General features: G+C 70.3%; 104 protein-coding genes and 1 tRNA gene (2 of these 105 running past the window's edge). 51 read left to right on the forward strand and 54 right to left on the reverse strand.

What is annotated here, in order from left to right:
- Window positions 1–395 carry the 3' portion of a hypothetical protein gene (locus tag ACQPYZ_RS00285; RefSeq protein WP_433164032.1) on the forward strand. Its footprint begins 286 nt before the window's first position, so only the last 395 of its 681 coding nucleotides appear in the window; the start codon falls outside the window, past its left edge; its stop codon occupies window positions 393–395.
- Here the strand turns inward: ACQPYZ_RS00285 and ACQPYZ_RS00290 are convergent.
- Complete coding sequence (locus ACQPYZ_RS00290; RefSeq protein ID WP_433164034.1) at window positions 382–1,755, reverse strand: PLP-dependent aminotransferase family protein; 1,374 nt, start codon at window positions 1,753–1,755, stop codon at window positions 382–384. The genes ACQPYZ_RS00285 and ACQPYZ_RS00290 overlap by 14 nt on opposite strands.
- A gap of 69 nt (window positions 1,756–1,824) precedes the next feature.
- Between ACQPYZ_RS00290 and ACQPYZ_RS00295 the strand changes: the two genes are divergently transcribed.
- Window positions 1,825–2,517, forward strand: a complete 693-nt coding sequence (locus ACQPYZ_RS00295; protein ID WP_433164035.1) for a pyridoxamine 5'-phosphate oxidase family protein — start codon at window positions 1,825–1,827, stop codon at window positions 2,515–2,517.
- A 15-nt stretch (window positions 2,518–2,532) separates the two neighbouring features.
- Here ACQPYZ_RS00295 and ACQPYZ_RS00300 read toward each other — a convergent pair whose 3' ends face one another.
- The 5 genes from ACQPYZ_RS00300 to ACQPYZ_RS00320 form a co-directional block, all read right to left on the reverse strand.
- Window positions 2,533–3,312, reverse strand: coding sequence for an ABC transporter permease (locus ACQPYZ_RS00300; RefSeq protein ID WP_433164037.1), 780 nt, complete (start codon window positions 3,310–3,312; stop codon window positions 2,533–2,535).
- Entirely contained in the window at window positions 3,309–4,256 is a 948-nt protein-coding gene (locus tag ACQPYZ_RS00305) for an ATP-binding cassette domain-containing protein (RefSeq protein WP_433164039.1), read from the reverse strand. The genes ACQPYZ_RS00300 and ACQPYZ_RS00305 overlap by 4 nt, the downstream gene beginning before the upstream one ends.
- A gap of 141 nt (window positions 4,257–4,397) precedes the next feature.
- Complete coding sequence (locus tag ACQPYZ_RS00310) at window positions 4,398–4,922, reverse strand: EXLDI protein (protein ID WP_433164040.1); 525 nt, start codon at window positions 4,920–4,922, stop codon at window positions 4,398–4,400.
- A gap of 70 nt (window positions 4,923–4,992) precedes the next feature.
- Complete coding sequence (locus ACQPYZ_RS00315; protein WP_433164041.1) at window positions 4,993–5,601, reverse strand: hypothetical protein; 609 nt, start codon at window positions 5,599–5,601, stop codon at window positions 4,993–4,995.
- 238 nt (window positions 5,602–5,839) lie between these two features.
- Window positions 5,840–6,100, reverse strand: coding sequence for a cell division protein CrgA (locus ACQPYZ_RS00320; protein ID WP_393160651.1), 261 nt, complete (start codon window positions 6,098–6,100; stop codon window positions 5,840–5,842).
- Window positions 6,101–6,243: 143 nt separating this feature from the next.
- On the opposite strand from ACQPYZ_RS00320, the gene ACQPYZ_RS00325 reads away from it, so the two are divergent.
- Both ACQPYZ_RS00325 and ACQPYZ_RS00330 read left to right on the forward strand, forming a co-directional pair.
- Window positions 6,244–6,978, forward strand: coding sequence for a DUF881 domain-containing protein (locus ACQPYZ_RS00325; protein ID WP_433164042.1), 735 nt, complete (start codon window positions 6,244–6,246; stop codon window positions 6,976–6,978).
- 36 nt (window positions 6,979–7,014) lie between these two features.
- Window positions 7,015–7,632, forward strand: a complete 618-nt coding sequence (locus tag ACQPYZ_RS00330; protein ID WP_433164044.1) for an aminodeoxychorismate/anthranilate synthase component II — start codon at window positions 7,015–7,017, stop codon at window positions 7,630–7,632.
- Window positions 7,633–7,670: 38 nt separating this feature from the next.
- Here ACQPYZ_RS00330 and pknB read toward each other — a convergent pair whose 3' ends face one another.
- The 6 genes from pknB to ACQPYZ_RS00360 form a co-directional block, all read right to left on the reverse strand.
- Window positions 7,671–9,500, reverse strand: a complete 1,830-nt coding sequence (gene pknB / locus ACQPYZ_RS00335) for a Stk1 family PASTA domain-containing Ser/Thr kinase (protein WP_433164046.1) — start codon at window positions 9,498–9,500, stop codon at window positions 7,671–7,673.
- 113 nt (window positions 9,501–9,613) lie between these two features.
- The gene (locus ACQPYZ_RS00340) at window positions 9,614–11,065 is read right to left on the reverse strand and encodes a peptidoglycan D,D-transpeptidase FtsI family protein (protein WP_433164047.1); all 1,452 of its coding nucleotides are present in this window, start codon (window positions 11,063–11,065) and stop codon (window positions 9,614–9,616) included.
- Window positions 11,062–12,462, reverse strand: a complete 1,401-nt coding sequence (locus tag ACQPYZ_RS00345; RefSeq protein ID WP_433164049.1) for an FtsW/RodA/SpoVE family cell cycle protein — start codon at window positions 12,460–12,462, stop codon at window positions 11,062–11,064. Before ACQPYZ_RS00345 ends, ACQPYZ_RS00340 begins: the two co-directional genes overlap by 4 nt.
- Window positions 12,459–13,850, reverse strand: coding sequence for a PP2C family protein-serine/threonine phosphatase (locus ACQPYZ_RS00350; RefSeq protein WP_433164051.1), 1,392 nt, complete (start codon window positions 13,848–13,850; stop codon window positions 12,459–12,461). The genes ACQPYZ_RS00345 and ACQPYZ_RS00350 overlap by 4 nt, the downstream gene beginning before the upstream one ends.
- 7 nt (window positions 13,851–13,857) lie before the next feature.
- Window positions 13,858–14,340 (reverse strand): FHA domain-containing protein FhaB/FipA, encoded by a 483-nt coding sequence (locus ACQPYZ_RS00355; protein WP_433164053.1) that lies wholly within the window; start codon window positions 14,338–14,340, stop codon window positions 13,858–13,860.
- Window positions 14,341–14,350: 10 nt separating this feature from the next.
- Window positions 14,351–15,169 (reverse strand): FhaA domain-containing protein, encoded by an 819-nt coding sequence (locus tag ACQPYZ_RS00360; protein ID WP_433164055.1) that lies wholly within the window; start codon window positions 15,167–15,169, stop codon window positions 14,351–14,353.
- 237 nt (window positions 15,170–15,406) lie between these two features.
- Between ACQPYZ_RS00360 and ACQPYZ_RS00365 the strand changes: the two genes are divergently transcribed.
- The 5 genes from ACQPYZ_RS00365 (at window position 15,407) to ACQPYZ_RS00385 (ending at window position 20,210) form a co-directional block, all read left to right on the forward strand.
- A tRNA-Leu gene (locus ACQPYZ_RS00365) sits at window positions 15,407–15,490 on the forward strand.
- A gap of 710 nt (window positions 15,491–16,200) precedes the next feature.
- Entirely contained in the window at window positions 16,201–17,031 is an 831-nt protein-coding gene (locus ACQPYZ_RS00370; protein WP_433164057.1) for a carbon-nitrogen hydrolase family protein, read from the forward strand.
- 78 nt (window positions 17,032–17,109) lie between these two features.
- Entirely contained in the window at window positions 17,110–17,580 is a 471-nt protein-coding gene (locus ACQPYZ_RS00375) for a hypothetical protein (protein ID WP_433164059.1), read from the forward strand.
- A gap of 63 nt (window positions 17,581–17,643) precedes the next feature.
- Window positions 17,644–18,399, forward strand: a complete 756-nt coding sequence (locus ACQPYZ_RS00380; protein WP_433164061.1) for an ABC transporter ATP-binding protein — start codon at window positions 17,644–17,646, stop codon at window positions 18,397–18,399.
- A complete protein-coding gene (locus ACQPYZ_RS00385) occupies window positions 18,384–20,210 on the forward strand; it encodes a hypothetical protein (protein WP_433164063.1) in 1,827 nt (608 codons plus the stop codon). The genes ACQPYZ_RS00380 and ACQPYZ_RS00385 overlap by 16 nt, the downstream gene beginning before the upstream one ends.
- On the opposite strand, the gene ACQPYZ_RS00390 is transcribed toward ACQPYZ_RS00385, so the two are convergent.
- The 3 genes from ACQPYZ_RS00390 to ACQPYZ_RS00400 form a co-directional block, all read right to left on the reverse strand.
- Window positions 20,193–21,305: an endonuclease gene (locus ACQPYZ_RS00390; protein WP_433164065.1), complete on the reverse strand. Its 1,113-nt coding sequence runs from the start codon at window positions 21,303–21,305 to the stop codon at window positions 20,193–20,195. The genes ACQPYZ_RS00385 and ACQPYZ_RS00390 overlap by 18 nt on opposite strands.
- Window positions 21,306–21,656: 351 nt before the next feature.
- Window positions 21,657–22,787 carry an aminotransferase class I/II-fold pyridoxal phosphate-dependent enzyme gene (locus ACQPYZ_RS00395; RefSeq protein WP_433164067.1) on the reverse strand — a complete coding sequence of 377 codons (1,131 nt, stop codon included), beginning with the start codon at window positions 22,785–22,787 and terminating at the stop codon, window positions 21,657–21,659.
- Window positions 22,771–23,394 (reverse strand): helix-turn-helix transcriptional regulator, encoded by a 624-nt coding sequence (locus ACQPYZ_RS00400; protein WP_433164069.1) that lies wholly within the window; start codon window positions 23,392–23,394, stop codon window positions 22,771–22,773. Before ACQPYZ_RS00400 ends, ACQPYZ_RS00395 begins: the two co-directional genes overlap by 17 nt.
- 169 nt (window positions 23,395–23,563) lie before the next feature.
- Here ACQPYZ_RS00400 and ACQPYZ_RS00405 point away from each other — a divergent pair, with 169 nt between their 5' ends.
- A complete protein-coding gene (locus tag ACQPYZ_RS00405; protein ID WP_433164071.1) occupies window positions 23,564–27,229 on the forward strand; it encodes a S8 family serine peptidase in 3,666 nt (1,221 codons plus the stop codon).
- A 45-nt stretch (window positions 27,230–27,274) separates the two neighbouring features.
- Here the strand turns inward: ACQPYZ_RS00405 and ACQPYZ_RS00410 are convergent, their stop codons facing one another.
- Window positions 27,275–28,252, reverse strand: a complete 978-nt coding sequence (locus tag ACQPYZ_RS00410; RefSeq protein WP_433164073.1) for a helix-turn-helix domain-containing protein — start codon at window positions 28,250–28,252, stop codon at window positions 27,275–27,277.
- 227 nt (window positions 28,253–28,479) lie between these two features.
- Here ACQPYZ_RS00410 and ACQPYZ_RS00415 point away from each other — a divergent pair, with 227 nt between their 5' ends.
- Genes ACQPYZ_RS00415 through ACQPYZ_RS00425 form a run of 3 tightly spaced genes read left to right on the forward strand, consistent with a single transcriptional unit; the run spans window position 28,480 to window position 29,609 of the window.
- Window positions 28,480–28,647: a hypothetical protein gene (locus ACQPYZ_RS00415; protein ID WP_433164075.1), complete on the forward strand. Its 168-nt coding sequence runs from the start codon at window positions 28,480–28,482 to the stop codon at window positions 28,645–28,647.
- A 42-nt stretch (window positions 28,648–28,689) separates the two neighbouring features.
- On the forward strand, window positions 28,690–28,992 hold the full coding sequence (locus ACQPYZ_RS00420; protein ID WP_433164077.1) for an ArsR/SmtB family transcription factor: 303 nt from the start codon (window positions 28,690–28,692) through the stop codon (window positions 28,990–28,992).
- Complete coding sequence (locus ACQPYZ_RS00425) at window positions 28,983–29,609, forward strand: cation diffusion facilitator family transporter (protein WP_433164079.1); 627 nt, start codon at window positions 28,983–28,985, stop codon at window positions 29,607–29,609. Before ACQPYZ_RS00420 ends, ACQPYZ_RS00425 begins: the two co-directional genes overlap by 10 nt.
- On the opposite strand, the gene ACQPYZ_RS00430 is transcribed toward ACQPYZ_RS00425, so the two are convergent.
- A complete protein-coding gene (locus ACQPYZ_RS00430; protein ID WP_433164081.1) occupies window positions 29,599–30,918 on the reverse strand; it encodes an AAA family ATPase in 1,320 nt (439 codons plus the stop codon). The two genes, ACQPYZ_RS00425 and ACQPYZ_RS00430, sit on opposite strands and share 11 nt — an antisense overlap.
- Window positions 30,919–31,081: 163 nt before the next feature.
- Between ACQPYZ_RS00430 and ACQPYZ_RS00435 the strand changes: the two genes are divergently transcribed.
- From ACQPYZ_RS00435 to ACQPYZ_RS00445, 3 genes are all read left to right on the forward strand, one after another.
- Window positions 31,082–32,131 (forward strand): hypothetical protein, encoded by a 1,050-nt coding sequence (locus ACQPYZ_RS00435; protein WP_433164083.1) that lies wholly within the window; start codon window positions 31,082–31,084, stop codon window positions 32,129–32,131.
- 105 nt (window positions 32,132–32,236) lie between these two features.
- Window positions 32,237–33,070, forward strand: coding sequence for a siderophore-interacting protein (locus tag ACQPYZ_RS00440; RefSeq protein ID WP_433164085.1), 834 nt, complete (start codon window positions 32,237–32,239; stop codon window positions 33,068–33,070).
- A 36-nt stretch (window positions 33,071–33,106) separates the two neighbouring features.
- The gene (locus ACQPYZ_RS00445) at window positions 33,107–33,769 is read left to right on the forward strand and encodes a class I SAM-dependent methyltransferase (protein WP_433164087.1); all 663 of its coding nucleotides are present in this window, start codon (window positions 33,107–33,109) and stop codon (window positions 33,767–33,769) included.
- Here ACQPYZ_RS00445 and ACQPYZ_RS00450 read toward each other — a convergent pair.
- A complete protein-coding gene (locus tag ACQPYZ_RS00450; protein WP_433164089.1) occupies window positions 33,744–34,466 on the reverse strand; it encodes a hypothetical protein in 723 nt (240 codons plus the stop codon). The two genes, ACQPYZ_RS00445 and ACQPYZ_RS00450, sit on opposite strands and share 26 nt — an antisense overlap.
- 47 nt (window positions 34,467–34,513) lie before the next feature.
- Between ACQPYZ_RS00450 and ACQPYZ_RS00455 the strand changes: the two genes are divergently transcribed.
- From ACQPYZ_RS00455 to ACQPYZ_RS00475, 5 genes are all read left to right on the forward strand, one after another.
- On the forward strand, window positions 34,514–35,404 hold the full coding sequence (locus tag ACQPYZ_RS00455) for an aminoglycoside phosphotransferase family protein (protein ID WP_433164091.1): 891 nt from the start codon (window positions 34,514–34,516) through the stop codon (window positions 35,402–35,404).
- Between the two features lie 12 nt (window positions 35,405–35,416).
- Window positions 35,417–35,875, forward strand: coding sequence for a group II truncated hemoglobin (locus ACQPYZ_RS00460; RefSeq protein ID WP_433164093.1), 459 nt, complete (start codon window positions 35,417–35,419; stop codon window positions 35,873–35,875).
- Between the two features lie 100 nt (window positions 35,876–35,975).
- The gene (locus ACQPYZ_RS00465; protein ID WP_433164095.1) at window positions 35,976–37,031 is read left to right on the forward strand and encodes a quaternary amine ABC transporter ATP-binding protein; all 1,056 of its coding nucleotides are present in this window, start codon (window positions 35,976–35,978) and stop codon (window positions 37,029–37,031) included.
- Window positions 37,031–38,983, forward strand: a complete 1,953-nt coding sequence (locus ACQPYZ_RS00470; RefSeq protein ID WP_433164097.1) for an ABC transporter permease — start codon at window positions 37,031–37,033, stop codon at window positions 38,981–38,983. The genes ACQPYZ_RS00465 and ACQPYZ_RS00470 overlap by 1 nt, the downstream gene beginning before the upstream one ends.
- On the forward strand, window positions 38,980–39,939 hold the full coding sequence (locus ACQPYZ_RS00475; protein WP_433164099.1) for an ABC transporter substrate-binding protein: 960 nt from the start codon (window positions 38,980–38,982) through the stop codon (window positions 39,937–39,939). The genes ACQPYZ_RS00470 and ACQPYZ_RS00475 overlap by 4 nt, the downstream gene beginning before the upstream one ends.
- Here the strand turns inward: ACQPYZ_RS00475 and ACQPYZ_RS00480 are convergent.
- A complete protein-coding gene (locus tag ACQPYZ_RS00480; RefSeq protein WP_433164100.1) occupies window positions 39,896–42,766 on the reverse strand; it encodes a BTAD domain-containing putative transcriptional regulator in 2,871 nt (956 codons plus the stop codon). The two genes, ACQPYZ_RS00475 and ACQPYZ_RS00480, sit on opposite strands and share 44 nt — an antisense overlap.
- 41 nt (window positions 42,767–42,807) lie before the next feature.
- On the opposite strand from ACQPYZ_RS00480, the gene ACQPYZ_RS00485 reads away from it, so the two are divergent.
- A complete protein-coding gene (locus tag ACQPYZ_RS00485; protein ID WP_433164102.1) occupies window positions 42,808–43,692 on the forward strand; it encodes an NAD(P)-dependent oxidoreductase in 885 nt (294 codons plus the stop codon).
- A gap of 104 nt (window positions 43,693–43,796) precedes the next feature.
- Window positions 43,797–44,393 (forward strand): ParA family protein, encoded by a 597-nt coding sequence (locus ACQPYZ_RS00490; protein ID WP_433164104.1) that lies wholly within the window; start codon window positions 43,797–43,799, stop codon window positions 44,391–44,393.
- A 90-nt stretch (window positions 44,394–44,483) separates the two neighbouring features.
- On the opposite strand, the gene ACQPYZ_RS00495 is transcribed toward ACQPYZ_RS00490, so the two are convergent.
- The 4 genes from ACQPYZ_RS00495 to ACQPYZ_RS00510 form a co-directional block, all read right to left on the reverse strand.
- Complete coding sequence (locus ACQPYZ_RS00495; protein ID WP_433164106.1) at window positions 44,484–45,623, reverse strand: ROK family transcriptional regulator; 1,140 nt, start codon at window positions 45,621–45,623, stop codon at window positions 44,484–44,486.
- A gap of 82 nt (window positions 45,624–45,705) precedes the next feature.
- Window positions 45,706–46,590: an oxygenase MpaB family protein gene (locus tag ACQPYZ_RS00500; RefSeq protein ID WP_433164108.1), complete on the reverse strand. Its 885-nt coding sequence runs from the start codon at window positions 46,588–46,590 to the stop codon at window positions 45,706–45,708.
- A gap of 36 nt (window positions 46,591–46,626) precedes the next feature.
- Window positions 46,627–47,163 carry a GNAT family N-acetyltransferase gene (locus ACQPYZ_RS00505; RefSeq protein ID WP_433164110.1) on the reverse strand — a complete coding sequence of 179 codons (537 nt, stop codon included), beginning with the start codon at window positions 47,161–47,163 and terminating at the stop codon, window positions 46,627–46,629.
- A gap of 10 nt (window positions 47,164–47,173) precedes the next feature.
- Window positions 47,174–48,469, reverse strand: coding sequence for an XRE family transcriptional regulator (locus tag ACQPYZ_RS00510; RefSeq protein ID WP_433164112.1), 1,296 nt, complete (start codon window positions 48,467–48,469; stop codon window positions 47,174–47,176).
- Window positions 48,470–48,698: 229 nt separating this feature from the next.
- On the opposite strand from ACQPYZ_RS00510, the gene ACQPYZ_RS00515 reads away from it, so the two are divergent.
- Entirely contained in the window at window positions 48,699–48,872 is a 174-nt protein-coding gene (locus ACQPYZ_RS00515; RefSeq protein WP_433164114.1) for a hypothetical protein, read from the forward strand.
- A 448-nt stretch (window positions 48,873–49,320) separates the two neighbouring features.
- On the forward strand, window positions 49,321–49,752 hold the full coding sequence (locus ACQPYZ_RS00520; protein ID WP_433164116.1) for a MarR family winged helix-turn-helix transcriptional regulator: 432 nt from the start codon (window positions 49,321–49,323) through the stop codon (window positions 49,750–49,752).
- Here the strand turns inward: ACQPYZ_RS00520 and ACQPYZ_RS00525 are convergent.
- Window positions 49,749–50,768, reverse strand: coding sequence for a GNAT family N-acetyltransferase (locus ACQPYZ_RS00525; RefSeq protein WP_433164117.1), 1,020 nt, complete (start codon window positions 50,766–50,768; stop codon window positions 49,749–49,751). The two genes, ACQPYZ_RS00520 and ACQPYZ_RS00525, sit on opposite strands and share 4 nt — an antisense overlap.
- Before the next feature lie 40 nt (window positions 50,769–50,808).
- Between ACQPYZ_RS00525 and ACQPYZ_RS00530 the strand changes: the two genes are divergently transcribed.
- Window positions 50,809–51,345, forward strand: coding sequence for a hypothetical protein (locus ACQPYZ_RS00530; protein ID WP_433164119.1), 537 nt, complete (start codon window positions 50,809–50,811; stop codon window positions 51,343–51,345).
- A 2-nt stretch (window positions 51,346–51,347) separates the two neighbouring features.
- Here ACQPYZ_RS00530 and ACQPYZ_RS00535 read toward each other — a convergent pair whose 3' ends face one another.
- On the reverse strand, window positions 51,348–52,802 hold the full coding sequence (locus ACQPYZ_RS00535) for an MDR family MFS transporter (RefSeq protein ID WP_433164120.1): 1,455 nt from the start codon (window positions 52,800–52,802) through the stop codon (window positions 51,348–51,350).
- Window positions 52,803–52,924: 122 nt separating this feature from the next.
- Here ACQPYZ_RS00535 and ACQPYZ_RS00540 point away from each other — a divergent pair, with 122 nt between their 5' ends.
- Window positions 52,925–55,198 (forward strand): NACHT domain-containing protein, encoded by a 2,274-nt coding sequence (locus ACQPYZ_RS00540; RefSeq protein ID WP_433164121.1) that lies wholly within the window; start codon window positions 52,925–52,927, stop codon window positions 55,196–55,198.
- Here ACQPYZ_RS00540 and ACQPYZ_RS00545 read toward each other — a convergent pair.
- Window positions 55,168–56,298: an MFS transporter gene (locus ACQPYZ_RS00545; protein WP_433164122.1), complete on the reverse strand. Its 1,131-nt coding sequence runs from the start codon at window positions 56,296–56,298 to the stop codon at window positions 55,168–55,170. The genes ACQPYZ_RS00540 and ACQPYZ_RS00545 overlap by 31 nt on opposite strands.
- A gap of 54 nt (window positions 56,299–56,352) precedes the next feature.
- Here ACQPYZ_RS00545 and ACQPYZ_RS00550 point away from each other — a divergent pair, with 54 nt between their 5' ends.
- Window positions 56,353–57,099 carry a helix-turn-helix domain-containing protein gene (locus ACQPYZ_RS00550; RefSeq protein WP_433164124.1) on the forward strand — a complete coding sequence of 249 codons (747 nt, stop codon included), beginning with the start codon at window positions 56,353–56,355 and terminating at the stop codon, window positions 57,097–57,099.
- Here ACQPYZ_RS00550 and ACQPYZ_RS00555 read toward each other — a convergent pair.
- From ACQPYZ_RS00555 to ACQPYZ_RS00595, 9 genes are all read right to left on the reverse strand, one after another.
- A complete protein-coding gene (locus tag ACQPYZ_RS00555) occupies window positions 57,072–57,683 on the reverse strand; it encodes a TetR/AcrR family transcriptional regulator (RefSeq protein ID WP_433164126.1) in 612 nt (203 codons plus the stop codon). The genes ACQPYZ_RS00550 and ACQPYZ_RS00555 overlap by 28 nt on opposite strands.
- Window positions 57,676–59,232: an AMP-binding protein gene (locus tag ACQPYZ_RS00560; RefSeq protein ID WP_433164127.1), complete on the reverse strand. Its 1,557-nt coding sequence runs from the start codon at window positions 59,230–59,232 to the stop codon at window positions 57,676–57,678. The genes ACQPYZ_RS00555 and ACQPYZ_RS00560 overlap by 8 nt, the downstream gene beginning before the upstream one ends.
- A 15-nt stretch (window positions 59,233–59,247) precedes the next feature.
- A complete protein-coding gene (locus ACQPYZ_RS00565) occupies window positions 59,248–60,405 on the reverse strand; it encodes an acyl-CoA dehydrogenase family protein (protein ID WP_433164129.1) in 1,158 nt (385 codons plus the stop codon).
- Window positions 60,402–62,423, reverse strand: a complete 2,022-nt coding sequence (locus ACQPYZ_RS00570) for an acetyl/propionyl/methylcrotonyl-CoA carboxylase subunit alpha (protein WP_433164131.1) — start codon at window positions 62,421–62,423, stop codon at window positions 60,402–60,404. Before ACQPYZ_RS00570 ends, ACQPYZ_RS00565 begins: the two co-directional genes overlap by 4 nt.
- Before the next feature lie 5 nt (window positions 62,424–62,428).
- On the reverse strand, window positions 62,429–63,982 hold the full coding sequence (locus ACQPYZ_RS00575; protein ID WP_433164133.1) for an acyl-CoA carboxylase subunit beta: 1,554 nt from the start codon (window positions 63,980–63,982) through the stop codon (window positions 62,429–62,431).
- A complete protein-coding gene (locus ACQPYZ_RS00580; RefSeq protein ID WP_433164135.1) occupies window positions 63,979–65,109 on the reverse strand; it encodes an acyl-CoA dehydrogenase family protein in 1,131 nt (376 codons plus the stop codon). The genes ACQPYZ_RS00575 and ACQPYZ_RS00580 overlap by 4 nt, the downstream gene beginning before the upstream one ends.
- Window positions 65,106–66,815 carry an acyclic terpene utilization AtuA family protein gene (locus ACQPYZ_RS00585; protein ID WP_433164137.1) on the reverse strand — a complete coding sequence of 570 codons (1,710 nt, stop codon included), beginning with the start codon at window positions 66,813–66,815 and terminating at the stop codon, window positions 65,106–65,108. Before ACQPYZ_RS00585 ends, ACQPYZ_RS00580 begins: the two co-directional genes overlap by 4 nt.
- Window positions 66,812–67,600 (reverse strand): TIGR03084 family metal-binding protein, encoded by a 789-nt coding sequence (locus ACQPYZ_RS00590; protein WP_433164138.1) that lies wholly within the window; start codon window positions 67,598–67,600, stop codon window positions 66,812–66,814. The genes ACQPYZ_RS00585 and ACQPYZ_RS00590 overlap by 4 nt, the downstream gene beginning before the upstream one ends.
- Before the next feature lie 75 nt (window positions 67,601–67,675).
- Window positions 67,676–68,809, reverse strand: a complete 1,134-nt coding sequence (locus ACQPYZ_RS00595; RefSeq protein WP_433164140.1) for an FAD-dependent monooxygenase — start codon at window positions 68,807–68,809, stop codon at window positions 67,676–67,678.
- A 127-nt stretch (window positions 68,810–68,936) separates the two neighbouring features.
- Here ACQPYZ_RS00595 and ACQPYZ_RS00600 point away from each other — a divergent pair, with 127 nt between their 5' ends.
- From ACQPYZ_RS00600 to ACQPYZ_RS00620, 5 genes are all read left to right on the forward strand, one after another.
- Entirely contained in the window at window positions 68,937–69,677 is a 741-nt protein-coding gene (locus ACQPYZ_RS00600; protein WP_433164141.1) for a GntR family transcriptional regulator, read from the forward strand.
- Window positions 69,678–69,803: 126 nt separating this feature from the next.
- Window positions 69,804–70,448, forward strand: a complete 645-nt coding sequence (locus ACQPYZ_RS00605) for a hypothetical protein (RefSeq protein WP_433164143.1) — start codon at window positions 69,804–69,806, stop codon at window positions 70,446–70,448.
- A 77-nt stretch (window positions 70,449–70,525) separates the two neighbouring features.
- Complete coding sequence (locus ACQPYZ_RS00610) at window positions 70,526–71,416, forward strand: N-acetylglucosamine kinase (RefSeq protein WP_433164145.1); 891 nt, start codon at window positions 70,526–70,528, stop codon at window positions 71,414–71,416.
- Window positions 71,413–72,102, forward strand: coding sequence for an N-acetylmannosamine-6-phosphate 2-epimerase (locus ACQPYZ_RS00615; protein ID WP_433164146.1), 690 nt, complete (start codon window positions 71,413–71,415; stop codon window positions 72,100–72,102). Before ACQPYZ_RS00610 ends, ACQPYZ_RS00615 begins: the two co-directional genes overlap by 4 nt.
- A 91-nt stretch (window positions 72,103–72,193) precedes the next feature.
- Window positions 72,194–73,726 carry a hypothetical protein gene (locus tag ACQPYZ_RS00620; RefSeq protein ID WP_433164148.1) on the forward strand — a complete coding sequence of 511 codons (1,533 nt, stop codon included), beginning with the start codon at window positions 72,194–72,196 and terminating at the stop codon, window positions 73,724–73,726.
- Between the two features lie 24 nt (window positions 73,727–73,750).
- Here the strand turns inward: ACQPYZ_RS00620 and ACQPYZ_RS00625 are convergent, their stop codons facing one another.
- From ACQPYZ_RS00625 to ACQPYZ_RS00635, 3 genes are all read right to left on the reverse strand, one after another.
- The gene (locus ACQPYZ_RS00625) at window positions 73,751–75,397 is read right to left on the reverse strand and encodes a molybdopterin-dependent oxidoreductase (protein ID WP_433164150.1); all 1,647 of its coding nucleotides are present in this window, start codon (window positions 75,395–75,397) and stop codon (window positions 73,751–73,753) included.
- Window positions 75,398–75,489: 92 nt separating this feature from the next.
- Window positions 75,490–76,041: a MarR family winged helix-turn-helix transcriptional regulator gene (locus ACQPYZ_RS00630; RefSeq protein WP_433164151.1), complete on the reverse strand. Its 552-nt coding sequence runs from the start codon at window positions 76,039–76,041 to the stop codon at window positions 75,490–75,492.
- 134 nt (window positions 76,042–76,175) lie between these two features.
- Window positions 76,176–77,351, reverse strand: a complete 1,176-nt coding sequence (locus tag ACQPYZ_RS00635) for an IS110 family transposase (RefSeq protein ID WP_433157307.1) — start codon at window positions 77,349–77,351, stop codon at window positions 76,176–76,178.
- Window positions 77,352–77,584: 233 nt separating this feature from the next.
- Here ACQPYZ_RS00635 and ACQPYZ_RS00640 point away from each other — a divergent pair, with 233 nt between their 5' ends.
- From ACQPYZ_RS00640 to ACQPYZ_RS00650, 3 genes are read left to right on the forward strand one after another with little or no spacing between them, the layout of a single operon-like run.
- Window positions 77,585–78,457, forward strand: coding sequence for a hypothetical protein (locus ACQPYZ_RS00640; protein WP_433164153.1), 873 nt, complete (start codon window positions 77,585–77,587; stop codon window positions 78,455–78,457).
- 11 nt (window positions 78,458–78,468) lie between these two features.
- Window positions 78,469–79,773, forward strand: coding sequence for a hypothetical protein (locus ACQPYZ_RS00645; protein WP_433164154.1), 1,305 nt, complete (start codon window positions 78,469–78,471; stop codon window positions 79,771–79,773).
- Window positions 79,774–79,829: 56 nt separating this feature from the next.
- Window positions 79,830–80,618 (forward strand): metallophosphoesterase family protein, encoded by a 789-nt coding sequence (locus ACQPYZ_RS00650; protein WP_433164156.1) that lies wholly within the window; start codon window positions 79,830–79,832, stop codon window positions 80,616–80,618.
- Between the two features lie 172 nt (window positions 80,619–80,790).
- Here the strand turns inward: ACQPYZ_RS00650 and ACQPYZ_RS00655 are convergent, their stop codons facing one another.
- Complete coding sequence (locus ACQPYZ_RS00655) at window positions 80,791–81,438, reverse strand: GNAT family N-acetyltransferase (RefSeq protein WP_433164157.1); 648 nt, start codon at window positions 81,436–81,438, stop codon at window positions 80,791–80,793.
- Window positions 81,439–81,500: 62 nt separating this feature from the next.
- Between ACQPYZ_RS00655 and ACQPYZ_RS00660 the strand changes: the two genes are divergently transcribed.
- The 3 genes from ACQPYZ_RS00660 to ACQPYZ_RS00670 are packed head-to-tail and all read left to right on the forward strand — an operon-like array spanning window position 81,501 to window position 84,054.
- Window positions 81,501–82,427 carry a hydroxymethylglutaryl-CoA lyase gene (locus ACQPYZ_RS00660; RefSeq protein WP_433164159.1) on the forward strand — a complete coding sequence of 309 codons (927 nt, stop codon included), beginning with the start codon at window positions 81,501–81,503 and terminating at the stop codon, window positions 82,425–82,427.
- 41 nt (window positions 82,428–82,468) lie between these two features.
- Complete coding sequence (locus ACQPYZ_RS00665) at window positions 82,469–83,563, forward strand: hypothetical protein (RefSeq protein WP_433164160.1); 1,095 nt, start codon at window positions 82,469–82,471, stop codon at window positions 83,561–83,563.
- Window positions 83,560–84,054 carry a DUF1269 domain-containing protein gene (locus tag ACQPYZ_RS00670; RefSeq protein WP_433164162.1) on the forward strand — a complete coding sequence of 165 codons (495 nt, stop codon included), beginning with the start codon at window positions 83,560–83,562 and terminating at the stop codon, window positions 84,052–84,054. Before ACQPYZ_RS00665 ends, ACQPYZ_RS00670 begins: the two co-directional genes overlap by 4 nt.
- 65 nt (window positions 84,055–84,119) lie before the next feature.
- Here ACQPYZ_RS00670 and ACQPYZ_RS00675 read toward each other — a convergent pair whose 3' ends face one another.
- The 3 genes from ACQPYZ_RS00675 to ACQPYZ_RS00685 all read right to left on the reverse strand — a co-directional run bounded on the left by ACQPYZ_RS00675 (window position 84,120) and on the right by ACQPYZ_RS00685 (window position 87,384).
- Window positions 84,120–84,479 (reverse strand): VOC family protein, encoded by a 360-nt coding sequence (locus ACQPYZ_RS00675; protein WP_433164164.1) that lies wholly within the window; start codon window positions 84,477–84,479, stop codon window positions 84,120–84,122.
- Between the two features lie 139 nt (window positions 84,480–84,618).
- Window positions 84,619–85,314 carry an EcsC family protein gene (locus tag ACQPYZ_RS00680; RefSeq protein ID WP_433164166.1) on the reverse strand — a complete coding sequence of 232 codons (696 nt, stop codon included), beginning with the start codon at window positions 85,312–85,314 and terminating at the stop codon, window positions 84,619–84,621.
- Between the two features lie 126 nt (window positions 85,315–85,440).
- Window positions 85,441–87,384 (reverse strand): heparinase II/III domain-containing protein, encoded by a 1,944-nt coding sequence (locus ACQPYZ_RS00685; protein ID WP_433164168.1) that lies wholly within the window; start codon window positions 87,382–87,384, stop codon window positions 85,441–85,443.
- 148 nt (window positions 87,385–87,532) lie between these two features.
- Between ACQPYZ_RS00685 and aat the strand changes: the two genes are divergently transcribed.
- Complete coding sequence (aat, locus tag ACQPYZ_RS00690; protein WP_433164169.1) at window positions 87,533–88,198, forward strand: leucyl/phenylalanyl-tRNA--protein transferase; 666 nt, start codon at window positions 87,533–87,535, stop codon at window positions 88,196–88,198.
- Here the strand turns inward: aat and ACQPYZ_RS00695 are convergent.
- Window positions 88,191–88,883, reverse strand: a complete 693-nt coding sequence (locus tag ACQPYZ_RS00695) for a TetR/AcrR family transcriptional regulator (protein ID WP_433164171.1) — start codon at window positions 88,881–88,883, stop codon at window positions 88,191–88,193. The genes aat and ACQPYZ_RS00695 overlap by 8 nt on opposite strands.
- A 112-nt stretch (window positions 88,884–88,995) precedes the next feature.
- On the opposite strand from ACQPYZ_RS00695, the gene ACQPYZ_RS00700 reads away from it, so the two are divergent.
- Window positions 88,996–89,469 carry a nitroreductase/quinone reductase family protein gene (locus ACQPYZ_RS00700; RefSeq protein WP_433164173.1) on the forward strand — a complete coding sequence of 158 codons (474 nt, stop codon included), beginning with the start codon at window positions 88,996–88,998 and terminating at the stop codon, window positions 89,467–89,469.
- A 93-nt stretch (window positions 89,470–89,562) separates the two neighbouring features.
- Here ACQPYZ_RS00700 and ACQPYZ_RS00705 read toward each other — a convergent pair whose 3' ends face one another.
- Window positions 89,563–90,819 (reverse strand): MFS transporter, encoded by a 1,257-nt coding sequence (locus tag ACQPYZ_RS00705; protein ID WP_433164175.1) that lies wholly within the window; start codon window positions 90,817–90,819, stop codon window positions 89,563–89,565.
- Window positions 90,820–91,057: 238 nt separating this feature from the next.
- Here ACQPYZ_RS00705 and ACQPYZ_RS00710 point away from each other — a divergent pair, with 238 nt between their 5' ends.
- The 3 genes from ACQPYZ_RS00710 to ACQPYZ_RS00720 are packed head-to-tail and all read left to right on the forward strand — an operon-like array spanning window position 91,058 to window position 93,057.
- Window positions 91,058–91,483: a hypothetical protein gene (locus ACQPYZ_RS00710; RefSeq protein WP_433164176.1), complete on the forward strand. Its 426-nt coding sequence runs from the start codon at window positions 91,058–91,060 to the stop codon at window positions 91,481–91,483.
- Window positions 91,470–91,949, forward strand: a complete 480-nt coding sequence (locus ACQPYZ_RS00715; RefSeq protein ID WP_433164177.1) for a PaaI family thioesterase — start codon at window positions 91,470–91,472, stop codon at window positions 91,947–91,949. Before ACQPYZ_RS00710 ends, ACQPYZ_RS00715 begins: the two co-directional genes overlap by 14 nt.
- Window positions 91,950–91,977: 28 nt before the next feature.
- On the forward strand, window positions 91,978–93,057 hold the full coding sequence (locus ACQPYZ_RS00720; RefSeq protein WP_433164179.1) for an adenosine deaminase: 1,080 nt from the start codon (window positions 91,978–91,980) through the stop codon (window positions 93,055–93,057).
- Here ACQPYZ_RS00720 and ACQPYZ_RS00725 read toward each other — a convergent pair.
- The 5 genes from ACQPYZ_RS00725 to ACQPYZ_RS00745 form a co-directional block, all read right to left on the reverse strand.
- The gene (locus ACQPYZ_RS00725) at window positions 93,042–93,818 is read right to left on the reverse strand and encodes an ABC transporter permease (protein ID WP_433164180.1); all 777 of its coding nucleotides are present in this window, start codon (window positions 93,816–93,818) and stop codon (window positions 93,042–93,044) included. The genes ACQPYZ_RS00720 and ACQPYZ_RS00725 overlap by 16 nt on opposite strands.
- Window positions 93,818–94,807: an ATP-binding cassette domain-containing protein gene (locus tag ACQPYZ_RS00730; protein ID WP_433164182.1), complete on the reverse strand. Its 990-nt coding sequence runs from the start codon at window positions 94,805–94,807 to the stop codon at window positions 93,818–93,820. Before ACQPYZ_RS00730 ends, ACQPYZ_RS00725 begins: the two co-directional genes overlap by 1 nt.
- A 151-nt stretch (window positions 94,808–94,958) precedes the next feature.
- Window positions 94,959–95,654, reverse strand: coding sequence for a helix-turn-helix transcriptional regulator (locus ACQPYZ_RS00735; protein ID WP_433164183.1), 696 nt, complete (start codon window positions 95,652–95,654; stop codon window positions 94,959–94,961).
- Between the two features lie 57 nt (window positions 95,655–95,711).
- Window positions 95,712–96,800, reverse strand: coding sequence for an acyltransferase family protein (locus ACQPYZ_RS00740; RefSeq protein WP_433164184.1), 1,089 nt, complete (start codon window positions 96,798–96,800; stop codon window positions 95,712–95,714).
- A 146-nt stretch (window positions 96,801–96,946) separates the two neighbouring features.
- The gene (locus ACQPYZ_RS00745) at window positions 96,947–97,900 is read right to left on the reverse strand and encodes a GlxA family transcriptional regulator (RefSeq protein WP_433164185.1); all 954 of its coding nucleotides are present in this window, start codon (window positions 97,898–97,900) and stop codon (window positions 96,947–96,949) included.
- 83 nt (window positions 97,901–97,983) lie between these two features.
- On the opposite strand from ACQPYZ_RS00745, the gene ACQPYZ_RS00750 reads away from it, so the two are divergent.
- Window positions 97,984–98,250, forward strand: a complete 267-nt coding sequence (locus tag ACQPYZ_RS00750; RefSeq protein ID WP_433164187.1) for a hypothetical protein — start codon at window positions 97,984–97,986, stop codon at window positions 98,248–98,250.
- Window positions 98,251–98,272: 22 nt separating this feature from the next.
- On the opposite strand, the gene ACQPYZ_RS00755 is transcribed toward ACQPYZ_RS00750, so the two are convergent.
- On the reverse strand, window positions 98,273–99,448 hold the full coding sequence (locus ACQPYZ_RS00755) for a DUF418 domain-containing protein (protein ID WP_433164189.1): 1,176 nt from the start codon (window positions 99,446–99,448) through the stop codon (window positions 98,273–98,275).
- A gap of 124 nt (window positions 99,449–99,572) precedes the next feature.
- Here ACQPYZ_RS00755 and ACQPYZ_RS00760 point away from each other — a divergent pair, with 124 nt between their 5' ends.
- A complete protein-coding gene (locus tag ACQPYZ_RS00760; RefSeq protein WP_433164190.1) occupies window positions 99,573–100,394 on the forward strand; it encodes a class I SAM-dependent methyltransferase in 822 nt (273 codons plus the stop codon).
- Window positions 100,395–100,460: 66 nt separating this feature from the next.
- On the opposite strand, the gene ACQPYZ_RS00765 is transcribed toward ACQPYZ_RS00760, so the two are convergent.
- Window positions 100,461–100,607: a hypothetical protein gene (locus ACQPYZ_RS00765; RefSeq protein WP_337010944.1), complete on the reverse strand. Its 147-nt coding sequence runs from the start codon at window positions 100,605–100,607 to the stop codon at window positions 100,461–100,463.
- Between the two features lie 155 nt (window positions 100,608–100,762).
- Between ACQPYZ_RS00765 and ACQPYZ_RS00770 the strand changes: the two genes are divergently transcribed.
- From ACQPYZ_RS00770 to ACQPYZ_RS00785, 4 genes are all read left to right on the forward strand, one after another.
- On the forward strand, window positions 100,763–101,620 hold the full coding sequence (locus ACQPYZ_RS00770) for a DNA-formamidopyrimidine glycosylase family protein (protein WP_433164192.1): 858 nt from the start codon (window positions 100,763–100,765) through the stop codon (window positions 101,618–101,620).
- Window positions 101,621–101,658: 38 nt separating this feature from the next.
- The gene (locus tag ACQPYZ_RS00775) at window positions 101,659–101,982 is read left to right on the forward strand and encodes a rhodanese-like domain-containing protein (protein ID WP_433164193.1); all 324 of its coding nucleotides are present in this window, start codon (window positions 101,659–101,661) and stop codon (window positions 101,980–101,982) included.
- Window positions 101,983–102,128: 146 nt separating this feature from the next.
- Window positions 102,129–105,536, forward strand: coding sequence for a phosphodiester glycosidase family protein (locus ACQPYZ_RS00780; RefSeq protein ID WP_433164195.1), 3,408 nt, complete (start codon window positions 102,129–102,131; stop codon window positions 105,534–105,536).
- A 10-nt stretch (window positions 105,537–105,546) separates the two neighbouring features.
- Window positions 105,547–106,455 (forward strand): S66 peptidase family protein, encoded by a 909-nt coding sequence (locus ACQPYZ_RS00785; RefSeq protein ID WP_433164196.1) that lies wholly within the window; start codon window positions 105,547–105,549, stop codon window positions 106,453–106,455.
- On the opposite strand, the gene ACQPYZ_RS00790 is transcribed toward ACQPYZ_RS00785, so the two are convergent.
- The 3 genes from ACQPYZ_RS00790 to ACQPYZ_RS00800 all read right to left on the reverse strand — a co-directional run bounded on the left by ACQPYZ_RS00790 (window position 106,448) and on the right by ACQPYZ_RS00800 (window position 111,859).
- Window positions 106,448–108,232: an alpha/beta fold hydrolase gene (locus ACQPYZ_RS00790; RefSeq protein WP_433164198.1), complete on the reverse strand. Its 1,785-nt coding sequence runs from the start codon at window positions 108,230–108,232 to the stop codon at window positions 106,448–106,450. The two genes, ACQPYZ_RS00785 and ACQPYZ_RS00790, sit on opposite strands and share 8 nt — an antisense overlap.
- Before the next feature lie 88 nt (window positions 108,233–108,320).
- The gene (locus tag ACQPYZ_RS00795; protein WP_433164199.1) at window positions 108,321–110,099 is read right to left on the reverse strand and encodes an ABC transporter ATP-binding protein; all 1,779 of its coding nucleotides are present in this window, start codon (window positions 110,097–110,099) and stop codon (window positions 108,321–108,323) included.
- Window positions 110,096–111,859, reverse strand: a complete 1,764-nt coding sequence (locus ACQPYZ_RS00800; protein ID WP_433164200.1) for an ABC transporter transmembrane domain-containing protein — start codon at window positions 111,857–111,859, stop codon at window positions 110,096–110,098. The genes ACQPYZ_RS00795 and ACQPYZ_RS00800 overlap by 4 nt, the downstream gene beginning before the upstream one ends.
- Window positions 111,860–112,037: 178 nt before the next feature.
- Between ACQPYZ_RS00800 and ACQPYZ_RS00805 the strand changes: the two genes are divergently transcribed.
- Window positions 112,038–112,512, forward strand: the beginning of a protein-coding gene (locus tag ACQPYZ_RS00805) for an MFS transporter (RefSeq protein WP_433164202.1). It continues 947 nt past the right edge of the window; only the first 475 of its 1,422 coding nucleotides appear in the window; the start codon lies at window positions 112,038–112,040; the stop codon falls past the right edge of the window.

Genomic DNA, 112,512 nt, shown 5'->3' on the forward strand with positions numbered 1-112,512 from the left:
GGAGTCGCACCGGGTCCGCGCCGGGGTTCGCGTCGGTGAAGGCGATGGCGTTGATCAGCAAGACCCCGACGTACGACACGTTCCTGGCGAACACGCGCGGCGGGGCGCTCTACACCATCCGCATCCCGACCGCGGCGCCGATGAAGCCGGTCGTGACGCCGGTGCGGACGAGGACCTGGCAGGGGTTCGAGACGCTGGTCGCGAGCAAGTGCGGCAACTACGGCACCGTGCTGCTCGGGATCGACAAGGACACCGGGTCGGCCTACCAGTACGCCGTCGGGCACGCCAACGGGACGGCAACGGTCATCAACGGCCTCGGCAAGGTCGACGGCACGTTCGACGATCCCGTCTACCACCGGTGGGCGACAGGGCCGGATCCGCTCAACGGGGATTGAGGCGGTTCAGGACGGTGGTCAGGATGGTCAGGGCTTTGTGGAGGTCGGGGGTTGAGGGGGTGGCGTAGCCGATGACCAGGCCGGGTGGGCCGGAGGTTGTACGGCGGTACTCGGACAGCGGGGCGATGACGACGCCGGCGTCGCGCGCGGCCGCGGCTACCTCGCGGTCGTCGACGTACTCCGGTAGGAGCAACGTGATGTGCAGGCCCGCGTCCTGTCCGATGACCTGTCCGTACGGCGCCAGCACGGTGCACGTGTGCAGTCGACGCTCGGCGTACAGGCGGCGGTTGCGGCGGATCACCTGGTCCAGGTAGCCGTCGCGGAGCATGGTGAGCAGGGCGGCCTGCATCGGCCAGCCGGGCCAGTCGCCCGAGTCACCGCGGAACGTGGCGAGGCGGTCGATCATGGTGTCGGCGGCGACCAGCCAGCCAAGGCGGAGCGACGGGCTGAGGGTCTTCGAGAGCGTGCCGAGGTGGACGACGCGGTCCAGGTCGAGTTGGGCGAGCGCGGGCAGCGGGGCGACGTCGTACCGGAACTCGCTGTCGTAGTCATCCTCGATCAGCATCGTCCCGGTACGCCGCGCCCACCGCACCAGCTCGTTGCGCCGGGCAACGGGGAGCCGGCCGCCGAGTGGGTACTGGTGTGACGGCGTGACGTAGACGGCCGCGCACTCGGTCAGAGACGAGACCTGGAGGCCGTCCTCGTCCACGGGTACGTCGATGATCTCGAGCCGATGGTCCCGCGCGGCGACGACCGCGTTGAGGTAGCCCGGGTCCTCGATCGCGATCCGTTCGCCCGGTGGCAGCGTGACCGAGAGCAGCAGCCGGAGGCCGTGGACGGTGCCGTTGGTGACGAGCACGTTCTCCGGGCCGCACGCGATCCCGCGGACGCGGCCGACGTGTTCGGCGAGCGCCTCCCGGAGGGCGGGCAGTCCGGCCGCGTCGTCGTACCCGCGCGGTGGCGACTGGGCGGACACCTCCCGCCAGGCGCGTCGCCAGCCGGGGTCGGGGGTCGGGCTGATGTACGGGATGCCAGGGCGGAGCGTGAGCAGGCCGGCGTCCTGGTCCGGTCGCGGCTCGCGCCGGCGTCGTACGGCGGGCTGCAGCGGCGCCACGTCTGTCACGAAGGTGCCGGCGCCGGTCCGGCCCTCGATCCAGCCCTCGGCGTGGAGCTGGTCGTACGCCGCCTGCGCGACGGACCGTGACACCGCGAGGTCCTTGGCCAGATCCCGCGTGGACGGGAGCCGGTGGCCGGCCTGGAGCCGGCCGTCGCGGATGGCCGCCCGGAACTGCTCGGCCAGCTGCAGGTGTAGCGGCGGACCGGCGGTACGGTCGAGGACCAGCGGCAGCGAGCTCTGCACGAATGGACTACCTGATTCGCTCGGGAATGGACCGTGCCAGCATGCCACCGATGCCCGCAACCTGGTCCCATGACCACCACGCCGACCGCCACTCCGCTCTCGCCGACTGACCGGACCTCGTTGCGGCGCTCGAAGGAACGGGCCGCCACCGACCGTCAGGTGCTGCACGACGTGCTCCTCGACGGCATGTTCTGCCACCTCGGCGTCGTCGTCGACGGCGCTCCGCTCGTGCTTCCCACGGCGTACGGCATCGACCTCGACCGCGGTCCCGACGGCACGCTCTACCTGCACGGATCGGTCGCCGCCCGCAGCGTGGTCGCGGCGCCCGAGCAGACGATCTGCGTGACCGTCACCCACACCGACGGTCTGGTCCTGGCCCGGTCGGCCTTCCACCACTCGGTCAACTACCGGTCCGCGGTGGTCTTCGGCGTACCGCGGCTGGTGACGGACCCGGACGAGAAGCTCCACGGCCTCAACCGGATCGTCGACCACCTGGTGCCCGGCCGGTCGACCGCGGTCCGTCCGCCCAACCGCAAGGAGCTCGCCAAGACCTCGGTCCTGGCGCTCGAGCTGACCGAGGCATCGGTCAAGACCCGCTCCGGGCCCGCCAACGACGAGGAGCAGGATCTCGACCTGCCCTACTGGACTGGCGTGATCCCGCTCCAGGTCTCGGCCGGCGAACCGCTCACCAACCCCGACTGCGACCTTCTCGTCCCCGCGCACGTCCGCACCCGCGCGAACCTGCTCGGCGCTCCTTCCTAGCAGCCCAGCCCGGACTCAGGCAGCCGTCCCCTTGTTGTAGTTCTTCTGCGCCCAGAAGTAGCCGACCACCGCGATCGCCAGGCACCAGGCCAGCGCGAGCCAGCCGTCGCCGTCGTCCATCGGCGTCCCGATCAGCAGGTGGCGCAGGGTGTCGATGATCGGGGTGAACGGCTGGTACTCGGCGAACCACCGGATACCACCCGGCATCGACTCCAGCGGGATGAACGTGTTGCTGAGGAAGGGCAGCAGCAGGCTGATCGGCAGGACGACGTTGCTCGCGCCCTCCGGGGTCTTGCTGGTCAGCCCGAGCGCGATCGCGAACCAGGTCAGCGCGACCGTCAGCACGATCAGCAGGCCGCTCGCCAGCAGCCATTCCCCGACCGACGCGTTCGGCCGGAAGCCAATCAGTACGGCGAACCCGACGACCAGCGCCAGGCTGACGATCGTCAGGATCACGTTGCCGAGCACGTGCCCGGTGAGAAAGGCCGGCCGGAAGATGGCCATCGTCCGGAACCGGGACACGATCCCCTCGGTCATGTCGGTGCAGGCGGCGACCGCGGGCGACATCGTCCCGGACGCGATCGACATCAGCAGGATGCCCGGGGTGAGGAAGTCGAGGTAGTCGAAGTCGCCCCCGCCGAGCCCGGCCGCGAACGTGTCGCCGAAGACCAGGCCGAACAGCAGGATCATGATCACCGGCATCCCGAGGGCGCCGAGCGACAGACCGGGGTAGCGCTGCGCGTGCCGCAGGTTGCGGCGCAGCATCGTGGCAGTGTCCTGAAGTGCGTAACTCATCTCGCGACCGCTTCCTTGTCGGCAGTGGGCTGACCGGTGACGGCGAAGAACACGTCGTCCAGGTCAGGGGTGTGGACAGTCAGTTCGTCGACGTCGAGCGAGGCGTCGTCGATGCGGGCCAGCAGCGCCTGCAGGGAGTGCACGCTGCCGTCGTTCGGCAGTTGCAGGACCAGCGACTCGTTGTCCGGTACGGCGGTCGGCAGCACCCGGCCCGCCAGCGCGAACTCCTCCGGTGACGTGAACCGCAGCCGGATGTGCCCGCCGGGGACGAGCCGCTTCAGCTCCTCCGGGGTGCCCTGGGCAACCAGCCGGCCATGGTCGAGTACGGCGATCCGGTCCGCGAGCTGATCCGCCTCCTCCAGGTACTGCGTGGTGAGGAAAACGGTCACGCCGTCGGCGACCAGTTGTCGGATCAGCTGCCACATGTTGTGCCGGCTCCGCGGGTCGAGGCCGGTGGTGGGCTCGTCCAGGAAGATGATCCGCGGGCGGCCGACCAGGGTCATCGCGAGGTCGAGCCGGCGCTGCATGCCGCCGGAGTACGTCGTGGCCAGCTTCGCGCCGGCCTCGACCAGGTCGAACTGCTCGAGCAGTTGGTCCGCCCGGCGGCGGCCTTCGCGGCGGCCGAGGTGGTGCAGGTCAGCCATCATGATCAGGTTCTCCCGGCCGGTGAGCAGACCGTCGACCGCGGAGAACTGGCCGGTGACGCCGATCGCGGCCCGGACCGCCTCCGGGTCCTGGTGCAGGTCGTGGCCGGCCACCCGGATCTCGCCGGCGTCGGCGGTGGTCAGCGTGGACAGGATGTGGACCGCGGTCGTCTTGCCGGCGCCGTTCGGGCCGAGCAGCGAGAAGATGGTGCCTTCGGCAACGGTCAGGTCGATGCCGGCGAGCACGACCTTGTCGCCGTACGACTTGTGCAGACCGCGCACGTCGATTGCTGGTGACATGAGGGTTCCTTGGGTGTTTTCGGGCAGGGTGAACCTGGCCCAGGTGGCCTGAAGGGTGTGGAGAGGAGAGATTTCGGGCGTACTGATCCAACCGAGCCGCTGTCAGCGGTCGGTGGTCAGTGCGACGGGGTCAGTAGGTGGTCAGATGTCGAGGTCCTCCACCGCGGGCTGTTCGGCGGCTTCCTCGACCAGCTCGTAGAGATCCTCGGGGATCAGTTCACGAAGCTCCTCGACCGTGTCGACCACGTGCAGCGTGGCCTCGCCCTGCGCCATGCTCCAGGACTGGTCGGTGCTCCAGTTGCCGACCCAGGATCGCCAGCCGGACAGGTACTGCTCGTCGTCGGCGCCCTGGATGAACTGGTTGCGGCGGTCGGCGTGCAGGACGAACTTCCCCGAGCGGCTGCGGTAGACCTTGAAGGCCTCGTACCCCGACTTGCTGGACCGGCCGCCCTCGGCGAGCAGTACGCCGGAGAACCGCTGCTTGCGGCCGGTCCCCCGGCCGACCCGCACGGTGATCTCGTCGTACCCCTCGAGCCGGCCTTCCTCCAGCTCGACGTACTTGCGCAGCGCGATCGAGATCGCCGAGGACAGGTTCCCGGCGAGCTCCTGCGCCTTCTTGTACAGCGGCAGGTCGTCGTCCGACACGTAGATCGTCTTGTTGGGCATCTCGTCTCCCCTCCTACGTAGAACTATACGTAGGAGGTGCGTAGATGTCTACATATATCTCTACGTAGACTCAGCTCGGCGAGTACAGCCAGGGCTGCTTGAGGTCGAAGAACGTCGGCGGCCCGGAGGCGAGCGCCTGCAACTCGTCCATCTGCGCCTTCAGCTCCGGCGGCGGGTTCTTCTTCTCGCCCTCGCGCGCGTCGGCCTCATTGGTGAAGTACATGGCCATCGTGTAGTCGCCGTCGTCGTACATGGCCGACACACTGCCGATCACATCGGGGCGGAAGTCCGCCCACAGCTCCGGGTCCTGGTCCATCAGCTCGCGGGCGCGCTCCGGATTGCTGCCCGAACCCTGCATGACCTGCACGAAGCCGGCCGCGTCGGGCTCACCCTGGATGTCGACGACGACGTCCTCGCTCTCGTGGAAGACCGCCTCGCCGTCGAACACCGACGAGAACTCGGTCCACCACGCGTCCTGCGCGGGCGACTCACTGTTTCGCCGGGCGTCGTCGGCGGACTCGAACCGGGCGAGCGCGATGAACCGCCCGTCCTCCGTCACACCCGCGGTCGTCCCCAGCCACCCGGTCGCCGCGGGCGCCAGCTCCGCCACCCACCGGTCGAGCGCGGCGTGCGCCCGCTCGGCATCCGTCACCTGTCCCTGAATGACCTGCACAAACATGGCGAGACCCTCCCCGTCTCTCAAGCCGCAGTCCGGCCCTTCGACGGTACGACGGTTCGCCGCTTACGTGAACGGTGTGGAAACTGCCCGGCTCAAACCTGGGTTATCCACAGATTTGGCCGACTGTGCGCTGGGGATCGTGGAGAAACCGGGGACAAGCTGGGGACAAGTCGGCGGAAAGCTGTGCACAGCTGGGGATACGGGTGTGGATAACTCCACGCCTGTGATTCCGCCCGGACTAGATCCACTGAGTGGAGACGACGAAGCCGACGGCGATCAGGCCCATGCCGATCAGCAGGTTCCAGTTGCCCAGGTCGTTCATCACCGGGATGTCCTGGCCGGCCACGTAGAAGACGACCAGCCAGGCGAGACCGAGCAGCCAGCAGGTCAGCATCAGCGGCGCCACCCAGACGCGGCTGGTGGTGCGCGGCTTCTTCGGCGTCTTCTCCGCCTTGACCTTGTCGGTCTTCTTCTTGTTGCGACTGCTCGACTCGGGCACGGCTGAACTCCTTGTAAGGACGCATAAGCTGAGCGCAGGGCTCAGGCCCGGACCGTCGTCGGGTCCGGTCCCGGGTTAGCGTAGTGCAGACAGCAACTCGGAGATCACTGGTGCGTAGGTTGAGGCGTATTTCGCTGTGGCGCGTGGGAGCGCCGCTGGCGCTGCTGTGCGCCGGCCTGCTGTTCGCGACCAGCGCCACCAACGCCCGTGGCACCGACCTGCGCCCTAGCCGCAACACTACGCTCGCCGGGCTGGTGGAGGAACAGAGCCGGCGCAGCGCGAGCCTGGTCCGCCAGCACGCGGCGCTGACCCAGGACATCGAGAAGCTGCAGGCGCAGCAGGGCTCGATCGACCCGAAGCTGTCCGACCAGCTCGAGAAGCTGTCCGAGCAGGTCGGGACGACGCCGGTCACCGGGCCCGGCCTGACCGTCACCCTGAAGGACGCGCCCCGCGAGGTGGTCAAGGAGAATCCGGACGTCGACGCCGACTGGCTGGTGATCCACCAGCAGGACATCCAGGCCGTGGTGAACGCGCTCTGGGTGGGCGGCGCGGACGCGATCTCGATCCAGAACCACCGGGTCATCTCCACTACCGGGATCAAGTGCGTCGGCAACTCGGTCGTCCTGCACGGCGTGCCGTACCTCCCGCCGTACAAGATCACCGCGATCGGGGACCGGCAGAAGCTGCAGAAGGCGCTGGACGACTCGCAGTACATCGACAACCTGCAGGACTACGTGGTCAAGTTCCAGCTCGGCTACGAGGTGAAGAACGAGTCGTCGATCGCGATGCCGGCGTACGAGGGCACGCTCGACCTGCAGAGCGCGACCGTCCCCGGTTTCGAGCAGACGCCGTCCGCGAGCCCCACCGCGGGACGCTAGCCCGGCCCGTTCACAACGCCTGTCACAATGGTCCGCATGCCGCGGATCCTTGTCGTCGACAACTACGACTCCTTCGTCTACAACCTGGTGCAGTACCTGCAGCAGCTGCAGGCCGAGACCACCGTGCTCCGCAACGACGAGGTCACCCCCGACCAGGTCACCGAGTACGACGGTGTGCTGCTCTCGCCCGGTCCCGGTACGCCGGAGGAGGCCGGGGCGTGCGTGGACATCATCAAGGAGACCGCCGGCCAGGTCCCGATCTTCGGCGTCTGCCTGGGCCTGCAGGCGATCGGCGTCGCGTACGGCGGCGTGGTCGGGCGGGCCGACGAGTTGCTGCACGGCAAGACGAGTCAGGTCTTCCACGAGGGCGCCGGCGTACTCGCCGGGCTGCCGTCGCCTTTCACCGCCACCCGGTACCACTCGCTCGCGATCGCGCAGGACACCGTCCCGGCCGAGCTGCAGGTGACCGCGCGGACCGAGGCGGGCGTGATCATGGCGGCCCGGCACCGCGACCTCCCGGTCGAGGGCGTCCAGTTCCACCCCGAGTCGGTGCTGACCGAGGGCGGCCACCGGATGCTCGCCAACTGGCTGGTGATGTGCGGCGACCCGGACGCGGTCGCCCGCTCGGCCGGCCTGGCCCCCGTCGTCAGCTGAGGACACGAAAAGGCCCCCGGTGCGGGGGCCTTTTCGTGTCAGCCGCCGATGGTGATCGGTGGCGTGACCGGGTCGTCCGGGGTATCCGTCGGGGTGGGCGTGGGGGTCGGCGTCGGCGTGTTCTCGGGCAGGCTGTTGACCGTGAGCGTGATCAGGCTGCCTTTGGCCACCTTGGTTCCCGGCTTCACGCTCTGCCGGAGCACGGTCTGGTCGGGCTTGCTCGGGTCCTGCGCCTGCTCCCCGTAGCCGACCTTGAAACCGGCCTCCTTCAGCGTCCTGGTCGCTTCGTCCTGCACCATCGTGACGACGTCCGGGACCTCGACCAGCTCCTTGCCGGTGGACACGGTCAGGGTGAACTCGGTGCCCGACGGGTACTGCCCGCCCGGGTCCGGGCTGACCGCCAGCACGGTGCCCTCCTTCTCCGGGCTGTCCTGCTCCTGGGTCGCGTCCTTGACCTTGAAGTTCGCGGCGGTGCCTTCGATCGCCTTGCGCGCCGCGGATTCCGACTCGCCGATCACGTCCGGCACCGGGAACGCGCTGCGGCCGGCCGAGAACACCACCGTGACGGTCGAGCCCTCCTCCGCCTCGGTTCCGCCCGGCGGGGTCTGCCGGATCGCCGAGCCCCGGCCGACGGTGTCGCTCGCCTCCGACGGCCCCTGTGCGAACGTCAGTTTGGCCGCGGCCAGTGCCGCCTTCGCCTCGGTAGCCGACTTGCCACTCACATCCGGGACCTGGACCTTGGCCGGTGGAGTCGCCGTACCGCCGTTGTCCTTGTTCATGTTGGTGAACAGGGCGTACGCGCCGACGGCGACCGCGACGATCGCCAGGCCGAGCAGGAAGTAGGCCAGGCCGCGGTTGCGCCGGGAGCGGGCCGCCTCGGCCTCGTCCATCCCGTCGTCCGGCGGCAGCAGGTCGTCGGCGCCGGTCTGCCGGTAGGGCTGGGTGGCCGCGGTCTGGGCCACCGTCGGCGCCATCGCACGGGTCTCCGCGACCGCCGCCATCGGCGCGGTCACCTGCTGGCCGGCCAGCACCCGGTGGATGTCCTGCCGCATCTCGGCGGCGCTCTGGTACCGCTCCTCGCGGCTCTTCGCGAGCGCCTTCAGGACGACGGCGTCGACCTCCGGCGGGATGTCCGGATCGAACGACGACGGCGGCAGCGCCTGCTCGCGGACGTGCTGGTACGCGACCGAGACCGGCGACTCACCGACGAACGGCGGCCGCCCGGTCAGCAGCTCGTAGAGCAGACAGCCGGTGGAGTACAGGTCGGAGCGGGCGTCGACGGTCTCACCGCGGGCCTGCTCCGGCGAGAGGTACTGCGCCGTGCCGATGACGGCCGCGGTCTGGGTCATCGTGGACGACGTGTCCGCGACCGCGCGGGCGATGCCGAAGTCCATCACCTTGACCTGACCCTGCGGGGTCAGCATCACGTTCCCGGGCTTGATGTCGCGGTGCACGATACCGGCGCGGTGGCTGTAGTCGAGCGCCTCGAGCACGCCGGAGGTGATCTCCAGGGCCCGCTCGGGCATGATCTTGCGGCCCTCGCGGATCAGGTCACGCAGGGTCTTGCCGGCGACGTACTCCATCACGATGTAGGGGATGGTGACGCCGGAGCCGTTCGGGTCCGGCTCCTCGCCGGTGTCGTAGACCGACACGATGGTCGGGTGGTTGAGCGAGGCGGCCGACTGGGCCTCCCGCCGGAACCGGGCCTGGAAGGTGGCGTCGCTGGCCAGGTCGACCCGCAGTCGCTTGATCGCGACCGTCCGGCCGAGCCGGTTGTCGACGCCTTTACGCACATCGGCCATACCGCCGCGGCCGAGCGGTTCGCCTTCTTCGTACCGGCCGCCGACGAGACGTGCCTGCGATGTCATGACTCAGCCTTCCAACCTGTCCGGAAACACACTCAACTTGCCCACGGTAGCGGCCGCCACACGTGGCACCCCGTTGGAGAGACGCACTGTCACGGCATCATTCCGTATCGTGGTCATTCGCCCAGCACCGCCTCCATCACCCGCTTGGCGATCGGGGCCGCCAGGGTGCCCCCGGCGATGTCGTTGCGCGGGATGTTCGCGTCCTCGATGATCACCGCCACCGCGACCTTCGGGTCGTTGGCCGGCGCGAACGCGGTGAACCAGGCGAACGGCGGGCGCTCCTTCGACGTCTGCGCCGTACCGGTCTTGCCGGCCACGTCGACGCCGTCGATCCGGCCTGGCCGGCCGGTGCCGTTGGCCACCACGTCGACCATCATCTGGGTCAGCTGGGCGGAGACCTCCGGGGTGACCGCCTGGTGCAGCGACTCCGGCTTGGTCTCGGACACCGTCTTCAGGTCCTGGGTCTTCACGCTCTGCACCAGATAGGGCTTCATCACCTCGCCCTTGTTCGCGATCCCGGCGGCCACCATCGCCATCTGCAGCGGGGTGGCCTGAACGTCGTACTGGCCGATCGCGGACTGCGCGGTCTGCGGCTCGTTCGGGTCGGCCGGGAACCGGCTGGCGACCGCACCGAGCTCGGGCAGTTGCCGCTCGCCGAAGCCGAACTTGGCCGCCTGCTCGCGCAGCGCGTCGGCCTTCAGGTCCAGGCCGATGGAGCCGAACGCGGTGTTGCAGGAGTTCCGCAGCGCGACCGTGAGGGTCGCGTTGTCGCTGCCGCCGCAGTTCTGGCCGTTCTCGTTCACCAGCGGGACGGTGGTCTGCGGGAGCGGCAGCTCGGCCGGCGAGGGCACCTTCGTCTCCGGCGTGTACTTGCCGCTCGACAGCGCCGCGGCCGCTGTGACCAGCTTGAACGTCGAGCCCGGCGGGTAGAGCTCCTTGACCGCCCGGTTCGCCATCGGCTTGGTCGGCGCCTCGTTCAGCTGCTTCCAGGCCGCGCTGACCTCGTCCAGGTCGTGCGAGGCGAGCTTGTTCGGGTCGTACGACGGCCGCGTGGCCAGCGCGAGCACCCGGCCGGTCTTCGGCTCGATCGCCACCACCGCGCCGGTCTTGCCGCTCAGCCCGGCGTACGCCGCCTGCTGCGCGGCCGCGTTCAGCGTCAGCGTCACGCTCGCACCCTGCTGGCGCCGGTTGGTGATCACGTCGATCACCCGGCGGAACGCCATCGACGGGTCGGAGCCGTTCAGCTCGGAGTTCTGGGTCAGCTCGATCCCGGCCCGGCCGTACAGGTAGGAGTAGAAGCCGGTCACCGGTGCGTACACCGGGCCGGACGCGTACGTGCGCTGGAACTCGAACCGGTCGTTCGACGGCTTGCTCTGCGCGATCGGCGTACTGCCGATCAGGATCGGGCCGCGGTCGACCGAGAACTGCGAGTCGCGCACCCGCCGGTTGTCGTTGCGCGCGTTCAGGTCGCCGGCCCGGAAGGCCTGCAGGTACGTCGAGTTGGCCATCAGCGCGAGCATCAGGATGATCGCCGCCACGGCCAGCCGCCGGATCGCTGAGTTCACTGCTTCTGCACCGCCATCGCGATCGTTTCGTCGGACACTGGGGCGGCCGGGGTCTGTGGTCGGCGGGCCTGATCGCTGATCCGCAGCAGCAGCGCGATGATCGCCCAGTTCGCGACCAGCGACGTACCGCCCAGCGCCATGAACGGCGTGGCCAGACCGGTCAGCGGGATCAGCCCGGTGACGCCGCCGACGATCACGAACACCTGCAGCGCGAACGACATCGCCAGACCGGTCGCGATCAGCTTGCCGAAGACGTCCCGGCAGCCGAGCGCGGTGCGCAGGCCGCGCTCCACGATCAGGGTGTAGATCAGGATGATCGCCATCAGCCCGGTCAGGCCGAGCTCCTCGCCGAACGACGAGATGATGAAGTCGCTCTGGCCGTAGAACCCGAGCAGCTCCGGCCGGCCCTGGCCGAGGCCGCGGCCGAGGACACCGCCCCACGCCTGGCCCATCAGCGCGGTGGCGACCTGGCCGCCGACCTCGTTGAACGGGTGCAGCCAGTCGTCCACCCGCTTCTGCACGTGGCCGAACAGCTGGGACGCGACGAACGCACCGCCGGCGAACAGCAGGCCGCCGATGATCAGCCAGCCGGCCCGCTCGGTGGACACGTACAGCAGGATCAGGAACAGGCCGAAGAACAGCAGCGACGAGCCGAGGTCCTTCTCGAAGACCAGCACGCCCAGGCTGACCCCCCAGGCGATCAGGATCGGGCCGAGGTCGCGGGCCCGGGGCAGGTCGAGGCCGAGGAAGCGGTGGCCGGCCAGCGTCAGCACGTCCCGCTTCACCACCAGGTACCCGGCGAAGAAGACGACCAGGAAGAGCTTCGCGAACTCACCCGGCTGGAACGACATCCCGAGGAACCGGATCCAGATCTGCGCGCCGTTGATGTTCACGCCGAGACCCGGGATCAACGGCAGGACCAGCAGCACCAGACCGGCCAGGCCGGCGGTGTAGGTCAGCGCCTGCAGTCGCCGGTGGTCGCGGATCAGCAGGATGACGACCAGGAAGAGCACGATGCCGACCGCGGTCCAGGTGATCTGCTGCGGTGCGGCCGGCGACCGCGGATCCCGCCCGGCCGCCTCGGCCGCCGCGGCCATGCCGAGGTCGACCCGGTGGATCATCGCCACCCCGAGCCCGTTCAGTACGACGGCGCACGGCAGCAGCACGGGGTCGGCGTACGGCGCCCGGTAGCGGAGCGCGAAGTGGGCGATCAGGGCGAGCAGTCCGATGCCGGCGGCGTAGTACCCGGTGCTGGCCGGAACCTTGTCCTGGACGGTGATGCCGATGTTCACGTACGCGCCGACGGACACGACGATCGCGATCACGAGCAGCAGCAGCTCCACCCCGCGGCGGGTCCGCGGGATGATCTGGATGACCGACGTGGAGGCGATACTCATCGGACGCCGTCACAGTCGTCGGGGTTGACCGGGCCGTTCGTCGGCGTTCCCGTCGGGCTGGGCGTGGGAGTCGTCGTCGGCGGCTTCGGCGGGACGGACGCCGGCGGCACCGTGGCCGGCGGCGTACTGGGCCTGGGGGTGGGCGTCGGCTTCGGGGTCGGCTTGGCCTGGGCCGCGCACTCGGCCGCGGCGCGCTGCAGCTCGCTCACGATCGTCCGCGCCCCGGGCAGGTCGTCGGCTTGGATATTGCTCTCCACCTGCTCCCGGCTGTACGTCGGCAGCTTGTCGACCTGCAACTCCTGCTTCTCGTACACCTTCGACAGCGTCAGCCCCGGGATGTCCTCGTCCACACCCTTGAAGATCGCCACGTAATCGCCGTCGGTGCCGACGTAGTACTGGCTCTGCGTCCAGGCGTAGGCGAACCAGCCGCCACCGACGACCAACGCGAGGATGACGATCAGAACTGCGATCCGGCGCAACCACGGGAAGCGCTTCGGCGGCCGCGGCGCGTACCGCAGCTCCTCCGGGTCGAGGGCGGCACCGTGCCCGCCGCCGCCGTGGCCATGACCACCGGGTACGGCGACCGTCGGCTCGCCCCGGCCCGTCCCGCCCTGGCCCAGCTCAGCGGCCGCGCCGACCAGCTGAGGATCGTTCCCGCTCGTTGGCTGCGTCTCGACCACGTCGGCAACCACACAGGTCACGTTGTCGTTCGACCCGGCCTCGAGGGCGTGCGTGATCAGCTCGACGACCACGGAGTCCGGCGTACCGTCGGCCATCGAGGCCGCGATCACCTCGTCGCTCACGTAGTCGGGCAGGCCGTCGCTGCACAGCATCAGCCGGTCGCCGGCGCGGACGTCGAGGATCTCCAGGTCCGGATCCGAGTCCGGGCGGCCGTCCAGCACGCGCAGGATCAGGTTGCGGTGCGGGTGGGTGAAGGCCTCCTCGCGGGAGATCCGGCCCTCGTCCACCAGCGACTGCACGAAGGTGTGGTCGTGGCTCAGCTGGTAGAGCAGCCCGTCCCGCATCCGGTACGCGCGGGAGTCGCCGAGATGCGCCAGGCCGAGCTGCTGCCCGTCGAACATCAGCGCGGTGACGGTCGAGCCCATCCCCTCGCGCTCCGGGTCCTCCTCGACCAGCTCGGACAGGCGCTCATTCGCCCGGTGAACTGCACCGGCCAGCGCCTCCATCATGTCCTCGCCGCTGATCCCGGGCTTGTCCAGCTTCCGGATCACCTGGACCGCCGCCGCGCTCGCCACCTCACCGGCCGCCGCGCCACCCATTCCGTCGGCGAGCAGCAGCAGGTGCGGACCGGCGTACGCCGAGTCCTCGTTGTTGCGGCGCACCCGTCCGACATCGGACAGTGCGGCGTAATCCAGCGACAGGGTCAAGGCAGGCCTACTTCGCGATGTTCAGCGTCGTCCGGCCGATCCGGATCGAGCCGCCGATCTCGGCCGGCACCGGGCGGGTCACCCGCTGGCCGTCCAGGTACGTGCCGTTGGTGGAGCCGAGGTCCTCGACCCACCACTGCCCCTCGGAGAGGAACAGCCGCGCGTGCCGGGTGGAAGAGTAGTCGTCGTCCAGCCGGATCTGACAGTCCGAGCCGCGACCGATGATCACCGGCTCGTCCACGAGCGTTGCACCGACCCCGGCCTGCGGGCCGTCCGCGATCGTCACCGACCCCGGCAGGCCCTTGCGCTTCTTCACCGGCTTGGCCGGCTTCGGCGTACGGCTGCTCTGCGGGGCGACCGCGGCCGCCGCCCGGCTGTCCACCTTCGCACCGAACAGGTCGGACCTGATCACGGACAGCACCGCCAGGACGAACATCCACAACAGGGCCAGGAACCCCAGTTTGATCAGGGTCAGGGTCAGTTCCGACATGGACGGTCAGTCACCACCCGCTGCTCGGCGGCTGGGCGATCGGCTCGTCCGCCAGACGCAGCGTCATCGTCGTGTTCCCGATCCGTACGGTCGAGCCGTCGACCAGCTCGGCCTCGGTGGTCCGCCGGCCGTTCACCAGCGTGCCGTTGGTGGAGCCCAGGTCGACCAGCACCACCCGGATCCCGCCCGGACCCTCCGGCATCAGCCGGATCTCCGCGTGCCGCCGGGATACGCCCGGGTCGTTGATCTGGATGTCCGCGTCGGTGCCCCGGCCCAGCACGACGCCGGGCGGGTTGACCGGCCGGCGGCGGCCGTTCACCTCGAGCATCACCTGCGGGTGGCCGCGGCGCGGTGGCTGTTGCTGGGGCGGCGGGGCGCTCTGCAGCACCGTGGGGCCGTCGTTCGGCGGCACGTAGGGCTCCTGCTGGTAGGGCTGGGGCTGCGGACGGGACCGCTGGGTCCCGACCGTCGCACTGACCACACGGAACTTACCTGTCGGCAGGTCGTCCTGCTGGGTCAGCCGGATCTCGATCGGCCCGGAGAACGTGTACCGCTGGATGTCCGCGTGGTCCCGCAGCTCGTTCGCCAGCTCGTGGTTCAGGGTCTGGCCGTAGGCGTCCAGGCGCTCGAAGTCGCCCGGCCCGAGCTCGATGGTGAAGTGGTTCGGCACCAGCCGGCGGTCCCGGGACAGGATCCGCGCGGTGTTGTCGATCTCACGCTTGAGCGCCGCCGCCAGCTCGATCGGCTCGACGTCGCCCTTGAACGCACGCGCGAAGACACCGCTCACAATGCCCTCCAGACGTCGCTCGAAGCGCTGCAGCGGTCGCACGCCTCCTCCTCCACGGTTCGGTCGCCGGTTGGTGCCAACGATCGTGCTTGCCGTCCGGCGCCCTCAGCAGGCACGCCGTACGTCGCGTCCACCGGTCGTGGTGGACACACCGGGTACGACGATCGATCGTATCGGGAGGTTCGACGGAACCCGCAATGTGAACGTTCCGCAGGACCCGTGCTACTGTTCCTTCTCGGTTGCAGACGACGATGCAGGACCGGTCGGACGCGATCAAGCGCGCGGGTGGCGGAATAGGCAGACGCGCACGGTTCAGGTCCGTGTGCCCGAAAGGGCGTGGGGGTTCAACTCCCCCCTCGCGCACAGGAAGTCCCGGTCAACCACCGGGACTTTTTGCATTCCCCGGCGTACGACGGGCCGGGTCCGACGTGCTGTGGTTGTGCCCCGCAGGCGGCTACGCGCGCTCCTTCGTCGCGTGCTCGCCCGCCTGCCCCACCCGCCCGACTGTCCCCGCCGACCCGTGGTGTGGTGGGAGCACATGGATGTGGTGGGGCTGTGGTCGGTGGTCGCGACGGGCTGTGGTTGTGCCCCGCAGGCGGCTACGCGCGCTCCTTCGTCGCGTGCTCGCGCGCCTGCCCCACCCGCCCGACTGCCTCCGCCGACCGTGGTGTGGTGAGAGCGCTCGAGTGTGGTGGGGCTGTGGTCGGTCACTCGCGGGCTGTCGAGACGGCTCGCGTGGGTAGGGACTGTGGTTGATGGTCGCAAACGGGCTGTGGTTGTGCCCCGCAGCCGGCTACGCGCGCTCCTTCGTCGCGTGCTCGCGCGCCTGCCCACCCGCCCGACTGTCTCCGCTGACCGTGGTGTGGTGAGAGCGCTCGAGTGTGGTGGGGCCGTGGTCGGTCGCTCGCGGGTTGTTGGGATGTGCTCGCGTGGGGTGGGGGACTGTGGTTGGTGGCCGCGACGTGCTGTGGTTGTCCCCCGTAGGCGAGCAGGCGTTCCTGCTGGATGGGTTCTGTTACGGAGAGTGTGTGCCGTTGCGGGGTTCTGGGGGTGGGGGCTGAGACGGTAGGGCGATGACGGGGATGCGGATCGGGATTGCTCAGCCGCGGATCAGTGCGGATGTTCGGGTGAACGGGAAGACCGTGCGGTCGTTGATGCGGAAGGCGGCGGCCGGGCGGGCGCGGGTGGTGCAGTTCCCGGAGGGGGCGCTGACCGGGTACGCGAAGGAGCAGATCGCGGACTGGGCCGACGTCGACTGGGACGTCGTACGGGTCGAGCTCGAGCGGGTCATGGCGTTGGCCAAGGAGCTGCGGCTGTGGGTGGTGCTCGGGGCGGCGCATCCGCTGACGCCGCCGCACCGGCCGCACAACAGCCTGTACGTGATCTCCGACGCCGGCGAGCTCGTCGACCGGTACGACAAGCGGTTCCTGTCCAACACCGAGGTCAACCACTTCTACACGCCCGGATTCGAGCCGGTGGTGTTCGACGTCGACGGTTACCGGTTCGGCTGCGCGATCTGCGTGGAGATCAACTTCCCGCACCTGTTCAGTCAGTACGAGCGCCTCGGCGTCGAGTGCCTGCTGCTGTCGGCGTACCCGGTCGACGCGGTCTTCGAGGTGAAGGCCCGCGCGTACGCCGCGATCAACTGCTACTGGGTCGCGATGTCACTGCCCGCCCAGACCGTCGACCTGATGCCGTCCGGCCTGATCGCCCCCGACGGCACGTACGCCTCCCAGCTCGCCGGCAAGTCCGAGCTCGCCATCACCACCATCGACCGTGACGACCCGGCCCTGAAGGTTCCGCTCACCCACGCCCGCCCCTGGCGCGCGACCGCGGTGAAGGGCGGCATCTACCGCTCCCGAGCCGTCGTCGACCCACGATCCCGCGACCGCACCACCACCTGACCATCTTGCTGCCGACCATCGCCCGGCAGGTCGACGGACGCATCAAGTGCATCGCGAGCAGGTGGTAGAACAGGTCGGGTGGCTCGCAGGATCAGTAGGTACGAGCTCGGGGCGTGGTTGGTGAAGCGGAACCCGGCGGCGGGGTTCGAGCTGCCCAAGGCGGGCGCGGTCGTGCAGTCCTGGTGTGTGGTGCCGGGGTACCGGTCCGAGTTGATGGCCCGGGGCGACAGGGTGATCCTGTGGGTGTCCGGCGACGGGCGGCGGATGGCTCGTGGGATCTGGGGGCTGGGTACCGTGACCGGACCGGTCGACCAGGAGCCGCCGGTCGACCAGCACGGTCGCGCGAAGGTCGTCGTACCGCTGGAGCTTGCGGTTCTGGGACAAGGTGTGCCGGCCGGCGAACTGGTGGCGGCCGGGATCACCGATCTCGAGGTGCAGCGGATGCCCCAAGGATCGAACCCGTCCTGGGTGTCGAAGGAGCAGTTGGCTCGCCTGTTGCCGCTGCTGCCGCCGTGGCCGGAGTGCCGGGCGGCGAACTCCGCCCAGTAGCTGACGACCCAAGTCCGCCACGAGAGTGACGCCTCGGCCCGCTCGAGATGAGACAGTGCGGGCATGGAGCAGGCGTTCGAGTTGGTGGGGTTGACGAAGGTCTTCGGGGACGAGAAGGCGGTCGACGATCTCAGTCTTGCGGTGCCGAAGGGGTCGTTCTTCGGGATGCTGGGGCCGAACGGGGCCGGGAAGACGACCTCGTTGTCGATGGCGGTCGGGTTGCTGCGGCCGGACGCGGGGACGGCGCGGATCTTCGGCGTCGACGTGTGGGCGGACCCGACCCGGGCCAAGGCGCTGGTCGGCGTACTGCCGGACAGCCTGGGCATGCCGGAGCGGCTGACCGGGCGTGAGGTGCTCACCTACCTCGGGCTGCTGCGCGGGTTGCCGGCGGACGAGGTCGAGCGCCGGACGACGGAGCTCCTGGAGGTGCTCGAGCTCGACCACGAGGACGACAAGCAGGTGATCGGCTACTCCACCGGCATGCGGAAGAAGCTCGGGCTCGCCGTCGCGCTGCTGCACGCGCCGCGGCTGCTCGTGCTCGACGAGCCGTTCGAGGCGGTCGACCCGGTGTCGGCGGCGACGATCCGGAACATCCTGAACAGGTTCATCGCCGGCGGCGGTTCGGTGGTGATGTCGAGTCACGTGATGGCGCTGGTCGAGCAGCTGTGCGACCGGGTCGCGGTCGTCGCCGACGGGAAGGTCGTTGCCGCGGGCACGGTTTCGGAGGTCCGGGCGGGCGGCAGCCTGGAGGACGCGTTCGTGGCGCTGGTCGGCGCGTCGACCCGGGGCGCGGAGGGGCTGTCGTGGCTCTCGGCCTGACGTACGCGACCTCGCAGACCCTGGTCCGGATGCGGCTGGCCGCGTTCCGGCACGCGCTGAAGGACCAGAGCAGGGTCAGCTGGATCGGTACCGGCGCGTTCCTCGGACTGGTACTCGCCGCCGGGACGATCTGGGTCGCGGCGGCGGGTGATCAGGACCTGCTCGTGGTCGCGCTCGCGGTGTGGATGCTCGGCTGGGTCGTCGGCCCGCTGTTCGCCGGTGGCGGTGACGAGACGCTCAAGCCGGAGTACTTCAGCATGCTCCCGCTCACCCCGCGCACGCTGTCAGCAGGTCTCCTCAGCGCCGCGCTCGCGGGTGTCGCGCCGGTGATCAGTCTGATCGCGCTGCTGAGCCTGGTGGTGCTCGGTGCGCAGCTGTCTGTTGCTGCGGCGGTCGTCGCGTTGCCTGCGGTCGTGCTGCAGCTGCTGTGCTTCGTCCTGGCGTCCAGGCTGGCTGTCGCGGTGTACGGCGTACTCCTGCAGGTGCGGTCGGGCGCAGTACTCGCGGCGGTCGTCAACGCGTTCATCCTGGCGTTCAGCGCGCAGGGGTGGGCGCTGATCGCCGCCTTCGTGTCGACCGACGTGCAAGGCACCATGGCTTCGGCCGCGCGGTATGCGCCGTCGGGCTGGGGTTTGGTCGCCGTCGACGCGGCTGGGAGTGGTGACTGGCTCCAGGTGCTGCTGGCGCTTGCCGGTCTCGCGCTGCTGGCGGTGGTGATGTTCGCCGCCTGGTCCGCGCTGCTGGTACGACGTACGACGGCCAGCCGGACCGGACGCAAGCCACGGCGGCTCCTGACGGGCTCTGGTCCACGCGACGCGGCCGCGGCCAAGGAGCTCCGTTCCTGGACCCGCGACCTGCTGTACGCGCACCGGGCCGTGTTCGCGATCTGCTACGGCCTCTTCTTCTGCCTGATGCCACTCGCGGTCGGTTGGGACGGCATGCTCCCCTGGGCGGGTCCGGCCGCGCTGATCATGGCCGGCTCGATGTCGGCCAACCTGTACGGCTCGGACGGTACGGCGCTCTGGACGACACTGATGACTCCTGGTTCGGCCGGTCCGGACGTCAGGGCTCGTCAGCGGGCGTTCCTGCTCGTGTTCGGGCCCGTGACGATCCTCATCACCGTCCTCCTCACCTGGTGGTCGGGCTCGTCGAGCGCCTGGCCGCTCGTGCTCAGCGTGCTGCCCGCGCTCCTGGGCGGTGCCGCCGGACTGGTCGTCGCTGCGTCGGTGTTCGCGGCCGTGCCCACGACCGACGCCCACAAGCGGTCCGGCAACCCGCTCAACTCGGGTGAGAACGAGGGCGAGACCATGGGCATCGTCTGGGTGATGCTCATCCTGGTGTCCTTCACCGCGGCCCCCGCACTGTTAGCTGCCCTGGCGTGGTCCTGGTGGGGTGTCCCCGTCGGCGTGGCCAGCGGCGTACTGGCCTGGTGGTACTTCGGCCGCGTGGCAGCCGACCGCCTCGAGCAGCGCGGTCCTGAGCTGCTCACGCTCCTCCGCCACGGCCGCTCCACCACCGAGCAGGCCAAGCAGACCGCCGCCCTCGCCGACGTCCCCCGCTGGCGCCGCAACCTCGCCAACTTCTGCCTCGGCTTCGGCGCCATCCCGCTGTTCCCCCAGGCCGTCGTCCCCGCGGTCTTCAAGCTCACCGGCAACGACGACACCAAGTCCTGGTTCCTGGCCCTGCACCTCGACCCCGCTTGGCAATGGCCGGTCATCGTCCTGATGGGCGCCCTCGGCCTCGCCATGTACGCCTACGGCGGCCTCACCTACTGGACCGCCAAGAAGAAGGCGTCACGGCCAGATGGATGAGATCCATTCGGGGTGGTCGACGAACGGGTTCCGGTTGTGCTGGTAGGTGGTGTGGATGACGTCGTTGCGGCGCCTCTCGAAGGCGTCGGGCGGGTCGGCGGCGGACCAGGCCTTGAGGACAGCGAGCTTTCCCACGAACGGAGCGCTGCCGTTGCCGACGCTGTTGTTCGGCTCGAGGTTGGCGAAACCGTCGGTGCCCTCGTAGCGGACGGCCATGTAGAGGATCATCCGGGCGACGTCGCCGCGGACGGCGGCGCGCGGGGCGAACGAGTCGCCGTCGGCGGTGCAGCCGGAGCACTCGGCGACCGCTGAGCCGCCGTTGTCGAAGTCGAGGTTGCCGCGGGCGGCGTTCACCGAGACGTCCTCCGGGCGGAGGTGGTGGAGGTCGGTGCCCGGTCCGGTCGCCGTACCGAAGTCGCCGTGGGACTGCGGCCAGACGTGCTCGCGGTTCCAGTCGTTCGGGTCGCCGCCGTTGGTGCTCTTGCTCTGCGACCGGCCGGAGTACAGCAGGACGACGTTGTCCGGGTTCGCCGGGTCCTGGTCGGTGTCCTTGAGTGCGTTCCAGACCTGGTCGTAGCTCAGCTTGGTCTGGTCCGAGATGATCGTGTGCAGGGCCGCCTTCAGCGCCGCGCCGGTCTTGCCCTCGGTGCCGGCGTAGTAGTCACCCGGGTCGGGATCGGTCGAGCCGCCGCCGCTGAAGGCCGTGGTGTTCTTCAGGCCCGCATGCGAGAAGTACGCCCCGAGCGCGCCGGTCACGGTGATCTTCTTCCCCAGCAGTCCTGGGTTGCTCCGCAGTCCGTACGTCGCCCGGAACGCGGACGTGATCTGGACGTACAGCATCGACGACGTACTCGTCTGCGTCGCCGAGTCCGCCAGGGCGAGCGCGTAGTCGTTCGGGAAGTTGCTCCGGACAACGGTGTTGGTGGCGGTCGGCTGGCCGACGACGTACCCCTCGACCGTCGCGGTGGAGCCGTCCTGGCGGCCGATCGCCGTACTCACCGAGATCGGGGTGGCGGCGGTGGACGGGGTGATCCCGAAGCCGAGCAGCGCCAGGACGACGGTGACGATCAGCACGGGACGGCGGGAACGAAGCACGGCAACTCCCAGGGGCGGTTGGGGACCACTGCGTCGCCGTCAGTCTGCCCAGCCGACCGGGCCGCGGAACATCCGCGCGGGGAACGGGGAGTGAAGAGTTGAGTCGGTGGGGCGGTGAGCGTGTGAGTGCCGCTCGCCGCCCCACCTAGGTGTATGGGCCCCCATCAGGCCGCGACGAGTCGCCGCGGGCTGCTCTGCCCATCCACCAGTGAGGCGCTACTGGCGGGCAGCACCTCACCGACAAGGGGGAAGACCGTGGCCTTCCGGCGGTTGGCGTGGTGCGGACGCCGTTAACGGACCGTACTCAGTCCGGCACGCGTTGTCCACAGCTCGTCTCACGCTACTGACGAGTTACGAGCGCTTCTCCAGCCAATCGGCCCAGGCGGACAGGGCCGGGCCGGGGTTGCGGCGGCCGAGGCCCACGCGGAACCGGTCGGTCGGAGTCTCGGTCAGGGCGGAGCTGTAGATGCTCGCCGGCAGGAGCAGTACGCCGGCCTGTTCCACCAGGTCGGCGCACATCGTCTCCACGCCGTCGGCGCCCAGGTAGCGCGGGAAGCAGACGCAGCCGCCGTCGGGCGGCGTGAACTCGAACAGATCCGGGTAACCCCCGAAGAACTCGGTGAAGACCGGGAGGTTCTCGGTCACGATCGCGCGGTTGCGGTCGAGCAGGTGGTCGCGGGCGCGCAGGGCGATCAACGCCAGGATCTCGCTCGGTGCGGAGTTGCAGATGGTCGTGTAGTGCTTGGCGCGTTCGAGAGTGTCCAGGACGGTCCGGTCGCGGCAGGCGATCCAGCCGATCCGCAGGCCGGGCAGGCCGTACGCCTTCGACATCACGTTGAGGGAGAGCGCCGTACCGGAGAGGTCGGTTGCTTGCGGCAACGGATCACGGCCGAGCTCCAGACCGCGGTAGACCTCGTCGCTGAAGAGCGTGATCCCGCGGTCCTCGCAGAGGCGGACCAGGCGCAGCCAGGCGTCCTCGGACGGCACCGCGCCGGTCGGGTTGTTCGGGAAGTTGACCGAGACCATCCGGGTGTTCGGACGCAGAGCGCCCTCGACGGCTTCGACGTCGAGGGCCCAGTTGTCCTCGGCCCGCAAGGCGACCCCGGTGACCTCGCAGACAGCCAGCGGGACCGTCTCCGCGGCCTGGTAGTTCGGCGTGAGTACGACGAGGTGGTCGGTCGGCTCGAGGAGCGTCCGCATCGCGAGGTAGATCGCTTCCTCGGCGCCGGCGAAGCACAGGATGTCGTCGGGGTCGGCCTCGGTGTACGTCGACGCGATCTCCTCCCGCAGAGCCGGCAGCCCGCGGGTCTCGGTGTAGCCGAGGGTCAGCGACTCCCAACGCTCGCGGCCGTCGTCGTCCGCCAAATCCACGAGCTCGGACAGCCCCATCGTCTGCGCGTCCGAGGCGGTCAGGTGGTAGCGGGCGTTGAACTCCCACCGGGCGAAGTACGTCTCCAACCGGAAGTCAGGCAGGGTCGGCATGGGACTCCCTCCGGGTCTGGCCGAGCAGTTGGTAGAGCGCGGACCGCGAGATCCGCAGCGCGCGGGCGACCGTGGGAACGGACCGCCGCTGACTCAGTACGCCGGCCGCGTCCAGCCGGCCGAGGAGCTCGACGCGGTCCGCCCGGCTCAGCCGCTCGACCGGCAGGCCGCGCTCGCGGACGTACGCGGCGACGAGCTCGTTGAGCGTCTCGGTCCAGTCGTGCTCGAACAGCACCCGCGGTTGCCCGGCCACCGGCGCCGCGAACGCGGCCAGCAGCCGGCTCGCCTCCTCGAAGGCGGTCCGGTCGACGTTCACACAGAACACGTACGCCGGCTCGCCGTCCTCGTCCCGCACGACCGCGCTGACGCTGGACAGCCGGCGTCCGTCCGCCAGCACCTTCGGGTACGGCCCGTAGACGTCCGGTCCGGTGGCGGACAGTTCGTCCAACTCCCCCAGCAACGACGGATCACCAGGCTCCCGGCCCGACAACGGATTCCAGACCGCGACCACCTCGTCGGCCGCCGGATCATGCAGCACGACCTCCGCATGTGGCGACAGCAACCGGGCCAACGCGTCCCCGACCGGCGCCAACTGCTCAGCCTTCACGGGTGGACAGTATGTCCAGGAAGGACGACCTGTCTAGCACGTGCCGGTGATGGCGCGGTTGCGCCATGTCGCAGAGACGGCAGTGATGGACAAGGCGGATCTCCGTGACCGGATTGCAAACTCTTTCGAAAGAAGAGGTGCGCCTGCCCCAAGCCTCTGAAGGAGAATGATGCCCCCCACCCGGATCACCGCCGCCACCCTCGCGGCGCTGCTGACCCTCGGCGCGGTCTCGGCGACCCCGTCCGCCGCCGCCCCGCCCCCGACACCCGCTCAGAACGCCGGCACCGCCGGCACCCCCGGCGCCGCCAAGGTCACGCTGATCACCGGCGACGTCGTCGAGGTGACCGACGCCGGCGCCGGCAAGAAGGCGGCCACCGTCCGCCCGGCCGCCGGCCGCGAACGCGTCACCTTCCACACCATCGAGGTCGACGGCGGACTCCGGGTCCTGCCGGCCGACGCCGTACCGTACATCTCCACCGGCGTCCTGGACGCCGACCTGTTCGACGTCGAGGAGCTGATCGCCGACGGGTACGGCGACTCCGCGGCGCGGCAGCTCCCGCTGATCGTCAAGTACGACCAGGGCCTGCGCAGCTCCCACGAGCTCACCGGGACCACGGTCAAGCAGGACCTCGGCTCGATCGGCGGCCGGGCCGTGGACGCGGCCAAGGACCAGCTGCCCGAGCTGTGGAAGTCGCTGAAGCCGGCGGTCGGCGCCCGGGCGCTGAACAGTGGGGTCAGCAAGATCTGGCTCGACGGCAAGGTCCGCGCGGTGCTGGACAAGAGCGTGGCGCAGATCGGTGCGCCGTCCGCGTGGCAGGCCGGTTACGAGGGCTCCGGCGTCGAGGTCGCCGTACTCGACACCGGCGTCGACGCCGAGCACCCGGACCTGGCCGGGAAGGTGAAGCAGTCCGAGGACTTCTCCGGCAGCCCGAGCGGCCCGGCGGACCACTTCGGTCACGGCACGCACGTCGCCGCCACGATCGCCGGCACCGGCGCCGGTGCGGGCGGGACCCGGAAGGGTGTCGCGCCGAAGGCCGACCTGCTCGTCGGCAAGGTGCTCGGCGACGACGGCTACGGCTTCGAGTCCTGGATCATCGCCGGGATGGAGTGGGCCGCGGGCGAAGGCGCCAAGGTGGTCAACATGAGCCTCGGCGGTGGTCCGACCGACGGTACCGACCCGATGAGCCTGGCGGTCGACGACATCACCGCCCGGACCGGCACGCTGTTCGTCGTCTCGGCCGGCAACGACGGCCAGGACGAGACCGTCGGTACGCCGGGCACCGCGGCGTCGGCGCTGACGGTGGCGGCCGTGGACCGCAACGACGCGCTGGCGGACTTCTCCAGCCGCGGTCCGCGCCTCGGCGACGCCGGCCTCAAGCCGGAGATCTCCGCACCCGGTGTGGGCATCGTCGCCGCGCGCGCCAAGGGCACCGCGATGGGCGGCCCGGTCGACGAGCTCTACACCGCCGCCTCCGGTACGTCGATGGCCGCGCCGCACGTGGCCGGAGCCGCCGCCCTGCTCGCGCAGCAGCACCCGGACTGGACGGCCGAACAACTCAAGAACGCGTTGGTCAGCACGGCCAAGACCCAGCCGGTCCAGTCCGTCTACGCGCACGGCGCCGGCCGGGTCGACCTGGCCCGGGCGACCTCGCAGCAGGTGTTCGCGACGGCCGTCGCGGACTTCGGGCTACAGACGTCCACCGACGCCAGCAGCCGGACCGTCACCTACCGGAACGAGTCGGACACCCCGGTCACGCTGACCCTGTCCGTCGCGGTCAAGAACCTCGACAACGCGAAGCCGGAGACCGACGCCTTCGGCGTGCCGGCCACCGTCACCGTGCCGGCCAACGGCACCGCCGACGTACCGGTGAACCTGGCCGCGGCCAAGCTCGACCGCGGCCTGCACAGCGGCTGGATCGTTGCCACCGGCACCAACGGTGTGGTCACCCACACCGCCGTCGGTGCGCTCCGGCAGGGCCCGAAGCACACGATCACCCTGCGCGGGATCGGCCTGGACGGGCAGCCGTCGATGGTGCCGGTCGTCGCGCTGTTCGGTGACAACTCGCGCTCCGACGTCCTCGCCTGGATCCCTGGTGACGGAAGCATCACCGCCGAGGTCGAGGAGGGCACCTATCTGCTGCACGGGCTGGTCGACAACAGCGACCCGCAGAACGAGCAGGCCAGCCTGTTCACCGACCCGAACATCGTGGTCAGCAAGGACACCGAGGTCGTCATCGACGCCCGCAAGGCGGCGCCGATCACGATCCAGACGCCGAAGCCGTCGGAGCAGCAGGCGGTGCTGAGCTACTACGTGCACCGCGTCTACGCCAACGGCCGCTCGATCAGCCACGGCGTGATGCACTTCAGCACGGTCAAGCAGGTCAACGTCACCCCGACCAAGCCGGTCAAGGACGGCACCTTCGAGTTCTCGTCCCGCTGGCAACTGGTCGCGCCGCTGGTCCAGGCCACGGTCCAGGGTGTCCAGGGGCCGCTCGACATCAACCTGCTGCACCGCTCGCCGTCGTACGACGGGAAGACGAAGCGGTTGCCGATGGTCTATGCGGACTCCACGCTGCAGGGCGTGAAGGGCGCGCTGGCCGTGATCAACTCCAGCGAGGACGGCTGGGGCAACGGCAGTGAGCAGGAGCAGATCGCCGCGGCCGCGAAGGCGGGTGCCGCGGCCGTGATCCTGGTCCGGCCCGCGGACTGGTCGGCCTGGACGGTATGGCGGCCGGTCGGCGAGCGCGAGCCGATCCCGGCGATGGTCACCGGCTACAACGACGGTCAGAAGCTGATCGAGCGGGCCAAGCGCGGCCGCGCCACGATCGACCTGACGCTGACGACCTCGAGCCCGTACCTGTACGACGTCAACCAGGTCTCGAGCGGGTCCATCCCGGCGAAGATCGTCTACAAGGTGACACCGGCGAACAGCGCCCGGATCACCACCCGGTACGCCGACAACGGCGGCTTCACCTGGGCCAAGGAGCAGCGGTTCGGCTGGCGCCCGTGGCAGGAGTACGCCTGGAACGACTCGCAGCGGTTCGTCGAGACCCCGAAGGTGCGCGAGGAGTGGGTGACGTCGGGCGACTCGCTCTGGCAGCACCGGGTGCACCACCTCTACACCTGGGACGAGATGAACCCGCTGCAGGGCGGGATGACGTCGGTGCCGCGCAGCTACCAGGCCCGCCCGTCGAACGAGACCTGGTTCGGTCCGGTCGTCCGTCCGGCGGCCGCTCCCGGGGTGCAGTCGACCCGGACCGGTGACCGGCTGTCGTTGCGGATCCCGTCGTTCGTGGACGCCGCCGGTCACTACACCATCGGCGAGTCCACGTCGTCGTCCGCGGTGCTGTCGCGCAACGGTCAGGTCGTCGCCGAGCTGCCGGACGCGTGGGAGGACGTGATGACCTCCGGCGACGACGCGGCGTACAAGCTGGACCTGTCGACCGAGCGGAACGACGGCGAGTGGACCTGGGGTACGCGGACCCAGACCTCGTGGGAGTTCCGCTCGAAGAAGACGGCCGAGGACAAGGCGACGCCGTTGTCCCTGCTGCAGGTCGGCTACACGGTTCCGGTCGACCTGACCGGCCGGGTTCCGGTCCGCACCCACGCGGTCGGCTTCGAGGTCACCGGAGGATCCCGCGCGACCACGCTGCAGGCCTGGGCGTCGTACGACGAGGGCAAGACCTGGAAGAAGCTGGTCGTGGTCGGTGCCCTCGGCCGCTACCTCGGCGTGGTCCCGTCCGCGCACGGAACCGTCTCGCTGAAGGTCCGCGCGACCGACAGCACCGGGCTCGCGGTGACCCAGACCGTGATCCGCGCGTACGGCGTGAAGTAGCGAGCTGGGCCGGGGCAGCGGGGGCTGCCTCGGCCCGGATCCAGCTCAGAGCCACCCGCGTTTCGCGGCCTGGAAGGCCAGCCCGGTCCGGGTGTCCACGCCGGCCAGGGCCATCATCCGGTCGAGCCGCCGCTGGACGGTCCGGCGGCTGATCCCGAGCTGGGACGCGATCGACTTGTCGGGGACTCCGGCGACCAGCAGCGACAGCAGGAACCGTTCGTTGTCGTCCAGCCCCTCGATCTCCCCGGGGTTCTCGGCGTGCAGCCGGACCGGGGTCGCCATCTCCCAATGGCTCTCGAACAGGGCCAGCAACGCGTCGAGCAGCTGGCCGCGACCGATGATCGCGGCGGTCGGCTCGCCGATCCCCAGCTCGTCGTCCCGGACGAGCGGGCAGACCGCGGTCGCCCGGTCCACGATGGCCAGCCGGACCGGGAGGGTCGGCAGCGTGCGGGCCTCCTCACCCCAGCTCACCCCCTCGGCGATCGTGTCGAGCTCACCGGGTGTCTCCAGCAGGGCACGTTCGTAGATGGCGCGATACCGGACGCCTCGGGTCAGCGCGCCGTACTCCTCGGTGTTCTCCGCGCCCTGCATCGCCAGCGGGTTGGCGCGGCAGAACCACAGGATCTCCTCGCGGGCCGACTCCTGCAGGTCGCGCAGCCGCTCGCGGAGTGCGTCGGCGCCGACGATCACCTCGACCAGGTGGTGGGCGTCCCGGCGGCTCGCGCTCGCGCGGAACTCCTCGCTCAGTGCCGCGACGGTCTTGCGGGCCGCCTCGAGCGACTCCTGCCGGCGGAGCAGCGTCGTACCGAGGGCAACGTCCGGTGGGAGCGGCCGGAAGATCGGTCCGTCGGACTGCTGGACCGCGACCAGTCCCTTCGCCTGCAGCCGCTGCAGGACCTCGTCCGCCTCCTGCTGGGGCAGGTCGGCGACCTCGGCCAGCTCCGAGGGCCGCGCGGCGGACAGCCCGACGAGCAAGCGGTACGCCTGCTCCTCACGCGCATCAAGCAACAGGCCCTCCTGCATGTGGCGCCTCCCAGGCTCGGAACTCGACGCTCCCGCGCACATTCGAACACATCGGCCGCTGACACATCTGCGCCAGTCGATGCCGTGACACTCCAGTGTCATCACGTCGGGGGTGAGACACCGTCACTTTCGCGTCAGCAGTTCGCGGAACTCGCCGCCCCTGACCGGGGCGGTGGGGTGGGTCCGCGATCGCAGAGCGCATCCCGCCCATGAAGAGAGATCAACCGATGAGTCTGACCGACTATGCCGGTGTCGCCGGCCTGATCGCCGCGGCCGTCCTTGCCCTGTGGATGCTCCGGGGTCCCCGCGCACAAGCCCCGACTGCCCGGCATCGCGGCCATCCCGCGCTTCGTCTGCCGAAGCCGACCCATCCGGAGCGCGCTGCCCGGCGGTAGTACAGCTTCCGCTGAATACACTCTCCGCTGTACAGTCGCGCCATGGAAACCGTGGCGCGAGGTGAGGTGCTGGCCCGGTTCGGGCACGCATTGTCGGACGCGACCCGCACCCGGGTGCTGCTGGCACTCGTCGAGGGCCCGGCGTACCCGGCGGAGCTGGCGGATCGCCTCGGCGTGAGCCGGCAGTCGTTGTCGAACCACCTGGCCTGCCTGCGCGGCTGCGGCCTGGTCGTCGCCGAGCCCGAGGGCCGGCGGACGCGATACGAGCTCGCCGACCCCAAGCTGGCCACAGCGCTGACCGCGTTGCTCGATGTCGTCCTGGCGGTGGATCCGGCATGTCACTGATCAACGTCGGACCGCCGGTCGACCGGCGGCGGCTCGGGCGCCGGGCGCAACTGCTGGCCGGCGCGAGCGTCGGCTACAACCTGGTCGAGGCCGTGGTGGCGATCTCGGCCGGTGCGGTGTCGGGCTCGGTCGCGCTCGTGGGATTCGGGCTGGACTCGATCGTCGAGGTCGCCAGCGGGCTGATCATCCTGTGGCAGTTCCGTCATCCACTCCCGGAGACCAGGGAGCGCCGGGCGTTGCGCCTGATCGCGCTGTCCTTCTTCGGCCTGGCCGCCTACGTGTCCTTCGAGTCCGTACGGGCGTTGGTCGGGCGATCGGAGCCGGATGCGTCCCCGGTCGGGATCGGGCTGGCGGTGGCCTCGCTGCTGGTGATGCCGGTGCTCTCGGCGGCCCAGCGCCGTACCGGAAAGGCGTTGGGGTCGAACGCAGTGGTTGCTGATGGCACCCAAACGTTGCTGTGCACCTATCTGTCCGCGGTGCTGCTGGCCGGGCTGGTGCTGAACGCGACGGTCGGCTGGTTCTGGGCAGACGCGGTGGCTGGGCTGGTGATCGCGGCGGTCGCCGCCCGCGAGGGGGTGCAGGCCTGGCGAGGTGAAGGGTGCTGCCCTAACTGTTGATCTGGAACTTCATGCCCTTGTACTCGCGGGTGGTGGCCGCGGGCCGGCCGGAGTCCGCGGTGATCGCCGGGGCCGACGCCGTCGGTGGGGCGATGCCGAGGTGGGCGGCGGACTGACCGACCCTGGTCTGCACCCATTCCTGCAGGCCGGGATTCGCGACCATGATTCGCTGCCCGTCGTCCCGGAGCATGCCACGGGCAACGAGTTGCTGACGGTCGTCGTCCAGCTCCTGCCAGCGGCCCAGCCCGGCCATCCCGGTGTCGCCGGGCAGGCTCAGCCCGTGCGGACCGTGGGCCGCGACCTTCGCCAGCAGGTCCTTCTCGGAGTCCGAGCAGTTGTTCCAGGCCGCCTGGTAGAGCACCCGCGACTTGTCGTTGACCACCGCGGTCGCCGCCTTGGAGACGTCGGCGGTCACGCCGCCGGCCTGCAGCGCCATCGGGAGGGCGGTCTCGGCCAGGTCGCGCAGCCGGGTCGGGTCCCCGTTGGCCGACCTGACCAGCTGGTCCACCGCCTCGGGCTGATAGGCGATCCCCGCCCGGCGGAGAGGCTCGGTGAGCGCGGGCCGGAGCTCGTCGTCGGACAGCGGTCCGACCTCGCGGACGTCGAACCGCCCGGTCACCCCGGTCGCCACCCGGGACCGGCCGCCGGAGGCCGCCATCAACCGGGTCGCGGCCAGTTCGCCACCGGCGGCGACCAGGAACACCGGCCGGCGCTGCTCCTCGAGGTGCGCGGCCAGCTCCGTCAGTGCGGCCAGGTCGCGCTCCGAGGCGACGTCCAGGTTGTCGACCATCAGCAGGACCGGCTCCGGCGGCTTGCGGTTCGCCCCGAGCTCGCCGAGCTGACCGGCCAGCTCGTTCAGCGTGCGGCCGACGCTGTCCTCGTTGCCGGCCTCCCACTGCGTCTTCGCCACCCCCTGCACGAACGGCACCGGCATGACCCGGAGCTCCGCGCCGTGCTGCTTACTGCGGTGGCGCTGGGCGAGATCCTTCGTCAGCTTCTTCAGCCGGCGCGCGCCGAGCATGCCGTAGCGCTTGCGGATCCGGCCGAGGTCGTCGGTCACCTGGCGGACGAACCGGTTCTCCAGTGGCTCCCGCGGGGACGCGGTCACCCGGATCCCGATCCAGCCCTGCTGCTTGGCGAGCGCCTCGGCCCGGTCCAGCTCGACGGTCTTGCCCATCCCGGGCGGCCCGGTGAACAGCACCGAGTTGCCCTCGGGCGTGCGCAGGTCGAGGGAGATCGGCCGGCCGAACCGGTCGGTGCGGGTCACGGTGTAAGCCGGGTTTCGCGGCGTACCGAAGACCTGGCTCATTGCTCCAGCCTGCGCAAGGTAGCGGTCCCCGACACGGGCTGTACATGTCTTGCCGGTGAACACTGACCGCCTGCGGGTTGAACCGGTCTACCCGCGCCGCCCGATCGCGCACGGATGAGGGTTGGTGCTTGGCAGCGTGGCGGCCCGCTGTCACGCTGCCAGCATGTGGACCCGACGTGTGCTGGCGGCGCTCCTGACAGCGCCACTGCTGCTGATCGGCTTGGTGCCGTCCGCCCAGGCCGCGCCGAACCCGAAGCTGACGGTCACGGCCGTCAGCCTGGCCAGGCCGAGTGTCGCCGTGTCGGGCCTGAACCAGGCGCCGGTGACGATCACCGTCAAGGGCGGCTACGCCTCGACCGATCCGCAGGACGCGAACATCACGTTGTACGTCGTCCTGCAGCGCACAGGCGGTTCTGGTCCGCTGACGTACCTGCTCTCGACGGATCTGCCGCGGACGGCGGGCACCGTGCAGAGCGGGACCTGGAGCGGTCCGGTCTACGTGCCGTCGACGGCCAACGGCACCTTCAAGGTCACCGGGGTCTACGCCGGGTCGTACTTCCCGGGCAGCGGTGACATGACCGATCCGACGCCGTTCGACGGTCCGTCGTTGACGGTCACCGGGTCCAACCTGCCGCGGGTGACCGCGTCGGTCTCGCCGAAGGTGGTGCCGTTCGGGTCGCCGTACTCGATCCGGTGGGCGGTGACGAACGCAGCGACCGGCAAGCCGTACGGGACCCGGATCTCGGTGTTCCTCGGCATCGACAACGCGTGTGCCGAGCCTGGGCCCGGCGTCAACGTCCGGACCGACACGAACGGGATCGCGACCAAGGCCTACACGGCCGCGGACGGCGAATGGGTCAACTGCCTGCGGATCTTCGGGAAGCCGACCGACATCGCCGGACTCGGCCTGGGCGTGGCCCGGCCGGGCATCGTGTCGGCCGTGCCGTCGCGGACGAGTGCTCCGGTCGGGACCGTCGTACCGGTGAACGGGTCGGTCGCCGGTGCGCCGTCCAACTGCAAGGTGTGGCTGCAGCGGTTGTACGGCGCGACGCAGTGGCGATCGGTGAGCTCGGCCGGCATCCGGCAGAGCGGCCGCTTCACGGTGAACGCGCAGCCGGCGTACAAAGGCCTGATCCCCTACCGCGTCTACCTGCCTGCGTGCTTCCGCTACCAGGCCGGCGTCAGCAAGGTCTTCTACATCCGCGGGCTCTGAGACGCGGCTGGGGTGGGTTGGGGCCGGTGGGTTAGCCTGAGTTAGGTAGACCTAACTTGGCCTGACCGGGCCGCCCGCCGTACCCCCCGAGAGGACCGTGGTCCTGTGACCAGCCCCGCACCCCGCCGCAACCGCGTCTGCAAGCGCGCGGTCGTCCGTCGGACCGAGCGAATCACCCCGCACATGATCCGGGTCGTGCTCACCTCCGACGACTTCGTCGACAACGGCTACACCGACCACTACGTGAAGCTGCTGTTCGGCAAGCCCGGGGTGGAGTACGCCGAGCCGCTCGACATGGGCGTGATCCGGGAGACCTACCCGTCGGAGCAGTGGCCGACGATGCGGACGTACACGGTGCGGAACTGGGACGAGGACAACCGCGAGCTGACGATCGACTTCGTCCACCACGGTGACGAGGGCGTCGCCGGACCGTGGGCCGCGGCGGCACAACCGGGCGACGTGCTGTGGTTCAACGGTCCCGGTGGTGCGTATGCGCCGGACGAGGCGGCCGATTGGCACCTGCTGGTGGGCGACGAGAGCGCGCTGCCGGCGATCGGCGCCGCGGTCGAGCAGTTGCCGCCGGGCGCCCGCGCGACCGTCCTGCTCGAGGTCGAAGACGAGACCGAGGAGCAGAAGTTCAGCGGCGCCGGCGACGTCGAGGTCACCTGGTTCCACCGGGCCGGCAGCGACGCCGGTCGCGGTGACGGCCTGGTCGCCGCGGTCGAGGCCCTCGACTTCCCGGCCGGCGACACCCAGGTCTTCGTCCACGGCGAGGCCGGTTTCGTCTTCCGCATCCGCAAGAACCTCTTCACCGACCGCGGCCTCCCCCGCGACCGCGTCTCCCTCTCCGGCTACTGGCGCCTCGGCAAGAACGAGGACGGCTGGCAGGCCGAGAAGGCCGAAACCGCCCGCAAAGAACGCGAAGCCACCGGCGCCTGAGCCAACCAGCCGGTCGCGGACGGCGTCGTACGCGACATGGTTGATCCTGCGTCGTTCGATCGTTTTGCCGTCGAGTACGACCGGTTCGTGGAGCTCGAGGGGAACACGGGGTGGTTGGTGGGGCTGGGGCTGCGCGGGGAACGGGCGCTGGATGCCGGGTGTGGGGCGGGGCAGGCGGCGGTTCGGTTGGCCGAGGGGTTCGACGAGGTGGTCGGGGTCGATCTCAGCGCGCCGATGATCGAGCTCGCCCGGCGGAAGCGGGCGCGGTCGAACGTCGAGTATCGCGTGGCGGACGTGTTCGCGATCGAGGACGGCGGGTTCGACCTGGTCTACAGCCACACGATGATGCATCACCTGCCGGACTACCGGGCGGGGCTTGAGCATCTGAAGTCGTTGGTGCGGGCGGGTGGGACGGTGGCGATCGTGGACAACGTGTCCGATCGCTGGCCGACGCCGCCGCGGTGGGTCTATCTGCTCGGCGCGTGGCTGGGGTTCCCGCGGCAGCTCGCCCGGCGGGGGATCAGGGATGCGTGGTTCGAGTTCCGGTTCTGGCACAGCAGGCCGTGGCTCGAGCATCTGGCGAGCGACCGCTACCTGTCCCGCAGCCAGTTCCGGGAGGTGTACGACGACGTGTTCCCCGGCGCTCAGTACACGGACGTCGGGTTCGCGCTGGCTATGCGGTGGACCGCCGCCGGTTGAGCAGGTCGATCAGCGTCGACGCCTGGTTGGTCGGCAGGACCCAGTCGTCGCCGGACGCCTGCAGGATCACTGCCGGACCCTCGGTCACGATCGGTGGATGCGGGATGGCGATCGGGAACTTCAACCGTTCCACGCCACTGAGCGCGGCCTCGAACACCCCGGTGATGCTGCTCAGCGGATAGGTCTTCGCCAGGTCACCGGCCGACTGCGACCGCAGGACCGGCCGGCTCTGGATCGTGACGCTGTCCGCGCCCAGCAGGACCGCGGTCAGCTGCAGTCCGCGCAACCGGAAGATCAGCTCGTACGGCGTCTCCGCCAGCTCGGGTACGACGGGAACGAGCAGCACCCGGTCGGCGTACCGGGCCAGCGCAGCACCCGCGACGATGCCGACGAGCAACGCGGGCAACGCCAGGAACGCCGGCCACCAGACGCCGACCGCCAACGGGAACAGCGTCACGGTCAGCCCGCTCAACGCACCGAACAGCGCACCCACCCCGGCCCACCACCGCGGCTGGTACCGATGGCGCCGCCGCTGGACCCACCCGAGCACCAGCATCCCGGCCGGCACGAGGCAGCCCGCCCACGCGGCCGGCGACCCCGCCGTACTGATCCACGCCACGATCACCAGCAGCACGAGCGGGATCCCGAGATAGATGCCCGCCACCACCCGCTGCACCCGCCGGTGCCTCTGCTCCATGGGGAAAACCCAAGCACATCCCGCCCGAACCACCTACTCTGCCGAGGATGATCGAGATCCCCGCGGCGCTGGTCGAGACGCACGCTGACGACGAGCCGGAGTGGCTCGCCGCGCTCCCGGCGATGGCCGCCGAGTACGTCGACCGCTGGCAGCTGACCGTCAAGGGTGATCCGCTCCACGGCGCCGCGTCGCTGATCCTGCCGGTCGTCCGACGCAACGGTACCGAGGCGATGCTCAAGCTCCAGCCGACGAACGACGAGAGCGCAGGCGAGGCCCTCGCCTTGCGCACGTGGAGTCGGTCTGACGTGGTCGAGGTGCTCGAGGACGACCCCGCGACGACGACGATCCTGCTCGAGCGACTCGAGCCGCGGACACTGAACGCCGTACCGGATCACACCGAGGCGACCCGGATCCTGGCCGAGCTGCTGATCCGGCTGAGCGCGGTGCCGGCGCCACCGGGGATCCGCCGGCTCGCGGACGTCGCCGGCGCGATGGTTGACGACGCACCCGCCCTGATCCCGCGCCTGACCGATCCGGCCGAGCAGCAGTTGGTACGGCGCTTCGTCGCCCAGGTCGAGGAACTCGTGCCGGAGTCCGGCGACCGCCTGCTGCACTGGGACCTGCACTACGACAACGTGATGGCGGCCGGCCGGCAGCCGTGGCTGGTGATCGACCCGAAGCCGTTGGCCGGAGATCCGGGTTTCGACGTGTTCCCGGTGCTGTGGAACCGCTGGGACGACCTGGAGGCGACCGGCGACCTGGACCAGGCGATCCGGGACCGCTTCGACCTGATGCTCGCGATCACCGGCATCGACCGCGACCGGGCGCTCGGCTGGACCGCGGGCCGGATCCTGCAGAACGTGCTCTGGGATCTCGAGGCCGGCGAGACCACGATCTACCCAGTCCTGCGAACCATCGCCGTGGCCCTTCGGCTGTGATTACATGATTACGTGACGACTCCGACGTTGTACGAGTGGGCCGGCGGGCACGACGCGCTGCGCCGGCTGACCGAGGTGTTCTACGACAAGGTGCTGGCCGACCCGATCCTCGCCCCGGTGTTCGCGCACATGAGTGACCAGCACCGCGAGCACGTCGCGATCTGGCTCGGCGAGGTCTTCCGCGGCCACAGCCGGTACACCGACGAGCTCGGCGGTTACCCCGCGATGTTGCGGCACCACCTCGACCTCGGGTTGACCGAGGAGCAGCGATCGCGGTGGGCGACTTTGATCGCCGCGAGTGCGGATCCGGCCGGTCTGCCGGACGATCCGGAGTTCCGCTCGGCCTTCGTCGCGTACGTCGAATGGGGCACCCGGATCGCTCTGGCCAACTCGCAGCCGGGCGCGACCCCGCCGCCCAAGGCCCCGGTTCCGCACTGGGGCTGGGGCGAAGCACCGCCGTACCAGCCATAGTTGACGTAGCAGACACCCCCGGGAGAACGCCGGGGGACTGCGGGTTGGATACAGTCGCGGTTCACGATGATTCCGCTTGCGGGGATGCGAGGGTGAACCTGTGACCGCTCAGCTCGAGTATCCCGAGGTGCAGGACAGCGACGCGCTGTTGTCGATCCAGGGCCTGTGGAAGGTGTTCGGCCCGAAGGCCCAGCGCGTGCCGCGCCGCCCCGACCTCGCCGCTCTTGACCGCGCCGCCCTCTACACCCGGACCGGATGTACGGCGGCCGTCCGCGACCTCAGCTTCGACGTCGCACCCGGTGAGGTCTTCGTCGTCATGGGCCTGTCCGGCTCCGGCAAGTCCACGCTGGTCCGCTGCCTCACCCGTTTGATCGAACCGACCGCCGGCAGCCTGATCTTCGAGGGTGAGGACCTCCGGGCCGCGGACGAGAAGCGGCTGCGGACGTTGCGCCGGAGCAAGTTCTCGATGGTCTTCCAGCACTTCGGCCTGCTGCCGCACCGCAAGGTGATCGACAACGTCTCGTACGGGCTGGAGATCCGCGGCGAGAGCAAGCCCGACCGCCGGCGGCGGGCCCAGGAGGTGATCGACCTGGTCGGCCTGGCCGGCAACGAGCACCTCTACCCCGAGCAGCTGTCCGGCGGCATGCAGCAGCGGGTCGGGCTGGCCCGTGCGCTGGCCAACGACCCGGACGTGCTGCTGTTCGACGAGCCGTTCTCCGCGCTCGACCCGCTGATCCGGCGGGAGATGCAGAACGAGGTCGTCCGGCTGCACCGCGAGGTCGGCAAGACGATGGTGTTCATCACCCACGACCTGTCCGAGGCGCTGAAGCTGGGCGACCGGATCCTGCTGATGCGCGACGGCGCCGCGGTCCAGCTCGGCACCGGCGACGAGCTGGTCGGGGCGCCGGCCGACGACTACGTCCGCGACTTCGTCCGCGACGTACCGCGGGCCGACGTCCTGACGCTGCGGTGGATCGTCCGGGACGCGCGCCCCGACGAGCCGCTGGACGGACCCGAGCTCGGCCCGGACGTGCTGGTCCGGGAGGCGACCCGGCTGGTGCTGGAGGCGGACCGCCCGGTCAAGGTCGTCGCCGACGGCACGCTGCTCGGTGTGATCGACGACGAGGAGATCCTCGCCGTCGTCGCGGACCACTGATGGCCGCCATCACGAGCGACGTCGAGGTCGAGGTACGCCGGCCACGGCGGAGCGTGCTCGTCGGCGTCCTGCTCGTCGTCTGGGTGGCGGCGTACTTCGTCCTGCGTGGTCTCGACACGCTGCCGCTCGGCGCCCAGGAGACGACCGCGTTCCACCGCTGGCTGACCGATCACCGCGACGACGTCGGCCAGGGCAACGTGGTCTTCGACGCCGTCCGGATGGCGGTCGACCAGTTCGTCGTACTGCTGCAGAACGTCCTGGCCCAGCCGGCGTACGGGCGGCCGGTGCCGGTCGTCGGCTGGCTCGGTGTGGTCGCGGTGTCGGCGTACCTGGCCTGGGCGTTCGGCAACTGGAAGGTCGCGCTGCTCGCGGCCGGCGGCCTCGGGTTCGTCGGGCTGCAGGGGTTGTGGCAGGAGAGCATGCACACGCTCGCGCTGACGATCGCGGCCGTGCTGCTGTCGCTGCTGGTCGCGATCCCGCTGGGGATCTGGGCCGGGTTGTCGGACCGGGCCTTCAAGGTGGCCACGCTCGTCCTCGACCTGATGCAGACGCTGCCGACGTTCGTGTATCTCGCGCCGCTGACATTGTTCTTCGCGATCGGCCCGGCCGCGGCCACGATCGCGACCCTGATCTACGCGGCGCCGCCGGCCGTCCGGCTGACCGCGCACGCGATCCGGTCGGTCCCGGCGGAGAGCGTCGAGGCGTCCCGGTCGCTCGGCTCGACCAGGGGCCAGACGCTGACCAAGGTGTTGCTGCCGATGTCCCGGAGTACGGTCGTCGTCGGCATCAACCAGACGATCATGGCGGCGTTGTCGATGGTGACCGTGGCCGCGCTGATCAATGCGCCCGGTCTCGGCGACACCGTGCTGACGGCCCTGCAGACGCTGGACGTCGGGGTCGCGTTCAACGGCGGCCTCGCGATCGTGGTGATCGCGATCGTCCTCGACCGCGTCACCACCGCGGCCGGCGACCGGCCGTGGCGGACGGCGAGCCTCCGCCGGAAGGCCCTGCTGGGCGCCGGCGCGGCCGGTGTCCTGGTCGCGATCTGGTTCTCCCGGACCTACGTGTGGGCGGCCGAGTTCCCGACCTCGGTGAACCTCGGCTCGCGGATCGCGGTGGCCGCGACGGACGTGACGAACTGGATCCAGGACGTGTTCGGCGGGTTCACGTACGGCGTCCGGGACGCGGTCACCTTCGCCCTGCTGAACCCGCTCGAGGCCCTGCTGACCGGGTCGCCGTGGTGGTTGGTGGCCACGGTGATCGTCGCGCTCGCCGTCGTCCTCGGTGGCTGGCGCGCGGCCCTTCCGGCCGCGGCGTGCTCGGGGCTGTTGGTCGCGACCGGGGTCTGGCACGACAGCATGGTCACGCTCGCGCAGACGCTGCTCGCGACTGTCGTGGTGGTCGCGGTCGGGGTCGCCCTCGGCGTGTGGGCCGGGCGCAACCGCCGGGTCGACACCTGGATCCGGCCGGTGCTGGACGCCGGGCAGACCATGCCGCCGTTCGTGTACCTGGTGCCGTTCCTGGCGTTGTTCGGCACCAGCCGGTTCACCGCGATGGCGGCCGCGGTCGTGTTCGCGGTCCCGGTGACCACCAAGATCGTTGCCGACGGCATCAAGGCGGTGCCGGTGGCGACCGTGGAGGCGGCGAACTCGGTCGGCTCGAGCAGCTGGCAGGTGATCAGCAAGGTGCAGCTGCCGGTCGCCCGCCGGGCGATCACGCTCGCGGTGAACCAGGGGCTGATCTACGTGCTGTCGATGGTCGTCGTCGGCGGCCTGGTCGGCGCCGGCGCGCTCGGGTACGACGTGTACGCCGGGTTCACGCAGAGCGAGCTGTACGGCAAGGGACTGGCCGCCGGGCTCGCTATCGTCCTGCTGGGCGTCCTGCTCGACCGCGTGACCCAGGCGGCCGCCCGCCGTACCCAGAGGTTCCCGAGAAGAGGAGACAAGCTGTGAAGAAGCTCCGGTACGCCGGTGTCCTGACCGCTGCCGCGGCACTGGCGCTGGCCGGGTGCGGCGGCGAGAAGGTCGGCTCGCAGCAGCCGGCCGACGACGGCGGGAAGGAGTGCGGCACGGTCAACCTGGCCGTCAACCCGTGGGTCGGGTACGAGGCGAACGCGGCCGTGTTCGCCTACGTCGCGACCAAGGACCTCGGCTGCACGGTGGAGAAGAAGAACCTGAAGGAGGAGATCTCCTGGCAGGGCTTCGGCACCGGCGAGGTCGACGCCGTGCTGGAGAACTGGGGTCACGAGGACCTGAAGAAGACCTACATCGAGGAGCAGAAGGTCGCGGTCGAGGCCGGCTCCACCGGCGTCAAGGGCGTGATCGGCTGGTACGTGCCGCCGTGGATGGCGCAGCAGTACCCGGACATCACCGACTGGAAGAACCTGAACAAGTACGCCGCCCTGTTCAAGACGTCGGAGTCCGGCGGCAAGGGCCAGCTGCTCGACGGCGACCCGTCGTACGTGACCAACGACGAGGCGCTGGTGAAGAACCTGAACCTGAACTTCAAGGTGGTGCAGAGCGGCAGCGAGACCGCGCTGATCCAGGCCTTCCGGGACGCGGAGAAGAACAAGAAGCCGCTGCTCGCCTACTTCTACGAGCCGCAGTGGTTCTTCAACGAGCTGAAGCTGGTCAAGGTCAACCTGCCGGCGTACAAGGCCGGGTGCGACGCCGACCCGGCCAAGGTCGCCTGCGACTACCCGCCGTACGACCTGGACAAGGTGGTCTCGAAGAAGTTCGCCGACTCCGGCAGCCCGGCGTACGACCTGGTGAAGAACTTCCAGTGGACCAACGAGGACCAGAACGCCGTCGCCCGGATGATCGCCGTGGACAAGCTGTCCCCGGACGCGGCCGCCGAGAAGTGGGTCACCGAGAACCGCTCGAAGGTGGACGGCTGGCTCGGGAAGTAATCCGGTCGACGTCGAAGCGTTCCGCCGGCGGGAGGGGTGAACCGACCTTCGCGCGGAGCGCTTCGGCCTCGGTGAGGAGCTGGTGGGCGCGGGCGGGATCCTCGGTCGCGCCGGCCAGGCCTTCCAGGGCGAGGGCGATCGCGCGCTCGTCGCCGACCTGCTGGGCCGCCTCGTAGCCCTGCTCGTGCAGCGCCCGTGCCTTGGCGAAGTCGCCGCGTTGCTCGGCGATGAAGCCCAGCTGGGCCAGGATGAACGCGATCCCCGGTGTGCCGCCGACCTGGCGCAGCCAGTCGAGCCACTTGGTGAAGTGCGCCTCGGCGTCGTCGAGGCGGCCCTGCCGGCGGGCGGACAGTCCGAGACCGACCTCGGCGTACTCCTCGGCCGACTTGTTGGACTGCTCGATCGCCAGCCGCCGGGCCCGCTCGTGCAACGCGTCCGCCCGCTCGTAGTCGCCGGTGAGGTACGCGATCCGGCCCAGCCCCGAGGTCCGGAACGAAACCTCGGTCCACAGTCCGAGGTCCTCGGCCAGCCGGAGCGAGTCCTCGAGATACCGCACGGCGGTCGGGTAGTCCCCGCTGATCTCGGCGACGATGATCAGCGAGTACGCCGCCTGCAGCCGGCCCCAGTCGTCGCCGAGTTCGTCGAAGAGCTCGAAACTGCGGTGGCCGTCCTGCAGCATCGACCAGAGGTCGGCGTGCACGATGTTCAGCTGCGCCCGCGTGCTCAACGCCGCGGCCAGTCCCCAGCGGTCGCCGTCGGCGGTGAACGCCTCGATCGCTCGGTCGACACGCTGCATCAGCACGTCCCGGGCGCCGTACGCCCACTGGGTGTGCGCCAGGAACCACAGTGCGCGGGCCGGTGGCTCGTCGTACGACGCCAGCGCCTGCTCCGCCGCCTCCGTCAGGTTGGCGCCTTCGGCGTCGGTGGCCGCCATCCCGACCAGCCAGACCGTGGCTGCGGCGCGGTCCGCCGGGTCCTGCCCGGGTGCGGCGAGGGCGGCGGCGATCGACCGCCTTGCCTCGCCGTGGCGGCCCCGGAGGTACCAGTACCACGCCAGCGCATTGACCACCTTGAGCGGCGGACCGGTCTCCAGGGCGGCACGGAAGTTCGCAGCCTCCTGGTCGAGGCGGTGGAGCCACGTGCGCTGCTCGGGGCCGCGCAGCTTCTCCTCGGCCTGCTGAGCCAGCCGCAGGTAGTAGTCCGCATGGCGCCGCCGGGTCGCCGCCTCTTCACCGGCTTCCGCGAGGCGTTCGAGGCTGTACGCCGCGACCGACTCCAGCAACCGGTAGCGGCCGGTGCTCGCGGCAACCAGCGATTTGTCGACAAGTGCCATCGCCACGGCTTCCGGCAGCTCACACACCTCGGCCGCGGCCTCGAGCGAGAACGTGCCGGCGTGCACAGCCAGCCGGCGAAGCATCGCGCGTTCGTCCGCGGTCAGCAGGTCCCAGCTCCAGTCGATGGTCGCCCGCAGCGTCCGCTGTCGCTCGGGTACGCCGCGGCCACCCGACAGCAACCGGAACCGGTCGTCCAGCCGGTCCGCGAGTCCTTCCACGCCGAGCGCCCGTACCCGGGTCGCCGCGAGCTCGAGGGCGAGCGGAATGCCGTCCAGCCGACGGCAGATCGCCCTGACCGCCTCGGAGTCGGCAACCCCGGCACGCGCGGTGAAGAGGTCGACGGCCGCCTGCGGTGCGAGCGGCTCAACCTCGAACACCCGCTCGCCCGGCAGGCCTAACGGCTCCCGGCTGGTCGCGAGGACGCGCAACTCAGGTGCCTCCGCGAGGAGTCGCGCGGTGATGTCGGCGGCCTGCAGATGCTCACAGTTGTCGAGGATCAGCAGGACCGGCCGCGCGCGCATCGACTCGATCAGCCGAGGCAACAGGTCGGCGGTGTCGTCCCGAAGTCCCATGGCAGCGGCCAGTCCGTCCAGCAGATCGTCCTGCCTGAGCGGAGCGAGCTCGACCAGCCGTACGTCGCCGATGTGGCTCCGGCCGAGCTCGAGAGCCAGTCTGGTCTTGCCGACCCCGCCGGGCCCGACGAACGTGAGCAGTCGGGTGTCGGTCAGCAGGTCCTTGGCCGACGTAAGCACCTCGGCCCGGCCGATCAGGTCGTTGAGCGGCGCGGGCAGCCGGGACGGTTGCAGGGATGCGTCGTGGCGGAGGATCGCCGCGTGCAGTTCGACGAGCTCCGGTCCGGGGTCGGCGCCGAGCTCCTCGGCGAGCGCCTCGCGCAGGTCGGCGTACGAGCGGAGCGCTTCGTCCTGGCGGCCGGCCCGGTACAGGGCGCGCATGTGCAGCGCACGGAGGCGCTCGCGCAACGGATGCTGTCGGATGAGCTCGGTCAGCTCCGGGATCGGGTCCTCGGCCTGTTCGAGCAGGGTCTCGGTGGCGGTGAGTCTGGCCTCCTCCAGACGGTCGCGGGCGGCCCGGGCGAACTCGTGGTCGGCGATATCGGCGTACGCGGGACCACGCCACAGGTCGAGCGCCTCACGGAGCCGGCCGGCGTCGACCAGCTCCTCGAAGATGTTGCTGTCGACAACGTCCGCCGTGAGGGTGTAACCGGCGGGTCCGTGCGCGACCAGGGCACGGCTGCCCGGCTCGGCCCGGTCGAGCGCCGTCCGCAGCTGGGAGATCCGGGCCTGGAGCGTCCCGGTCGCGTTCCGCGGCGGGCGGTCACCCCAGAGGTCCTCGATCAGGCGGTCCGCGGACACCGGGCGGCCGCGGTGCACGAGCAGGTCGAGCAGCAGCGTCCGGACCTTGGTGTCGGGCACGGCGACCGGCTCACCGGCGTCCGTCCGGACCACCAGGGGACCCAGCACGCCGAAGTACATAGCCGTAGTAAACCCGTAGCGTGGTGACGCACGCTCGGCGCATGAGTTCTCGAGAAGCAGTCACAGTGATCGGCCTCGGCGCGATGGGATCCACCATGGCCGAGGTCTTCCTCGCCGCCGGCCACCCGACCACCGTCTGGAACCGGACGCCGGGCAAGGCCGGTAAGCTCGTCGACGCCGGTGCGGTCGAGGCGGCGACCGCCGCGGAGGCGGTGGCCACGGGCAACCTGGTGGTGATCAGCCAGGTCGACTACGCCGCGATGGACGACTCCCTCGCCGGCGCGGACCTGTCCGGGCGGGTCCTGGTCAACCTCAGCTCCGACAGCCCGGACCGCTTGCGAGCGGCGAGCCAGTCGGTCGCGGACCGCGGCGGCACGCTGGTGACCGGCGGCATCATGGTCCCGCCGCCGGGTATCGGTCAGCCGGGTTCGTACGTCTTCTACAGCGGACCCGCCGAGGCGGTCGAAGCGCACCGGACGACGCTGGAGGTGCTCGGCCGGGCCGACTACATGGGCGCGGACCCGGGCCTCGCGATGCTCTACTACCAGGCGATGCTCAACATGTTCTGGACCACGCTGACCAGCTACATGTACTCCGCCGCCCTGGTCGGCACCGCCGGCGTCGGCGCCGGGCAACTCCGTCCGTACGCCGCCGCGCTGCTCGCCGACATGACCGACGAAGGGCCGATGGGCTACCTGAAGATCCTCGCCGAGGAGCTCGAGCAGGGTGCGTACCCGGGCGAGGAGAACAACCTGCACATGCAGGCGGTCGGCAGCGAGCACGTGGTCGACGCCTTCGAGCAGGTCGGCCTGGACACCGGACTCCCGCGCGCCCTGGCCACCCTGTTCGCCCGCGCCGACGCCGCCGGCCACGGCCAGGACGGCCTCGGCGCCCTCGTCGAAGCCATCCGCAAACCCGCACGCTGAAGCCCCCTTGAGCTTGGTCGGCGCCAGCGGCAACTATCACGGGATCGGTGGAGCAACGCCGACGACACGCCGGATTTCGGACGAAACCAGGTAGCGTCGGTTCCATGATCATCGTGACAGCTGCACTGAAGGGCGGGGTCGGTAAGACAACCACGTCGGTGTACTTGGCCGCGCTGGCATCTTCCAACCGTCGTACATCCACCCTGGTCGACGCGGATCCACAGGGCAGCGCGGCCGACTGGGTCGCGGATTCCGAGGACGACCACTTGGCCCGGGTCGAGATCGCGGAGGCGCCGACCGAGCGCCTGCTGAACAAGGCGCTGGACAAGATCCCGCCGGAGGGCATCGGCATCGTGGACATGCCGCCGTCGCACGAGCGGCTGCTGAACAAGGCGCTCGAGCGCGCCCGGATCGTCGTCCTGCCGACCCGGATCGGCGGGGTCGAGACACCGCGGGTGAAGGCGGTGCTGGACCTGGTCCCCGACCACATCCCGGTCGGCCTGGTGATCTGCTCCGCCCGGACCTACACCCGCAGCTACCAGGAGGCGATGGCGCAGTACGCCCAGGAGGGCATCCCGGTCTGGGGCACCATCCCGGAGCGGGTGTCGATCACGGCCGGCCCGACCGGACCGCTGGCGGCCGACGGCCTGGAGTCGTACAAGAAGGTCTGGCGCAAGATCCTGGCCGCCGCCCGCAGTTGACCGGCCGCCTCCAACCTGCCCACAGTCGACCGCCCGCAGTTGACCGCCCGCGACGGGTTGGGTCCGTGAACTCGCTCACGGGCCCAACCCTCAGCGTTGCAGCGGCGGCTCGCCCTTGACGTAGGAGCGGATCACGGTGGCCGCGGCCCCGCGGGCCCAGTCGTCGAAGGTGTGCGAGCGCAACATCAGCCGTCCCTTGCCGGCGGCACCGAAGGCGTGGGCCTGGAAGGCCTGCCGCATCCGCTCCTCGTACAGGTCGTAGTCGGCGACCCCCTCGCCGGCGATCACGACCAGCTCCGGGCCGACCAGGTTCACCATCGCGGCCAGCGCCGAGCCGATCACCTCACCGGCCCGGTCGAACGCCTCCCGCGCGTGCGCGTCGCCCTCGTGCGCCAGCTTGATCGCACCCGCCAGGTCCAGGTCCGGCTTCCCCGTCGTCTCCCGGGTCCGGGACAGGATCGCGTCCGACGAGGCGACCGTTTCCACACATCCCCGCCGGCCACAGGTGCAGACCAGGTCGCCCGGGGCCAGCGGCAGGTGGCCGAGCTCGCCGGAGACGCCGTACGCCCCGGACACGACCTCGCCGTTGATGTAGAGGCCGCAGCCGATCCCGGAGCCGATCGTGACGACCGCGAACGAGTCCGCGTCCACCCCGACCCCGAACCAGTGCTCGGCCACGGTCAGCGCGCGGACGTCGTTCGTCACCACCACCGGAACCTTGACGTGCCTGGCCATCAGGTCCGCGACCGCGACGTCACGCCAGCCCATCAGCGGTGAGTGCCGGACGACGCCGTGCTTGCCGTCGACGTCGCCGGACACGGCCACGCCGATCCCGATCAACGGTCCGGTGGTGGTGTCCGCCGCGGCGATCAGCTCCTTGGCCAGCTCCGCCAGTTGCTCGATCACGGTGGCCGGCGTGGGGTCGTCCAGCGGCCGGTGCCGGACCGTACGGATCCCGGCGGTGAAGTCCGTGGTCACTCCGATCAGCGCGGTCGGGGTGACCTTCAGCCCGATCACGGAGATGCTGTTCCGGATCACAGTCAGCGGGCTCACCGGCCGGCCGATGCCGAGCTGACTCTCCGCCTCGGCCGGGGTGGCCGGCTGGTCGGTGACGAACCCGGCCTCGATCAGCGGCGCGACCGCCTTCGTGACCGCCGCCTGGGACAGCCCGGTGCGGCGGGCGATCTCCACCCGGGGGATCGGACCCTGGGTCAGGATCCGGGTCAACACTTCGACTCCCGCCGGCGTCGCCAGGGGGAGTGATCGATGCGGACGCAGCGGCACGAGAACAACCTACCGGCGAGTCGGCCTGTCAGTCCTCGATATTGCCGAGGATCGGCGAGGCCAGGGCCCAGCGGATGGTCCTGGTCAGGCCTTCACCGGCCGCGCGGACGACGGTCGCCTCCGCGAGCGGCAGGTACGGCAGGCGCAACGGCCACCGGGACCACCACGGCAGCAGACCGACCGCAGCAGCTGTCAGTACGCCGTACGCCGGACGGGCGGCCCACGGCACCGGCGGGTGGACGAGCATGAACCGGGCGGCCTGTCGCGCCTCGGTCGTCCCCCGGAGCTCCGGACGGTACTCGTTCAGGGTCGACCGCAACTCCGCCATCGTCGTCGGGGGGTCGATCACCCCGAGCTTGCGGGCCACGAGCGCCGCGTCCTCGACGTACAGGTCCTGCTCCGGCTCGGTCAGCGGCTGCACGCCGTACCGCTGGTGGGCGGCCAGGAAACTGTCCACCTCGGCGACGTGCACCCACTTGAGTAGATGCGGGTCGGAGGCCCTGTACTTCACACCGTCCGGGCTGGTCCCGCGCACGCGCTCGTGCACGCCCTTGACCCGGGCGATCGCCTCCTCGGCATCCGGGATCGCGCCGTACGTTGTGATGGCCAGGAAGTAGCTGGTCCGGCGAAGCCGGCCCCACGGATCACCGCGGTAACCGGAGTGGGCCGAGACAGCCGCCATCGCGAGTGGGTGCAGCGACTGGAGCAGCAGCGCCCGGAGCCCGCCGGCGAACATCGCCGCGTCGCCGTGCACGCGGCGGATCGGGCTGTCCGGCGCGAACCAGCGCGGACCGGGGGTGTTGTGCACGCGGTTGCGCTCGGCGCGTGGATCCGGCCCGGCCACCTTGGTCATGATCATCCGTGCCAACCCGTCCCTCAACGGGTCCAGCGGTCCGGTGATGGTGGCGGCCATACCCCCAGTCTGCGCACTACTCCAAACGAGGCGGCGCTACCGGTCGGAGAACTCCGACTCGAGCAGGGAGTACAGCAGCGAGTCGCGCCAGTCGCCGTTGGTGAACACGTGGTGCCGGATCCGGCCCTCGTAGCTGAAACCGAGGCGTTTGACGACCGCGATCGAGGCCTCGTTCTCGGGGCCGATCGCAGCGCTGACCCGGTGCTTGCCGAGGGGGCCGAAGGCGAGTCGCAGCATCACCCGGGACGCGTCGGTGGCGTAGCCGTGGCCCCAGTGGTCCGCGTGGATGGCGTAGCCGAGGTGTGCGGCCCGCACTCCCGTCGGCCCGAGCCGTGCGAAGCCGACCACCCGGTCGTCGTCCTGGCGGGTGACGGCGAGCAGGTAGTCCGGCCGGTCCTCCTGGGCCGAGCGCTCGACGATCGCGGCCAGCGTCTTCTCGGCCTCGGCGCGGTCCCGGCTGTCGAACGACAGCCACGACGTCACGCGGTCGTCGCCGACGATGGCGGCGTAGTCCTCGAGATCGGATGTCCGGAACTCGCGCAGGGCGACCAGGTCACCGATCAAACGTTCCATCTGGGGCAGGTTACCGGGGGAAGGTCTGCATCGGGGTCCGGGTGAACATCTCGATCTCTTCCTGCAGCTCGCGGGCGTCGTCCGCGCGGCCGGACTGGCGCAGCGCCTGGTGGACCCGGCGGGCCGAGTGCACCACGCCGTTGATCCGGCGCTCGGCCGGCAGGTCCAGCACCGGGGCGATCGCGTCCGCGGCGCCGTCCAGCTCGCCGTTGACGATCCGGCTGATGGCCATCGCGGCCTGGCTGCCGGCTGCGTCGCCGAAGGCCCACTCCGGGTGGCTCTGGTCGTTGTAGGCGTCGACGGCCTGGCGGGAGTACCGCTCGGCCTGCTCGACCTCGCCCGGCAGCCACGCGAGCGCGTCGGCCGCGTAGTACAGCTGGCGGTGGCGGCCGAAGGTGCACAGGCCGCCCATCTCGTCCAGGTCGTCCTTGCGGACCGTGTTCCAGGCCTCCTCGGCCCGCTCGAGCGCGGCCCGGGTGGCCTCCGGGTTGCCCAGCGCGGCCCAGGCGCGGGCCTCGCTCACCGGCAGCCAGACGCTGGTGGTGCTGTTGGCCTGCTCGGCGTACCCGGCGCCGAGCTGTGCGTACCGGACGGAGTCGTGCGGGTTGCCGGCCCAGTAGGAGACCAGCGACTGCAGGCCGCGCACCCAGGCGCGCAGGCCGTGGTGGTCGGCGTTGTCGGCGCAGAGGAAGGCCGTCCGCGCCTGGGTCAGGGCCGCGTGCGGGTTGCCGAGGTCGTGCGACGCCTTGGCCAGCAGGCCGCCGGTGACGCCGCCGAGGAAGTAGAGCTGCCGCAGGTGCTCCGGACGCTGCCGGCTCTCCAGCAGGGCGAAGACCAGATCCTGGGTCTCGACCAGCTGGCCGAGGATCTCCGGCAGCGGGCGCTGCGGGTAGGCCTTCGCGACGTGACGCACGTCGTCGTACACCTGTTCCATGGCCTCGCTTCCGAGACCGGACTGGGCCGCGAGGGCAAACGCCCTCGCTCGGCTGGCAGCCATGTCGAGAACCTCCATCTCATTACCTGTCGTGATCCGTCCACTCGCGGCAGGTGCCGGCACCACCTGGCCGGCCTGCTCGGGGACGTACGGGGCGAGGAGCTCCTCGACCGGCTTGCCGAACATGCGCTGCAGGGTGCGCCGGGTCTGTGGAGTGGTCCCTGCGCGCTCGCCCGATGCGAGGCGCCGCAGGTGCCGCTCGGTGATGGTTCCACCCAGCTCGACGAACTCGGCGACGATCTCGGAGTAGGTCTGGTTCCGGCGCTGGATCAGGTGCGCCAGGACCGTCTTTGGCGTGTACCTACCCGCCATCGTTCCTCCCGTTCACGTCAGTTCAGACGTTGTCTCGACTGATGCCCCACGACAAGGTGCTGTCCCCCAGATGTCCGCGAGAGGTCCGGAAGAGGTCCGGCAAAGGTCCGGTCCAGGTCCTAGAGCGGTCACGTTGGGCTCGTGCACCATTACTGCCATGACAACCAGTAAGTCCAACTGGTTGCAAGGCCTGAGAGTTACGGGGTGAGAGGTAGTGACCATCGCGGAGATGACGTCGAGGCAGCACCGCCGCAGAGTGCGGGTCTGGTTCGGCGAGCATGTGATCGCGCAGTACGTCGCGGAGGCGCCGCTGGCGGCCCGCTACGAGCAGGCGATGCGGAGGCGGTTCGCCGGCCTCCGGGTCACCAACGACGTACTCGGTCCGCTCGACACCGACCACTGAAACACCCGACCGTCCGGGTCCTCCTCAGACCCGGTCCGCCGCCTCCTGGGGTCTCCTCACATCCAGGAGCGGCACCTGAAGGTCCGGAGCATTCCTCAGTTCCGGACGAAACCCAGGTGCGGTCCGGAGTACTCCTCAACTCCGGACCGCACCGCCCACCGACCCGGCTGGGCCTGGCGGTTGAGTCCCTGTATCACCGCCGCCCAGCCGTTCCAACCACCTCCTGGCCGACACCTCGGGCCAGGCGGGGAGTGTCCTGGGCGGTAGGACACCGCGTGGCTCGTGACACCTCACCACGAGCCACCCCCCGAGGTGGCCGGCTCCGCTGTGTGACCGCCGCGCCTGGGCGGTCACGCAGCGGAGCCCTTCAGCTTTCCGCGGTCCACGCCAGGTAGGCTTGTTGTCAGCTGACATCTACATGTCAGTGGACAGGTACCTGGGAGGGGCTGTGGACAAGCCCGACGCGGTGGTCGCGGTGGAGGCGGCGATGATCGCGCTCCGCCGGCGGCAGACCCGGCGTACCGTCGCGGTCCAGTCCGGTGGTCCGGACCCGGTCCAGGAGGTTCTCGACGCCCTCGAAGCGGCCGGCCCGGACCCGATCGGCGTGAACGGCGTCGCCACCGCGCTGGACGTGGACCAACCGCGGGCGAGCAAGCTGGTCGCCGCGGCCGTCTCAGCGGGCCTGGTACGGCGGGAGGCCGACCAGGCGGACGGTCGTCGTACCAACCTGGTCCTCACCGCGGACGGTCGGCAGCAACTCGAGTGGGTCCACCGCTATCGGCAGGAGCGCTTCGCGGCCGCTATGGACGGCTGGACGGACGCCGAACAGCAGACGTTCGCCGACCTCCTGACCCGCTTCGTGACCGCCTTGGACCGTTAGATGTCCGCTTCAGGTCCGGTGACATACACGGGGAAGGGCGCGTCCGGGCGGAGGTCGGGCGAGCCCTCGAAGCGGCCCTCCGCGGTGATCTCGCCCGCGTAGGTCATGCCGAGGCGTTCCATCACCGCTCGCGACGCAAGGTTGTGGCGCTCGGTGAACGCGATCACCGACCGCGCTCCCAGCGTCTCGAAGGCGAACTCCAGCCCGGCGCGCCCGATCTCGGTCGCCAGCCCGCGCCCACGGGCCGACTCGGTCAGCGCCCATCCCAGCTCGAGCCGAGTAGCCGCCCAATCAGGACCGACCAGCCGGGTGATCTGCTCGGTCACCGGGTCGCCGGGCGCGCACCGGGACAGGCCGCCCCGCCCCGCGAGCGCTCCGCTGTCGCGTTCGAACGCCATCCACTTGTTCACGCCGTCGGCTTCCCACCGGGCCTGGGCCTGGGTGGCACGACGTACGGCGTCCTCCTCCGACAGCGTCTCGGCGTACCAGTAGGCCACCCGCGGATCGGCGTGCAGCGCCACCAGGTCCGCCGCATGTCCGGGGAGGACCTCGCCCGGAGCGGTGAGCGGCTCGAGGCGGAGGCGCTCGGTGAAGCGGGTGCGGACGACGTGCGCGACGAGGTCCCGCAGCCGGCGGTCGCCGTCGGTCCGGTTGACCATCAGCAGGTCGAGGTCGTCCGGCCCGACCCAGGCGCTCGCGTCGTGCTTCCCGTCCTCGAGCCGGGGCCGGGACAGGTCTCCGTCGACGGTGATCAGGTAGTCGAGCTCACGCCGTACGCGGCCCTCCCATTCCCACTCCCAGTCGGCGACGGGCCAGACGATGTCCCGGACCTTCCAGCCGGTCTCCTCCTCGACCTCCCGCGCCAGCGCCTGCTCGGGAGTCTCACCCGGCTCCAGGTGTCCACCGACGAGGTCCCAGATTCCGGGGAACAACCGCCGGTCCGCCGTACGGCGATGGACGTAGACGCGATGGTGCTCGTCGAGGATGAAGGCAGCCACACAGTCGACCGGACGCATGCGGCCAACCTAGACCGCCGCTGTGACAGAGTGCGGGCCTATGTCCAATCCCCGGTGGATCGTGGCCACTTTCGTGGTGGTTGTGCTCGCCTGCGGGATCGGCGGCGGCTTCGTCGGCGAGAGCGTTGTCGGCGCGGTTGGACGGGCCGTCAATCACAGTGAGCTCGGCCTGCGGGTGCTCGGCTGGTGCTGGGGCGGTCTGCCGTACGTCGTGATCGCTGCCGTCTTCGTGGGACGCACGAGGCTGTCCCGCGCTGCTCTGCTCGCTATGACCTACCTGCTGGCGGTCTGGGTAGCGAGCGGGGCGCTCCTGATTCCAGGCCGGACGAGCAGCCTGGAGGACCGCTTCGGCTCGGCCTACCCCGACGCGCGTCCGCTCAGCTTCGGCTGGGCCTGTGGCTTCCTGGCCGCCGCGGCCACGCTCCTGCTGATCGTCGTCGGCGTACTGGTCCTCAAGAGACTTCGCCGGGCCGTGACCAAGCGCGACCTGCAGAAGCTGAGCACAGTTCTGACCACCGCCGGCGGTGTCCTCGCCCTGGGCGGCCTGGTCGGTGCGGTGTTCGCACCGATGCCCTGAGCTCACTTCGCCAGCGGCTGCTCGACGATCCGGTTGGGCATGAAGGCGACGGCCGCGACGAGCAGTACGGCGGCCGCGGCGGCCCCGTAGTACACGTCGTGGATGGCCGGCGCGAGCACGTCGCCGGGCAGCGACTCCAGGTCCGCGTGGCTGTCGCCGATCCGGGCGGCGACCACACCGTTGGCCACCGCACCGAACACCGCCACCCCGACCGCACTGCCGACGGACCGGGCGAACATGTTGGCCCCGGTCACCACCCCTCGGGTCTGCCAGGCGACCGACGACTGCGCAGCCACGACCGACGGCGACGCGGAGAAGCCGAGCCCCAGGCCGATGACGAAGCACGCCGCGGCCAGGTGCAGTACGCCGCTGCCTGACTCCACCGTGAGCAGCAGCACGGCGCCGATGACGACGATCACCGAGCCCATCAGCATCGTCGTCCGGAAGCCGACGCGCAGGTAGATCCGCCCGGCCAGCGACGCCGCGATCGGCCAGCCCAGCGTCATCGCCGCCAACGCGAAGCCGGCGACGAGGGCCGACGTACCGAGCACCTTCTGGGCGAACAGCGGCACGTACGTCGACAGGCCGACCATGAGCACACCGATCAGCAGGGCGCTCGAGTTCGCGGAGTTGAGCACGCGCTGACCGAGGACCCACAGGGGCAGGATCGGCTCGGCGGCCCGGCGTTCGACCAGCACGAACACGACCAGCAGGACGACGGCCGCCGTCAGGATCGCGATGCTGGCGGCCGAGTCCCAGTCCCAGACCACGCCGCCCTCGAGCAGGCCGAGCAGGAGCAGCGAACCGCCGACCGCGAGCAGGACCGCGCCCGGGTAGTCGATCTTGTGGCTCGTCTGCCGGTCGACGTTCTCCTGGAAGCGCCGGGTCAGCACCCAGGCGGCCGCGAGCCCGAGCGGGATGTTCACGAAGAAGATCCAGCGCCAGGAGACGAAGTCGGCGAACACCCCGCCGAGCGCCGGCCCGACGAACGACGAGATGCCCCACACGCTGGCGATGTAGCCCTGCACCTTGGCCCGCTCGGCGACCGTGTAGATGTCGCCGACGATGGTCATCCCGATCGGCTGGATCGCGCCCGCCCCGAGGCCCTGGATCAGCCGGAACGCGATCAGCGCCGGCATGCTCCAGGCGAACCCGCACAGCACCGAGCCGAGCACGAACAGACCGACGCCGAGCAGCATGATCGGCTTGCGCCCGCGCAGGTCGGCCAGCTTCCCGTAGATCGGCACGGACACGGCCTGGGCGAGCAGGTAGATCGAGAACAGCCAGGGGAACTGGGTGAACCCGCCGAGATCGTCGACCACCGACGGGACGGCGGTGGCCAGGATGGTCGCGTCGATCGCCACCAGGCTGATGCTGAGCATCACCGCCAGCAGGATCGGCCCGCGTTCCGAACGGAGGCCCACCCCGGAAGCGCGGTCGATCTCCTCGGTGGCCATGGCACTGGCCAACCTACGTCATGAGCAAACGTTTCCCGAGCCCCTGACCGGCAGGCGGACCGGAGCGGCCGGCGGCACGCAGTCACGGGCACGGTGGGCTGTCGCGCCGCTACGCTCCGGGGGTGAGGATCCGCGACGGCGTACTGCGTGCCGTCGTGCTCGTGGTCACCGTCTCGCTGACCCTCGTCCTGCTGCCGATCGCGATCAACGTCGGCACCGGCGGTACGGCGCCCGGCTTCCTCGCGCCGTACGCGGACTGGACCTGGCCGCTGATCGGCGCCCTCTGGCTGATCGCGATCGTCACCGCGTTGTTCGAGGTCCGCAGCCGCCGGCTGCCGACGGTGTCCGGCCGCTCGGCCGACCAGCCCCGCAACCGCCCGAACGCGCTGGCCCGCGTCGACCGCTACCTCTCCCAACGCGTCGCCGGCTCGCTGGCCTCGCGGACGCGGCTCGCCCTGGCCGTGGACGAACGTCCCGAGGCCGTGGTGCGCCCGTACGACCTGTTGGTCCAGCCGCTCGACAGCACGCCGCACCCGGTGCCCGACGACCAGGACATCGCTGCCGTCTTCGACCAACTGCAGGACTCGATGCTGATCCTGGGCGCACCGGGTGCCGGCAAGACCACCCTGCTGCTCGATCTCGCCCGGACCTTGTCGGAGCAGGCGCACGCGGACGAGACCAAGCCGATCCCGGTCCTGATCGACCTGGCCGGCTGGGCGGCGCACCCGTCCCGCGGCCGCGACGACGACCCGCTCGACAGCCCGTACCTGGCGGGCTTCGTCGGCTGGCTGCTGACCGAGCTCAACGCCAGGTACGGCATCCCGCCCGCGGTCGGCCGCACCTGGCTGCGACGCGGCAGGCTGGCGTTGCTGCTCGACGGCCTGGACGAGATCGCCAAGCCGCACCGCGAGAAGCTCGCACCCGTCCTCGAAGAGCTCCGCCGCCGCTACCTGATCGGCAAGCTCGCGGTGACCTGCCGGACGCAGGACTACGAGCTGCTGCCGAACCAGCTCAGCCTGCACGGCGCCGTCCACATCCGGCCGCTCACCAGGCAGCAGGTCCTGGACTACTTCGCCACCGTCGGACCGGAGCTGGACGGAGCCCGGGCGGCCATCGAGCAGGACGACGAGCTCTGGGACCTGGTCAACTCCCCACTGATGCTGAACGTGATGATCCTCGCCTACCAGGGTCGTGCGCCGGAGGAGCTGGTCGCGGGCGGTGTCGCCGACCTCCGCCGCGAACTGTTCGACACCTACATCTCCGAGGTGCTTGCCCGCGACCGCTCGTCCAGCCGGCAGTACGACGCCCGCACGGCCGTCCGCTCGCTGTGGTGCCTGGCCTGGTGGACCCGCAAGCGTGCCGGCGACCGGACCGCCGTACCACGATGGCTCACCCCCAACGGTTGGTACGGACTGCCGCTGCCGGAGGTCGACTACCTCGCGCATGCGGTCTGCCTACCCGCACTGTTCGCCGGACTCGCAGCAGGCGCCACCCTCGCCACAATCGCGCAGTACGGCGTACTCGCAGGGTTGGCCGTGGCCGGGGCGGCCCTGCTGCTCGTGCACATCCGACCGCACCCGTGGTTGGCTCACCCGCCGGACGGCCCGAAGCCGCGCTGGGGACCGTTGCTCGCGCTGACCTTCGTCGTGGGCACGGCGGTCACCGTCAGCGTGGTGGTCGCCGGTATGGGGCTGGTCGAGCTGCTCCCGGTCTGGCTGGCGTTGACGATCGAAGGGATGGCGATCGGAGCGGCGTACCTGGTCGAGTTCGTGCTGTTCCACGACAACCGGCGCCGGTTGCTGCTCGTGGTCCGGCTGACCGTGGTCGTCGTGGCCGGCTGGTTGACCCTCAGCCTGGGCAACGCCCCCGGAAGCTTCGCGACCGGGCTCGCCATCGGGCTGATCGTTGCCCAAGGCATCCGGATGGTGAAGGCGCTGCCGACCGACCACCTGACCCATCACGACACCGGGCCTGCCTGGCGGATGGATCCGTGGGTGATCGGAGGTGTGGTGGCCGGCCTGCTCGCGGCGCTCGCACTCGGCGCCGACCTGGCGTCGCCCGAGCCGGAGGCGGTGGTCGGCGTACTCGTGGGCATCGTGGCCGCGAAGGCATGGCGGCGCCGGCCGCCGGTGTTCGCCGGGCCACTGTCGCGCCTGCTGCACGACTTCCTGCTCCGCTGGACCGGCTACCTGCCCTGGCGCCGCCGCGCCTTCCTGCGGTACGCCGCCGACCGCTACGTGCTCGCCCGTACCGGACGCGGCGAGTACTCCTTCATCCACCTGCTCGTCCGCGACCACCTCGCCGAGTGCTCTCCCAACCACCTGGCCACCAAGGTCGACCAACGCATCGCGGACCGCGGCAGGCGTCACTCGATGACGGGCTCCTTCAACGCGTAACCCATCAGGCAGCTCGCGAGGACCAAGGCGATCAGGGTCGCGAGTGCGAGGCGCAGCGAGGTGTGCTCGGCGATCGTGCCGAGGACCGGCGTGGCGACGCCGCCGATGCTGACCGCGAGACCGAGCGTCATGCCACCGGCCGTGCCGACCCGGCCGGGCAGGAAGTCCTGGCCGAGGGTGACGTGCAGCGAGAATGGGATCGACAGCGCGATCGCGGTCAGCGCGAGGAACCCGAAGAACGCCGGGCCGGGCACGAACACCAGGCCGGCGATCGCCGGGACCGCGACGCCGTACGACGTACGCATCGTCCGCACGCGCCCGTACCGGGTGGCCAGCCGGCCGCCGAGCAGCGTGCCGACCGCACCGGCGGCGAACAGCACGAAGAGCGCGATCCCGCCGGTCGTCGTCCCGCCGCCGACCCGCTCGCCGGCGTACAGCGCGATGAACGTGCCGAGTCCGACGAAGACGATCGACCGGCAGACCATGATCGCCGACAGCCGCAGGAACGACGGCCAGTCGTCCCGCCCCGACCGCCCACGCTTCGCCACGTCCGCAGTACGGCGGGACCGGACCGCGACCGCGGTGATCACCGCCCCGATCACCGCGGGCACCACCAGGACCGGCGTCAGTGACAGCCCGCCGGCCGCGATGACCGGTGTCACGAGGACCGGCGCGAGCGCGAACCCGACGTTCCCGCCGACCGAGAACCAGCTCATCCCGACATGGCTGCCGCCACTCACCGCCCGTGCCATCCGCGCCGCCTCCGGGTGGTACGCCGCCACCCCCAGCCCGGACAACGCCGCCGCCAGCCAGCTCAGCAGATACGCGTCGCCGACCCCGACCAACGCGATGCCGAGCCCCGCGGTCGTCATGGCGACCGGGATCAACCAGGCGAGCGACCGTCGATCGGTCAGTACGCCGAACACCGGCTGCACCACCGACGACAGCAGCGTCGCGGCCAGCGTGATGCCGGAGACCGCGACGTACCCGAGGCCGCGCTCGGCCACCAGGAACGGCACCAGCGCGGGTACGGCGCCCTGGTAGACGTCCACGCACGCGTGCCCGCCGGCCATCAGCGCGATCGGTCGAAGTCTGCTCACCCGACGATCCTGGTCGGAGGGCCGGCTGTCCGGCTTCCGATAAAATGCCAGACTGTGCCGGAAATCCGCCAACGTCGTCCCGCGACCACCGGCTTCCGGTCGATTCCGGCCGGAGGCGGGATCGACCGGCACTGGCACGAGCAGCACCAGATCGTCTACGCCGGTCGCGGCGTCCTCTCGGTGACCACCGACGCGGGCAGCTGGATCGCGCCGGCCAACCGGGCGATCTGGGTCCCGGCCGGCACGCTTCACCAGCACCGCGCGTACGGCGAGACCGCGCTGCACACCATCGGACTCACGGAGAACCCGCTCGGCCTGGACAACCCGTCCGCCTTGACCGTGAGTCCGCTACTCCGCGAGCTGATCCTGGCCTTCACGTCCGATGGCGGTGAGGACACCGGCGACCGCCGCGACGAGCGCCGGCGCTTGCACGCCGTTCTGCTGGATCAGCTTCGGCGGTCGCCGCAGCGGCCCACCTATCTGCCGGCTCCACGGGACCCGCGCCTCGCCGCGGTCTGCAGGCTCCTGGAAGACGACCCCGCCGACAACAGGACGCTCACCGAGCTCGGCCGGGAGATCGGTGCGAGTGAACGCACCCTCAGCCGCCTCTGCAAGACCGACCTCGGCATGACCTTTCCGCAGTGGCGCACCGAGCTCCGGCTGCACCACGCGCTCCGGCTGCTGGCCGGCGGCGAGTCCGTCACGCGGGTCGCGCACCGGTGTGGCTGGGCGTCGACCAGCGCGTTCATCGACACGTTCCGCCGAGCCTTCGGTCACACACCTGGTGCGCGGAGCGCCTGATCGAGGATGCGGCTCCACTGGCGGACGATGCCGCGGCGGCGCGTGCTGTCGTCCGTGAGCAGGGCGGCCAGACCCAGTCCGCGTGCCATGTCCAGCACTCCCTGCACGGTCTCCCGTACGCCGGCAGTCCGTTCACTCACGTCGAGCACCTCCAGCAGCGCCCGGTGGGCCTGACGACCCACGTGCGCTTCCAGCCGGACGATTTGCTTCCGCAACGGCTCCTCCGTCGACGCCGCGACCCACAGATGCAGTGCGGCCCGGAAGAGCGGCCCGGTGTAGACATCCGCGAGCATCCCCACGATCGCCTCGGTCCGCCCCGGTCCACTGGGCAGTGCGGCGGCCTGCGCCCGGATCTCCGCCAGGCGTACTTCGGTCATGTACTCGACCGCCGCCGCGAAAAGGTCCGCACGCGTCGGGAAGTGGTGCTGAGCGGCACCCCGCGAAACCCCGGCCCGGGCCGCGACGACCGAGACCGTCGTCGCGGCGTACCCGACCTCGGCCAGCGACTCCAGCGCGGCCTCGAGCAACCGCTGCCGGGTGGCCCGGCTGCGGTCCTGCTGGGGTTCCTTCAGGGCCTCACTCACGCGCGGCCTCGCGGGCTCTGAGCTCCCGGCGGAGGATCTTGCCCGACGCCGCCTTCGGCACCGCCTCGATGAACTCCACCTGCCGGATCTTCTTGTACGGCGCCACCCGCGCGGCCACGTACTCGATCACGTCGTCCGTGGTCAGCTCCACCCCCGGCATCGGCACCACGAACGCCTTCGGTACCTCGTTGCCGTCGGCCTGGACCCCGATCACGGCCGCGTCGGCGATCCGGTCGTCGGTCAGCAGCACCGCCTCCAGCTCGGCCGGCGGCACCTGGTAGCCGTGGTACTTGATCAGCTCCTTCACCCGGTCGATGACGTACAGGTACCCGCGCTCGTCCATCCGGCCGATGTCGCCGGTGTGCAGCCAGCCGTCGGCGTCGACGGTCGCGTCGGTCTCGGCCGGGCGGCCCAGGTACCCCTTCATCACCTGCGGACCGCGGATCCAGATCTCGCCCTCGTCCGCATCGTTGCCATCGGCACCCACCAGTCGGAGCTCGGTGGACGGGAAGAGCTTGCCGACGGCCCCGGGCGGCGGGTCCTGGTCGTCCTGCGGCACCGAGTGCGTGCCCGGAGACAGCTCGGTCATCCCGTACGCCTGCAGTACGGCGTGCAGCCCGAGCCGTTTCGCGCACGCCTCGGCCAGCTCACCGTCCAGCGGCGCCGCCGCCGACATCACGTACTTCAGCGCGGACAGGTCCACCCCGTCGACCGCCGGGTGCTTCGCCAGCGCGAGCACCACCGGCGGCGCCACGAACGCCCGCGTGATCCGCTGCCGCTCGAGCGTGCCCAGGAACTGCTCCAGGTCGAACTTGGGCAGTACGACGACCGTCGCGCCGAGCCGGAGCGGCAGGTTCATCAGCACGGTCAGCCCGTAGATGTGGAAGAACGGCAGGATCGCGATGATCCGCTCGTCCTCGTCGAGCCGGATCATCACCTCGGCCTGGGCGATGTTGGTCGCGATGTTCCGGTGCGTCAGCATCACGCCCTTCGCCGCGCCAGTCGTACCGCTGGAGTACGGCAGGACGGCGACGTCCTCGGCCGGGTCGATGGTGACCTCCGGTTCAGGCCCGGTGGACGCGACCAGCTCCATCACCGTCCGGTAGCCCTCGGCGCTGTCGCAGACGAAGATCTCGGTGACGTCGGTGCCCTCGATCGCGGCGGTCGCTGCCGGGAGGAACAGTGAGATGGTGACCAACAGCTTGGCCTTGGAGTCGACGAGTTGCTTGTGCAGTTCGTCCGCGGTGTAGAGCGCGTTGACCGTGGTCACCGTCGCACCTGCGCGGGTGGCGCCGTAGAAGACGACCGGGTAGAGGATCGTGTTCGGGCTGTAGAGCGCGATCGTGTCGCCGTGCCGGATGCCGAGCTCGGCGAACCCGGCCGCGACCCGACGGCTCATCCCGTCCAGCTGCGCGTAGCTGAGCTCCTGGCCGGTCACCCCGTCCACGAGGGCCGGCCGGTCGCCGTACTCCTGGGCTCTGCCGAGGACGGCGTCGTGGATCGGGACGTCGAGGACCTCGACGGGCGGGAACTCACTGGTGATGATCATCGGCGGATCCTCCTGTCAGTACGACTTGGGTAGACCGAGTGAGTGCTGGGCGACGAAGTTCAGGATCATCTCCCGGCTGACCGGCGCGATCCGGGTGGCCCGCGCGGCCGCGACCAGCGAGGCGACGCCGTACTCGGTCGTCATGCCGTTGCCGCCGAGTGACTGGACCGCCTGGTCGGTGGCCCGGACCGCGACCTCACCGGCCGCGTACTTCGCCATGTTCGCCGCCTCGCCCGCGGCCAGGTCGTCGCCGGCGTCGTACAGCGCGGCCGCCTTCTGCAGCATCAGCCGGGCCAGCTCGAGCTCGATCTTGATCTGCGCGAGCGGGTGCGCGAGGCCCTGGTGGGCGCCGATCGCGGTCTTCCAGACCTGGCGCTCCTTGACGTACGCCGTCGCCTTGCCGAGCGCGTGCCGGGCGATCCCGATCGCGAACGCGGAGGCCATGATGCGTTCCGGGTTCAGCCCGGCGAACAGCTGCAGCAGGGCCGCGTCCTCGGAGCCGACGAGCGCCTCCTTCGGCAATTGGACGTCGTCCAGGAACAACGCGAACTGCTTGTCCGGGCTGATCAGATCCATCTCGATCCGGGTGAACTCGACCCCGGGCGCGTCCACCGGCACGACGAACAGGGCCGGTTTGAGCTTGCCGGTGCGCGCGTCCTCGGTCCGGCCGACGACCAGCACGGCCTCGGCGACGTCGAGGCCGGAGATGAAGACCTTGCGGCCGGTCAGCGACCAGCCGTCCCCGGTCCGGCGGGCGGTCGTGGTGATCTCGTGCGAGTTCGAGCCGGCGTCCGGCTCGGTGATCGCGAACGCCATGATCGTCGTCCCGTCGGCGAGGCCGGGCAGCCAGCGCCGCTTCTGCTCGCCGGTGCCGAACCGGGCGATCACCGTGCCGCAGATGGACGGCGAGACGACCATCATCAGCAACGGGCAGCCGGCCGCGCCGAGCTCCTCGAGGACGATCGACAGGTCCGCCATCCCGCCGCCGCCACCGCCGTACTCCTCGGGCAGGTTGACGCCGAGATACCCGAGCTTGCCGGCCTCCAGCCACAGCTCGGTGGTGTGCCCGCCGGACCGCGCCTGCTGGTTGAACCAGGTGTAGCCGTACTTCTTGCCCAAGTCGCCGACCGCTCTGCGCAGCGCTTGGCGTTCTTCAGTCTCGACGAAGCTCATGCATCCTCCCCAACCACGACCAGTACGGCGCCGACCTCGACCTGTTGACCTGCCTCGACCCTGAGCTCCCCGACCACCCCGCCGGCCGGGGCGGAGATGGTGTGCTCCATCTTCATCGCCTCCAGCCACAACAGCGGCTGCCCCTGCTGCACCTCGTCACCCACGCGGACACCGACCCGCGTCACGAGCCCCGGCATAGGCGCCACCAACGACCCGGCCGCGACCTGTTCCGACGGATCCGTGAACCGCGCGACCGGCGTCAACGCGACACTCCCGAGCGACGAGTCCACACACACCAGCCCGTCATACGCCGCCACGTCGAACCCCCGCCGTACGCCGTCCACCTCCAGCACCACGCGGTCCGCTATGTACTCCACGAGCTGAACGTTGCCGTCGACAACCAGTCCGTCACGGGTCAGCCGGTAGGCGACGTCGATGGTCTCGTCACCGACTCGGTAGGACTTGCGCTGCGGCTGTGACGGCAGGTTGCGCCAGCCGCTGGGGACTCGTACGGGCGGCCTCCGTCCGGCAGCATCGGCAAGCGCTGCCGCCAGGGCCGAGAGCTGGTTGAGCTCAGGGTCCTGGGCTTCACCCATCCCGTGGGTTTCGAAGAACGCGGTGTCGGTGTCGCCGGCCAGAAAGGCAGGATGCTGGAGCACCCACACCAGCAGGTCCCGGTTCGTCCCCACCCCGTGGATCCGCGCCCGCCGCAACTCCCCCGCCAACCGCCGAGCAACCCCCACCCGATCCGGCCCGAACGCGATCACCTTCGCCAACATCGCGTCGTAGTACGGCGAAACCTCCGAGCCGTCCTCAACCCCCGAGTCCACCCGCAGCCGCCCCGCCACCCCCGCCTGCGCCACCGACTCGCCGCCCCCACCCAAGCCGGCGCTGTCCCGCGCGTCCGGACCGCTTTGCGGAGCCTTGTGGTCGCTGGGTGCAACTTTCCTTCCGGAAATCCCCTCGATCCTGAAGCGGTGGAGGCGGCCGGTTTGCGGCTGCCAGTCGTGGGCCGGGTCTTCGGCGTACAGCCGGACCTCGATCGCGTGGCCCACCGTGGGCGGGGGCTCGGCCGGAAGCCGGTCGCCGGACGCGACCGCGAACTGCATCGCGACCAGGTCCAACCCCGTGGTCTCCTCGGTGACGGCGTGTTCTACCTGGAGGCGGGTGTTCATCTCGAGGAAGTAGAAGTTGCCCGACTCGTCGGCCAGGAACTCAACCGTGCCGGCCCCGACGTAGTTGATCGCGGCGGCTGCCGTGCGGGCGGCGTCGTACAACTCGGCCCGCATGGACGGGATGCGTTCGACCAGCGGCGACGGAGCCTCCTCGACCACCTTCTGATGCCGCCGCTGGATCGAGCACTCGCGTTCGCCGACCGCCCAGATCGTGCCGTGCTGATCGGCCATGATCTGCACTTCGATGTGCCGGCCGGTCGCCAGGTACCGCTCGCAGAAGACCGTCCCGTCCCCGAACGCCGACAACGCCTCCGCCGCCGCCGCCTCGATCTCCCCGGCCAGGTCCTCCAGCCGCGAGACCACCCGCATCCCGCGTCCACCGCCACCGGCCGACGCCTTGACCAGCACCGGCAGGTCGTCCGCCGACACCGACGCCGGCGTCAACTCCGCGAGCACCGGCACCCCGGCGGCCGCCATCAGTTTCTTCGCCTCGATCTTCGACCCCATCGACGAGATCGCGTCGACCGGCGGGCCGACCCAGGTCAGCCCGGCGTCGATCACCGCCTGCGCGAACCCGGCGTTCTCCGACAGGAACCCGTAGCCCGGATGCACCGCGTCCGCACCGGCGCGCAGAGCCGCCTCGACGATCAGGTCACCGCGCAGGTAGGTCTCGCCGGGCGTGTTCCCGGGCAGGTGCACCGCCGCGTCGGCCTCGGCCACATGCGGCGATCCCGCGTCCGCGGACGAGTGGACTGCGACCGTGGAGAGCCCGAGGGTGCGGGCCGTACGGAAGACGCGGCGCGCGATCTCGCCGCGGTTGGCGACCAGCACTGCGTTGATCATGCGGCTCACATCCTGAAAACGCCGAAGGACGACGTACCTTCGACCGGGGCGGAGTGGATGGCGGACAGGCAGATGCCGAGGACGGTCCGGGTGTCGCGGGGATCGATCACGCCGTCGTCGTACAGCCGGCCGGACAGGAACATCGGCAGCGACTCGGCCTCGATCTGCCCCTCGACGTACGCCCGCAGCTGCGCGTCACCGTCCTCGTCGTACGGCTGCCCCTTCGCCTCCGCGGCGGCCCGGGCGACGATCGACAGTACGCCGGCCAGCTGCTGCGGACCCATCACCGCCGACTTCGCCGACGGCCACGCGAACAGGAACCGCGGGTCGAAGGCCCGGCCGCACATCCCGTAGTGCCCGGCGCCGTACGACGCCCCCGTCAGGATCGAGATGTGTGGCACGCGGGAGTTGGAGACCGCGTTGATCATCTGCGCGCCGTGCTTGATGATCCCGCCCTGTTCGTACTCCTGCCCGACCATGTAGCCGGTGGTGTTGTGCAGGAAGATCAGCGGGGTGTTCGCCCGGTTCGCGAGCTGGATGAACTGCGCCGCCTTCTGCGACTCCTCGCTGAACAGCACGCCGCGCGCGTTCGCGAGGAGGCCGACCGGATACCCGTGCACCGAGGCCCACCCGGTCGCCAGCGACGACCCGTACAGCGGCTTGAACTCGTCGAAGACCGACCCGTCCACCACCCGGGCGATCACGTCCCGCGGATCGAACGGGATCTTCAGGTCGCCGGGCACGATCCCGAGCAGTTCGTCCGCGTCGTACCGCGGTTCGTCGTACGACGGTGCCGGCGGCGGACCGAGTTTGCGCCAGTTCAGCCGGGAGACGATCTGCCGGCCGAGCCGGATCGCGTCCTGCTCGTCGACCGCGAAGTAGTCGGCCAGTCCGGACTGCCGCGCGTGCATGGACGCGCCGCCGAGGGACTCGTCGTCGGCGTCCTCCCCGGTCGCCATCTTCACCAGTGGCGGCCCGGCCAGGAACACCTTCGCCCCGCCGTCCACCATGACCACGTAGTCGCTCATGCCCGGGATGTACGCGCCACCGGCGGTCGAGTTGCCGAACACCAGCGCGATCGTCGGGATCCCCTCGGCGGACAACCGGGTCAGGTTGCGGAACATCGCGCCGCCGGGGATGAAGATCTCCTTCTGCGTCGGCAGATCCGCGCCACCGGACTCGACCAGGCTGATGACTGGCAACCGGTTGGCCCGCGCGATCTCGTCCGCGCGGAGCGCCTTCTTCAGCGTCCACGGATTGCTGGCGCCGCCCTTGACCGTCGGGTCGTTCGCGGTGATCAGGCACTCGACACCCTCGACCACCCCGATCCCGGTGACCAGGCTGGCGCCCACGGTGAAGTCGGAACCCCACCCGGCCAGCGGCGACAACTCGAGGAACGGCGTGTCCGGGTCGACCAGCAGTTCGATCCGCTCCCGTGCCAGCAACTTGCCGCGCTGGTGGTGCCGGTCGACGTACTTCGCGCCGCCGCCGGCCAGCGCTTTCGCGTGCTCGGCGTCCAGCGCGGCGAGCTTCTCCAGCATCGCCTCACGGTTACTCATGCGAACCCCAGTCGTTTGGCGGCCAGGCCGGTCAGGATCTCGGTGGTGCCACCGCCGATCGCGAGGATCTTCTGGTCGCGGTACTGCCGCTCGACCTCGGCCTCGCGCATGTAGCCCAGCCCGCCGTGCAGTTGGAGCGCCTGGTCGCACACCCACTGCCCGGCCTCGACGGCGGTGTTCTTGGCGAAACAAGTCTCGGCGATCACGTCCTCGCCGGCCGCCGCCCTCCGCGCGACGTCGTGTACGTAGACGCGCGCGACGTCGATCCGGCGGGCCATCTCGGTCAGCGTGTGCTGCACGGTCTGCCGGCTGATCAGCGGCCGTCCGAACGTCTCCCGGGCCCGGCACCACTCGACGGTGAGATCGAGCGCCCGCTGCGCCCCGGCGTACGCCTGGACCGCGAGCGTCAGCCGCTCGGCGACGAAGTTCACCGCGAGCTGGACGAAACCGGTGCCCTGGGCACCGACCAGGTTGGCCGCCGGCACGCGGACGTCGGTGAACGACAGCTCGGCCGTGTCCGAGCACAGCCAGCCCAGCTTCTCCAGTTTCCGCGACACCGTGAACCCCGGGGTGCCCTTCTCGATCACCAGCAGGCTGATCCCGTGCGCTCCCGGCCCGTCCGTCCGCACCGCGGTGGTGACGAAGTCCGCACGGCATCCGGAGGTGATGTAGGTCTTCGCGCCGTTGACGACGAACCAGTCACCCTCCCGTCGCGCCGTGGTCCGCAGCGACGCGACATCCGAGCCGCCGTCGGGCTCGGTAATCGCCAGCGCGCCGATGGTCGAGCCGTGCAACGTCGGTTCCACCCACCGGGCGATCTGTGCACTGTTGCCCGCAGCAACGATATGAGGGAGCGCGATCCCGCAGGTCAGCAGCGAGGCGACCAGCCCGCCGGATCCGCCGGCGTAGTGCATCTCCTCGACCACGGCGATCGCGTCCAGCAGCGAGCCGCCGCCACCGCCGACCGCCTCCGAGAAGCCGACGCCGAGCAGACCGACCTCTCCGGCCTTCTTGTGCAGCTCTCTGGGTAGCTCACCGGCCCGTTCCCACTCGTCGAGCGACGGCAGCACCTCGGCGGACATGAATCGCCGGACGGACTCCCGCAGCGCCTTCTCTTCGGCGTTCACAGCAACACCTCCGGTACGTCGACGTACCGGGAGCGCAGCCACTCACCGACGGCCTTGGCCTGCGGATCGAACCGCGCCTGCGATGCGACGCCCTCACCCAGCAGCCCTTCGACCACGAAGTTGACCGCCCACAGGTTCGGGAAGAGGTACCGCTTCACCGTCAGCGGTCGGGTCTCCGGCAGCAGATCCTTGAACAGCTCGACCGTCAGGGTGTGCGCCAGCCAGCGCCATGCCTTCTCGTGCCGCACCCAGACGCCGACGTTCGCGTCGCTGCCCTTGTCGCCGGACCGTGCACCGGCGATGCGGCCGAGCGGCATCTCGCGCGTCCGGGGGCGTCGGCTCGACGCGAGCTGCGGCAACGGCATCGGCAACTCGAGGTCGACCTCGGCGAGCGGCTGCGTCTCGGCCGCGGGCTCGACCACCCGGCGCGTTCCGTCCGGTAGGACGACGACGTGCTCGACCTCCCGGATGTCGACGTACCCGGCCTCGAACAGCCCGTACGGCGATCCGTCGCCGGGCGGCGCGGTGACGTGGAACCCGGGGTAGCTCGCCAGCGCCAGCTCGATCGCCGCGCTGGAGAACGCGCGGCCGACGACCTTCGGATCCGGATCCTTCACGGCACAGCGCAGGAACACGCTGGCCTCTTCCTCGGAGTCGGCGTTCGGCTTCTCCGTCCAGGCGAGCGTCCAGCGCAGCTCGGCCGGCCGTTTCGGCAGCGCCTGCTCGAGCTGCCGCTGCACCAGCTCGGCCTTCGCCTCCAGCTCGAGCCCGGTGAGGACGAAGTCGACCTCGTTGCGGAACCCGCCGACGCTGTTCAGCGACACCTTGTACGTCGGTGGCGGCGGCTCCCCGTGGACACCGGTGATCCGGACCCGATCGGGCCCGTCGGAGCTGAGCTCGATCGTGTCGAGGCGTGTGGTGACGTCCGGGCCGGCGTACCGGGCGCCGGTGATCTCGTAGAGGAGCTGCGCCTTGACGGTGTCGATCGTGACCGCGCCGCCGGTGTGGTCGTGCTTGGTGATCACGCTGCTGCCGTCGGCGTGGATCTCGGCGATCGGGAACCCCGGCCGGCCGAAGTCGCGGATCTCCCCGAAGAACGCGTAGTTCCCCCCGGTCGCCTGGCAGCCGCACTCGATCACGTGCCCGGCGACGACCGCGCCGGCGAGCTCGTCGTACTGCGTGCGCTTCCAGCCGTGGTGCGCGGCGGCCGGGCCGACGATCACCGAGGCGTCCGTGACCCGGCCGGTGACGACCACGTCCGCGCCGGCCTGCAGCGCGTCCGCGATCCCCCAGGCGCCGAGGTACGCGTTCGCGGTCAGCGGCGTGCCGAGGCCGAGCTCGGCCGCCCGTGACAGGAGGTCGTCGCCTTCGACGTACGCGATCGTCGGGTGCAGACCCAGCCTGTCCGCCAGTTGCGAGATGGCCTGCGCGAGGCCGGCGGGGTTGAGACCGCCGGCGTTGCTGACGATCTTCACGCCGCGGTCGAGGGCCTCGCCGAGGCCGGTCTCGAGTTGTTTGAGGAAGGTGCGCGCGTACCCGAGCGACGGGTCCTTCAACCGGTCGCGGCCGAGGATGAGCATGGTCAGCTCGGCCAGGTAGTCGCCGGTCAGGACGTCCAGCGGCCCGCCGGTGAGCATCTCCTCGACCCCGCTGAACCGGTCGCCGTAGAAGCCGGACGCGTTCCCGATCCTGATCGGCGTGGTCATCCGAACTGTCCTGCCACGCGGCCCTTCCCCGGCAGGCCGGCGAACGCCTGGATGATGCCGAGCCACTCCTCCGCGTCCGTGCCCTCGGCCCGGACGGCGAGGTCGTCACGATGCCGGCGTTGGGTCGCCAGCAGACAGAAGTCGAGGGCCGGGGCGGTCACTCGCTGATCGGCGTCGTCGGGACCCCAGGTCCAGGTCTGGTCGTCCGGACCGGCGAGCTCGACGCGGAACGGCTCGGCCGGCGGCGTGCGGTCGTTCAGCAGGTAGGCGAAGTCGCGGGTGCGAACGGCGAGATGGGCTACGTGCCGCAACCGGCTCGACGGCTGACGATGAACCTTCAGCGCGTCGACGACGTCCTGACCGTGCGCCCAGGTCTCCATCAGCCGGGCGGTCGCCATCGACGTCGGACTCATCGGCGGCCCGTACCAGAGGAGTTTCTCGCCGTGCGGCACCTGCTTGAGCGCCTCGGCGAGCTCGGCCCGGGTCTCGCGCCAGTAAGTCAGTAGTTGGTCCGGCGGCAGCGCGGCAGTCTCGTTGGCACCCTCGTCGACGTACGTCGTAGGACTGGCGGCCGCCTTCTTCAGCGACTCCTGGAACGCGTCCGGATCGGTCACGGCCAGGTGCGCGGCCTCGTCGGTCCAGGCGAGATGGGCGATCTGGTGCGCGATCGTCCAGCCCTCGGCCGGCGTCGGCGTGGCCCAGTCCTCGGCCGGTAGCCCACCGACCAGCCGGTCCAGCTCCGCGCTCTCGGCCCACAGGTCGGCCAGCACTTCGTCCAGTTGCACGCTGCACTCCCCGAGGTAGGGATCGTGCAGCCGAGCGTCGCACTTCCGGGAAAAAGAATCAAGCATGCTTGTTTTTCAGTTCGGCAGGGATGGCGGCGACCAGTCGGACCACTGCGCGGTCGCCTTCCGCCAGGCCGCCGGCGGGATCAGCCGGGCCGCGGTCGCCACGGCCAGGTGGGCCAGCAGGCCGGTGTTCGACGTACGCCGTACCGACGCGCGAGCCGCCGCGGCCATCGGGTGCACGCGCGCCCGCCGCTGCTCGTCGTACCCCTGCGGGCCGTCCCCCGACGCGAGGCAGGCCGCGAGGACGACGGCGTCCTCGATCGCCTGGCATGCGCCCTGGCCGAGATCGGGCGGCATCGCGTGGGCGGCGTCGCCGAGCAGGACGACCCGATCGTTCACGTACGTCGGCACCGGGTCGATGTCGACGATGTCGTTGTGCAGCACCTGGTCCTCGGGCGTCGTCGCGAGCAGTGCCGGGATCGGGTGGTGCCAGTCGCCGACCCGGTTCAGCGCCTCTCGGCGGTTGTCGGCGTACAACTGGTTCGGCTGGTCCGCGTTGGCCGTGACGAACCAGTACACGCGTTCGTCCGGGAGCGGGAGTACGCCGACCTGTACACCGCGGCCGAGGGTCAACGACTCCTCCACCGGCCAAACCGATCCGGGTGGGGTCACGCCTCGCCACACGGTCCGGCGCTGGAAGACCGGGTCGCCGGACCACAGCGTCCGCCGGGTGACGCTGTTGACTCCGTCGGCCGCGACCACCAGGTCCGCGGTCAACTCGTTCTCCTCGCCGCCGCACCTGCAGACCACCACGCCCTGCGGCGACACCGACACCACCTCGGCGTCGGTGTGCAGCACGGTCGGCGGCAGCTCCTTGCGCAGTACGTCGTGCAGGTCGGCCCGATGGATCGCGAGGACACCGACGTCCTCCGGGTGACTGCGCCGCAGCCAGCGGCCGGACGGCGTACGCAGGTTGCCGCGGGAGATCGTCGGGACAGCCCGCGGCCGGATGTCGACACCGAGTGCGTCCAGGGCGCGCTCCGCGTTCGGCCACACGGTCAGTCCGGCGCCGACCTCGGCGATGATCGGGGCTCGCTCGAGGACGGTCACCGACCAGCCGATCCGGCGCAGAGCGACCGCCGCGGCCAGGCCGCCGATGCCGGCCCCGACGATGATTGCGCTGGAAGCTTCTTTACCCGACCCCATTCTGCGGAGGTTACTTCTTCGCCGTTTCACCGTGCGGAAGTGGTCTAGCGGGACCTGTCGGTGGTCAAGGGTTTCGATCCGTGTGGAAAGCCTTTCCGACGGCCTGCCGGAGTGCTACCCAAGACCAATGCATGGTTCGCTGCCCGGGAAGGCCGCCGAGATCCGGGCGCTGCTGCTCAGCCTGATCGACACTCTGCCGGAGGGCGCGGCCCTGCCGCCCGAGCGGGAGCTGGCCGTGCGCTGGAACGTCGCCCGGATGACACTGCGGCGCGCGGTCGACGAGCTGGTGATCGAGGAACTGCTGGTCCGGCGGCACGGCAGCGGGACCTACACCACCCGGCCGAAGGTGGCGAAGTGGCTGGGGATGATCGGCTTCTCCGAGGACGTCCGCCGGCGCGGGATGCGGCCGGGCAGCACGATGCTCGAGTTCCGCCACCTCCGGGCCGAGCGCGCGGCCGCCCGCCGGCTGCGGATCCCGGTCGGCGACCCGATCATCACGTTCACCCGCCTCCGGCTGGCCGACGACGTACCGATGGTGGTCGAGCGGACGACCCTGCCCGCCGGGTACGTCCCCGGTCTGCACGCCGAGGAGCTGAACGGCTCGCTCTACGACCTGCTCGGCACCCGGTACGGCATCGACCACGTCAGCGGTACGTCGCGGATCGAGCCGGTGATGCCGGACGCGAAGACCGCCGGCTGGCTCGGCATCCCCAGCACCCAGCCCTGCCTGGCCGTGCACGGCATCAGCTTCGACCGCCGCGACCGCGTCTTCGAGTACACCTCGGCCGTCTACCGAGGCGACCGCTACGCCTTCACCACCGAACTCCGCACCACCCCCACCCCCCGCTCCACCGCCCACGGCCTCTAGGGCTCCCTCCGGCAACCCTCCGCCTCGCAGCGTCCTTCCTTCAACTCCTTGCCGAAGGCAAGGAGTTGTTGCTCGGGAAGGATGATTACTCTCGGTGGGAACGAAGTAACTATCGTGGACCTTCTCATGGATCTCCGTAGCCCGATCAGCACCGTGGTGCCCTCGTTGGACGGTCCCGTGCTACAGGTGCTGGCGCGCAGCGACCGTGGACTGTCCGGCCGGCAGATCCACAAGCTGGCCGGGGCCGGCAGCGTGGCCGGCGTCCGCCTGGTGCTCCAGCGGCTCGCGACCACCGGCCTGGTGCACGTCGACGACGTCGGCAACTCGTTGCTCTATCGCCTCAATCGCAAGCACCTGGTCGCCCCGGCGGTGGAGTTCCTCGCCGACCTCCGCAGTACCCTCACCAGCCGGCTCGCCGACGAGATCAGCGCGTGGCGGATCCCGCCGGTGCACGCCAGCCTGTACGGCGCGATCGCCCGCGGCGACGGTGACCTCGAGAGCGACGTCGACCTGTTGCTGATCCGGCCCGACCAGGTCGACCCCGGCGACGTCCTCTGGGAGGACCAGGCCGCCTGCCTGCTGCAGTCCGTCGTCGACCTCACCGGCAACCCCGCGCACGTCTTCGAGCTCAGCCGCACCGAGCTCACCGACCACCTCACGAACGCGGACCCGATCCTCAACGACTGGCTCCAGCCGAGCCTCCCGCTGTACGGCGTACCGGTCCCGTCCCTCCTGGACCGGACGACGCCCCGCGCCCACACATTGGTCTAGCCGCTCACCTTTACCGCGCGAGCCGGACCGACCAGACTGGGCCGCGCCGGGTTGTCGACTTACACAGGACGCGCTGCATGACGAGCATTGCCATCGATGGCGGCCAGTCCGCCCTCAGACTCCGGGTGGTTCCGACCGGACGGGTCGGCCAAGGGCCCGGATACGTGCACGGGCCGAGCAGCATGATCCACCTCCTCGGCGCGATCAAGACGGCAGCGACCGCGGCCGAGGTCGCTGGACCGGTCGACGTGGTGGCACTCGGGCTCACCGGGTTCCCACCGGTGCGTGAGGTCGCGGAAGGCCTCGCCGCTCAGGTCGACGACGTACTCGACGCCGGTGAGGTCCGCCTGACCCAGGACATGGTGACCGCGCACGCCGGCGCGTTGGCCGACGGGTACGGCGTGGTGGTTGCTGCTGGCACCGGTCTGGTGTGTCTGGCCGTGGATCGCGACGGCTCGTGGCACAAGGTCGACGGTCACGGGTACCTGTTCGGTGACGCCGGGAGTGCGTTCGCCATCGGTCGCGCCGGGCTGGTCGCCGTACAGCGGGCCCGTGACGGTCGTGGGCCGGCCACCAAGCTCGCGGACACCACACTCGACCCGATCACGCTCTACCGGTCGGCCACGCTGGTCGACGACGTCGCCCGCTTCGCTCCCGAGGTACTGCGGTGCGCCGCCGAAGGTGACCCGGTCGCGGCCGACCTCGTCGTACGGGCCGCTCAGGACATCGCCGAGACCATCGGTGCGGCCGTGGCAACGCTTGCGGGGCAGGGTGCTGTGCCGGTCGCGTGCGTAGGCGGGCTGTTCGCGGGTGCCGGCGAGCAACTGCTGGCTCCGGTGCGTGCGACCGTCACACCGCGGGCTCAGCTCGTGGCGGCCGCCGGTACCTCGCTCGACGGCGCCGAACGCCTGGCAACGAATCCACCCGGGCCGTACGCCGACCTGATCGTCACCCACCGCCGATCGTGACCCCGCTGCCCGCCGGCAGCCTGGTGGTGTCCTGCCAGTCCATCCCCGGCGACCCGTTCGACTCCGCCGAGCTGATGGCTCTGATGGCCCGCGCGGCCGAGCTCGGCGGCGCCGGTGCGATCCGCGCCAACGGCCCGGAGCATGTCGCGGCGATCAGGGCGGTCACGGCGCTTCCGATCATCGGTATCCACAAGCTCGGCGACCCGTCCGGCGTGTTCATCACCCCGACGTACGGAGCCGCGGCCGAGGTCGTCGCGGCCGGCGCCGACCTGGTCGCGCTCGACGCGACCCTGCGGCCGAGGCCGGACGGGCAGCCGCTGCGCTCGCTGATCGAGCGGATCCACGATGACCTGGGGGTACCTGTTCTCGCCGACGTCGACACCCTCGACGCGGGCCTCGCCGCCCGCGACGCCGGCGCCGACCTGGTCGCCTCCACCCTGTCCGGCTACACCGGCCGACGAACGCCGACCGGCCCCGACGTCGACCTGGTCCGCCGACTCGCCGCCGCGGTGGATTGCCCGGTGGTCGCCGAGGGGAGGATCAGAACACCCGAAGACGTTCGCGCCGTCTTCGACGCCGGTGCGTACGCCGTCGTCGTGGGCACCGCGATCACCAACCCGACGTACATCACCGCACGGCTCGCGAGTGCGCTACCTCCGACGTGGTCTCCGCGACTTCGTTCGTGACACGGCCCGACTCGATTCCGCCGGTCCCGGCGAGCTATCTTGACTGGACCGGAAAGTTTTCACCGGCACGACCGCTGGAGCGTGTAAGTAAGTGAGCAAACTCCTCCTGGCCGCGACCTCTCTGGACGTCACGCCACCGCCCGGCCACCGGCTGGACGGGTACGCCGCCCGCACCGCTCCCGCGACCGGGACCGCGGACCCGCTCCGCGCCACCCTGATCTGGCTCGGTACGGCGGACGACCCGGGCGTGCTCTGGTTGACGCTGGACGCGATCGCGGTCGGCAAGGAGTTGGTCGCCGACCTGGCCGCGGCCGCCGGAGCCGCGGCCGGCATCCCGCCCGCGCACGTGGTCGTGTCCGCCTCCCACACCCACTCCGGCCCGTCGGGCTGGACCGGTGAGATCCACCCGGTCATCCCGGCCGAGCGTGAGCCGGAGCTGGCCGACGCATTGATCGCGGCAGTGGCCAACGCCTCCCTGCCGCGCCGGCCGGTGACCGCGTCCTGGCGATCGATCGAGGTCGTCGGCGTCGGCGCGAACCGGCACCGCAAAAACGGCCCGCACGACAACACGGCCGGCATCCTCGCACTGCACTCTTCGGGCGGCTCGCTCGAGGCGGTCCTGTTCGACTTCGCCTGTCACCCGACGACCTACGGCCCGGAGAACCTGCAGTGGTCCGCCGACTGGCCCGGAGCCGCCCGTGACGCGCTGGCTCCCGCGGTGGTCGGCTTCCTTCAGGGTGCCGCCGGCGACGTCAGTCCGCGCTTCACCCGACGCGGTCGAGGTGCGGCGGAGGTCGCCCGGCTCGGCGGCCTGCTCGCATCCCGGGTCCGCGAGGCCCTGGGCGGCCCCGGCCTGGAGCTACCACAGTCGGCACCGGCCATCCGCCGTACGACGATCACCCTCCCGGTCCGCGACATGCCCGCACCGGAGGAAGCAGCGTCCACGGTGGCCGCCGCCGCAACCGCCGTCCGCAACGGCCTCCACACGACCCCCACGCCCGACACCCCCACCGCCCTCCACACCCCGCCAACCGACCCCTACGCCGGCCTCCGCACCGGCCTAGGCAACGCAACCGGCGGAACCCTCGGCGGAGCGGCCGATCCGTCCACTGGGGCCTTTGGCGCGGTGGACGATGCAACAGGCGGCCTCGGTGGAGCGGATGGTCCGTCCACTGGCGCGCCTGGTGGAGCGAACGGTGCTTCCGGTGGGGCCGGTGGCGGGGTGGGTGATTCGTCGGGCGGGGTGCTTGGTGGGGTTCTCGGTGGAGTGGATGATCCGTCCGGTCGGATCGCGCTGACGCGGCTGGACGGTGCGCGCGGTCAGTCACTCATGGCGGCGGCCGACCTGCCGGACCAGCTGGAGCTGCCGATCAGCGTCGTGACCCTCGGGGACGTCTGCTGGGTCAACCTCCCGGTCGAGCTCTTCGCCCTCCACGGCGCCTGCCTGCAGGCCGACAGCACCCACCCCATCACCCGAGTCATCGGCTACACCGACGGCTACTACGGCTACATCGTCGACCCCTCCGCCGCGGAGTCCGGCGCCTACGAAGCCCTCATCACCTTCTTCGACCAACCCACCACCAACACCCTCCTCACCCGAACAGCCACCTTCATCAACACCTGAGCTCCTGCGCCCCCCGCGTGGGTGTTAGTCGACCGGGACGTTGACGGAGTGAAGGCCTGTTGAGCCGTTGGGGGCGGGGGGCGCGGAGGCCTCGATCTGGGGGTTGCCCTTGGCGTCGAACGCTCGTACCTGGAGGACGTGGTTGCCGCGCGGGGCGTCCCAGGTCCAGTGCCATTGGCGCCAGGTGTCGATGGACGCGTCCGCGGCCAGGGTGGCTTGTTGCCAGGGGCCACCATCCACCCGGACCTCGACCTTCGAGACGCCGACGTGCTGGTCCCACGCCACGCCGGCCACGGTCACCGGGCCCGCGGTCACCTTCTTGCCGAACGGTACGTCGATCCGCGACGACAACTTGATCGGCCCGAGCTCGGACCACCCGCGCGGCGTCCAGTACGCGTCGAACAGGTCGAACCGGGTCACCTCGATGTCCGTCAACCACTTCGTCGCCGAGACATAGCCGTACAGCCCGGGTACGACGACCCGCACCGGGAACCCGTGCTCGACCGGCAGCGGCTCACCGTTCATCGCGTACGCGAGCATCGACTGCCGATCGTCGAGCAGCGTGCTCAGCGGCGTACCCGCGGTGAAACCGTCCTTCGACGTCGACTTGATCGCGTCCGCGTCCTTCGACGCACCGGCCTCCTCAAGCAGGTCCTTCAGCAGCACGCCGGACCACAGCGCGTTGCCGATCAGGTCGCCGCCGACCTCGTTGCTGACACAGGTGAGCGTCACCCACTTGTGCATGACCTGACGCTTCAGCAGATCGTCGAACGTCAGCACGAGCTCGCGATCGACCATGCCGTGGATGCGCAGCTTCCACTCCGACGGCAGGATCTGCGGCACCGACAGCGCGGTGTCGATCCGGTAGAAGTCGGCGTTCGGCGTCACCCACGGCGTCGCTCCCTCGGCCTGCACCCCGGCCGGCGGATCGAGCGTCGGCGGCTTGGGCAGGTTGAGCGCCTCCCGCGCCTCGGCGACGGCCGCGCGGTTCCCGCCGACGACCCGTCCGAGCGCGCCGATCGCGGCGGATCCGATCGCCACGCCGGCTGAGAGCTGGAGGAACCCGCGTCGGCTGACTCCGTCCGCAGGGTTGTCGACGAGTGGCGCGAGTCGTTGGGCGAACAGCCTGAGGATGAGCAGCGCCGTGACACCGGCGACTGCCGACGGCACAAAGCCGGTCTGCCCGCTGTCCGGTCTCGTCGCGGCCGCGACGACTGCCACTCCCGCCAGTACGACGGTGATCGCGGCACCGGCCCAATAGCGACGTACGGCGAGAACTCCGCCGACGGCAGCGAGCACGCTGACGACGAGGAGGATGCCGACGCGGAGCGCGGTCTTGTCGTTGGTGCCGAACCAGGCGATCGCGAGGTCCTTCAGCCACGGCGGGACCCGGTCGATGAACGCGGATCCGATCGCGACGACCGGTGTCTGCCTGGTCCCGAGGAGACCCGCCGCCACACTGCCCGCGGCCAACCCGGCCAGCGCTGCCAGCACCCCGCCGACGGCTGCTCGCCACCACACGGCGTCCCGCCAGCCGCGGGTGTCCGTCCCGCCTGGTCCCGACGGGTCCCCGCCCTGACCGGCGTCGTACCCGAGGCCGACACGGTCGTAGCCGTGCTTGACGTCCGTCGCGCCCCGGCCCGGTGGTGGGGACTGATCGGCTTGGTTCACCTCTCAACGATTACGCGGCGGGGCGCCCGACACCAGTCGAGCGCCCCATCCGTTAGTCGCGGGTAATGCGGTTGTTCAGTTGTCGGGGTGGGTCAGATCCGTTCGGGAGCGATCGGCCCGAGGTTCGGCCGGCCGTTCGGCCAGCGGCGGGCGTTGTCGCGGACCCGGCGAAGCTTGCCGAGCACGACCTCCCGCTCGTCGGCCAGCTGCGACATCCACAGGCTGTCGATCTCCAGGAGGTGGTCCGGCAGTGCTTCCCGCAGCCGCCGCTTCCCCTCCTCGGTGAGGACCGCGAACGAACCGCGGGCGTCGTCGGGACAGGGCTCCCGGCGCACCAGACCGAGGTTCTCGGCGCGGTCGACCAGCCGGGTGATGCCGCCGGTGGTGACGGTCAGCTCCCGGGCGAGGGACGTAAGACGCTGTTTCTCACCGTGGCTGCGGGCGAGCCGCAGCAGCAGTTCGAACATTGCCATTTGCAGACCACTGCGCTTGAGGGAATGGCGCATCACGTGATCGAGTTCGGCCGCTGCTTCACGCAGCAGGCCGTACGCGGTGATCACGTCGCTTTCCCAGGGTTCGGCGGCACGAGTGGGTTCTGCATCGGCGAGCGCTAGGGGCGAGCAAAGCGAAGGCGCGATGGTCATGCGCGGACTCTATTAGCTGACTAGGTCACTTCGCTACACGGGGTGACCTTTCGGCTACGGATCGACCCGGAACCGCAAGCGACCTGAGCGTAACCGCCGGGCGGTTCCGCCTGCCGGGCGGGTGCCTGATGCTCCTATAGAGCGCCGGGTGTCAAGTTCGGGGTGAGGGCTTGGGTGATGAGGGGTAGGAGTTCTCGGCACAGGGCGCGTTTGAGACAGCGCATGATTTCTTTGGTGGTTTTGCCTTCGGCGCGTCGTCGGGTGACGTAGGCGCGGGTGGGTTCGTGGTGGCGCATGCGGACCAAGACGATGGTGTGCAGGGCTGAGTTGGCGTGGCGGTCGCCGCCGCGGTTGAGGCGGACGCGGTGGGTGCGGCCGGAGGCGACGGCAACGGGGGAGGTTCCGCAGAGCGCGGCGAAGGCGGCGTTGCTGTGGAGGCGGTGGGGGTTGTCGCCGGCGGTGGTCAGCAGCTGGCCGGCGGTTTCGGGGCCGACGCCGCAGCGCTCGAGCAGCGCGGGTGCGGTGTGGCGGGTCAGGGCGCGGAGTTGGGTGTCGGCGTCGGTGATTTCCTCGGTGAGGTGCTGGCAGCGGCGGGCGAGGCGGCGCAGTGCGGTCTTGGTGGCCTGGACCGGGTCGGCCGGATCGGTCGCCGGGCGGAGCGCGATGGCGTGCTCGAGGAGTTGGTCGGTGGGCAGGCTGGCGAGTTGGCTGCGCAGCGGCTCGGGGGCGGTGACGACCAGGTGCTTGAGCGTGTTGGTCGCGGCGGTTCTGGCCTTGACCGCGCCGGAGCGCGTGGCCCGCAGGACGCGGATGGATTCCACCACACCGGTGCGGGTCTTCGGCGCGCCGGTCGCGGTGCCGGCCAAGACCGCGCGGGCCGCGGCCTCGGCGTCGATCGGGTCGGACTTGCCGCGCTGGCGGCGGGTCTGCCGGTTCGGCCGCGACACCTCCACCACCTGCACGTGTTCGGCGGTCAGCAGCCGCGCCAGTGAGGCGCCGTAGCTGCCGGTGCCCTCCACCCCCACCGCAGCTAGCTCGCCATGGCCGCCCAACCAGGCCAGCAGCCGCTTCTCTCCGGCGGTGGTGGCCGGGAACTGGGCATGGGCCAGCAGCCGGCCGAGATGATCCACACACGCCGCGGTGTGGGTATCCAGGTGGGTGTCGACCCCGCCGACAACCTGACCTGGCCCCGCGATGTCGGTGACGGCGAAGTGGGTAGTGCTGATCGGGTCTGTCATCGTAGAGACAGCCGTCCTTTCCATCTGCGAACCGGTACGGACGGCACGCACCGCCGGCTGGGCGGACAGCACATGGACGGGCCTCTGAGACAGGCTCCTATCAGGTCACGTTCCGTCCGGCCGGTGCGTGCAGCTCGCCGGCCAAAGACAGATCAGGCAAAAGTCAACCCCGCTCGGGGTGACGGTGGATAACTGGGTCACCCGGCCGGCAAGCACATCATCCATGTGGATAACTTCCGCGGCGGTCGGGCGATTTTTGCCAGCCTTGGTGCGTCAGGTTTTCGGCCAACGGATCGGGGAGCGCGATGAACGACAACGAGGACCAGTCACCCTACGGCCGCGGGTTCGTCGCCGCCTCCATCGTGGTCGCCGCCGTCCTCCTCTGCGGCGCCCTCCTCCTCATCACCGGCCTCACCTCGGACTCTTCCAGTACGTCGTCCGCCAACCCAACCCGAACGACCACCAACCTCGGCGACCCCACCGACCCCGGCAACGGCCGGCCGGCCCCCGGCACCGACCCGGCCACCCCCGGAGCCGACCCGGCGACGCCTGGCTCCGGCGCTGACTCAACCGGCCCCGGCACGGGCTCGGCCGGCCCAGGCGCCGGCTCGGACCGGTCTGCTCGGCCGGTGGCGGCGGGCTGGCGGTGCTCGCTCCCGGCGGGTGACCAGACCGTTCCCAGCAAGCCCCCGGTCGCGGACGGCTGGGACGTCAGCCGCCACGTCGTCGTACCGCGCTCGTCGACCTTCGGGCCCGCGACCACCGACCCCGACGGCTTCCGCCGCTGCTTCGCCCACTCACCCACCGGCGCCGTGTACGCCGCCTACAACGTGATCGCCGCCATCTCCGACCACCGCCAGGCGATCCCGACCGCCCGCAAGCTCATGGTCCCCGGCCCCGACACCGACGCCCTGATCCGCGAGCTGAAGTCCGAGTCCGACTCCTCCGGATCGGCGCCCACGCAGGTCGCCGGCTTCCGCGTCCTCGACAACGGCACCGACCGCGTCACCGTCATGCTCGCCCTCCCCGTCGAGTCGGCGTACATGAGCGCCACCCTCACCCTCGTCTGGTACGGCGACGACTGGCGCCTCCGACCCCCATCCCCAGGCCAACCCGTCGGCGCCCCGTTCGCCCAGCACCGCGACCTGGCCGACTTCACCCGCTGGAGCGGAATCTGATGTGCGGAAAAATGGAAATCGGCTGCCACATCAAGCAGGGCTTCCAGTCCGTCGCGACCAACGCCCTTGATCTACTGCGGGAGGGCTCCAACGAGGCGGCCCTGAGCTCCCTGCACTCCGCGGCAACCTTCTGGATCGTGCCCAAGTCGCCGACCCTGGCCCAGGAACACGGCGAGACCTGGGTCGACAGCAAGACAGTCGGCTACCTGCAGGATCAACTGGTGACCGTGACGGCGGGAGTCCTGGTGATCGCGATCCTGATCGCCGGCATGCGCACCGCGTGGGAGCACCGCGCGCGACCGCTTCAGGAGCTGATCAAGGCGACCCTGATCTTCGTCGCGGTCAGCGCGGCGGGCGCGGCGTTCCTGCAGTTGCTCACCAGTTGGTCGGACGACTTCGCGGTCTACATCGTCAAGCACGCGCAGGACCAACCGTCGCTCACGAGCGCCTTCGGTGGCGAGGTCGATCGCGACGGCACGACCATCCGTCTCGTCTCCGACTCGGTGCCGACCCTGCTGGCCATCAGCATGTACGGCGCGGTGATCATCGCGTCATGCATCCAGATCGTCCTGATGCTGGTGCGGTCGGCAATGCTGGTCCTGCTCGCCGGAACCTTTCCGCTGGCGGCCGCGGCGACCAACACCGAGATGGGCCGGAACTGGTTCAAGAAGTACTGCGGCTGGGCACTGGCGTTCATCGCCTACAAGCCGGCGGCCGCACTCATCTACGCGGCGGCCCTGAAGCTGAGCAGCCAGAGCCTGTTCGGCCCGGTCGACAGCGTGATTCAGGCGATGACCGGAGTCATGATGCTCCTGCTGGCGATCTTCGCTCTGCCCGCGCTCCTCCGGTTCTTGGTGCCGGTGACGGCGGCTGTGGCGGGTGGGGGGTCGGCTATGGGGAGTTCGGTGGCTGATCCGGGTGGGCTGGCGACCGGGGCGATCAGCGTGGGGCGGTCGGTCTTCGGTGGTGGGTCTTCGAGCGGTGGTGGGTCTTCGGGCGGTGGCGGGTCGTCCGGTGGTGGGGGTGGCGGTGCGAGTGGTGCCAAGACGGTTGGTGCGGCGGCCAGTGTGGGGCTCGGGGCCGCGGGGGTCGCGGTGAACGGGGCTCGCAAGGCGGCGGGTGGTCTGGCCGGGGCCGCGTCGCACTCGGCCGGGGAGTCGGGTGGTGGCTCGGTCACGCCGACGTCGTCGTACGGCCCGATGGCTCGTGGCGGCTCGCGCGGGCGCTCGTCCTCGAAGAGCCGGTCCAGTTCGTCCGGCAGTTCCACCGCCCACGAACGGATCCCCGAACCCGCCGGCCCCAGCGGCAGCCGGTGACCCCGTCCTCCGCGCCGCTTGTCAGTGGGGTGGGACAGGATGACAGCATGGCGGGTATGGGGTTGGAGCGGATCGCGTTGATCTCGGACGTTCACGGCAACCTGACCGCGCTGGAGGCGGTGCTGGCCGACATCGAGGGGCGGGGGATCGAGCGGATCTTCAACCTGGGCGACTACGTCGGCAAGGGGCCGCGCGGGCAGGAGGTGGTCGACCGATGCCGCGAGGTGTGTGAGGTGAACATCCTCGGCAACTGGGACGACTTCCTGCCCGACCCCGATCGCGAATACGACACCGAAGCCCTGCGCTGGTGGAAGAAGGAGCTGCGCGAAGACCAGTGGACCTGGCTGCGCGCGCTCCCGTTCTGCCACGACTTCCGCCTGAGCGGCCGGCAGCTCCGCCTCTTCCACGCGTCGTCGACGAGCGTTCACCGGCGCGTGCGGTTCGACCACGACGAGGCGGAGTACGTCGGCATGTTCGCGAACACCGACGCCACCGGCGACGGCCCCATCCCGGACGTGGTCGGGTACGCCGACACCCACGACCCGTTCTACGAGTCGGAGTTCGGGCGCACGCTGTTCAACATCGGCTCGGTCGGCAACAGCCTGAGCGACCCGACGCCCGTCTACGTGATCCTCGAGGGCGTGCCGGAGTCGCCCGAGCCGGCGCCGTTCTCGATCCAGTTCGTCCGGGTGCCGTACGACGCGCGCGCCGAGCTCGACGTCGCCCGCGAGCTCGGCATGCCGGAGCTCGACGGCTACGAGTCCGAGATCATCGAGGGCGTCTACCGGGGCGACCTCTACGCCGGCACGTCCCCGACGTACCACCGGCGGTCCTGCCCGTCGTGAGCCTGGACACGAACCTTCGGCAACGGCACGGTGAACAAGCCCGGGACGACTTCGGGGCCACAAGCAACTATCCCCAGGTTGTCCACAGGCTGTGGATGCGCTCGGGGGTCCAGGCCGGTTCCCCGACCCGGCCGACGTGCGAGGCAGGGGTAGTCGATGCCTAGAGCAACGATTAGTGATCGACCAGGAGCGCTTCGGAGCCGACCGGTTGGTAGCCGGCCGCCAGGAACGCCCGGAACGACGCGGCGTTACCGGGAGTGACCTGCGCCCAGATGTGCGCGTCCGGCGGGATCAGCGCACGGGCCGCCCGAGCGAGCCGGCGACCGTGGCCCACGCCCCGGGAGCCTTCGGGTACTTCGAGCGCACACTCGAGGCGATCCGCCAGACCACGGCCCGTGAGCACGAGGCCGCCGTACGGGTCGACGTACACCCGGACGTCGTTGCGGTACCGCAGGGCGCGTTCGACGCGCGGATGAACGTGGTCGGCGAGCTCGATGAGACCGGCGGTCGCTTCGGAGCGCTCGTCGGGATCGGTGAGAGCCGGGGCGAGCAGCATCGCGTCGATCGCGTTGACCCGGCGGCCGGTGCGCTCCTCCAGGGCGGACAGGAACGGCGGATTGGTCGGGGCGGACAGGTCTCCCGGCGGCACCCGCGCGGCGACCCAGGCCGGGTCGACGTCCGCGGCGACCACGATGTGCCCGGTGAATGCGGCCACACACGCCTCCCGCGGCGACGGCGCCGGGACGACCGTGAGGCTCAGGTCCGGGGCCGGGAAGACGCCGCGTTCGATCCCGCGCAGAATGTCAGCCAGAGTTGTCATCACGAGCCATTGTGGAGGAGACCCCTGCACGGCTCGATCCACTGACGCGACGGAGGCGACACATGCGGAAGCCGCAACTGGTGAGGACCGACGGACTGCCCGACCGGGTGACCATCTACGAGGTCGGCCCGCGCGACGGGTTGCAGAACGAGTCGGCGGTCATCGACGTCGCGGTCAAGGCGGAGTTCATCCGCCGGCTCGCCGAGGCCGGGCTGACCACCATCGAGACCACGAGTTTCGTCCATCCGAGGTGGGTCCCGCAGTTGGCCGACGCCGCCGAGCTGCTGTCGGCGCTCGACCTACCGGACGCTGTCCGGGCGCCGGTCCTGGTGCCGAACGAACGCGGCCTCGACCGCGCGCTGGCCGCGAACGTCCGGGAGATCGCGATCTTCGCCAGCGCTACGGAGACGTTCGCCGCGAAGAACCTGAACTCCACGCTGGACGAGCAGTTCGCGATGTTCACGCCGACGGTCCAGCGGGCGCTGGGCGAGGGGTTGGCGGTCCGCGGGTACGTGTCGATGTGTTACGGCGACCCGTGGGAGGGCGACGTACCGATCGATCAGGTCGTGAAGGTCGGCGTGCGTCTGGTCGAGCTCGGTTGCCACGAGTTGTCCCTCGGGGACACGATCGGCGTCGCGACACCGGGTCAGGTGAGCGCGTTGCTCGAGGCGTTCGGGGCGGCCGGGGTCGGTGTGGAGAAGCTGGCCGTGCACTTCCACGACACGTACGGCCAGGCGCTCGCCAACACCCTGACGGCTCTCCGCGAAGGCGTCACCACGGTCGACAGCTCGGCCGGCGGCCTCGGCGGCTGTCCGTACGCCGAGAGCGCGACCGGCAACCTGGCCACCGAGGACCTGCTCTGGCAGCTGGACGGTCTGGGCATCGAGACCGGCGTGGACCTGGAGAAGCTGGTCGCGACCAGCACCTGGATGGCGCGGCAACTCGGCAAGCCCTCCCCGAGCCGCGTGGTCCAAGCCCTCGCAGGCTGAGAGGGGGTGGGCTACCGTCGGAGGACTGGGCCGGGGGTGGCATGAGCGTCGAAGTGGTGTTCTGGGCTGTGGTGCTGGCGCGGTTCGCCCTGCCGTTGCTCATCCCCCAGTTCCCGCTGCCCGCGATCATCGGGTGCCTCCTGCTCGACGGGGTCGACCAGACGATCTTCCAGGCCTTCGGCTTCGACCCGCCGTTCTACCAGAGCTACGACAAGGCGATGGACGTGTTCTACCTGTCCGTGGCCTACCTCGCGAGCCTGCGCAACTGGACCAGCCGGGCGGCGGTCGGGATCAGCCGGTTCCTGTTCTTCTTCCGGCAGGCCGGCGTGGTGCTGTTCGAAGTGACCGGGCTGCGGTTCCTCCTGCTGGTGTTCCCGAACACGTTCGAGTACTTCTTCATCGCCTACGAGGCGGTCCGGTCGCGGTGGAACCCGGCCCGGTTCGACGTCAGGTTCTGGCTGCTGGTCGCGGCCGGGATCTGGCTCGTCATCAAACTGCCGCAGGAGTACTGGATCCACATCGCGCAGCTCGACGTCACCGATCTGATGGCGGACACGACGTGGTTCGGGCCGTTGCTGGCGGCCGCCGTACTCGGTCTGGTGGCGATCCTGCTGATCGTCGTCCGCCCGCGGCTGCCGCGGCCCGACTGGACGTGGAAGCTGACGGCCGACCCGCTGCCGACGGAGATCGACGACGCGAGTGAGCGGGCCGCGTTCCAGGCCGCGCACCGGAAGGTGTTCGACTCGGCGGCGGTCGAGAAGATCTTCCTGATCGGCCTGATCAGCGTGATCTTCGGCAACGTGCTGCCTGGGGTCCGGGCGACCGACCTGCAGATCTTCGTCAGCATCGCCGTCTACGCGGTGATCAACTCCGCGATCGGCCTGTGGTCGGCGCGGCGCGGGCGGTCGTGGGACTCGGCGGCGATGTCGTTCGGCGTCGTGTTCGCGACGAACGTCGTCCTGGTCACGATCGCCGACCTGCTGCTCCGGCGCGGCGACCTGTCGCTGGTCGACACACTGTTCTTCATCTTCCTGTTCAGCATCCTGACCACGCTGTACGACCGGTACCACCCGGTCTCCGAGTACCGCGCCACCACCGCGGTCACCCCGCGCCCGCTGACCGGAGAGGAATCATGACCGACCTGATCGTCCTCGGATTCCCTGATCTCGCATCGGCCGAAGAAGCCCACCGCCGGGCCACCGAACTGGAGGCCGGCGGCGCACTCGAGCTCGGCGGCGCCGCCGTGGCGTTTCGCCGCGACGACGGCGAGGTCGATCTGATGCACCCGCTCCGGCTGACAGCTGCCGGGGCCGTCGCCGGCGCGGCCAGCGGCGGGCTGATCGGCCTGATGCTGCTCGTCCCTGTGCTGTCTGCTGCGGTCGGCGCCGCTGCGGGGGCCGTCGGCGGGAAGGTTTCCGCCGAGATCCTCAACGCCAAGTTCGTCCGCGACCTCCGCGCGACCCTCACGCCCGGCCACGCCGCCCTTCTGCTCGTGGTCCGGACGGTGATCGACGGCGACAAGGCCATCGCGGAGCTCAGGCCACTCTCCCCGGAGATCATCCGCACCACCTGGACCGAACACGACGAACGCCGCCTCATCGCCGCCCTGACCCAGCCCACCCAGTGACCACCGCCGCCGGTCAGCCCGCGTGATGAGGGCCGGCGGTCAGCCCGCGTGGTGAGGGCCGGCGGTCAGCGGGACTCGGGCGGTCCGGCCGGCGTACGCCAGGTGGTCAGGCAGAACGGGTGGCCCGCCGGATCGAGGAAGACTCGGAAGCTGGACGGTTCCGGCTGTACGGCGGTCGGCGTGGCACCGGCCGCGATCACGCGAGCCTCCTCCGCGTCGAGGTCGGCGGTGCTGAAGTCGAGGTGGCACTGCTGCGGCACCCGCGGATCCGGCCAGGTCGGCGCCCGGTAGTTGAGGTCCCGCTGGAAACCGAGGCTGAAGCTCTCGAACCGCAGCTCCACGAAGTTCTCGTGAACGACGGTCAGCTCCCCGCCGGCGACCCGCTGGTAGAACTCGGCCAGCTCCAACGGCTCCGGACAGTCCAACGTCGGCCCCCAGAACGGCGCTACCACCGCCTCGTCACCACCCGCACGGCGCGACCGCAGCCGGGGACCACGGCACGACCGCAGCCGGGGACGACGGCATGACTGCTGACCGGGGAGACGGCTCGATCGGTGGCCGGGGTCACGGTTCGATGGGGCGGCGGATTCGGCGGACCAGGCTCTTGTCGGCGTACTCGCCGATCCGGTACGTCGACCAGCCGTCGACGCCGGCGCCGACCGCGCCCCCGAGCAGCGGCACCCGCCGCGTCACGGTGAGTGCCATCCGCTTGCCGCTGATCCGGGCGATCAGCTCGGCGACGACCTCGCCCGCGACCTGGCGGTCGAGCTCGGGGTCGAACACCGGCGCGGTGGCGATCGCGAGCGGCGAGGTCGGCAGGCTCGACTTCTTCAGCCGGTCGGTCACACCGTCCTCGCCGAGCAGACAGGTGATCACCGCGGTGCGGACGCGGGGGTCGTCCAGGTCGTACCCCCGCAGGTGCGCGATCGCGGCGACCATCCGGGCCTGGACGATCGCGAGGCCGGTCAGGTTCGCCGGCAGGGCGACCGGGAGCGTGACGAGTCCGCCGATGCTGGTGACGAAGCCCTGGACCCCGGCCAGCCGGATGTGCTGGTCGATCACGGCGTCGATAGCCAGTTGCGCGTCACCGGACGACTTGGCGAGCTTCGCCTCGGCGACCTGCTCGGCGCCGGGGAAGCGTTGGTACCCGTCGATCGCGATCTCGAGAACCTGACGCAACACACCCGCCGCGGCCTGCGGGGCGAATCGCTGTGCGGCGGGCGCGAGACTGCTCGCGACGAACCTGGCTACTCCGGCCACGGTGCTCCTTCCCGCCCTCCCCGCCTCGGAGGCTGGGCGTGCTTCAACTCTACGTGGCTCCGGGAACACCGCCACTCGGGAGAATCCCTGGCCTTTCCTGGAGTCGCCGTGGAGGCGGCCGAGCGGTCAGGCCAGGCGGACCAGCGATCCTCCGGCGGTGATGCCGACGGAGGTCCGCACGCCGGCCACGGTCAGGTCGACGACGTACGTCGTACCGACCCAGCGCGTGGCGTACGTGACCGCGCCCGAGGCCCGGACCGGGGCGATGAACGACAGGATCGAGGCGGAGTATCCCGACCGCGCGAACATCAGCGTCGGCGCGGACTTGCGCGCGGTGATGGTCGGGTAGTGCCAGCCCTGGATCGGGGCGGTCTGCGCCTGCTTGAGCAGGATCGCGCCGGGCGGCAACGCCTGCTTGTACGGCACCTGGAACAGGATCGTCCGGGTGTTCTCGCCCGGCTTCATCGCCAGGGCCGTGGTCCGCGAGTACACCGACGCCTGCTGGTCCGACGGCAGGTGCCAGAGCGTCTGGAACTGCTGTGCCGTCTTCGACGCCCCGCGATCCAGCGCGACGACGACGTCCGGGTCCTTGAGCACGAGGACGGCGCGAGTCCGGCTGATCCCGGCGCCCGGTACGTCAGTGAACTCGTAGAAGTCGGCGTTCGGCTTGATCAGCGACCTGGTCAGTGTGGTCGCCGGAGCGGTGTCGGCCGAGAGCGGCGTGGTCATCACACTGTGCGCGAACGGGCTCTTCGCCCACGTCCGCCACATGTCGGTCTGGTAGCCGGCGTGCCCGCTGTCGATCAGGATGTCGCGGCCGCGGGCGGTGTAGGTGAGGGACGTGTGGTCGCTGTGCCCGTGCAGTGCCCGGCGCGGGCCGAAGCGGACGCTGTACGTCGACTCCTGCGCGAACGACCGGGTCTCACCCCAGCCGGTGCGGCCGAAGACGTAGCCGGCCGAGTACGTCCCGACGCGGTCCGCGGGAGCGATGCCCTTGGTCCCCAGCGAGCCGGCGTACTCGGTCGGCGTACCGACGGACGCGGCCGTGTTCACCACCTCGGAGTCGCCGATCTGGTGCAGCTTGCCCAGCGAGTTCGTCGCCAGCGCGAGCCACTTCGCCAACAGTTCCCGGCGCGACGAGATCGTCGTACCGGGGTCGGCGCCGCAGTCCCGGAGGACCGTGATGGCACGGCCCCAGAGGGAGTAGTTGAACTGCGCGTACGCGGTCGACTGCTCGTTGGTCGAGCCCTCGGGGTCGATGGAGGTGGTGATGCCCGCGGCCAGCCGTTGCTGGGCAAGATCCTGGTAGTCCGTGCGGTTGAGCAGGCAGCCGACGCCGAACAGCGCGAGGCTCTCGTCGGTGCCGTGGTTCCAGGCGCCGCTCCAGTTGTTGACCAGGAACGTGGCGTGGTCGATCAGCGACTTGTCGAGCCAGGCGTACTCCGCCGGGAGCTCGGCGACCCCGAGCCCGGACAGGACGGCCTGCCGGACGCAGATGAGCACGTTGGTCCGGTGCATGGTGGACTCCCACGCGCCGATGTCGCTCTTCCACGAGTACGGGTTGTCCTGCGTCCAGTCGCGGGCGATCGCGCTGACCCGCGCCAGCGCGTCCAGGTTCCCCTCGCTGCCGGCGATGATGCCCTGGCCGAGCCAGCGCAGCGAGTGCAGCCACATGTACCAGCTGGGGTTCTTGTACGGGTTGAGCCGCCAGTTGACGTTCCCGGTGCCGTCACCCACCTTGTACGGCGCGAAGCCGCCCCAGGCCCAGGTGTCCTGGTAGAGGAACTCGACCGGCGTGGCGTCGTCGACCGAGCTGAAGCCGGAGCACGTGTACGTGCCGGCCGCGGCGGCGCGCGCGGCCGGTCGCCGGGTGATGTCGCGTGCCGGCGCGGCCGTCGCCGCGACCACGTTGTTGCTCCCGGCCACGAACTGCGCGCCGGCCGGCTCGGGGAGATCCGGCTGGACGGCGATCCCCGGTGAGGACGCCGTAGCCGATCCGGCACTCACGGTGACGAGGCCGGACGCCACGAGGGCAGCCAGAAGTAGTCCCTTGATCAAGAATTCCCCCACCTATTCCGGACCCGCCCCCGAGTCGCAGGTGATGTGCTGGACGACTGTCTCACACTTCCGGCGGCGCGAGGAACCACGACCTGCCGGGCGCTCGGTGAATCGGGGTAGCGGGTGCGCCGGCGGCGGAGGAGTGGTCCAGGATGGTGGTGTGCCTGTCGAGCCAGCTGCTTCTGTGTGGGACTTTCCGCCGGTGGCGGTCGCCGGGACGAGTGACATCGTCGCGGGTGGCGCGGATCTGCAGCCGGGAACCGTCCTGGAGGCGTACCGCCGCGGGCTGTTCCCGATGCCCGACCACCGGGGCTCGCTGTTGTGGTGGTCGCCGGTCGACCGCGGGATCATCGAGGTCGCTGGTTACCGGCCGTCCCGGTCGGTGCGGCGGGCGCGGAGCAAGTTCGAGATCCGGGTGAACACCGCGTTCGACCAGGTCATCCGCGCGTGCGCGGACCCACGCCGGCCCGGATCCTGGATCGACCGCGGCATCATCGCGTCGTACACCGAGCTGCACCGGCTCGGCTGGGTGCATTCGGTCGAGGCCTGGGACGGGGACGAGCTCGCCGGCGGCCTGTACGGCGTCGCGATCGGCGGGCTGTTCGCCGGTGAGTCGATGTTCCACCACAAGACCGACGGCTCGAAGGCGGCCGTGGCGGGGCTGATCGAGCTGCTCGACGACGAGTACGCCGACCAGCGCGTCCTCGACATCCAATGGGTCACCGACCACCTCGCCACCCTCGGCGCCGTCTCGATCCCCCGCGAAACCTACGTCCGCCGGGTCGAGCAGGCCGTCACCCTCCCCCTCCCCAAGGCCTTCACCTGAGGCCGACGAAAGCAGCCATCTGCCGGGTCGCGGACTCGAAGAACGCATCCGCCGGATCCATCGACCCCACCAGTTGCCCGAACAACTCGAAACTGATCATCCCGAACAACTGCGTCCACACGATGACCGTGCGCACCAGCGCCGGTGGTGGAACTCCGGGCGCCAACGCGACGAGCACCTGCACCTGCTCAGCCAGTACGCCGTCCGGCTCCGGAGCGTCCGGTGGTACGACGAGCGAGCCGTCGGCATGGGCGCGATCCAGCAGTCCGAGCAGGAGGATCGGGACCCGGCTGGCCGGCTGCACCGTCGTCTGCGGTGCCTGGTACCCGCTGATCGGTGACCCGTAGATCAACGCGTACAGGTACGGATTGGCGCGCGCCCAGTCCCGGACCGCTGCGCAGATCGCCGGCCACGCGTCGACTGGCCGGTCCTGGAGAGGCTCGCCTGCGGCCTCCGCTGCCTCGCCGAGGGCGTTGTAGGCGTCGATGATCAGAGCGGTGAGGAGGTCGTCGCGGCTCGGGAAGTAGCGGTAGATCGCCGACGACACCATGCCCAGTTCGCGGGAGATCGCGCGCAGCGACAGGTCTGCGGCGCCCTCGGTCGCGAGTTGGCGGCGGGCGATCGTCTTGATCTCCTCGGTCAGCTCGGCCCTGGCCCTCTCACGTGCGGTGCGTCCGGCGTTCATGACAGCAGTCTGCCACAGAATCGAGAGCAGTGCTCTTGACAGTGAGCATTGCTTCCGTGTTCACTGATCACAACAGAGAGCACCGCTCTCGCAAACCGTGAAGGACACGATGATGCCGGAGTACAAGCAGACCTACGACAGCAAGCGCGTGATCACCGCCGCCGAGGGCAGCATGCGGGTCTTCAACCGGATCGTCGCCCGGCTGACCAAGCTCGGCATCAGCCTGATGGGCAGCCGGGTGCTCTCCGTCCGCGGCCGCAAGACCGGCGACTGGCGCAGCACGCCGGTCAACCTCCTGGTCATCGACGGCCAGCGCTACCTGGTCGCGCCGCGCGGCCACACCCAGTGGGTCCGCAACCTGCGGGTGAACCCCGAGGGCCGCCTCCAGCTGGGCCGGACCGTCGAGACCTTCCGCGCCGAGGAGGTCGCCGACCCGGACAAGACCGACGTACTCCGCCTCTACCTGAAGAAGTGGGCCTGGGAGGTCGGAACGTTCTTCAGCGGCGACGTCACCAAGAACTCTCCGGACGCCACCCTCCACCACATCGCCCCGGGCGTCCCCGTGTTCAAGATCCACGCCGCCTGAGCCCGGACTGTACGGAGTGCCCACCCCGCCTGAACCCGGACTGTACGGAGTGCCGCGGCCGGCGGCGCCGTCGGCGGTCGGGCCTGGCGGCCGTCATCGGGGTGCTTCCGGGGACGGTTCCGGCTCGACGTCGGCGATGGAGCGGACGCGGGGGATCGCCGATGCCGCGATCCAGACGGTTCCGATCGGGATGCCGAGTGCCCCGACGAGCACTGCTGTGCGGGCGCCGTACTGGCCGGCGATGAGGCCGCCGAGGCCGGCGCCGATCGGGACGGCACCCCAGGACACCATCCGGTAGGCGGCGTTGACGCGTCCTTGCAGTGCGTCCGGGACGACGGTCTGGCGGAGGCTGGTCGCGTGCACGGTGGCGATGCCGGTGCCGAGGCCCATCAGGAAGAATACCGAGGACAGGATCGTCATCGCGGTCGCCTGGTCGTTCATCAGCACGAGCGCGACGGATGCGGTGTTGCCCACGAAGATGGTCACGAGCAGGACGCGGCCGTAGCCGAATCGCCCGGCGACCCGCGCGCCGAACCACGCGCCGAGGAAGGTGCCGGCCGCGCCGATGGTGAAGGCAAGGCCGACCAGGGCCGGACTCATGCCCAGTTCGCGGACGGTGTAGACCATCAGGCCGACCAGGAAGAGCTCGAAGAAGAGGTTGTAGGTCGTGGACTCCGCGACCAGTGGGCGGAGGTACTTGTTGCGGACGGCGATGCGGATGCCCTCCACGACCTCGCGCCGAGCTGATCGGTGGGGTGGGCGCCGGACAGGTTCGTCGACGTCGATCCGGGCGACGGCGACGGCGGAGAGCAGGTAGCCGGCGGCATTGAACAGTACGGCGAACGGTGCCGTGAGAGCCTGGACGAGCAGGCCACCAAGACCCTTGCCGCCGATCTCGGCGGCCGACTGCGTGGCTGTCAGCTTGCTGTTGGCGTCGAGCAGCAGCTCCGGTTCGACCACGCGTGGCAGGAACGCGAAGTCGGAGAGCTGGTAGACGACGGTGAGGACGGTGGCGGCGAAGACCAGCACGTAGACCAACTCGATCCGTGCGGCGCCGAGCCAGACGAGGGCCGGGACGGCGGCGATGAGGACGAATCGGCCCAGGTCCGCGCCGATCATCAGCGGCCGTCTGCGGCAGCGGTCGACGAGGACGCCGACGGGCAGCGTGACCAGGAGGAACGGCAGGAATTGCATCATCCGCAGCACGCCCAGCTCGCCCGGGGTCGCGGACAGGGTGATCAGCGCGAGCAGCGGCAGGGCGAGCTCGCCGATCTCGGCGCCGAACCAGGACGCGCTCGAACCGGCCCAGAGCCGGCGGAAGTTGCGATCGGCCCACGCCCGCGCGGTCATCAGCCACACCTCTCTGTCGTCGGTGCTGGGCAGCCTTCTTCGCTGAGGCAACGCTCGGCATCAGGCATTTGTCCTATTTGCGCGGATCGCGACCTCAGATGCCCCGAGCGCGGACGTGAGACGTCCGAACATGTTCGTGAGCGGCTCGACCATGGCCTGTCGGTTCTCAGCGGACCCATGCTCGAAGACCTGCAGCATCGTCCCGCCACTGTTCACCCGAGCGACAGGAAAGAGAGTCATGAGCGCGAACACCGAACACCTGCGCAGCCTCGAGCCGCTGCTGGGGACCTGGAAGGTCGAGGGACCCGGCACCTCAGGGACGGTCCAGTACGCGTGGCCTGACTTCGACGGATGGATGCTGCAACACATCCGGATCGTCGCCGGCACCCAACCGACCCGCGGCCTCGAACTCATCGGGTACGACGCCGAGACCGGGACGTTGCGATCGCGCTTCTTCGGCAGCGGCGGAGAGCTGCTCGAGTACACATATGTTCTCGAAGGCCGGGTCCTGACCATCTACCACGGAGGAACCGACTCTCCGGCGAAGTTCGTCGGTACCTTCAACGACGACTTCACAGTCAACACCGGAGCCTGGAGCTGGCCCGGAGGCGGCTACGAGTCCACGATGACGAAGCAGACCGAAGGTAGCGATGTCCCGGAGTGACAACCCGGGCGCCGACCGTCCGCAGCCGCGGACCGGGCCGTTCTGGGACGGTGTGAACGGCTGGGCGCCGGTTCCGCCGGCCGCGCGGACCCTGGGCTTCGAGTTCGTCGACTTCGACCCGGACGACGCGGTGATCACGCTCGCCTTCACCGCCGGGGAGAACCTCACCAATCCGAACGGGAACGTCCTGGGAGCCTTCCTGGCCGCGATGCTGTTCGACACGGTCGGCCCAGCGCTCCTCGCAACTTTGGCACCCGACGAGTTCCAGTCCACCCAGGAACTGACCGTGCGCTTCCTGCGTCCCGTTCGTCCCGGCCGGCTCCGGGCCGTGGGGCGGGTCGTGGAACGCCAGGGCGACCGGGCGCAGCTCGAGGCGACTCTGTTGGACGACCAGGACAACACTGTGGCCACCGCTACCGCGTTCGCCGTCGTCGTCCCGCTCCGCACGGCGGCGACAGCTCCATAAGCCGTGGCGGGCCTGCGAAGATGGCGGGATGATCAGCCCGGAACAGGTTCACGAAGCGCCGAAGGTCCTTCTGCACGATCATCTGGACGGTGGGCTCCGGCCGGCGACGGTCGTCGAGCTGGCGCGGGAGATCGGGCACACGCTGCCCCGGTCGGACGCGGGCGAGCTCGGCGCGTGGTTCGTCGAGTCGGCCGACTCGGGGTCGCTGGAGCGGTACCTGGAGACGTTCGACCACACGGTCGCGGTGATGCAGACCGCCGAGGCGATCACCCGGGTGGCGAGCGAGTGTGTACAGGATCTGGCCGCGGACGGAGTCGTGTACGCCGAAGTTCGGTACGCCCCCGAGCAGCACCTGACGAAGGGGCTCAGCCTCGAGCAGGTCGTCGACGCGGTCCGGGAGGGCTTCGAGCACGGGATGGCGCACGCGGAGCGCCCGATCGTCGCCCGCCAACTGCTGACCGCGATGCGGCACAAGGCGCGCTCGATGGAGATCGCCGAGCTGGCCGTGGCGTACCGCGACGCCGGCGTGGTCGGGTTCGACATCGCCGGCGCGGAGGCCGGCTACCCGCCCACCCGGCACCTGGACGCGTTCGAGTACCTACAGCGGGAGAACGCGCACTTCACCATCCACGCCGGCGAGGCCTTCGGGCTGCCGTCGATCTGGCAGGCGATCCAGTGGTGCGGGGCCGACCGGCTCGGCCACGGCGTCCGGATCATCGACGACATCACGTACGACGAGACCGGTGACAAGGCCGAGCTCGGCCGGCTCGCGGCGTACGTCCGGGACCAGCGGATCCCGCTGGAGATGTGCCCGAGCTCCAACCTGCAGACCGGGGCGGCGACCTCGATCGCCGAGCACCCGATCGGCCTGCTGGCCAAGCTCCGCTTCCGGGTCACGGTCAACACCGACAACCGCCTGATGAGCGGTACGTCGATGAGCCGCGAGCTGACCCTGCTGGCCGAGGCGTTCGACTACACCCTGGCCGACTTCCGCTGGTTCGCGATCAACGCGATGAAGTCGGCCTTCCTCCCGTTCGACGAACGCCTGGCCATCATCGACGACGTCATCAAGCCCTGGTACCGCGACGCCCTTCAGACCGAGCGCTGATACGTGCGGAACGCTCGGGTGGAGAGCCAGGCGACCACCAGGGTGAACGCCAGCAGGTAGGCCGAGTGCCGGGCGACCGACGACCAGTCCGGGTCGGCGGACAGCGCCTGGCGGGCGGCGACGGCGGCCCAGTCGACCGGGTTGAACCGGGCCGCGACGTTGACCCAGCGAGGAGCGACGTCCGGATCGATCATGATCGAGGACATGAACGTCAGCGGCAGCGAGACGAACTGCGAGATCCCGATCAGTGCCTCCTGCTGACGGGTCAGCAGCGCGACCGCGTTCGACAGGGAGCCGAAGGCCGTGCCGATCAGCATCGACGCGCCGATCGTGACCGCGTATCCGGCCGGGCCGCCGTCCCACCGGGCGCCCGCCGCGATGCCGATCGCGAACACGAGCACGGTCTGGATCAGCGTGGTGGTGGCGTTGCTGATCAGCTGACCCGCCATCAGCCCGCCCCGGCTGACCGGCGACGCGAGCATCCGGTCCATCACGCCGCGCTCCATGTCCGCGATGAACGTCGTACCGCTCCAGCCGCTGTTCATCAGCGCGGTCATCATCACGATCCCCGGCGTGAGGAACGCGATGTACGACGAGTCGGAGAAGCCCGGGAGGTCGACCACGCCTTTGAACAGCTGCCCGAACAGCAGCAGCCAGATCGCGGGCTGGATCAGCGTGAACGCGATCAACGCCGGTTGCCGGTACTGCGCCCGCAGCCAGCGACCCGTGATCAGCGGGGTGTGTCCGGTGATCGTGCTCATCACGCCGCCTCCCCTTCGACCGAGGCCTCCCGGAACGACCGCCCGGTGTAGCGCAGGTACACGTCGTCCAGCGACGGCCGCGACACCGTCACCGCGGTGACCGGAATCGCCTTGTCCTCCAGGGTTCCCAGTACGGCGGGAACCGCGGTCGCACCGTGGTCGACGCGAGCCCGCAATGTGTTGCCCTCGACAACGATCTCGCCGATGCCCGGTAGCCCACCGAGCAAACCGCGGACCCGGCCGTCGGTGTCCGGCGAGACCAGCTCGACGTGCACCGAGTCGCCACGCAACTCGGCCTTCAGGCCCTCCGGAGTGCCCTCGGCAACGACCTTGCCGTGGTCGACGATCGCCAGCTGATCGGCCAGCCGGTCCGCCTCCTCGAGGTAGTGCGTGGTCAGCAGTACGGTCAGACCCTCCTGGCCGGACAGCCGGCCGACCTCGTTCCAGAGGTCGGCCCGCGCCTCGGGATCGAGCCCGGTCGTCGGCTCGTCGAGGAACAACACCTGCGGCCGGTGGACCAGACCGAGCGCGACGTCGAGTTTGCGCTGCATGCCACCGGAGTACGTCTTGACCTGGCGGCCGCCGGCGTCGGTCAGGCCGAACCGCGCGAGCAGTTCCGCGGCACGCCGTACGGCGTCGGCTCGGGACAGACCGTAGATCCGGCCGCTGAGGACGAGGTTCTCGACCCCGGTCGCCTGCGGATCGGAGCTGGACTTCTGCGGGACGTAGCCGATCGCCCGGCGTACCTGGTCCTGGGAGCGGTTGACGTCGTACCCGGCCACGCGGGCCGTGCCGGAGTCGGCGCGGGACAGGGTGGTGAGGATCTTGACGGTGGTGGACTTGCCGGCGCCGTTCGGGCCGAGCAGCCCGAGAACGACGCCCTCCGGGACGCTGAAGGTGAGACCGTCGAGCGCGCGGAGAGGTGGCTTCTTGCGACCGGCCGGGTACGTCTTGACCAGGTCGGCCGCTTCGAGGGCATGCGTAGTCATGCTGGTGACTCCCTTGTGGTGACGGGAGCCGGTCCACCGCTGGCTATCCTGATGGTTGCGCCTTGGGTGCCAGGTCTTCGGACCGACTCGAGGAACTGCGGCCCTTGACCCTGGTGTTGCCGCACCGTGGGTCGAGGGCCGTCCTGCTTTTCTAGGTCGCTCCCGGTGGCACCGCCTGCATCCAGGAGAACTCGGTGCCGAAGTACTTGACCGGGTCCTTCAGCTGATCGGCCGGGCTGACGCCGTCCTCCAGGTAGTGCTTCCACGCCAGCCGCCAGAACGCCGAGCCGTCGAGCGTGTCGCTCCGGATCTCCTCGGCGAGTTGCCGCACGTACGCCGCCTCGGCCTTGAGCAGCGCGAGCCGGAACTCCGACTCGACCCAGAAGAGTCGCGGGAACTCGATCGAGGCCATCCGCTCGTGCGCGGCGTCGAACTGCTCGATCTCCGCCTCGACCGCTGTCGCTCGCTGCTCCAGGAGCTCGACCGCGCGGTCGGGGTCCAGACCGGGGAGGTAGGCGAGGCCGGCCTCCAACGGGTGGAACTCGCGGGTCGGCGTACCGATCAGCTCGGCCAGCCAGTCCGCGAACTCCTGCTGACCGGCATCGGTGAGCTGGTAGACCGTGCGCTCGGGCCGGTTGCCTTCGCGGATGGTCTCCCGTGCCTCGACGAACCCGTTCTTCTCCAGGGCCGCGACCACGGAGTAGAGCGAGCCGTAGTTCAGCTTGATGCTCTGGTCCTTGCCACGGGACTTGAGCATCGTCGAGATCTCGTAGGGGTGCATCGGCCGCTCGCTCAGGCTGCCGAGGACGGCGAACGCGAGCGGGTTGCCGACCTTCCGACGCGCCATGGATCCCCCTCGATCTCGATTACTCGAAATCGAGTATTAGCTCAGGGGTATCCGATGTCAAGTATTCAGCCAGGCGAGCGTCCGGAACCCGAGGCGCTTCAGCGGCCGGGCCGGCAGGGTGGACAACGCGCGGTACACCGGCTGCTCGACGTACTTCGTCAGCAGCCACGCCAGCACGGTCACCACCGTCACCGCCCCGGCGATCTGGACGACCCGGCCGGCCCCGAGGGACATCAGGTGGTACGCGATCAGGTAGCCGAGTTCCTGGTTGAGCAGGTAGATCCCGAAGGAGATCCGGGCCAGGAACCGGATCGGCCGGCCGATCGGCGCGAACACTCGCCAGTCCGGCCCGCGGGCGGCCAGTGCGACGAACACGAGCAGGACGCCGATGCCGAGTGACGACGGCAGGTCAGCCGTGTGCGCGTGCTGGGCGAACACAGTCGCAACCAGCAGCGCGCTGAGATGCAGTACGCCGATCCTGCGCTGGGAGAACAGCCAGATGGCGATGCCGATCGCGAACAACTGCAGGCGATGCAGCCCGAGACCGTTCCACGCCTGCTGGACCCAGAGCGGGCTGTGCAGGATCTGGTCGTGCCACTGCAGTACGACGGGCGCGATGGTCATGACCCACAGCAGTACGGTGATCCGCCAACCGGAGCCCAGGCCTCGCGGCCAGAGCACAGCCGCTGCCGCGAACGCCATCAGTTGCAGGGGCAGCGTCCAGTACGACCCGTCGATGAGTCGCACCGTCGGGTCGAACGCGCTGGCCAGCGTCAGGTTGCCCCACAGGTCGTGCGAGGTGGGCAGATCCCAGTTACCGGGGCCGAAGGCGACCAGAGCCGTGTAGGTGATCAACACAGCCGCCAGGTACGGCGGGAGCACCCGGCAGACCCGCTGCCACAGCCACCGCGCGGTGGACGAGCCCTTCCGGACGGTCACGCAGACGAAGTACGCGCTGATCACCAGCAGGAGGCCGGCGCCGACCTGGAACGGATGACTCCCCAGTGGTGCACCGAGCTCGGGGTGCAGCACCGGACCCTGGTACGTCGCATGGCAGAACACCACCGCGAGCACTGCGAGGAGCCGGACAACGTCCCAGCTCAGACGACGTGAGGTACCGGCCCGAAGCGGGACAGGCGTTGCCACAGTGGCTCCACATTCTCTCGGCTCGCCGATCTCTTCGGCCGTTACCCCCCTGTGACACGTCGAAGGATCCTAGGCGGACCGGCGGGGTGAATCGCAAATCCTGTGGAACACGTCACGCCGGCCACGCACCGCAGCCCGGGCGTGGCTCAGCTGGCGGTCTGGAAGGTGCGGCGGTAGTCCTGGGGAGGCACGCCGACGACCCGGCGGAAGTGGTGCCGCAGCAGCGCGGCCGTGCCGAAGCCGGACTCGGCGGCGATCTGCTCGATCCCCATCCGGGTCTGCTCGAGCAGCGTCCGCGCCCGCAGCACGCGCTGTGTGGTGACCCATTTCAGCGGTGTCGTCCCGGTCTCCGCGACGAACCGCCGTGCGAACGTCCGCTCCGACATCTGTGCCCTGCGGGCCAACGCGGGCACGGTGTGCTCGATCGTCAGATTGTCGACCATCCAGTCGAGCACCGGCTGCAGGCTCTCACCCGACGACTCCGGCACCGGGACGTCGACGTACTGCCGCTGGCCGCCGTCGCGTTGCGGCGGGACCACCATCCGGCGGGCGATCCGGGTCGCGACCGCGCTGCCGAGCTCGCGCCGGACCAGGTGCAGGCAGGCGTCGATGCCTGCCGCGGTGCCGGCGCTGGTGATGATGTTGCCGTCGTCGACGAACAGGACGTCGGCGTCCAGCCGCGCGGTCGGGAACTGCTCGTTGAACAGCTTCACGTAGCGCCAGTGCGTCGTACACGCGCGGCCGTCGAGCAGCCCGGCCTTGCCGAGCACGAACGCACCCGAGCAGACCGTCAGCAGGATCGCGCCGCGGGCCTCGGCCCGGCGCAGTGCGTCGAGGATGCGCTCGTCGTACTCGTCCCGCCAGGTGGTCGCCGGGACGCCGATCAGGTCGGCGTCCTCGAGCTCCTCCAGCCCGTACGGCGCGATCACCTCGGAGTGGCTGCTGGTCCGCAGCGGTTCACCCGGGCGGGTCGAGCACACCTTGAAGTCGAAGGCGGGCACGCCGTCGTCGGTCCGGTCGATCCCGAACACCTCGGCCAGCACCCCGAATTCGAACAGGGCGACGTCCTCCATCAGGACGACAGCGATCTTCCGGAGCATGGAAGCCAGTATGGCAGGAATTTGTTGAAGTATGTCAATCGTGCCAGTGGTGGCAGAATCTAGTAGATAGCAAAATCTATGCCATGACCGGAATCATTGTTCTCGCAGTACTCGCGCTGGCCGTGATCGCGGCTCTGGAGCTCAGCAACAGGCGTCACTCGACCGGTCTCACCGCCGGCCCGAACGGCGCCTGGGCTGCCGACGACCGCGATCTGGCCCGGACCAAGCTCGACCTGCTCGCCCTCGGTGGCGCGGCCGAGCCCTTCAACCACAAGCCCGCAGCGACCGCCGGGACCGTGCACACCATCCGCCGGGCCCGTCTTCTCACCCACGGCCGCCACGCGGCCTGATCCGCCGCGGACCGCCGGGAACTCACCCGGCGGTCTTGCGCTGCCAGGTCGGCGCGGTCGCGTTGGTGACCGCTCGCAGTACGCCTTCGACCGGCCCGTAGCCGTAGCGGCTCATCCAGAGGTGACTGAGCACGACCTGTACGGCGAAGATCGCGACCGCGAAGCCCATCGTCTCCAGTGGAGACACCTGCCCGACGAGACCGAACCCGACCCCGGTGAAGATCACCATGGTCGCGACCGACTGTCCCAGATAGTTGGACAACGCCATCTGCCCGGCCGGCGCCAGCACTCGACGTAGATCCTGGCCCTGGGTCGAGTGCATGACTCGGAGCAGCGTTGCGACGTACGCCGCGGTGAGGAACGGAGCCGTAAGCACACTGGCGAGCACAGCGCCCGTGTCGCCGTTGCCGCCGCCGGACGCGTAGATCATCCCGCCGGTGATGCCGACGACGAACCCCACCAGCTGAATCAGCCGCAGGACCGCTTCCTTGCCGGTGACGTCGGCGAGCAGCCGCCGCCGGCCGGCGACCAGACCGAGCAGGAAGGCGGCCAGGGTGGTAGGACCCTGGACGGTGAGCAGGGACAGGCCGTACGTCGGCAGCGCCTGGACGTGCTCGCCGATGACCTCACCGAACGAGCCGCCGAGATTCGCGGTCGTCTCGTGCGCCGCGACCACCGCACCGGCCGGGTCGAGGAACGACGACGTGTCCAGGAACAATGCGGTCGAGCCGAGCGAGACGAAGAGGTAGGCGTAGATCGCGCCGGCGACGATGAGCGCCGTACGGTCCCGCACCCGGCGCATCGCCAGCAGGACCAGCCCGATCAGCGCGTAGACGCTGAGGATGTCCCCGGTGATCAGGAAGATCCCGTGCAGCGCACCGATCAGGAACAGCGCACCCAGCCGCCGCAGCATCCGCGGCCTGAACGCCGCGCCCGCCCGCTGCGCCGACTCGAGCTGCAGCTGGAAGCTGTACCCGAACAGGAACGAGAACAGCAGGTAGAACTTCATGTCGACGAACGTCGCCGACACCCAGTGCACCGCCTGGTCGAGCCACGACTGGTACGCCGGATCCTCCGCCAGATGGATCGGGAACCCGGAGGCGGCGAAGGTGATGTTCACGACCACGATGCCCAGCAGGGCGAATCCACGCAGCGCATCGACGTCCTGGATGCGGGTCCGGCTCTGTACCTGGCTCATGACCTCCAGCACACCAGTGGCCCACACCGCGCACAGTCGGCCTGCCCTCCCGCTCAGGGTGGACTTTTCCCCACCCCGGCTAAACCGGGGGCGCGAACTCGTCCGGTTGTGCGAGGGTCTGGCTGTGAGCGACTACCGGGATGTGAATCGGGCCAACTGGGACGAGCGGGTGCCGGCGCACGTCGCGTCACCCGGCTACCACGTGGCGCGGTTCGAGGAGGATCCGCAGTACCTCAGCGAGGTCGTCCGGTTCGACCTGCCGCGGCTCGGCGACATCTCCGGGCTGCGCGGGGTGCACCTGCAGTGCCACATCGGCACCGACACCGTGTCGCTCGCGCGACTCGGCGCCCGGATGAGCGGCCTCGACTTCTCCGCCCCGGCGATCGAGCACGCGCGGTCCCTGGCCGACCGGCTCGGGCTGACCGCGGACTTCCACGTCGCGGACGTGTACGACGCGGTCGACGTGCTCGGCGCGTCGTCGTACGACCTGGTCTTCACCGGGATCGGCGCGATCGGGTGGCTGCCGAGCATCACCCGCTGGGCCGACACGGTCGCGGGCCTGCTCGCACCCGGCGGCCGGCTGTTCATCCGCGAGGGTCATCCGATGCTGTGGGCGCTCGACGCCGGACCCGAGGTCCCGGAGCTGAGGTTCCCGTACTTCGAGACCGCGGAGCCGACCGTGTGGGACGAGGGCGGGACGTACGTCGAGACCGAGGTGGAGTTCTCGCACAACCTCACGCACGAGTGGAACCACGGCCTGGCCGAGATCATCACCGCGGTCCAGGGTGCCGGGCTGGTGTTCGACTCGCTCGCCGAGCACGACAGCGCGCCGTGGAACGCCCTGCCCGGTCTGATGACCGAGGACGAGTCCGGCGAGTGGCGCTTGACGACGAATCCGAACCGTCTGCCCGCGACCTACACCCTGCAGGCCCACAAACCGGCCTGAACCACCCAGACGGCGTACTTCAAGCCCGGCTGCGCAGGTCCAGCCGGGCCGAAGTCCAGGTCGTGCCTAGTGGGCGCCGCCGCGGCGCTGCTGCACCTTCTGGAACGCTTCCTTGAGCTTGCGCTGGTTCTCAGGCTTGCTGAGCTCGCGCTGCGCGACCTGCGCCAACTTGGCGACGACCGCACCCTTGACCAACGTCTTCACAAACCCCATCAGGGCCTCCCTACTCTCTTGCCCTAGAACGCTACCGTCCCGAGCCAACAAACACCTGCGGGTTGACCCCACCAATCCCCTGTTCCCACCCTGACGCGCCGAAACGGCCCGATCGGGGCCGGGAAAGTGTCGGTGGCGTAGGGCACACTGGGACGGTGCCTGAGTTGCCGGAGGTCGAGTCGCTGGCGGTGTTCCTGCGGGAGCGTGCCGTCGGGCGGGCGTTCGTGCGTGCCGACATCACCGCCATCAGCGCCCTGAAGACGTACGATCCGCCGATCTCGTCGCTGGTCGGGCTGCTGATCGACGACGTCACGCGGCACGGGAAGTTCCTCGACATCGAGGCCCAGGGCGTGCACCTGGTCATCCACCTGGCCCGCGCGGGCTGGCTGCGGTGGAAGGAGGAGCAGTCGACTGCACTGGTGCGGCCGGGCAAGGGCCCGATCGCGGTGCGCACGGTGCTGGACGACGGCTCCGGTTTCGACCTCACCGAGGCCGGCACGCAGAAGAAGCTCGCGGTGTACGTCGTCCGCGACCCGGCCGAGGTGCCGGGCATCTCCCGCCTCGGTCCGGACCCGTTCACGCTGTCGCTGGAGGACTTCGGCGGCATCCTGAAACGCGAGGGCCGCGTGCAACTGAAGGGCGTCCTGCGGAACCAGTCGGTCATCGCCGGTATCGGCAACGCGTACTCCGACGAGATCCTGCACGTGGCGAAGATGAGCCCGTTCAAACCGGCGTCCAACCTCACCGAGGACGAGCTGAAACTGCTGTACGACGCGATGCGCGCGACCCTCCAGGACGCGGTCGACCGCTCCGCCGGTCTCGCCGTCCAGGACCTGAAGTCGGAGAAGAAGTCCGGCCTGCGCGTGCACGGCCGCAAGGGTGAGAAGTGCCCGGTGTGCGGCGACGTCGTCCGCGAGGTCAGCTTCCACGACTCCTCACTGCAGTACTGCGCGACCTGCCAGACCGGCGGCAAGCCCCTGGCCGACCGCCGGCTGTCCAAACTGCTGAAGTAGCCGTCACCCGGTCACCAGCCGTTTGACATGATCGGGGCATGTTCCAGAACCAGGAGATTCCTTCGGTCGTCGTGGCCGAGTTGGACGACGCCCTGCTCGCCGAGGCGTTCGTGTTGGATGTGCGGGAGCCGGACGAGTGGGACCGCGGCCACATCGAGGGCGCGAAGCACATCCCGCTCGGTGAGCTGCAGGAGCGGGTCGGCGAGGTGCCGGTCGACCAGAAGGTGCTGTGCGTCTGCGCCGTCGGCGGGCGGTCCGGGATGGCGACCCAGTTCCTGAACCAGCTGGGCCGCGAGGCGGTCAACCTCGACGGTGGCATGCACGCATGGCAGATCTCCGGCCGTCCGGTCAGCACGGTCTGAGTTTCGATAGGGGAGAAAACCTTCCGGTCAGCCGCTGGAGACGTTACTTTGTCACCGGTCGGTTGACCGGCGTACACCTGTGCCTCATGTGGCGGTAGAGCGCACGGCGTCGGATGGCCGCGTCCGTCCACGTTGGGGAGGCTCTCGTGTCGCTCGTTCGTCCCGTCACCACAGCGATCGGCGTGGGCGGCCTGCTCGCCGGTGCCGTCGTCGGCCCGGCCCTGGCCCAGCGCCCGAGCCAGACCACCGGTCACACCCAGGCCCAAGCTCAGGGTGCGCCGATCCCGGACGCCGCGATCGCCGGCGACGGCGTACTCACCACCCGCGACGACAGCCCGGTCGCGCCCGGCGTGAACTACACGTCCTTCGAGCGTCTCGACCCCAAGGGCTGGCTCCGCGGCGACATCTTGGCCGCCGACCTGGACAAGCGCGGCGTGACCGTCGACTACGTGAACACCGGCAAGGTCTCCGGCGGTACGCCGCTCAGCCAGCAGCTGGCCCGGAAGGGCGCGATCGCGGGCGTCAACGGCGACTTCTTCGACATCAACGACACCACCGCACCGCTGGGCGTCGGCATCGAGCGGAACGGCCGGCTGATCAACGCTCCGGCTGCCGGCCACAACGACACCGCGGTGATCGGCACGAACGGCCTCGGCCGGATCGCCGAGCTGTTCCTTCAGGGCAGCGCGACCGACGACGACGCCACCAAGCTGGAGCTGACCAACCTGAACTCGCCGGCGGTCAACGCCGGCGGGATCGGCCTCTACACGCCGGAGTGGGGCGACGCGGCCCGCACCAGGACCGTCGACGGCCTGCCGACCGTCCGCGAAGTGATCCTTCGCGACGGCGTGGTCGTCTCCTCGGCCGCCACTCCGGGCACCACTCCGCTCGCCGCGAACGAGCAGGCGCTGATCGGCCGGGAGGCCGGCGCGACCGCGCTCGCCGCCTTCGAGGTCGGCGAGAAGGTCGACGTCCAGTACGGCGTACGCCCGGACGCGGCCGAGGTCGCGGTCGGGATCAGCGGCAACCACCAGCTCGCGAAGGACGGTCAGGTCCCGGCCGACGTCCCGGACGCCGACCTGGCGCCGCGGACCGCGATCGGTTTCGACGCCGACGGCAGCCGGATGCTGCTGCTCACCGTCGACGGTCGGGCGACCGGGTCCCGCGGCCTGTCGCTCAAGGAGATGGGCCAGTTGATGATCGGCCTCGGTGCCGACGACGCGCTCAACCTGGACGGCGGCGGCTCGTCCACGATGCTCGCCCGCGAGCCCGGCACGGCGGCGCCGCAGGTGGTCAACGACCCGTCCGACGGCGGCGAGCGGGTGATCCCGAACGGGCTCGGCCTGCTGCCGGTCAAGGGTTCGGGCAAGCTCACCGGCTTCCAGGTCGAGGCCGCGGGCACCGCCGCCGTGGACCCGGACACCGACGTCTCCCGCAGCGCCCGCGTGCTCACCGGCCTCAGTCGCGTCCTGACCGCGGCCGGCCACGACGAGACCTACGCGCCGGCGACGGGTACGCCGTTCTGGTTCGGCGGCAGCAACGTCCGCGTCGACCAGAAGGGCGTGGTCACCGGACGGAAGGCCGGCGACGCCGTCGTCACCGCGCTCCGCGGCCGGGCGAACGGGAGGTTCCCGATGACCGTCCTCGGCGCACCGACCCGGCTCGCCCCGTCGACCCGGCAGGTGTCGTTGTCCGACGCCACGGCCAAGGGCTTCTTCGAGATCCTCGGGTACGACGCCGACGGCTTCTCCACCTGGATCGAGCCGCGCGACGTCAAGCTCACGTACGACGCCGCCCTCGTCAAGGTGGTTGCGCGCGGCAACGGGTTCGACGTGAACGCGCTCACCGACGAGGCGGTGTCGACGGTGATCACCGCGAAGGTCGGCACGCTGACCACCCAGCTGAGCGTCACCTCCGGCCTGAGCAGCACGATCGTCGACGAGGTCGACGACCTGACCCGCTGGCAGGCGAACGCCGTACCGGCCGGCGCGGCGACGGCGTCGCGGTCCGCCGCCGAGGGGCATGACGGCGGGCAGGCGATCGCGCTCGACTACTCGCTGACCGGGTCGACGGCGACGCGGGCGGCGTACCTCTCGGTGACGCCGCAGCTGGAGCTGCCGGGCCAGCCGCAGAAGCTGGGTGCCTGGGTGTACGGCGACGGCAAGGGCGCGTGGTTGCGGGCGAACGCCTACACGTCGGCCGGCGGGTCGCCGCAGACGCTGAACATCGCGGCGTCGGTGGACTGGACCGGATGGAAGTACGTCGAGGCCGACATCCCGCCGGGGTTGGCGATGCCGCTTCGGTTCTGGCGGATCTACGTGGTCGAGACCGTACCGACCCGGCAGTACTCGGGCCGGATCATCGTCGACGACCTGACCCTGCGCGGGGCGCCGCCGGTCGACATCACGCCGCCGGCGAAGGTGGCCGACCCGATGGTGGTGACCGACGGGACGGTGACGACGGACGGCCGGTGGCGGTTCGCGGTGCTGTCGGACGCGCAGTTCACCGCGGACGACCCGGACTCGGACTTCGTCAAGCAGGCCCGGCGGACGATCCGGGAGGCGCTCGCGCAGCACCCGGACTTCCTGGTGATCAACGGCGACTTCGTCGATCGCGGGTTCGCCGACGACATCGCGCTCGCGAAGCGGATCATCGACGAGGAGGTGGCCGGCAAGGTGCCGGTGCACTACGTGCCGGGCAACCACGAGAGCTACGGTCCGGGCGACCTGTCGGAGTGGACCAAGGTGTTCGGGCCGCCGTCCAGCACGTTCGACCACAAGGGCACGCGGTTCGTGCTGCGGGACTCGTCACTGGGGTCGCTGCGGGCCGGCGGGTTCGCGCAGATCCTCGACCTGCGGGCCCAGCTCGACGACGCCGCGACCGACCGGTCGATCCGCAACGTCGTGGTGATGGCCCACCACCCGATCGACGACCCGTCGCCGACGGCGAACTCGCAGCTCGGTGACCGCAAGGAGGCCCGGATGATTGTCGACTGGCTGGCCGGCTTCCGGGCGTCGACCGGCAAGGGTGCGGCGTACATGGCGGCCCACGCCGGCACGTTCGCGGCCTCGCGGACCGACGGCGTTCTGCTGCCGCTGACCGGCAACTCCGGCAAGGGCCCGTCGTCCGCGCCGGACGACGGCGGCTTCACCGGCTGGGCGCTGGTCGGCGTCGACCCGCACGCCCGGACGGCGGCGGCCGGCGAGCGGCACTGGTCGTCGCCCGAGCGGTCCTGGCTCAAGCTGGAGTTCCGGGCGCACGTGGACTCGCTCGAGCTCACGGCTCCGGCCTCGCTGCGCCGCGGTCAGACCGGTCCGGCCGCCGCGACCCTCGTCCAGGAGAGCCGGCGCGTGCCGGTCGCCTTCCCGGTGTCGGCCGACTGGTGGGGTTCGCGACAGCTGCACATCGGTCCGGCGCGGACGGCTCCGTTCTGGGCGGTGGCGTCGTACGACCCGGCGACCGGTCAGGTCACCGGGCTCCGGCCAGGCACGGCCCAGCTCGGCGTCACCGTCAACGGCGTCTCCAAGAGCAGCACGATCACGGTCGGTTGGTAGGTTCTCGGGCGTGACAGACGTGAGAGTGCCGGGACGGTTGGCGCGTGGGGACCGGGTGGCGGTGGTGGCGCCGTCCGGTCCGGTGCGGCCGGAGCGGCTCGAGATCGGGACGACGTACCTGGAGCAGTGGGGGCTCGAGGTCGAGGTGATGCCGTCGGTGCTCGCCGGGCACGACCGGTTGAGCTTCCTGGCCGCGGACGACAAAACCCGCGCGGAGGACCTGCGGACCGCGTGGCTGGACCCGCGGTTCGCGGCGGTCTTCTGCGCGCGCGGCGGGTACGGCGTGCAGCGGATGCTCGAGTACGTCGACCTCGACGAGCTGGCCGCGGTGACGAAGTGGTTCCTCGGATTCAGTGACATCACCGCACTGCACGAGCCGCTGAACGCGCGCGGGCTGGTGACGATCCACGGCCCGATGGCCGCCGCGGTCGAGCAGCTGCAGGTCGAGACGGGCCGGGAGCGGCTGCACGAGCTGTTGTTCGAGCCGGAGAAGATCACCGACCTGCTGGCACCAGTGGGTGCGCGCACGCTGGTCGGGGGCGTCGCCGAAGGACCGCTCCGCGGTGGCAACCTGGCGTTGCTGGCGGCAAGCGTCGGTACGCCGACCTACGCACCGCCGACCGGGATCGTGGTGATGGAGGACGTCAGCGAGGACGCGTACCGGGTGGACCGGCTGCTGACCCAGCTCCTGCGGGCCGGGTGGTTCGCCGGCGTCACCGGTCTGGTGATCGGCGACTTCAGCGGTGCGGACGACTCCGGCCTGGTGACAGCGGTCGTGCACGACCGGCTCGGTCCGCTCGGTCTGCCGATGGTGGAGGGCGCCGCGATCGGACACGAGAACCTCAACCTCGCCGTACCGCTCGGCCTGCCGGTCCGCCTGGACGCGACCGCGGGGACGCTCACGCCGCTCTTCAGCTGAGGTGCTCCTCGAGGAACGTCAGGGCCTGTGGGTACGCGTCCAGCTTGTTCGGCAACTTGGCGAGCCCGTGGCCCTCGTCTCCGTAGACCAGCAGCCTGCACGGTACGCCGCGCTGCGTGAGCGCGGCCGTGATCTGTTCGGCCTCGGACAGCGGTACCCGCGGATCGTTGGCGCCGTGGATCACCAGGAGCGGTGCCCGTAGGTCGTCGACGCGGCTGAGCGGGCTCGCCGACTCCAGGAACTCCCGGTCGGTCGCGAGGTAGCCGTACTCCCGCTCGCGTGTCGCCCGCCGGTAGTCCGAGGTGTTCTCCAGGAACGTCACCAGCGACGCGATCCCGACGATGTCGACCCCGGCCGCCCACAGCTCGGGCTGGAACGCCAACCCGGCCAGCACCATGTAACCGCCGTACGAGCCACCCCACAACGCCGCCCGCGACGGGTCGCACCCGATCGACGGCAGCCAAGCATGGATCGCGGCCAGGTCCTTCACCGAGTCCAGCCGCCGCTCCCGGTCGTCCAATGAGTACCAGCGCTTCCCGTACGCCGCCGACCCCCGGACGTTCGGTACGACGACCGTGTGGCCGGCCGCGGCCAGTCCGGAGATCACCGGCGACCAGGTGCGCATGGCCGCACCCTCCGGACCACCGTGGATGTGGATGACGGTCGACCCCAGGTCCGGTCCGGTCGGCCGGAAGACGAACACCGGCACCTGCTCACCGTCGAACGACGGCACGCGATGGCTATCCGGGTGCTCAAGCTCGGCCGGCACCTCCGGCGAGCCTGGCGGGCGCATCGCGACGACCTCTCCGGTCGCCAGGGTGTAGCGGTAGACAGTCGGCGGCTCGATCGGCGAGTGATACGTGATGAGGGCGAACGCGCCGTCGGGTGACCAGATCGGATCCGGCATCATCACCGACCGGGCGGCACAACCGAGCGGCGGCAGGTCGATCGGGGCGACCAGGGAGCCGTCCGCCAGCTTGTGCAACGCCAGCGGCACCAGACCGTCGTCGACCGTCGCGAACAGCAGATGCTCACCGTCCGGGCAGACCCAGCCGGCCACGTCGTGCTCGTCGTCCACCATCAGGTCCGACCACGTCCCGTCGGACACGTCGTACTGCCGCAGTGCCATCCGGTCCCGGTCTGCGTCACTCGACACGACGAATCCGGACGACCCCGGCAGCCAGGACACCGCCTTCAGGTCGTTCTGCGCGTCGTACGGCGTGAGCTCGGTGACGGCCCGCGTGGTCGTGTCCACGAGGAGCAGCTGGGTCGCGTTCGCCTGGGCGCTGGCGAGTGAGAGGACGGCCCACTTGCCGTCCGGGGACGGGTCGACCGCCATCGGCCAGCCGCCGCCGTCGTACAGGACGGACTGTTCGCCGGTGGAGAGGTCGTGGGCGATCAGGTCGAAGTCGGTGCCGTTGCGGCGGTTGGTGGTGAACAGCACCCGGTCGGCCTTGACGTCGACCAGGTTGTGCTTGGACGCGGGGTCGCGCACGAGTGGTGTCAGTGTGAGCGGTTCGTCCAGGTCGAGGAGAGACAGCTGGCCGCGTTCGTTGCCACCGCTGTCGTGTTCGACGGCCACCTTCCGGCTACCCGGGACGAAGCGCGCGGTGCGACATCCCTCATCCAGGTCGGTGAGTGCTCGCCAGGTGCCGTCAGGTGCCACCTCGTTCACCTGACGGGTGCCGGTCCCGTCGTACAGGACGAGCAGGCGGCCCTCGTCGTTCACGTCGAGGGCGAGGGTCGTGGGCAGCGAGAGCAAGGTCGTCAGCAGCACCCTTGCATCCTGACACGACCGGGCGGGGCGGACCGCTCGGTCCGCCCCGCCCGGTCACACCACTGTCACACTCGCCGTCCCGCCGTTGTCAGCGGTCGCCGTGCCAGGAGTGCCAGAGCGCCGCGTACGCGCCCTCGGCGTCGACGAGCTCGTCGTGTGCGCCGAGCTCGACGATCTTGCCGTCCTCCACCACCGCGATCACATCCGCGTCGTGCGCGGTGTGCAGGCGGTGGGCGATCGCCACCACGGTCCTGCCTTCGAGTACGCCGGCCAGCGACCTCTCCAGGTGCCGCGCGGCCCGCGGGTCCATCAGCGAGGTCGCCTCGTCCAGGACCAGCGTGTGCGGGTCGGCCAGCACCAGCCGGGCCAGCGCGACCTGCTGCGCCTGGGCGGGGGTCAGTGTCGTCCCGCCCGAGCCCACCTCGGTGTCCAGCCCGTTGTCGAAGCCGGCCACCCAGCCGTCGGCGTCGACCGAACGCAGCGCGGCCCACAGGTCCGCGTCCGAGGCGTCCGGCCGGGCCAGCCGCAGGTTGTCCCGCACGCTGCCGACGAACACGTGGTGCTCCTGGTTGACCAGGGCAACGTGACTGCGGACCTGCTCGGCCGACATCTTGTCGAGGGCCGCACCACCCAAGGTGATGTCACCGACCCGCGGCGAGTAGATGCCGGCCAGCAGCCGGCCGAGCGTCGATTTCCCTGCACCGGAAGGGCCGACGAGCGCCACGCGGGCGCCCGGCTGCACGGTGAGCGTGACGCCGTGCAGCACGTCCCGGCCCTCCAGATAGCCGAACCGTACGTCGTCGGCGAGCACCGTCCGACCGTCCGGCTCGTCCTGCTCGGCCGCCGCGGCCGTCTCGACCTCACGGACCCCGACCAGCCGGGCCAGGGACACCTGCGCCACCTGGAGCTCGTCGTACCAGCGGATCATCATGTTGACCGGCTCGACCAGCATCTGGATGTACAGCGCACCCGTGGTGAGTGCACCGACGGTGAGCCAGCCCTGGATGGCGAAGCCGCCACCGATCACCAGCACCGCCGCCAGCGCGACCGTGTGGGTCATGTTGATCACCGGGAACAGGATCATCCGCAGGAACAGCGTGTACCGCTCCCAGGCGACCCACTGGCCGATCCGGGTGTCGCCCAGCTTGATCCGGCGACCGCCGAGTCGGTGCGACTCCACGGTCCGGCCGGCGTCGACGGTCTCGGCCAGCGCCGAGGCGACCGCGGCGTACCCCGCGGCCTCGGACCGGTAGGCGGCCGGCGCCCGGCGGAAGTACCACCGGCCGCCGATGATCAGGACCGGCGCGGCGATCACCACGGCCACCGCGAGCTCGGGCGCGGTCACGATCAGCGCGCCGATCAGCAGCGACGCCCAGATGACCGCGATCGTCAGCTGCGGCACGGCGTCCCGCATGGCGTGCGAGAGCCGGTCGATGTCGGTGGTGATCCGGGACAGCAGGTCACCCGTGCCGGCCCGCTCCAGGACGCCCGGCGGCAGCCCGACCGCGCGGATCAGGAAGTCCTCCCGCAGGTCGGCCAGCATCTCCTCGCCGAGCACCGCGCCGCGCAGGCGGGTGAGCCGGACGAACACGGTCTGGACGAGCAGCGCGATGACGAAGCCGAGGACGACGTACGGCAGGTCGACGTCGTGGTCGCCCTTGGAGAGCTGCTCGACCACGTTGCCGAGCAGCCAGGGGCCGACCATGCCGCTCAGCGCCGCCACCGCGTTCACCAGGGTCAGCCAGGCGAACGCGCGGCGGTGCCGGCGGAACAGTGTCTTCAGGTAGGCGCGCACGGTCGCACTACCCGCTACCGGCAGCCGCTCGACTTCCTGCGGGGCTGCCGGGTCGTACTCAGGGCGCTTCACGCCGTCTCCTCGAGAGTTGGCTCTTCTTCACGGGTGACCACCGCGCGGTACCGCGCGTTGGTGTGCACCAGCTCGTGATGGGTGCCGACGGCATCGACACGGCCGTCCGGCACGAACACCACCCGCTCCGCCCGGTCCAGCATCAGCGGGCTGGAGGTGAACACCACAGTGGTCCGGCCGGACCGCAGCAGCTGCAGACCGTCGGCGATCCGCGCCTCGGTGTGCGCGTCGACCGCACTCGTCGGCTCGTCCAGCACCAGCACCGACGGGTCGACGTACAGCGAACGGGCCAGCGCAACCCGCTGCCGCTGCCCACCGGACAGGGACCGCCCGCGCTCGGTCAGCATGGCCCGCATCGGATCCGACTCGCCGGCCGGCAGCGTCTGCCGCAGTACGTCGAGGATGTCCGCGCACTGCGCCGCGTCCAGCGCGACCTCCGGAGAGACCGCACCACTCGCGGGCACGTCGAACAGCTCACGCACCGTCCCGGACAGCAGCACCGGGTCCTTGTCCTGCACGAGCACGACGGCCCGCGCGGACTCCAGCGGAAGGTCGTCCAGCGGTACGCCGTCCAGCAGCACCGAGGCCTGGTCGTCCTCGGCTGCCGGGCTGTGACCGCCCAACCGGTCGGCCAGCAGACCGCCCGCGTCCGGGTCACCGCAGACGACCGCGGTGAAGCTCCCGGCCGGCACGTGCAGACCGGACACCGGGTCGAGCAGGTCACCGTCGGGCAGGTGTGCGTCGGCCGTCCCCTTGGCGTCGTCGGTCCGCTTGAGCGACAGCACCCGGGCGGCCCGGCGCGCCGACACCTTCGAGAAGATGAACGCGCTCGCCGTCTCCTCGAACGTGTGCAGCGGCACGACCATGAACGTGATCAGCCCGTACGTCGTGACCAGCTCGCCGACCGAGATCCGGCCGGACGTCACCAGCTGCACACCGAGCCAGACGACGACCACCAGGAACAGCCCGAACAACAACACCTGGAGGGCCGCGATCAGCGACCACATCCGGGCACTGCGGACCGCGCTCGCCCGGTACTCCTGCGAGGCCGAGCGGTAGCGGTCCAGGAACAGCTGCTCACCGCCGATGCCGCGGAGCACCCGCAGCCCGGCGACGGTGTCGGCGGCCAGCTCGGTGGCCCGGCCGCCCTTGGCCCGCTGCGCGTCCGCGCGGCGCTCCGCGGGACCCATCAGCGGCACGATCGAGAACGCCAGCACCGGGACGGCGACGGCGACCACGAGACCGAGCTGCGGCTCGTAGATCAGCAGCCCGACGACCACGGCGAGGCAGGTCAGCAGCGCGGCCACGAACCGGCCGAGCACCTCGACGAACCAGCCGATCTTCTCCACGTCGCCGCTGCTCACGGCGACCACCTCGCCGGCCGCGATCCGCCGGGTCAGCAGCGATCCCAGCTCCGCGGCCTTACGCATCAGCAGCTGCTGCAGGCGGGCCGCCGTACCGATCCAGTTGGTCACCACGGCCTTGTGGAAGTACGAGTCGGCGCCGGCCTTGGCCGCGCCGAAGGCGAGCAGCAGGCCGCCCGCCAGGAAGAGCTTGGGCCAGGACAGGTCGATCACGGCCTGGACAGCCAGACCGACGGCGACGGGAGCGGCAGCGATCCCGCCGAAGTAGAGCAGACCCCAGAACAGCGCGGCGGCCTGCCCGCGCAGCTGCTGGTGCTCCAGCCAGAGAATGAGTCGGAGGCCGGACCGGGTGTCCGGCACACCCGGGTCGGCGAACGGAATGAGGCGCAGCGACATGACGTCTCACAAGAGGGCATAGAAGGATTGAGAAGGCACCTGACCAGGCGAATGGATCCAGCCTAGGCGGGCCCGCCGACAGTCCGTCAAAGGGTTTTAGGGCTAAGACGGACCGCGGTGGAAACGTTGCCCGACGACAGTAGTACAGTCTTCAAGTACGACGTTCGAGAGGAGCCGGGTGGCCGAACCGACCCGCGGGAGACGGCTGCTGATCCTCGGCATCTGCTGCTTCAGTCTGTTCATCGTCGGGCTCGACTCCACCATCGTGAACCTCGCCCTGCCCGCCATCCGCGCCGATCTGGACGCGGACATCTCCCGGCTGCAGTGGACGATCGACGCCTACACGCTGGTGCTGGCCGGCCTGCTGATGGTGTCCGGCTCGACCGCGGACCGGGTCGGCCGGCGGCGGACGTTCCAGGCCGGGCTGGTGATCTTCGGGCTCGGGTCGCTGCTGTGCGGGTTCGCGCCGACGGTCGAGTGGCTGATCGCGTTCCGGGTGCTGCAGGCGGTCGGCGGGTCGATGCTGAACCCGGTCGCGATGTCGATCATCACCAACACGTTCACCGATCCGCGCGAGCGCGCCCAGGCGATCGGCGTCTGGGGCGGCGTGGTCGGGCTCAGCATGGCGGTCGGGCCGGTGGTCGGCGGTGCCC

The sequence above is a fragment of the Kribbella sp. CA-247076 genome (genome assembly GCF_050942445.1).
GTDB lineage: Bacteria > Actinomycetota > Actinomycetes > Propionibacteriales > Kribbellaceae > Kribbella.

What these genes read in the sequence shown, in the direction of transcription:
- ACQPYZ_RS00515 (WP_433164114.1), top strand. Translation starts at nt 48,699, where the DNA reads ATGACGTCGAGGCAGCACCGCCGCAGAGTGCGGGTCTGGTTCGGCGAG.
- ACQPYZ_RS00560 (WP_433164127.1), bottom strand. Translation starts at nt 59,232, where the DNA reads ATGATCATCACCAGTGAGTTCCCGCCCGTCGAGGTCCTCGACGTCCCG.
- ACQPYZ_RS00565 (WP_433164129.1), bottom strand. Translation starts at nt 60,405, where the DNA reads ATGAGCTTCGTCGAGACTGAAGAACGCCAAGCGCTGCGCAGAGCGGTC.
- ACQPYZ_RS00725 (WP_433164180.1), bottom strand. Translation starts at nt 93,818, where the DNA reads ATGAGCACGATCACCGGACACACCCCGCTGATCACGGGTCGCTGGCTG.
- ACQPYZ_RS00585 (WP_433164137.1), bottom strand. Translation starts at nt 66,815, where the DNA reads ATGACCACGCCGATCAGGATCGGGAACGCGTCCGGCTTCTACGGCGAC.
- ACQPYZ_RS00500 (WP_433164108.1), bottom strand. Translation starts at nt 46,590, where the DNA reads ATGGCCGCCACCATCACCGGACCGCTGGACCCGTTGAGGGACGGGTTG.
- ACQPYZ_RS00600 (WP_433164141.1), top strand. Translation starts at nt 68,937, where the DNA reads ATGCATGGTTCGCTGCCCGGGAAGGCCGCCGAGATCCGGGCGCTGCTG.
- ACQPYZ_RS00525 (WP_433164117.1), bottom strand. Translation starts at nt 50,768, where the DNA reads ATGCGTCCGGTCGACTGTGTGGCTGCCTTCATCCTCGACGAGCACCAT.
- ACQPYZ_RS00450 (WP_433164089.1), bottom strand. Translation starts at nt 34,466, where the DNA reads ATGGAGCAGAGGCACCGGCGGGTGCAGCGGGTGGTGGCGGGCATCTAT.
- ACQPYZ_RS00430 (WP_433164081.1), bottom strand. Translation starts at nt 30,918, where the DNA reads ATGAGCCAGGTCTTCGGTACGCCGCGAAACCCGGCTTACACCGTGACC.
- ACQPYZ_RS00480 (WP_433164100.1), bottom strand. Translation starts at nt 42,766, where the DNA reads ATGTACTTCGGCGTGCTGGGTCCCCTGGTGGTCCGGACGGACGCCGGT.
- ACQPYZ_RS00670 (WP_433164162.1), top strand. Translation starts at nt 83,560, where the DNA reads ATGACCGACCTGATCGTCCTCGGATTCCCTGATCTCGCATCGGCCGAA.
- ACQPYZ_RS00395 (WP_433164067.1), bottom strand. Translation starts at nt 22,787, where the DNA reads ATGCCGACCCTGCCTGACTTCCGGTTGGAGACGTACTTCGCCCGGTGG.
- ACQPYZ_RS00595 (WP_433164140.1), bottom strand. Translation starts at nt 68,809, where the DNA reads ATGGGGTCGGGTAAAGAAGCTTCCAGCGCAATCATCGTCGGGGCCGGC.
- ACQPYZ_RS00575 (WP_433164133.1), bottom strand. Translation starts at nt 63,982, where the DNA reads ATGAGTAACCGTGAGGCGATGCTGGAGAAGCTCGCCGCGCTGGACGCC.
- ACQPYZ_RS00470 (WP_433164097.1), top strand. Translation starts at nt 37,031, where the DNA reads ATGGCCGCCATCACGAGCGACGTCGAGGTCGAGGTACGCCGGCCACGG.
- ACQPYZ_RS00410 (WP_433164073.1), bottom strand. Translation starts at nt 28,252, where the DNA reads ATGCAGGAGGGCCTGTTGCTTGATGCGCGTGAGGAGCAGGCGTACCGC.
- ACQPYZ_RS00345 (WP_433164049.1), bottom strand. Translation starts at nt 12,462, where the DNA reads ATGAGTATCGCCTCCACGTCGGTCATCCAGATCATCCCGCGGACCCGC.
- ACQPYZ_RS00305 (WP_433164039.1), bottom strand. Translation starts at nt 4,256, where the DNA reads ATGTCACCAGCAATCGACGTGCGCGGTCTGCACAAGTCGTACGGCGAC.
- ACQPYZ_RS00800 (WP_433164200.1), bottom strand. Translation starts at nt 111,859, where the DNA reads ATGTCGCTGCGCCTCATTCCGTTCGCCGACCCGGGTGTGCCGGACACC.
- ACQPYZ_RS00720 (WP_433164179.1), top strand. Translation starts at nt 91,978, where the DNA reads ATGATCAGCCCGGAACAGGTTCACGAAGCGCCGAAGGTCCTTCTGCAC.
- ACQPYZ_RS00380 (WP_433164061.1), top strand. Translation starts at nt 17,644, where the DNA reads ATGGAGCAGGCGTTCGAGTTGGTGGGGTTGACGAAGGTCTTCGGGGAC.
- ACQPYZ_RS00750 (WP_433164187.1), top strand. Translation starts at nt 97,984, where the DNA reads ATGACCGGAATCATTGTTCTCGCAGTACTCGCGCTGGCCGTGATCGCG.
- ACQPYZ_RS00755 (WP_433164189.1), bottom strand. Translation starts at nt 99,448, where the DNA reads ATGAGCCAGGTACAGAGCCGGACCCGCATCCAGGACGTCGATGCGCTG.
- ACQPYZ_RS00700 (WP_433164173.1), top strand. Translation starts at nt 88,996, where the DNA reads ATGCCGGAGTACAAGCAGACCTACGACAGCAAGCGCGTGATCACCGCC.
- ACQPYZ_RS00315 (WP_433164041.1), bottom strand. Translation starts at nt 5,601, where the DNA reads ATGTTTGTGCAGGTCATTCAGGGACAGGTGACGGATGCCGAGCGGGCG.
- ACQPYZ_RS00435 (WP_433164083.1), top strand. Translation starts at nt 31,082, where the DNA reads ATGTGGACCCGACGTGTGCTGGCGGCGCTCCTGACAGCGCCACTGCTG.
- ACQPYZ_RS00425 (WP_433164079.1), top strand. Translation starts at nt 28,983, where the DNA reads ATGTCACTGATCAACGTCGGACCGCCGGTCGACCGGCGGCGGCTCGGG.
- ACQPYZ_RS00310 (WP_433164040.1), bottom strand. Translation starts at nt 4,922, where the DNA reads ATGCCCAACAAGACGATCTACGTGTCGGACGACGACCTGCCGCTGTAC.
- ACQPYZ_RS00490 (WP_433164104.1), top strand. Translation starts at nt 43,797, where the DNA reads ATGATCATCGTGACAGCTGCACTGAAGGGCGGGGTCGGTAAGACAACC.
- ACQPYZ_RS00715 (WP_433164177.1), top strand. Translation starts at nt 91,470, where the DNA reads ATGTCCCGGAGTGACAACCCGGGCGCCGACCGTCCGCAGCCGCGGACC.
- ACQPYZ_RS00640 (WP_433164153.1), top strand. Translation starts at nt 77,585, where the DNA reads ATGAACGACAACGAGGACCAGTCACCCTACGGCCGCGGGTTCGTCGCC.
- ACQPYZ_RS00300 (WP_433164037.1), bottom strand. Translation starts at nt 3,312, where the DNA reads ATGAGTTACGCACTTCAGGACACTGCCACGATGCTGCGCCGCAACCTG.
- ACQPYZ_RS00765 (WP_337010944.1), bottom strand. Translation starts at nt 100,607, where the DNA reads ATGGGGTTTGTGAAGACGTTGGTCAAGGGTGCGGTCGTCGCCAAGTTG.
- ACQPYZ_RS00775 (WP_433164193.1), top strand. Translation starts at nt 101,659, where the DNA reads ATGTTCCAGAACCAGGAGATTCCTTCGGTCGTCGTGGCCGAGTTGGAC.
- ACQPYZ_RS00630 (WP_433164151.1), bottom strand. Translation starts at nt 76,041, where the DNA reads ATGACCATCGCGCCTTCGCTTTGCTCGCCCCTAGCGCTCGCCGATGCA.
- pknB (WP_433164046.1), bottom strand. Translation starts at nt 9,500, where the DNA reads ATGACATCGCAGGCACGTCTCGTCGGCGGCCGGTACGAAGAAGGCGAA.
- ACQPYZ_RS00710 (WP_433164176.1), top strand. Translation starts at nt 91,058, where the DNA reads ATGAGCGCGAACACCGAACACCTGCGCAGCCTCGAGCCGCTGCTGGGG.
- ACQPYZ_RS00295 (WP_433164035.1), top strand. Translation starts at nt 1,825, where the DNA reads ATGACCACCACGCCGACCGCCACTCCGCTCTCGCCGACTGACCGGACC.
- ACQPYZ_RS00420 (WP_433164077.1), top strand. Translation starts at nt 28,690, where the DNA reads ATGGAAACCGTGGCGCGAGGTGAGGTGCTGGCCCGGTTCGGGCACGCA.
- ACQPYZ_RS00730 (WP_433164182.1), bottom strand. Translation starts at nt 94,807, where the DNA reads ATGACTACGCATGCCCTCGAAGCGGCCGACCTGGTCAAGACGTACCCG.
- ACQPYZ_RS00355 (WP_433164053.1), bottom strand. Translation starts at nt 14,340, where the DNA reads ATGTCGGAACTGACCCTGACCCTGATCAAACTGGGGTTCCTGGCCCTG.
- ACQPYZ_RS00405 (WP_433164071.1), top strand. Translation starts at nt 23,564, where the DNA reads ATGCCCCCCACCCGGATCACCGCCGCCACCCTCGCGGCGCTGCTGACC.
- ACQPYZ_RS00605 (WP_433164143.1), top strand. Translation starts at nt 69,804, where the DNA reads ATGGATCTCCGTAGCCCGATCAGCACCGTGGTGCCCTCGTTGGACGGT.
- ACQPYZ_RS00660 (WP_433164159.1), top strand. Translation starts at nt 81,501, where the DNA reads ATGCGGAAGCCGCAACTGGTGAGGACCGACGGACTGCCCGACCGGGTG.
- ACQPYZ_RS00445 (WP_433164087.1), top strand. Translation starts at nt 33,107, where the DNA reads ATGGTTGATCCTGCGTCGTTCGATCGTTTTGCCGTCGAGTACGACCGG.
- ACQPYZ_RS00735 (WP_433164183.1), bottom strand. Translation starts at nt 95,654, where the DNA reads ATGGCGCGTCGGAAGGTCGGCAACCCGCTCGCGTTCGCCGTCCTCGGC.
- ACQPYZ_RS00645 (WP_433164154.1), top strand. Translation starts at nt 78,469, where the DNA reads ATGGAAATCGGCTGCCACATCAAGCAGGGCTTCCAGTCCGTCGCGACC.
- ACQPYZ_RS00610 (WP_433164145.1), top strand. Translation starts at nt 70,526, where the DNA reads ATGACGAGCATTGCCATCGATGGCGGCCAGTCCGCCCTCAGACTCCGG.
- ACQPYZ_RS00705 (WP_433164175.1), bottom strand. Translation starts at nt 90,819, where the DNA reads ATGACCGCGCGGGCGTGGGCCGATCGCAACTTCCGCCGGCTCTGGGCC.
- ACQPYZ_RS00695 (WP_433164171.1), bottom strand. Translation starts at nt 88,883, where the DNA reads ATGAACGCCGGACGCACCGCACGTGAGAGGGCCAGGGCCGAGCTGACC.
- ACQPYZ_RS00485 (WP_433164102.1), top strand. Translation starts at nt 42,808, where the DNA reads ATGAGTTCTCGAGAAGCAGTCACAGTGATCGGCCTCGGCGCGATGGGA.
- ACQPYZ_RS00650 (WP_433164156.1), top strand. Translation starts at nt 79,830, where the DNA reads ATGGGGTTGGAGCGGATCGCGTTGATCTCGGACGTTCACGGCAACCTG.
- ACQPYZ_RS00745 (WP_433164185.1), bottom strand. Translation starts at nt 97,900, where the DNA reads ATGCTCCGGAAGATCGCTGTCGTCCTGATGGAGGACGTCGCCCTGTTC.
- ACQPYZ_RS00570 (WP_433164131.1), bottom strand. Translation starts at nt 62,423, where the DNA reads ATGATCAACGCAGTGCTGGTCGCCAACCGCGGCGAGATCGCGCGCCGC.
- ACQPYZ_RS00370 (WP_433164057.1), top strand. Translation starts at nt 16,201, where the DNA reads ATGACGGGGATGCGGATCGGGATTGCTCAGCCGCGGATCAGTGCGGAT.
- ACQPYZ_RS00655 (WP_433164157.1), bottom strand. Translation starts at nt 81,438, where the DNA reads ATGACAACTCTGGCTGACATTCTGCGCGGGATCGAACGCGGCGTCTTC.
- ACQPYZ_RS00455 (WP_433164091.1), top strand. Translation starts at nt 34,514, where the DNA reads ATGATCGAGATCCCCGCGGCGCTGGTCGAGACGCACGCTGACGACGAG.
- ACQPYZ_RS00530 (WP_433164119.1), top strand. Translation starts at nt 50,809, where the DNA reads ATGTCCAATCCCCGGTGGATCGTGGCCACTTTCGTGGTGGTTGTGCTC.
- ACQPYZ_RS00510 (WP_433164112.1), bottom strand. Translation starts at nt 48,469, where the DNA reads ATGGCGGGTAGGTACACGCCAAAGACGGTCCTGGCGCACCTGATCCAG.
- ACQPYZ_RS00505 (WP_433164110.1), bottom strand. Translation starts at nt 47,163, where the DNA reads ATGGAACGTTTGATCGGTGACCTGGTCGCCCTGCGCGAGTTCCGGACA.
- ACQPYZ_RS00665 (WP_433164160.1), top strand. Translation starts at nt 82,469, where the DNA reads ATGAGCGTCGAAGTGGTGTTCTGGGCTGTGGTGCTGGCGCGGTTCGCC.
- ACQPYZ_RS00330 (WP_433164044.1), top strand. Translation starts at nt 7,015, where the DNA reads ATGCCGCGGATCCTTGTCGTCGACAACTACGACTCCTTCGTCTACAAC.
- ACQPYZ_RS00415 (WP_433164075.1), top strand. Translation starts at nt 28,480, where the DNA reads ATGAGTCTGACCGACTATGCCGGTGTCGCCGGCCTGATCGCCGCGGCC.
- ACQPYZ_RS00535 (WP_433164120.1), bottom strand. Translation starts at nt 52,802, where the DNA reads ATGGCCACCGAGGAGATCGACCGCGCTTCCGGGGTGGGCCTCCGTTCG.